General features: G+C 68.9%; 103 protein-coding genes and 1 pseudogene (2 of these 104 running past the window's edge). 68 read left to right on the top strand and 36 right to left on the bottom strand.

The genetic code is table 11. From position 1 onward, the window contains the following. The 5 genes from H074_RS26635 to H074_RS26615 all read left to right on the top strand — a co-directional run. Window positions 1-547, top strand: partial view of an LLM class flavin-dependent oxidoreductase gene (locus H074_RS26635; RefSeq protein ID WP_007033178.1) — the 3' portion only. It extends 257 nt beyond the left edge of the window; the window shows 547 of its 804 coding nt (coding positions 258-804); its start codon lies beyond the left edge, outside the window; it ends in the stop codon at window positions 545-547. Window positions 548-706: 159 nt separating this feature from the next. Continuing rightward, a complete protein-coding gene (locus H074_RS26630) occupies window positions 707-1,690 on the top strand; it encodes a TerC/Alx family metal homeostasis membrane protein (RefSeq protein WP_007033177.1) in 984 nt (327 codons plus the stop codon). 173 nt (window positions 1,691-1,863) lie between these two features. Further along, window positions 1,864-3,090, top strand: coding sequence for a PP2C family protein-serine/threonine phosphatase (locus tag H074_RS26625; protein ID WP_039923444.1), 1,227 nt, complete (start codon window positions 1,864-1,866; stop codon window positions 3,088-3,090). Then, entirely contained in the window at window positions 3,087-4,610 is a 1,524-nt protein-coding gene (locus H074_RS26620; RefSeq protein ID WP_007033175.1) for a sensor histidine kinase, read from the top strand. Before H074_RS26625 ends, H074_RS26620 begins: the two co-directional genes overlap by 4 nt. Beyond that, window positions 4,607-5,044: a response regulator gene (locus tag H074_RS26615; RefSeq protein WP_007033174.1), complete on the top strand. Its 438-nt coding sequence runs from the start codon at window positions 4,607-4,609 to the stop codon at window positions 5,042-5,044. The genes H074_RS26620 and H074_RS26615 overlap by 4 nt, the downstream gene beginning before the upstream one ends. 2 nt (window positions 5,045-5,046) lie before the next feature. On the opposite strand, the gene H074_RS26610 is transcribed toward H074_RS26615, so the two are convergent. Further along, on the bottom strand, window positions 5,047-5,349 hold the full coding sequence (locus tag H074_RS26610) for a hypothetical protein (RefSeq protein ID WP_007033173.1): 303 nt from the start codon (window positions 5,347-5,349) through the stop codon (window positions 5,047-5,049). A 40-nt stretch (window positions 5,350-5,389) separates the two neighbouring features. On the opposite strand from H074_RS26610, the gene H074_RS26605 reads away from it, so the two are divergent. The 3 genes from H074_RS26605 (at window position 5,390) to H074_RS26595 (ending at window position 8,505) form a co-directional block, all read left to right on the top strand. Continuing rightward, window positions 5,390-5,869 (top strand): hypothetical protein, encoded by a 480-nt coding sequence (locus H074_RS26605; protein ID WP_007033172.1) that lies wholly within the window; start codon window positions 5,390-5,392, stop codon window positions 5,867-5,869. Between the two features lie 171 nt (window positions 5,870-6,040). Next, a complete protein-coding gene (locus H074_RS26600; protein ID WP_007033171.1) occupies window positions 6,041-6,829 on the top strand; it encodes a hypothetical protein in 789 nt (262 codons plus the stop codon). After that, window positions 6,826-8,505: a serine/threonine-protein kinase gene (locus H074_RS26595; protein WP_007033170.1), complete on the top strand. Its 1,680-nt coding sequence runs from the start codon at window positions 6,826-6,828 to the stop codon at window positions 8,503-8,505. The genes H074_RS26600 and H074_RS26595 overlap by 4 nt, the downstream gene beginning before the upstream one ends. A gap of 40 nt (window positions 8,506-8,545) precedes the next feature. On the opposite strand, the gene H074_RS26590 is transcribed toward H074_RS26595, so the two are convergent. Beyond that, a complete protein-coding gene (locus H074_RS26590; protein ID WP_007033169.1) occupies window positions 8,546-9,349 on the bottom strand; it encodes a DUF2382 domain-containing protein in 804 nt (267 codons plus the stop codon). Window positions 9,350-9,719: 370 nt separating this feature from the next. On the opposite strand from H074_RS26590, the gene H074_RS26585 reads away from it, so the two are divergent. Continuing rightward, window positions 9,720-11,321 carry an ABC-F family ATP-binding cassette domain-containing protein gene (locus tag H074_RS26585; protein ID WP_007033168.1) on the top strand — a complete coding sequence of 534 codons (1,602 nt, stop codon included), beginning with the start codon at window positions 9,720-9,722 and terminating at the stop codon, window positions 11,319-11,321. A 4-nt stretch (window positions 11,322-11,325) separates the two neighbouring features. Here the strand turns inward: H074_RS26585 and H074_RS26580 are convergent, their stop codons facing one another. The 3 genes and pseudogenes from H074_RS26580 to H074_RS41710 form a co-directional block, all read right to left on the bottom strand. Further along, window positions 11,326-12,147: a class I SAM-dependent methyltransferase gene (locus H074_RS26580; protein WP_007033167.1), complete on the bottom strand. Its 822-nt coding sequence runs from the start codon at window positions 12,145-12,147 to the stop codon at window positions 11,326-11,328. 543 nt (window positions 12,148-12,690) lie between these two features. Then, a complete protein-coding gene (locus tag H074_RS26575) occupies window positions 12,691-13,704 on the bottom strand; it encodes a YdcF family protein (protein ID WP_007033166.1) in 1,014 nt (337 codons plus the stop codon). 150 nt (window positions 13,705-13,854) lie between these two features. Continuing rightward, window positions 13,855-14,032, bottom strand: a pseudogene (locus tag H074_RS41710) (ABC transporter ATP-binding protein); the annotation flags it as partial. Window positions 14,033-14,434: 402 nt separating this feature from the next. On the opposite strand from H074_RS41710, the gene H074_RS26570 reads away from it, so the two are divergent. Both H074_RS26570 and yidC read left to right on the top strand, forming a co-directional pair. Next, on the top strand, window positions 14,435-14,791 hold the full coding sequence (locus tag H074_RS26570) for a DUF6412 domain-containing protein (RefSeq protein ID WP_007033165.1): 357 nt from the start codon (window positions 14,435-14,437) through the stop codon (window positions 14,789-14,791). Window positions 14,792-14,860: 69 nt separating this feature from the next. Next, window positions 14,861-15,658, top strand: a complete 798-nt coding sequence (gene yidC, locus H074_RS26565) for a membrane protein insertase YidC (RefSeq protein ID WP_007033164.1) — start codon at window positions 14,861-14,863, stop codon at window positions 15,656-15,658. A 98-nt stretch (window positions 15,659-15,756) separates the two neighbouring features. On the opposite strand, the gene H074_RS26560 is transcribed toward yidC, so the two are convergent. Beyond that, window positions 15,757-18,105, bottom strand: a complete 2,349-nt coding sequence (locus tag H074_RS26560; protein WP_235096891.1) for an excinuclease ABC subunit UvrA — start codon at window positions 18,103-18,105, stop codon at window positions 15,757-15,759. 57 nt (window positions 18,106-18,162) lie between these two features. On the opposite strand from H074_RS26560, the gene H074_RS26555 reads away from it, so the two are divergent. Continuing rightward, window positions 18,163-19,140: a helix-turn-helix transcriptional regulator gene (locus tag H074_RS26555; RefSeq protein WP_235096889.1), complete on the top strand. Its 978-nt coding sequence runs from the start codon at window positions 18,163-18,165 to the stop codon at window positions 19,138-19,140. Between the two features lie 31 nt (window positions 19,141-19,171). On the opposite strand, the gene H074_RS26550 is transcribed toward H074_RS26555, so the two are convergent. After that, window positions 19,172-19,642, bottom strand: coding sequence for an Lrp/AsnC family transcriptional regulator (locus tag H074_RS26550; protein WP_007033161.1), 471 nt, complete (start codon window positions 19,640-19,642; stop codon window positions 19,172-19,174). Window positions 19,643-19,804: 162 nt separating this feature from the next. Here H074_RS26550 and H074_RS26545 point away from each other — a divergent pair, with 162 nt between their 5' ends. The 3 genes from H074_RS26545 to H074_RS26535 all read left to right on the top strand — a co-directional run bounded on the left by H074_RS26545 (window position 19,805) and on the right by H074_RS26535 (window position 26,318). Further along, the gene (locus H074_RS26545; protein WP_007033160.1) at window positions 19,805-23,254 is read left to right on the top strand and encodes an indolepyruvate ferredoxin oxidoreductase family protein; all 3,450 of its coding nucleotides are present in this window, start codon (window positions 19,805-19,807) and stop codon (window positions 23,252-23,254) included. 798 nt (window positions 23,255-24,052) lie between these two features. Beyond that, on the top strand, window positions 24,053-25,177 hold the full coding sequence (locus H074_RS26540; protein ID WP_039923441.1) for an HAF repeat-containing protein: 1,125 nt from the start codon (window positions 24,053-24,055) through the stop codon (window positions 25,175-25,177). Between the two features lie 247 nt (window positions 25,178-25,424). After that, window positions 25,425-26,318, top strand: a complete 894-nt coding sequence (locus H074_RS26535) for an aminoglycoside phosphotransferase family protein (protein ID WP_085941018.1) — start codon at window positions 25,425-25,427, stop codon at window positions 26,316-26,318. Window positions 26,319-26,495: 177 nt separating this feature from the next. Here H074_RS26535 and H074_RS41705 read toward each other — a convergent pair whose 3' ends face one another. Beyond that, window positions 26,496-26,714, bottom strand: coding sequence for a hypothetical protein (locus H074_RS41705; RefSeq protein ID WP_235096888.1), 219 nt, complete (start codon window positions 26,712-26,714; stop codon window positions 26,496-26,498). 541 nt (window positions 26,715-27,255) lie between these two features. Between H074_RS41705 and H074_RS26530 the strand changes: the two genes are divergently transcribed. Then, on the top strand, window positions 27,256-30,570 hold the full coding sequence (locus tag H074_RS26530) for a fibronectin type III domain-containing protein (RefSeq protein ID WP_235096887.1): 3,315 nt from the start codon (window positions 27,256-27,258) through the stop codon (window positions 30,568-30,570). Here H074_RS26530 and H074_RS26525 read toward each other — a convergent pair. Further along, on the bottom strand, window positions 30,548-30,988 hold the full coding sequence (locus H074_RS26525) for a DUF6463 family protein (RefSeq protein ID WP_007033156.1): 441 nt from the start codon (window positions 30,986-30,988) through the stop codon (window positions 30,548-30,550). The two genes, H074_RS26530 and H074_RS26525, sit on opposite strands and share 23 nt — an antisense overlap. 99 nt (window positions 30,989-31,087) lie before the next feature. On the opposite strand from H074_RS26525, the gene H074_RS26520 reads away from it, so the two are divergent. Continuing rightward, window positions 31,088-31,672 carry a TetR/AcrR family transcriptional regulator gene (locus tag H074_RS26520; protein ID WP_039923439.1) on the top strand — a complete coding sequence of 195 codons (585 nt, stop codon included), beginning with the start codon at window positions 31,088-31,090 and terminating at the stop codon, window positions 31,670-31,672. A 127-nt stretch (window positions 31,673-31,799) separates the two neighbouring features. Beyond that, window positions 31,800-34,223 carry a glucan 1,4-alpha-glucosidase gene (locus H074_RS26515; RefSeq protein ID WP_007033154.1) on the top strand — a complete coding sequence of 808 codons (2,424 nt, stop codon included), beginning with the start codon at window positions 31,800-31,802 and terminating at the stop codon, window positions 34,221-34,223. 387 nt (window positions 34,224-34,610) lie between these two features. Here the strand turns inward: H074_RS26515 and H074_RS26510 are convergent, their stop codons facing one another. From H074_RS26510 to H074_RS26500, 3 genes are all read right to left on the bottom strand, one after another. Further along, a complete protein-coding gene (locus H074_RS26510; RefSeq protein ID WP_007033153.1) occupies window positions 34,611-35,609 on the bottom strand; it encodes a HEAT repeat domain-containing protein in 999 nt (332 codons plus the stop codon). Next, window positions 35,603-36,286: a HEAT repeat domain-containing protein gene (locus tag H074_RS26505; protein ID WP_039923438.1), complete on the bottom strand. Its 684-nt coding sequence runs from the start codon at window positions 36,284-36,286 to the stop codon at window positions 35,603-35,605. The genes H074_RS26510 and H074_RS26505 overlap by 7 nt, the downstream gene beginning before the upstream one ends. Window positions 36,287-36,361: 75 nt before the next feature. After that, a complete protein-coding gene (locus H074_RS26500) occupies window positions 36,362-36,871 on the bottom strand; it encodes a MarR family winged helix-turn-helix transcriptional regulator (RefSeq protein WP_007033151.1) in 510 nt (169 codons plus the stop codon). A 230-nt stretch (window positions 36,872-37,101) separates the two neighbouring features. On the opposite strand from H074_RS26500, the gene H074_RS26495 reads away from it, so the two are divergent. The 9 genes from H074_RS26495 to H074_RS42185 are packed head-to-tail and all read left to right on the top strand — an operon-like array spanning window position 37,102 to window position 47,516. Further along, window positions 37,102-38,148 carry a 2,5-dihydroxypyridine 5,6-dioxygenase NicX family protein gene (locus H074_RS26495; RefSeq protein WP_007033150.1) on the top strand — a complete coding sequence of 349 codons (1,047 nt, stop codon included), beginning with the start codon at window positions 37,102-37,104 and terminating at the stop codon, window positions 38,146-38,148. Beyond that, entirely contained in the window at window positions 38,145-38,954 is an 810-nt protein-coding gene (locus tag H074_RS26490) for a maleate cis-trans isomerase family protein (RefSeq protein ID WP_007033149.1), read from the top strand. The genes H074_RS26495 and H074_RS26490 overlap by 4 nt, the downstream gene beginning before the upstream one ends. After that, window positions 38,932-40,203 carry an FAD-dependent oxidoreductase gene (locus H074_RS26485; protein WP_007033148.1) on the top strand — a complete coding sequence of 424 codons (1,272 nt, stop codon included), beginning with the start codon at window positions 38,932-38,934 and terminating at the stop codon, window positions 40,201-40,203. Before H074_RS26490 ends, H074_RS26485 begins: the two co-directional genes overlap by 23 nt. Window positions 40,204-40,238: 35 nt before the next feature. Beyond that, window positions 40,239-41,627 carry an MFS transporter gene (locus H074_RS26480; RefSeq protein ID WP_039923435.1) on the top strand — a complete coding sequence of 463 codons (1,389 nt, stop codon included), beginning with the start codon at window positions 40,239-40,241 and terminating at the stop codon, window positions 41,625-41,627. Next, window positions 41,624-42,502 carry an FAD binding domain-containing protein gene (locus tag H074_RS26475; RefSeq protein ID WP_007033146.1) on the top strand — a complete coding sequence of 293 codons (879 nt, stop codon included), beginning with the start codon at window positions 41,624-41,626 and terminating at the stop codon, window positions 42,500-42,502. Before H074_RS26480 ends, H074_RS26475 begins: the two co-directional genes overlap by 4 nt. Next, the gene (locus H074_RS26470) at window positions 42,499-44,904 is read left to right on the top strand and encodes a xanthine dehydrogenase family protein molybdopterin-binding subunit (RefSeq protein ID WP_007033145.1); all 2,406 of its coding nucleotides are present in this window, start codon (window positions 42,499-42,501) and stop codon (window positions 44,902-44,904) included. The genes H074_RS26475 and H074_RS26470 overlap by 4 nt, the downstream gene beginning before the upstream one ends. Beyond that, the gene (locus H074_RS26465; protein WP_007033144.1) at window positions 44,901-45,401 is read left to right on the top strand and encodes a (2Fe-2S)-binding protein; all 501 of its coding nucleotides are present in this window, start codon (window positions 44,901-44,903) and stop codon (window positions 45,399-45,401) included. The genes H074_RS26470 and H074_RS26465 overlap by 4 nt, the downstream gene beginning before the upstream one ends. Continuing rightward, a complete protein-coding gene (locus H074_RS26460; RefSeq protein WP_007033143.1) occupies window positions 45,398-46,045 on the top strand; it encodes an SRPBCC family protein in 648 nt (215 codons plus the stop codon). The genes H074_RS26465 and H074_RS26460 overlap by 4 nt, the downstream gene beginning before the upstream one ends. Further along, entirely contained in the window at window positions 46,032-47,516 is a 1,485-nt protein-coding gene (locus H074_RS42185) for an isochorismatase family protein (RefSeq protein ID WP_007033142.1), read from the top strand. Before H074_RS26460 ends, H074_RS42185 begins: the two co-directional genes overlap by 14 nt. Window positions 47,517-47,587: 71 nt before the next feature. On the opposite strand, the gene H074_RS26450 is transcribed toward H074_RS42185, so the two are convergent. Then, on the bottom strand, window positions 47,588-48,298 hold the full coding sequence (locus H074_RS26450; protein WP_007033141.1) for a sulfite exporter TauE/SafE family protein: 711 nt from the start codon (window positions 48,296-48,298) through the stop codon (window positions 47,588-47,590). 269 nt (window positions 48,299-48,567) lie between these two features. Between H074_RS26450 and ald the strand changes: the two genes are divergently transcribed. The 6 genes from ald to H074_RS26420 all read left to right on the top strand — a co-directional run bounded on the left by ald (window position 48,568) and on the right by H074_RS26420 (window position 55,392). Continuing rightward, window positions 48,568-49,683 carry an alanine dehydrogenase gene (gene ald, locus H074_RS26445; RefSeq protein ID WP_007033140.1) on the top strand — a complete coding sequence of 372 codons (1,116 nt, stop codon included), beginning with the start codon at window positions 48,568-48,570 and terminating at the stop codon, window positions 49,681-49,683. A 65-nt stretch (window positions 49,684-49,748) separates the two neighbouring features. After that, window positions 49,749-51,212, top strand: coding sequence for a MocR-like pyridoxine biosynthesis transcription factor PdxR (gene pdxR, locus H074_RS26440; protein WP_039923498.1), 1,464 nt, complete (start codon window positions 49,749-49,751; stop codon window positions 51,210-51,212). Window positions 51,213-51,323: 111 nt separating this feature from the next. Beyond that, complete coding sequence (locus tag H074_RS26435; protein WP_007033138.1) at window positions 51,324-52,985, top strand: amidohydrolase; 1,662 nt, start codon at window positions 51,324-51,326, stop codon at window positions 52,983-52,985. After that, a complete protein-coding gene (locus H074_RS26430; RefSeq protein ID WP_007033137.1) occupies window positions 52,982-53,194 on the top strand; it encodes a DUF3311 domain-containing protein in 213 nt (70 codons plus the stop codon). Before H074_RS26435 ends, H074_RS26430 begins: the two co-directional genes overlap by 4 nt. Beyond that, window positions 53,194-54,633, top strand: a complete 1,440-nt coding sequence (locus H074_RS26425) for a sodium:solute symporter family protein (protein WP_007033136.1) — start codon at window positions 53,194-53,196, stop codon at window positions 54,631-54,633. Before H074_RS26430 ends, H074_RS26425 begins: the two co-directional genes overlap by 1 nt. Before the next feature lie 558 nt (window positions 54,634-55,191). Continuing rightward, on the top strand, window positions 55,192-55,392 hold the full coding sequence (locus H074_RS26420) for an antitoxin (RefSeq protein WP_007033135.1): 201 nt from the start codon (window positions 55,192-55,194) through the stop codon (window positions 55,390-55,392). Here H074_RS26420 and H074_RS26415 read toward each other — a convergent pair. Genes H074_RS26415 through H074_RS26405 form a run of 3 tightly spaced genes read right to left on the bottom strand, consistent with a single transcriptional unit; the run spans window position 55,375 to window position 58,802 of the window. After that, entirely contained in the window at window positions 55,375-57,063 is a 1,689-nt protein-coding gene (locus H074_RS26415; RefSeq protein ID WP_007033134.1) for a cobaltochelatase CobT-related protein, read from the bottom strand. The genes H074_RS26420 and H074_RS26415 overlap by 18 nt on opposite strands. Further along, window positions 57,060-57,992 carry an AAA family ATPase gene (locus H074_RS26410; protein ID WP_007033133.1) on the bottom strand — a complete coding sequence of 311 codons (933 nt, stop codon included), beginning with the start codon at window positions 57,990-57,992 and terminating at the stop codon, window positions 57,060-57,062. Before H074_RS26410 ends, H074_RS26415 begins: the two co-directional genes overlap by 4 nt. A 9-nt stretch (window positions 57,993-58,001) precedes the next feature. After that, window positions 58,002-58,802, bottom strand: coding sequence for an IclR family transcriptional regulator (locus H074_RS26405; RefSeq protein WP_007033132.1), 801 nt, complete (start codon window positions 58,800-58,802; stop codon window positions 58,002-58,004). Between the two features lie 144 nt (window positions 58,803-58,946). Here H074_RS26405 and xsc point away from each other — a divergent pair, with 144 nt between their 5' ends. The 3 genes from xsc (at window position 58,947) to H074_RS26390 (ending at window position 63,485) form a co-directional block, all read left to right on the top strand. Beyond that, window positions 58,947-60,755 carry a sulfoacetaldehyde acetyltransferase gene (gene xsc / locus H074_RS26400; RefSeq protein ID WP_007033131.1) on the top strand — a complete coding sequence of 603 codons (1,809 nt, stop codon included), beginning with the start codon at window positions 58,947-58,949 and terminating at the stop codon, window positions 60,753-60,755. A gap of 308 nt (window positions 60,756-61,063) precedes the next feature. Next, window positions 61,064-62,428, top strand: coding sequence for an aspartate aminotransferase family protein (locus tag H074_RS26395; protein ID WP_007033130.1), 1,365 nt, complete (start codon window positions 61,064-61,066; stop codon window positions 62,426-62,428). A gap of 70 nt (window positions 62,429-62,498) precedes the next feature. Continuing rightward, window positions 62,499-63,485 carry a phosphotransacetylase gene (locus H074_RS26390; RefSeq protein ID WP_007033129.1) on the top strand — a complete coding sequence of 329 codons (987 nt, stop codon included), beginning with the start codon at window positions 62,499-62,501 and terminating at the stop codon, window positions 63,483-63,485. On the opposite strand, the gene H074_RS26385 is transcribed toward H074_RS26390, so the two are convergent. Beyond that, the gene (locus tag H074_RS26385; protein WP_007033128.1) at window positions 63,482-64,477 is read right to left on the bottom strand and encodes a YeiH family protein; all 996 of its coding nucleotides are present in this window, start codon (window positions 64,475-64,477) and stop codon (window positions 63,482-63,484) included. The genes H074_RS26390 and H074_RS26385 overlap by 4 nt on opposite strands. Window positions 64,478-64,549: 72 nt before the next feature. Between H074_RS26385 and H074_RS26380 the strand changes: the two genes are divergently transcribed. The 4 genes from H074_RS26380 (at window position 64,550) to H074_RS26365 (ending at window position 68,217) form a co-directional block, all read left to right on the top strand. Next, window positions 64,550-65,437: a LysR substrate-binding domain-containing protein gene (locus H074_RS26380; RefSeq protein ID WP_007033127.1), complete on the top strand. Its 888-nt coding sequence runs from the start codon at window positions 64,550-64,552 to the stop codon at window positions 65,435-65,437. Between the two features lie 194 nt (window positions 65,438-65,631). Next, window positions 65,632-67,014: an amino acid permease gene (locus tag H074_RS26375; RefSeq protein WP_007033126.1), complete on the top strand. Its 1,383-nt coding sequence runs from the start codon at window positions 65,632-65,634 to the stop codon at window positions 67,012-67,014. Window positions 67,015-67,091: 77 nt separating this feature from the next. Continuing rightward, entirely contained in the window at window positions 67,092-67,907 is an 816-nt protein-coding gene (locus H074_RS26370; protein WP_039923433.1) for an alpha/beta fold hydrolase, read from the top strand. 25 nt (window positions 67,908-67,932) lie between these two features. Continuing rightward, window positions 67,933-68,217: a hypothetical protein gene (locus tag H074_RS26365; RefSeq protein ID WP_161630699.1), complete on the top strand. Its 285-nt coding sequence runs from the start codon at window positions 67,933-67,935 to the stop codon at window positions 68,215-68,217. Between the two features lie 730 nt (window positions 68,218-68,947). Here the strand turns inward: H074_RS26365 and bluB are convergent. Next, on the bottom strand, window positions 68,948-69,601 hold the full coding sequence (gene bluB, locus H074_RS26360) for a 5,6-dimethylbenzimidazole synthase (protein ID WP_039923497.1): 654 nt from the start codon (window positions 69,599-69,601) through the stop codon (window positions 68,948-68,950). A gap of 196 nt (window positions 69,602-69,797) precedes the next feature. Here bluB and H074_RS26355 point away from each other — a divergent pair, with 196 nt between their 5' ends. Beyond that, window positions 69,798-70,601, top strand: coding sequence for a ribosome hibernation promotion factor (locus H074_RS26355; protein ID WP_007033122.1), 804 nt, complete (start codon window positions 69,798-69,800; stop codon window positions 70,599-70,601). Between the two features lie 148 nt (window positions 70,602-70,749). Here H074_RS26355 and H074_RS26350 read toward each other — a convergent pair whose 3' ends face one another. Both H074_RS26350 and H074_RS26345 read right to left on the bottom strand, forming a co-directional pair. After that, window positions 70,750-71,145, bottom strand: coding sequence for a spore germination protein GerW family protein (locus H074_RS26350; protein ID WP_007033121.1), 396 nt, complete (start codon window positions 71,143-71,145; stop codon window positions 70,750-70,752). A 51-nt stretch (window positions 71,146-71,196) separates the two neighbouring features. Continuing rightward, window positions 71,197-71,463 carry a hypothetical protein gene (locus tag H074_RS26345; RefSeq protein WP_007033120.1) on the bottom strand — a complete coding sequence of 89 codons (267 nt, stop codon included), beginning with the start codon at window positions 71,461-71,463 and terminating at the stop codon, window positions 71,197-71,199. A gap of 164 nt (window positions 71,464-71,627) precedes the next feature. Between H074_RS26345 and H074_RS26340 the strand changes: the two genes are divergently transcribed. The 3 genes from H074_RS26340 (at window position 71,628) to H074_RS38830 (ending at window position 74,156) form a co-directional block, all read left to right on the top strand. Then, a complete protein-coding gene (locus tag H074_RS26340) occupies window positions 71,628-72,065 on the top strand; it encodes a DUF2267 domain-containing protein (protein ID WP_007033119.1) in 438 nt (145 codons plus the stop codon). Window positions 72,066-72,207: 142 nt separating this feature from the next. Next, the gene (gene ppk2, locus H074_RS26335; RefSeq protein WP_039923494.1) at window positions 72,208-73,026 is read left to right on the top strand and encodes a polyphosphate kinase 2; all 819 of its coding nucleotides are present in this window, start codon (window positions 72,208-72,210) and stop codon (window positions 73,024-73,026) included. After that, window positions 73,023-74,156 carry a CHAD domain-containing protein gene (locus H074_RS38830; RefSeq protein ID WP_007033117.1) on the top strand — a complete coding sequence of 378 codons (1,134 nt, stop codon included), beginning with the start codon at window positions 73,023-73,025 and terminating at the stop codon, window positions 74,154-74,156. Before ppk2 ends, H074_RS38830 begins: the two co-directional genes overlap by 4 nt. Window positions 74,157-74,448: 292 nt before the next feature. Here the strand turns inward: H074_RS38830 and H074_RS26325 are convergent, their stop codons facing one another. Both H074_RS26325 and H074_RS26320 read right to left on the bottom strand, forming a co-directional pair. Further along, the gene (locus H074_RS26325) at window positions 74,449-75,099 is read right to left on the bottom strand and encodes a LiaF transmembrane domain-containing protein (protein WP_007033116.1); all 651 of its coding nucleotides are present in this window, start codon (window positions 75,097-75,099) and stop codon (window positions 74,449-74,451) included. Continuing rightward, the gene (locus tag H074_RS26320; RefSeq protein ID WP_039923432.1) at window positions 75,096-75,389 is read right to left on the bottom strand and encodes a DUF4342 domain-containing protein; all 294 of its coding nucleotides are present in this window, start codon (window positions 75,387-75,389) and stop codon (window positions 75,096-75,098) included. The genes H074_RS26325 and H074_RS26320 overlap by 4 nt, the downstream gene beginning before the upstream one ends. 179 nt (window positions 75,390-75,568) lie before the next feature. On the opposite strand from H074_RS26320, the gene H074_RS26315 reads away from it, so the two are divergent. After that, the gene (locus tag H074_RS26315; RefSeq protein WP_039923491.1) at window positions 75,569-76,570 is read left to right on the top strand and encodes a zinc-binding alcohol dehydrogenase family protein; all 1,002 of its coding nucleotides are present in this window, start codon (window positions 75,569-75,571) and stop codon (window positions 76,568-76,570) included. A 12-nt stretch (window positions 76,571-76,582) separates the two neighbouring features. Here the strand turns inward: H074_RS26315 and H074_RS26310 are convergent, their stop codons facing one another. The 3 genes from H074_RS26310 to gap are packed head-to-tail and all read right to left on the bottom strand — an operon-like array spanning window position 76,583 to window position 79,670. Next, on the bottom strand, window positions 76,583-77,530 hold the full coding sequence (locus tag H074_RS26310; RefSeq protein WP_152521505.1) for a DUF3048 domain-containing protein: 948 nt from the start codon (window positions 77,528-77,530) through the stop codon (window positions 76,583-76,585). Between the two features lie 14 nt (window positions 77,531-77,544). Continuing rightward, window positions 77,545-78,654 (bottom strand): N-acetylglucosamine-6-phosphate deacetylase, encoded by a 1,110-nt coding sequence (gene nagA / locus H074_RS26305; RefSeq protein WP_007033112.1) that lies wholly within the window; start codon window positions 78,652-78,654, stop codon window positions 77,545-77,547. Next, window positions 78,651-79,670: a type I glyceraldehyde-3-phosphate dehydrogenase gene (gene gap / locus H074_RS26300; protein WP_007033111.1), complete on the bottom strand. Its 1,020-nt coding sequence runs from the start codon at window positions 79,668-79,670 to the stop codon at window positions 78,651-78,653. The genes nagA and gap overlap by 4 nt, the downstream gene beginning before the upstream one ends. Window positions 79,671-80,033: 363 nt before the next feature. On the opposite strand from gap, the gene H074_RS26295 reads away from it, so the two are divergent. From H074_RS26295 to H074_RS26260, 8 genes are all read left to right on the top strand, one after another. Then, window positions 80,034-81,194 (top strand): glycosyltransferase family 87 protein, encoded by a 1,161-nt coding sequence (locus H074_RS26295; protein ID WP_161630698.1) that lies wholly within the window; start codon window positions 80,034-80,036, stop codon window positions 81,192-81,194. 263 nt (window positions 81,195-81,457) lie between these two features. Then, complete coding sequence (locus H074_RS26290; protein WP_007033109.1) at window positions 81,458-81,994, top strand: flavodoxin domain-containing protein; 537 nt, start codon at window positions 81,458-81,460, stop codon at window positions 81,992-81,994. Then, window positions 81,978-82,892 carry a universal stress protein gene (locus H074_RS26285; protein WP_039923425.1) on the top strand — a complete coding sequence of 305 codons (915 nt, stop codon included), beginning with the start codon at window positions 81,978-81,980 and terminating at the stop codon, window positions 82,890-82,892. Before H074_RS26290 ends, H074_RS26285 begins: the two co-directional genes overlap by 17 nt. A 10-nt stretch (window positions 82,893-82,902) precedes the next feature. Further along, on the top strand, window positions 82,903-83,508 hold the full coding sequence (locus H074_RS26280) for a CBS domain-containing protein (RefSeq protein WP_007033107.1): 606 nt from the start codon (window positions 82,903-82,905) through the stop codon (window positions 83,506-83,508). Then, window positions 83,505-84,404 (top strand): universal stress protein, encoded by a 900-nt coding sequence (locus H074_RS26275; RefSeq protein WP_007033106.1) that lies wholly within the window; start codon window positions 83,505-83,507, stop codon window positions 84,402-84,404. Before H074_RS26280 ends, H074_RS26275 begins: the two co-directional genes overlap by 4 nt. Next, on the top strand, window positions 84,401-86,788 hold the full coding sequence (locus H074_RS26270) for a phosphoketolase family protein (protein WP_007033105.1): 2,388 nt from the start codon (window positions 84,401-84,403) through the stop codon (window positions 86,786-86,788). Before H074_RS26275 ends, H074_RS26270 begins: the two co-directional genes overlap by 4 nt. Window positions 86,789-86,850: 62 nt before the next feature. Further along, complete coding sequence (locus H074_RS26265; protein ID WP_007033104.1) at window positions 86,851-87,258, top strand: Hsp20/alpha crystallin family protein; 408 nt, start codon at window positions 86,851-86,853, stop codon at window positions 87,256-87,258. Between the two features lie 76 nt (window positions 87,259-87,334). Next, window positions 87,335-88,417 (top strand): acetate/propionate family kinase, encoded by a 1,083-nt coding sequence (locus tag H074_RS26260; RefSeq protein WP_007033103.1) that lies wholly within the window; start codon window positions 87,335-87,337, stop codon window positions 88,415-88,417. A 78-nt stretch (window positions 88,418-88,495) separates the two neighbouring features. On the opposite strand, the gene H074_RS26255 is transcribed toward H074_RS26260, so the two are convergent. Together H074_RS26255 and H074_RS26250 are read right to left on the bottom strand one after the other, a co-directional pair. After that, window positions 88,496-88,972, bottom strand: coding sequence for a universal stress protein (locus H074_RS26255; protein ID WP_007033102.1), 477 nt, complete (start codon window positions 88,970-88,972; stop codon window positions 88,496-88,498). Next, the gene (locus H074_RS26250) at window positions 88,969-89,382 is read right to left on the bottom strand and encodes a CBS domain-containing protein (RefSeq protein WP_235096885.1); all 414 of its coding nucleotides are present in this window, start codon (window positions 89,380-89,382) and stop codon (window positions 88,969-88,971) included. Before H074_RS26250 ends, H074_RS26255 begins: the two co-directional genes overlap by 4 nt. Window positions 89,383-89,527: 145 nt before the next feature. Between H074_RS26250 and H074_RS26245 the strand changes: the two genes are divergently transcribed. The 8 genes from H074_RS26245 to H074_RS26210 all read left to right on the top strand — a co-directional run bounded on the left by H074_RS26245 (window position 89,528) and on the right by H074_RS26210 (window position 96,569). Further along, window positions 89,528-90,112 (top strand): Rv1733c family protein, encoded by a 585-nt coding sequence (locus H074_RS26245; RefSeq protein ID WP_007033100.1) that lies wholly within the window; start codon window positions 89,528-89,530, stop codon window positions 90,110-90,112. Between the two features lie 95 nt (window positions 90,113-90,207). Beyond that, complete coding sequence (locus H074_RS26240) at window positions 90,208-91,176, top strand: Acg family FMN-binding oxidoreductase (protein WP_007033099.1); 969 nt, start codon at window positions 90,208-90,210, stop codon at window positions 91,174-91,176. Further along, window positions 91,173-91,967: a hypothetical protein gene (locus tag H074_RS26235; RefSeq protein WP_007033098.1), complete on the top strand. Its 795-nt coding sequence runs from the start codon at window positions 91,173-91,175 to the stop codon at window positions 91,965-91,967. Before H074_RS26240 ends, H074_RS26235 begins: the two co-directional genes overlap by 4 nt. After that, a complete protein-coding gene (locus H074_RS26230) occupies window positions 91,964-92,470 on the top strand; it encodes a universal stress protein (protein ID WP_007033097.1) in 507 nt (168 codons plus the stop codon). The genes H074_RS26235 and H074_RS26230 overlap by 4 nt, the downstream gene beginning before the upstream one ends. A 25-nt stretch (window positions 92,471-92,495) precedes the next feature. Further along, complete coding sequence (locus tag H074_RS26225; protein ID WP_007033096.1) at window positions 92,496-93,095, top strand: Rv1733c family protein; 600 nt, start codon at window positions 92,496-92,498, stop codon at window positions 93,093-93,095. Between the two features lie 11 nt (window positions 93,096-93,106). Then, window positions 93,107-93,484, top strand: coding sequence for a hypothetical protein (locus tag H074_RS26220; protein WP_007033095.1), 378 nt, complete (start codon window positions 93,107-93,109; stop codon window positions 93,482-93,484). A gap of 26 nt (window positions 93,485-93,510) precedes the next feature. Further along, a complete protein-coding gene (locus H074_RS26215; protein WP_007033094.1) occupies window positions 93,511-94,086 on the top strand; it encodes a CBS domain-containing protein in 576 nt (191 codons plus the stop codon). After that, window positions 94,083-96,569, top strand: coding sequence for a bifunctional acetate--CoA ligase family protein/GNAT family N-acetyltransferase (locus H074_RS26210; protein WP_007033093.1), 2,487 nt, complete (start codon window positions 94,083-94,085; stop codon window positions 96,567-96,569). Before H074_RS26215 ends, H074_RS26210 begins: the two co-directional genes overlap by 4 nt. Here H074_RS26210 and H074_RS26205 read toward each other — a convergent pair. The 3 genes from H074_RS26205 to H074_RS26190 all read right to left on the bottom strand — a co-directional run bounded on the left by H074_RS26205 (window position 96,554) and on the right by H074_RS26190 (window position 98,936). Next, window positions 96,554-97,138 carry a DoxX family membrane protein gene (locus tag H074_RS26205; RefSeq protein WP_007033092.1) on the bottom strand — a complete coding sequence of 195 codons (585 nt, stop codon included), beginning with the start codon at window positions 97,136-97,138 and terminating at the stop codon, window positions 96,554-96,556. The two genes, H074_RS26210 and H074_RS26205, sit on opposite strands and share 16 nt — an antisense overlap. A 215-nt stretch (window positions 97,139-97,353) precedes the next feature. Beyond that, the gene (locus tag H074_RS26195) at window positions 97,354-98,019 is read right to left on the bottom strand and encodes a CBS domain-containing protein (RefSeq protein WP_007033091.1); all 666 of its coding nucleotides are present in this window, start codon (window positions 98,017-98,019) and stop codon (window positions 97,354-97,356) included. A 17-nt stretch (window positions 98,020-98,036) separates the two neighbouring features. After that, window positions 98,037-98,936 (bottom strand): universal stress protein, encoded by a 900-nt coding sequence (locus tag H074_RS26190; protein ID WP_235096884.1) that lies wholly within the window; start codon window positions 98,934-98,936, stop codon window positions 98,037-98,039. Between the two features lie 150 nt (window positions 98,937-99,086). On the opposite strand from H074_RS26190, the gene H074_RS26185 reads away from it, so the two are divergent. The 4 genes from H074_RS26185 to H074_RS26170 all read left to right on the top strand — a co-directional run bounded on the left by H074_RS26185 (window position 99,087) and on the right by H074_RS26170 (window position 104,616). After that, on the top strand, window positions 99,087-100,214 hold the full coding sequence (locus H074_RS26185; RefSeq protein WP_007033089.1) for a lycopene cyclase family protein: 1,128 nt from the start codon (window positions 99,087-99,089) through the stop codon (window positions 100,212-100,214). Beyond that, a complete protein-coding gene (locus H074_RS26180; protein ID WP_039923423.1) occupies window positions 100,211-101,869 on the top strand; it encodes a SulP family inorganic anion transporter in 1,659 nt (552 codons plus the stop codon). Before H074_RS26185 ends, H074_RS26180 begins: the two co-directional genes overlap by 4 nt. Next, window positions 101,862-102,794, top strand: a complete 933-nt coding sequence (locus H074_RS26175; RefSeq protein WP_007033087.1) for a nitroreductase family protein — start codon at window positions 101,862-101,864, stop codon at window positions 102,792-102,794. The genes H074_RS26180 and H074_RS26175 overlap by 8 nt, the downstream gene beginning before the upstream one ends. Before the next feature lie 97 nt (window positions 102,795-102,891). Then, entirely contained in the window at window positions 102,892-104,616 is a 1,725-nt protein-coding gene (locus H074_RS26170) for a sensor histidine kinase (RefSeq protein ID WP_007033086.1), read from the top strand. On the opposite strand, the gene H074_RS26165 is transcribed toward H074_RS26170, so the two are convergent. After that, entirely contained in the window at window positions 104,610-105,272 is a 663-nt protein-coding gene (locus tag H074_RS26165; protein ID WP_007033085.1) for a response regulator transcription factor, read from the bottom strand. The genes H074_RS26170 and H074_RS26165 overlap by 7 nt on opposite strands. Window positions 105,273-105,504: 232 nt before the next feature. Here H074_RS26165 and H074_RS26160 point away from each other — a divergent pair, with 232 nt between their 5' ends. The 3 genes from H074_RS26160 to H074_RS26150 are packed head-to-tail and all read left to right on the top strand — an operon-like array spanning window position 105,505 to window position 108,691. Continuing rightward, window positions 105,505-106,485: an Acg family FMN-binding oxidoreductase gene (locus tag H074_RS26160; protein WP_007033084.1), complete on the top strand. Its 981-nt coding sequence runs from the start codon at window positions 105,505-105,507 to the stop codon at window positions 106,483-106,485. Window positions 106,486-106,508: 23 nt separating this feature from the next. Then, window positions 106,509-107,882 (top strand): MBL fold metallo-hydrolase RNA specificity domain-containing protein, encoded by a 1,374-nt coding sequence (locus H074_RS26155; RefSeq protein WP_007033083.1) that lies wholly within the window; start codon window positions 106,509-106,511, stop codon window positions 107,880-107,882. Next, window positions 107,882-108,691: a universal stress protein gene (locus H074_RS26150; protein ID WP_007033082.1), complete on the top strand. Its 810-nt coding sequence runs from the start codon at window positions 107,882-107,884 to the stop codon at window positions 108,689-108,691. Before H074_RS26155 ends, H074_RS26150 begins: the two co-directional genes overlap by 1 nt. Window positions 108,692-108,694: 3 nt before the next feature. Here the strand turns inward: H074_RS26150 and H074_RS26145 are convergent, their stop codons facing one another. The 5 genes in view from H074_RS26145 to H074_RS26125 are tightly spaced (at most 2 nt apart) and all read right to left on the bottom strand, a layout consistent with a single transcriptional unit that may run on beyond the window. Continuing rightward, entirely contained in the window at window positions 108,695-109,627 is a 933-nt protein-coding gene (locus H074_RS26145) for a galactose-1-phosphate uridylyltransferase (RefSeq protein ID WP_007033081.1), read from the bottom strand. Beyond that, window positions 109,624-111,051 (bottom strand): glycosyltransferase, encoded by a 1,428-nt coding sequence (locus H074_RS26140; RefSeq protein ID WP_007033080.1) that lies wholly within the window; start codon window positions 111,049-111,051, stop codon window positions 109,624-109,626. Before H074_RS26140 ends, H074_RS26145 begins: the two co-directional genes overlap by 4 nt. 2 nt (window positions 111,052-111,053) lie before the next feature. Beyond that, a complete protein-coding gene (locus H074_RS26135; protein WP_007033079.1) occupies window positions 111,054-111,308 on the bottom strand; it encodes an acyl carrier protein in 255 nt (84 codons plus the stop codon). Continuing rightward, the gene (locus tag H074_RS26130; protein WP_007033078.1) at window positions 111,305-112,567 is read right to left on the bottom strand and encodes a dihydrolipoamide acetyltransferase family protein; all 1,263 of its coding nucleotides are present in this window, start codon (window positions 112,565-112,567) and stop codon (window positions 111,305-111,307) included. The genes H074_RS26135 and H074_RS26130 overlap by 4 nt, the downstream gene beginning before the upstream one ends. Window position 112,568: 1 nt before the next feature. Next, window positions 112,569-113,366 carry the 3' portion of an alpha-ketoacid dehydrogenase subunit beta gene (locus H074_RS26125; protein WP_007033077.1) on the bottom strand. 177 nt of this gene lie beyond the right edge of the window, so 798 of the gene's 975 nt are visible here — the last part of the coding sequence; its start codon lies beyond the right edge, outside the window — the gene reads right to left on this strand; the stop codon is at window positions 112,569-112,571.

Genomic DNA, 113,366 nt, shown 5'->3' with positions numbered 1-113,366 from the left:
CCGCGAGACGGCCACCTTGGACCGGTTGAGCGGCGGAAGGCTGATCCTCGGCGCGGGGCTCGGCAGTGACCGCTTCGGCGGGGAGTTCTCGAAGACCGGCGATGAAGTGGACGACCGCAAGCGCGGCGAGATGCTGGACGAGTCGCTTGAGATCCTCACGGCCGCCTGGTCCGGCGAGCCCGTGCGGCACCACGGCGTGCACTACACGGTCGACGACATCACCTTCCTGCCCCGGCCGAAGCGTCCGATCCCCGTTTGGCTGGCGGGTTTTCCGGGGAAGACGAAGCCGATGCGCAGGGCCGCACGGTACGACGGGTTCTTCCCGGTGCATCTGCCGCACGCGGACGAGTTCGCCGAGGTGGTCGAGACGATCACCGCGTTGCGTGAAGACGACAAGGCGCCGTACGACTTCGCCATCGGCGTCCCCGCGGGGACGGATCTCGCACCGTACGCACGGGCGGGGGCGACCTGGTGGATGGCCGAATTCCCGTGGGACGACCTGTCCGTCGACGCGGTGCGCGGCGTGCTGCGGGAGGGTCCGGCCTGACCCCGACTTTAATAACTCTTTACCAAGTGCGATACTGGACCGACGAGGGGAGTACTTCCCAAGGGTCTGCCCGGTCAGTACGGACACTCCGCAAGTGTCCCCGGGAGGCCGCCCCGCAGGGGTGAAGGAGACCTCGAACTTCGAGTTCGAGGAGGCTCCATGCCCGAGTCCGTGGCAACCGTGGGATCGCCGGGGTTGTGGGCGATCAGCATCGCCGTCCTGCTGGCGCTGCTCGTCGCCGATTTCGTCGTGACTCGTCGCCCTCACGAGGTGTCGATGCGGGAGGCCGCCGGCTGGTCGGTCTTCTACCTCGCCCTCCCGGCGGTGTTCGGGCTCTGGCTGTGGCTCGAGTTCGGTGGCGGCCAGGCGCTCGAGTTCATGACGGGTTTCGTCGTCGAGAAGTCCCTGTCGGTCGACAACCTGTTCGTCTTCATGCTGCTGCTGGCGGCCTTCGCGGTCCCGCCGGCCGTACAGCAACGTGTGCTGCTGTACGGCATCGTGGGCGCGCTGGTCCTTCGCGGCGTGTTCATCGCGGCCGGCGCCGCGATGCTGTCGGCGGGAACCTGGGCGTTCCTGGTGTTCGGCGTGATCCTGTTGGCCTCGGCGGTCAAGATCCTGCGTGAGGCCATGTCCGACGGTCAGAACGAGATGGACCTTTCGCGGCTGCGGTCGGTCCGGTTGCTGCGCAGGCTGATGCCGGTCACGGACGACTATCGCGGCACCCGGCTGACGGTGCGTGAACACGGGCGCCGCGCGCTCACCCCGCTGGCGGTCGTGGTCGTCGCGGTGTTCGCCACCGACGTGGTGTTCGCGGTCGATTCGGTGCCCGCCGTCTACGGAATCACCGAAGACCCGTACCTCGTGTTCGCCACCAACGCCTTCGCCCTGATGGGCTTGCGCGCCCTGTATTTCGTGCTCCATTCGGCGCTGGAGAAGCTGGTCCATCTGAACCACGGCCTCGCGATCATCCTCGCCTTCATCGGGGTGAAGCTGGTCCTGCACTGGGCACATGGGATCTGGCCGTCGGTGCCGCAGGTTCCGACCCCGATCTCGCTGGGCGTGATCGTCGCCGTCCTCGTCACGGTTTCGTTCACCAGCCTGTACGCGCGTCGCCGTGAAGCCGCCCGGACGGCACAGGAGTGAGCGATGATCACCGGACTCGCCGGCGGCCGCGCGGTCCCTGACCATGGGAAACCTGGCGTGTCGGGTGTCCGGACCGACGGCATGTCCGGTACTGCCGGTACGCTCCCGGTGGTTGAGAAGACAGCCGTCTTCTGTTCGCGCGCCGGAAATCCGGTGAGGAAAGGTGGCTGTCCGTGTCGAACGCCGTGCGTCACGGCGAGCAATCCCCACCCCGTAGGCCTTCGTCGCAGCCGGCTCGTTTGCATGTTCTGCTGATCGAGGACGACGACGGTGACGCGCTCCTGGTCGAAGAAATGCTCGCGGACGCCGCCGAGAGCCTGGAACGGGTCTTGCTCGAAAGGGCGACCACACTCGAACAGGTCCTCGCGCGGCCGATCACGGCCGACTGCGTGCTCCTGGATCTCCAGCTTCCGGACGCGACCGGGCTGACCGGCCTGACCAGGCTGCGGCAGCACGCGCCGTCGACCGCGGTGATCGTCCTGACCGGTCGCGAGGACGAGGCGCTCGGAGTGGCCGCGCTGGGTGCCGGTGCCCAGGATTACCTGGTCAAACAGCATGTCGACGGCCGGCTTCTGGCGCGGACCCTGCGTTACTCCTGGGAACGCAGCCGCGCCGAACGCGTCGAGCAGCAACTGCTGCAGCATCAGTTGCTGGCCAGGGAGAACGCGCGTCTCGAACGCGGCCTGCTGCCGACCCCGCTGGTGACCGATCCCAGGCTCGGACTCGCGGTGAGATACCGGCCCGGGCGGAACGGGGCCTTGCTGGGCGGCGACTTCTACGACGCCGTCGAACTCCCCGATGGCACCCTGCAGCTGGTCATCGGGGACGTGTGCGGGCACGGGCCGGACGAGGCGGCGCTCGGTGTCGCGCTGCGGATCGCGTGGCGTTCGGTCGTGCTCGCCGGGCTGCCGATGGCGGGAACACTGGCGATGGTGGAGAAAATGCTGCAGCACGAGGCTTTGGGCCCGCTGTTCGCCACCGTCTGCATGATCACGGTCGCCCCGGACCGCCGCTCGCTGAGGATGGCGCTGGCCGGTCATCCGCAGCCGCTTTTGGTCGACGACTCGGGCGGCAGGCTGCTGTCCAGGGAGAAACTCGGTCCGCCTCTCGGCGTCGCGCCGGGTGTGGGCTGGCAGGAGCTGACGGTGCCGATGGGGCCGCGATGGTCACTGCTGCTGTACACCGACGGCCTTTTCGAAGGACGCGTCGAGGGCAGCGGCGAACGGGTCGGGCTCGAACGGATGGCCGCCGCTGCGCTGAGCAGCCTGAACGCCGAGAACGGCTCCGCCGCGGCACTCGATCACCTGATCAGCGAGATGGACGTCCTGCACGGCGGGCCGCTGGACGACGACGTCGCGCTGGCGCTGCTCACGTTCGATTCCGGGGAGCCGTCGCGATGAAGCCCGTTTGGTCGATCAGCCGCTGGGCCGCGTTGTCCGGGGTGATCGCCGGCCTGCTGCTCGGCGGCGCGATCGTGGCCGGTGCGCTGGCCTTGACGAACCTCACCGATTCGCGCGCCAGGCTGCTGGACGTCACCGGCCCGCAGGTGCTGCAGTCCACCTCCCTCTCGACGGCGATGCTGAACCAGGAGACCGGTGTACGCGGCTACATCCTGGCCGGGCGTCCCGAGTTCCTGGAGCCGTACCGTGACGGATTGAGGGCGCAGGACGCGGCCGTCGCCGAGTTGCGGCGGCTCGGCGCCGCGCCCGGTACCGCGATCGGGGGCGATCTGGATCGGGTGCTGAGCACCGCCGCGACCTGGCGCAGGACGGTCATCGAACCCGTGCTCGCCGGCGCTTCCGCCACCGGCGCGCAGGTGGACGCGAGCAAACCGCTGTTCGACGAGGTCCGCGCGGCCCTGAGCGTGTTACACAACCGCCTGGAGGCCGAACGGCTGGACGCGCGGGAGGACCTGTCGTCCTCCGCCGACGTCCTGCGGGCGATGCTCATCGTGATCGCGGTCCTGCTCTGCGCCGCGCTGGCGCTGGTCTTCCTGGTCCTGCACCGGAAACTGATCAAACCGATCCATCAGCTCGCCGCCGAGGTCCGGGATGTCGCGCAGACCGGCATCCATCGCGAGGTCCGCGGCTCCGGTCCGAGCGAGATGCGCGAGCTCGCGTCCGATGTGGAGTCACTACGCTCGCGGATCCTCGACGAGGTCGAGCAGCTGGAGCGGGCGCAGGAACTGATCGTGACCCGGACCCGCGAGCTGGAGCGGTCGAACTCGGACCTGGAGCAGTTCGCCTACGTCGCCTCGCACGACCTGCAGGAGCCGCTGCGCAAGGTGGCCAGCTTCTGCCAGCTGCTGCAGAAGCGATACCAGGGAAAACTCGACGAACGCGGGGACCAGTACATCGGCTTCGCCGTCGACGGCGCGAAACGGATGCAGGCGCTGATCAACGATCTGCTCGCCTTCTCCCGCGTCGGTCGCCGCCCGGGGGAAAGTGTCCTGCTGGAGTCCGGTGACCTGCTGGACACCGCGCTGGGCAACCTCGAAGACACGATCGCCGAGTCCGGCGCCCGGATCACCCACGGCGAGCTTCCCGCCGTGCGGGGGGAGAAATCCCTTCTGACGGCGGTGTTCCAGAACCTCGTGGGCAACGCGATCAAGTTCCGGGGGGACGAGCCGCCGGAGATCGAGATCTCCGCGGAGCGGGACGGTGAGGACTGGCGTTTCTCCGTCACCGACAACGGGATCGGCATCAGCGAAGAGTACGCCGAGCGGATCTTCGTGATCTTCCAGCGGCTGCACGGCCGCGGTGACTATCCGGGTACGGGGATCGGCCTGGCCCTGTGCCGCAAGATCGTCGAGCACCACGGCGGGAAGGTCTGGCTGGACACCACCGTCGCGTCCGGGACCCGGTTCTGCTTCACCCTGCCCGCAGCCCAGAACTCCGACGAAGGAAACGAGCAAGCATGACCGACTCCCTGGAACCGATCCACATCCTGCTGGTCGAGGACGACCCCGGCGACGTCCTCATGACGCAGGAAGCCTTCGAGCACCACAAGATCCGCAACACCCTTTCGGTCGTCTCCGACGGCGAACAGGCCTTGCAGTTCCTGCGCCGGGAAGCGCCGTACGAGGACGCGGAACGTCCGGGGCTGATCCTGCTCGACCTGAACCTGCCCCGCAAGGACGGCCGCGAGGTGCTCAGCGAGGTCAAGGCGTCCCCGGAGCTGCGCACCATCCCGGTCGTCGTGCTCACCACGTCCGAAGCCGAAGAGGACATCCTCCGCAGCTACGACCTGCACGCCAACGCCTATGTCACGAAGCCGGTCGACTTCGACCGGTTCATCGACGTGGTGCGCCAGATCGACAACTTCTTCGTCACCGTGGTGAAGCTTCCGCGCTGACCTCAGGGGAAACGGATCACGGTGATCCCGGCCAGTACGAAGAACACCAGCACCACCAGGGTGCCGCTGTGCCCGCCGGACGAACTGGTCACGACCTGGTCGACGGCGCCGGTCAACCGCACGCCGCAGTCCGCGACGACGGTGTGCCTGCCCGCCTCGATCCGCGTGAACTCGACGGCCGCGGTGAAGGCTCCGGTGCCGTCGGCGTAGGCGCTGCCGACGCGGTCGCCGTCCGACGTCAGCGTGACGCGCTCGCCGGGCAGGCATCCCTTGCCGGTCGCGGACAGCGCGTCGCCGGGCTGCACACTCGCCCGGTCGAGGATCAGGTCGTTCGGAGCCGGCGGGGTGCTGCTCGACGTGGGGACGTCCGTCGAGGGCGGGGGAGTGTCCGTTGTGGACGGTGAGGCCGTCGTCGTGGGCGGCGTCGTCGTGGTGACCGGGGTGGTCGGAGTGCTCGTCGTTCTCGGCCTGGTCGGGGTGGTCGAGGTGGTCGAGGTGGTCACCGGGACGGACGGCTTCGTCGTCGGTGGCACCTTCGTCGTCGAGGGCGCCGTGGTCACGGTCCCGGTCACCTGGAAGTTCGCGCTCCCGGTCAGCGGTCCGCCGGTCCGCGCGTTCGTGCAGGTGCCCGCGACCGTGTGGCCACCGGGTGTCGCGTTGCCCGGCACCGTCGCCCCCACCTGCCCACTGGGCGCGCTGACCGAGGTGATGGCCGCTCCGTCCCACGTGAAAGAAATCGGTCCTTTGCAAGGGGAGAAATTCCAGGAAATGGTGAAGGAACTCCCGGCGGGCCCGCTCGAAGGTTTCAAACCAACCGTGGACTGATAGGGGGACTGCTGCGCGTTTCCCGCTCCCACCTGGGAAAGCAGGAATAACAAGCCGGTCACGGTGCCGAATATCAGGCGAACCACGATACGCATTGGGACGTGCCTTTCCGGTAAGTGCTCGCTGTAGCATTCCGGACCAGTCGGATAACGTGAACAGGGGATGCGCAAAATGGGACGTGTCATCGCGGCAGGGGTTGCGTTGGGTCTGTGCGCGGTCCTCCTGGGCTCGCCACCGGCCACCGCGGACAGCGCGGGCAGCGGCAGGCTCGACCTGGCGGTCGCACTGGACGACCGGCCGATCACCAACGCCACGGTCATGATCGACCCGGCGAAGCAGATCGAACTCACCGTCACGGCGACCAACAGCGGCGGCACCGCGGTCAAGGTCCGCAGCGTGCGGGTGTCCGGTGTGGCGCTCGCCCTGACCTTCTTCGCCTACGACACCACGGCACCGTTCGAGGTGCCCGCGCACAGCCGGGTCACCAGGACCTTCGTGCTGGACATGGCCGACCTCTCCGGCCAGGCGATCGGGTTGCTCCCGTCGACGGTCGAACTGCTGGACGCGCGGCGCGGCACGCTCGGCGAGGCGGCCACGGTCGCCGACATCCGCGGGTCCTTCTGGTCCGTCTACGGCGCGTTCGGGCTCGCGATGCTCGTGCTCACCGTGCTGGCGTGGCTGACCGCCCTGCTCGCGCTCGCCCGCCATCGTCTTCCCGTCAACCGGTGGCGCCGCGGCCTGCGTTTCCTGCCCGCCGGATTCGGCACCGGGCTCGTCGCCGTCGTCTCGCTGTCGGTGCTGCGGCTCGTCCCGCCGGAGCCGGCGATCGAGATCCCGGTGGTCCTCGGCGCCGCCGTCATCGCGTTCCTGCTCGGCTATCTGACCCCGCATCCCGCGCCGGGGCCCGGCGGTGACGAGACGGTCCGCTTTCCCGACGCCACCAAGGAATTCAACCGATGAGCGCACCCGCCGAGGTCGTCGCCGCGCTGCCGCAGTACGAGATCGGGGCCGCGATCGGCCAGGGCGGGATGGGGGTCGTCTTCGCGGGCGTCCACCGTTCGCTGCGCCGCGACGTCGCCATCAAACAGCTGCCGTGGGACGTGCTGAACCACGCGGTGAGCAGTCAGCTCTTCGACCGTGAAGCGCGGGTGCTGGCCAGCCTCGACCACCCGCACATCGTGCCCGTGTACGACTACGTGCGCACCGGCCGCGAGCACCTGATGGTGATGGAACGCCTTGACGGCGGCACGGTGCACAGCCGCTTCCACAGCGGTGAAATCGGCGGGGAGCAGGCCTGCGCGATCGGGCTGGCGATGCTCGCCGGACTCCACGCGGCGCACGAAGCGGGCGTGCTGCATCTGGACGTCAAGCCGAAGAACCTGCTGTTCACCACGCAAGGCGTGATGAAGGTGGCCGACTTCGGCATCGCGAGGGTGATCAGCGAGGGCGCCACTCTCGTCACGCACGGCGGCGAGGTCCTCGGCACGCCCGCCTACATCGCGCCCGAGCAGGCGATGGGCAACGCGCTGAGCCCGGCGGCCGACGTCTACTCGGCGGGCACGGTGCTCTACGAACTGCTGTCCGGGAAGCTGCCGTTCGACAACACCCGCGGCGCGATCAGCATGATGCGCCAGCACATGTTCACCGATCCGCGCCCGATCGACGGCGTGCCGTCGCCGATCGCCGGGGTCGTCATGCGCAGCCTCTCGCGCGAACTCGACTCCCGGTATCGCGACGCGGAGACGTTCGCGGCCGACCTCGCCTCGGCCGCCACCGCCGTCCACGGGCCGGGCTGGCTCGAACGCTCCCGGGTGCCGGTCCGGCACCTCACCCCCAGGGTGATCTCCGCGATCGGTACGCCGGTGCCTGCCGGAGACGGCCCGACACGACCGGTCCGCCGTCCCACGCCGGATCCGACGCTGTCGGCGACCCGTGCGAGTTTCGGGCCCGAGCCCCGGCCAGGGGGCCGTCCCGGCGCGGTGCTCTGGTTCCGGCTGGCCGCGGCGGTCGCCGTGATCGCGCTCGTGGTGCTCACCCTGCTCACGCCGGAACGGCTGCCGCACGAGGCCACGACGCTGAAGATCGACGGCGTCGTGGCCTCGTCGGCGCCCGTGGACCTCAGCAAGACATTCGCGGTGACGGGGGAGGGCAGCCCGAAACAGGTGACCCTCGCACTTTCGGCCGCCGGGATCCCGCTCGGTTCCGCGTCGGCGGTGCCGGAAGCCGAGGGCGACGGCTTCCGCGCCGACCTCCGGTTTCCCGGGCTCATCCGCTGGATCGCCGGCGGCGCCGTCACCGCGACCCTGACGGCCGACGGTGTCCCGCGGACCTTCACGGTCGTCACCCGGCAGCATCCGCTCGCGAGCGCGCTCGGCGCGGGCAGCCTGATTCTCGCCCTGTTCGCCTTGGCGTACCTGGAATCCGGGCTGCGGACCATCCGGAACGGCCACCGCTGGCGGGGCGCGCTCGCCGGCGGTCCGGTCCTCGGCCTGCTGTTCGGCGCGACGGTGTGGCTGTGCGTCTCGGTGCTGCGAGTGCACGAGCCCGCGGTTCTGTTCGGTGTCGGTTGCTCTGTCGCGGGTGCCGTGGCGACCGGCTTCGTGGTCGCGGCCGCCCGCGCCCGGCGCACGCGTTGAACCCCGGGGGCGGTCTTCGCGGACCGCCCCCGCTTCGGGCTCACGACTTGCGGTGCTTGCCCTCGTCGTCGGTGACCTCGAACTGTTCCTTGCGGACCTCGCCGGAAACCGTCTGGTCCTCGGTGACGGTCTCGGTCTTGAGCCTCGCCCGCTCGACCGCGACGGTTTCCTTGTTCACCACCGGCTTTTCGGCGTGCAGCACGACTTCCTGCTCGTCCTCGGCGATCTCGGCCCGCTCGCCGCCCGGCTTCGTGATCGGCTCCCGTTCGAGCCGCACTTCCTCGTGACTGACCGGGACGGTGACCTGCTGCTCCTCGGTGACGACGTACTTGCGCAACCGGACATGGCCGGTCTCGACCTGTTCGGTGCCGACGTTCAGCCGCTCCTCGGAACGCGTCATGGTGGGCTCGGCGCCCCGGTCCTTCTTGCCCGCACCCGCACCCGCGCTCGTGTCCATGCCGGCCTTGCCGCGGCCGGTGTCGCCCCGGCCCTGAGTCCGGTCGTCCATCCGGCCGTCCGGCGACGTCCTCGGCATCGGCAGCCCGTAGTGCTCGTACAGCTGCGCGCTTTCCTCCATGGACAGGTGGCCGTCGGCCTCGATGCGGGGTGCGTCGGTGACCGCGTCCTTGCCGACGCGGACGTGCACGCCGTCCTGATCCGCGTGCGCTCCCGAGAGCGGGACGAAACTCTCCTTGGTGCCGAACAGGCCCGTCTTGACCGTGATCCATTCCGGCTGGCGCGTCGCGTCGGCGAGGTAGACGTTGCCCACCTTCCCGAGCTTGTTCCCGGTCGGGTCGACCACGGCACTGTCGATGAGTTCCTGCGGCTGCATGGTCTTCGCCATCGGCCCTGCTCCTCTCGAACGATGCTGATGAGAAGCCCACCGTCGGCCGGGCCGGTGATCATGGCAACCGTCGTGGTGAACCTGTGGGTGACCCCGGAAAGTGGTGGTTTGAAGCCGCGATCGTGGGCTAGGAGCGGTGTGTCGTCGCAGGTGGAAGCGGGTGTTCGTGCGGTGACCGGCCGGTCAGGGTGATGGTGCGAAGGTGTGGATCCGTAAATCGGATGCGGAGCCCTCCGGGCGTGTCCTACTCTCGTGATCGTGATGCAGCAACTGCTGTTCCTCTGAGGAACGACGCCTCCACCGGTACCGCGAGCCGCGGTACCGGAGCTCGTTCTTCCTGCTCATCACCTTCGCTGGAGGCAGTTCCTTCATGTCATCCCCTCTTTCGCCCGCGCCTGTGCGCGCGGCGCACGTCCGCCTGTCCGGCGTCCACCTCTCCTTCGGGGGACGGCCCGTGCTCTCCGGGGTCGACCTCGCCGCCGCCGCCGGTGAGCGCGTCGCCATCGTCGGGGAGAACGGTCGCGGCAAGACCACTCTTCTCCGCGTGCTCGCCGGCGATCTGGCCGCCGACCGCGGCGAGGTGCACCGCTCGGGTTCGGTCGGTGTCGCCGACCAGCAGATCCCGCTCGGCGCGACCGACACCGTCGGCGCGTTGATCGACCTCGAACTGGCCGCCGTCCGCGCCGCGCTGGCTCACCTGGAGGCCGCGACCGAGGCGCTCAGCGACGGACGCCCCGGCGCCGACGACGTCTTCGCCGCCGCACTGGAACAGGCCGAGACCCTCGACGCCTGGGACGCCGACAGGCGTGTCGAAGTGTCACTGGCGGCCTTGAACGCCGTCGACGACCGTGAGCGTCCACTCGGGACACTGTCGGTCGGGCAGCGCCATCGGGTCCGGCTGGCCTGCCTGCTCGGCGCCGGGCACCCTGTCCTGTTACTCGACGAGCCGACCAACCATCTCGACGCGGCCGGGCTCGACCACCTCACCGAGCGGTTGCGCGCCCACCCGGGCGTGGTCGTCCTGGTCAGCCACGACCGGGCGTTGCTCGCGGACGTGGCCACCACGGTGATCGACCTCGATCCCTCGAGCGACGACCGGCCGCGCGTCTACGGCGGTGGGTACGCCGCCTATGTCGAGGCCCGTCGTGCCGAACGTGCCCGCTGGGAGTCGGCGCACGCCGAACAGGTCGCCGAGCGGCAACGGCTGGCCGACGACCTGTCCGCGGCGCGGAACCGGTTGCGTGACAACTGGCGGCCGCCCAAAGGCACCGGCAGGCATGTCCGCGCCACTCGCGCGCCGGGACTGGTCCGCGCGGTCCACCGGCGGCAGGAAGAGCTGGCAGGGCACGTGGTGGCGGTCCCGCCGCCTCCCGCCCGGTTCGCCATGCCCGACCTGCCGTCGCACGGAGGCGCGACCCTGCTCTGTGCCGCCGGGGTGACGGTGGCCGGGCGGCTCGCGCGTCCGGTCGATCTGACACTGGAAAGCGGCGACCGGCTGGTGGTCACCGGCCCCAACGGCGCGGGCAAATCGACGCTCCTGACCGTGCTGGCCGGGGAACTGGAGCCGGACACGGGCACGGTCACGCGCTCCCGGCCGGCGCGGATCGGGCGGTTGGGGCAGGAGTCCGACCTGCCGGGCAGGCGGACGGCGATGGAGCTGTACGACGAACAACTCGCCAGGGCCGGGGTTCCCGGGCCTGGGCTGGGCGAGCTGGGCCTGCTCGGCGGCTACGACCGGCACCGGCCGGTGGCCGAATTGTCGGTCGGCGCCCGGCGGCGGCTGGACCTGGCGTTGGTGCTGGCTCGTCGTCCGCACGTCGTACTGCTGGACGAGCCGACCAACCACCTGTCCGCCACGCTCGTCGACGAGCTGACCGCCGCGCTCGAGGCGACCCAGGCCGCGGTGGTGATCGCCACGCACGACCGACAGCTGTCGCGGGACACGGAGTCCTGGCCGAGGCTCGCGTTGTGAGCCGTCAACCGCGGTGGGCGACGGTGTAGCGCACGGTTTGCGCCAGCACCACGCTCCCGTCGGGCTCGCGGAGCGGTTCGAGCTCCGCGAGCACGGCCCGGCGCACGGCGTCGAGACGGTCTTCCGGGATCAGCTCCCAGAACATCCGCTGGCCGTGCGACCAGGACCAGGTGATCCAGTGCCCGGGGTCGGCGAACTTCACCGGATAGACGCGTTCCACGGACGTGACGCCGGTGAAGCCCGCCGACTCCACGGCCTGGCCGAAACCCTCGACGGTGGCGAACAGGCCCGCCCTGATGGCCAGCGTCCAGGCCAGCTCCGGCGGTACGAACGGTTTGAACACCTCACGCACGGCCGCCCAGCGGGGATCGTCGGCGCCGAACGTGGTCAAGCCCAGCCGGCCGCCGGGTGCGAGCAGGCGATGCCACGACCGCAGGCCGGCGACCGGATCCGGGAGGAAGAACACCACGAACGACGCGAGGACCACGTCGAAGGTGGCGTTGGCCAGCGTCGGTTCTTGGGCGTCCATAAGGGATACCGAGGCGTTGGCTCCGCGGTCCTCGATGTCTTTCGCGGTGCGCTCGATCATTTCCGGGGAAAGGTCGATACCCAGCACCGATCCGCCAGCACCGGCCCGCTCGGCCGCCGGGAACAGCACCGCGCCCCGTCCGCAGCCGACATCCAGGACGCGCTCACCGGCGGCGAGGCCGACCCGGTCGAGCAGTTCCACGGCGAACGCGCTGAAGAAGTCGACGCCGAGAGCGTCGTAGGTCTCCGCCGTCCGGTCGAACAACCGCGCCATCGCCTGCCGGGTGTAAGCGCTCATGCGGAGGACGATGACCTGGCGAAAACGGTGTTGTCAAACGGATGCCGGGGATTTGTCAGGTCGCTTTGAAGGATGAGGGCGCGAATACGTGCCGGGGTGTCAAAAGAGGCCGCGCCCCTGGTGGCGAGGCTCGTGAGTGGTAAGGACGGTTCTAGTGAGCCGAAAGCCAAAGGTGCCATGTCAGGCTGGCAAGCCCTTCACACCCTCGCGGTACATGATGGCCCCCTTCCTTGCGCCAGGCGCAAGGAAGGGGGCCATCATGTACCGCGAAGGCCTTCACGCGGTACCGCTGTGACTGCTGGTGTGCCTGGGGCCGCAGGTGCCTTCACGGACACCCCCCACGTTTGCCTTACCCCTCCATAACCGTCCTTACCACTCACAAGCCCCATCGCGGTCCGCCGCCCAGGTCGCCTGAAGTACGTGAAGTCCCCCTGCCTCCGCCAACGTCGCGAAAGCCACTTTCGGGACATCCAATGTCGCGAAAGTGGCTTTCGCGACACGCCCCGACACCACGCCACCTTTGCCTTATCCCGCAAGAGAACGTCACGACCAGGCGCGGGACACCTGCGAAAGCACGATGAGCCCGCAGACGACCAGGTTCTTGTACTTGTGATCCACGAGGATGGCCACGAATTCGCGAATGGTGGCGCTCGGCCAGAAGTACCAGGCCGTCGGCGATCCGATGACCTGGCCGTTCACCTTGGCGCGGCGGGTGATGAGGGCGGCGCGGAGCACGTGGAAGTTGTTCGTGACCACCGTGCACCGGTAGTCCGCCTTCCGCTGCTTCATGATTTCGGCGCTGAAGGTGAGGTTCTCGAAAGTCGTCCGCGAGCGGTCTTCCAGGAGGATCCGTTCCCTCGGCAGCCCGTTCTCGACGAGGTAGCCGGCCATGGCGTGGGACTCCGGCAGGTCCTCGTCAGGCCCTTGCCCGCCCGAGGTGACCACCATCGGCTCCCGGCCGCGACGGGCTTCGGCGTCGAGGACGCGTTTGGCGCGATTCAGGCGGCCCGCCAGCAGCGGCGGCACGCGGTGGCCGTCCAGCAGTCCCGAGCCCAGCACCACGACGAAGTCCACGCCTTTCTCGGTGCGGATGCGGCCGTAGACGATCGAGTACAGGAGGAAGCAGACGAAGAGGAACGAGAAGTAGACGACGATTCCATTGAGGACGCCCCGGACGATGTCGAGGGGTTCCCAAGCGAGTTGCGTGACCGTCGCGTTGAAGACGATCAGCGCGCAGATGCCGATCCCCGTCAGCAGCGAAAGGACGTTGGCCAGCCTGCGTCCCTCGCGGCGGAGCATCGTGATCCCGTTGCAGATCAGGAAGACCGTCAGCGCGAGGACCGTCGGGATGATCAGCAGGATCACACCGACCGCGACGAAACCCGCCGCCTCGGGCGACACCGAGGCGAGCAGCGCGATGAACGTCACGCCGAGGAACAGGAGTGCGAAGAAGAGGTAGAAGCCGTTCCGCAACCGGCGTCGGTCACGAAGGAAGCTCACGAGGAATGCCGCGCAGCACAAGGCCGCGATGGCGAAGGGAATTGCGGCGGCCTTCACGAGATCTCCAGCCTTGGGACGATGTTGGCACTCGAGTGTCGGCACGCGGTGCGGCGGCATTGAAACACACGACGGAGACGCCGGAGCCACCTGCCGTAGGTGTGTCGCGTTTCCTAGCCCGACAGGGGGACTCCGGTGCGCGTTCGCGGGTCACCGCGCGCGTCGCACCGGCCGCTCGTCCCACACCGGTTCCGCTGTTTCCCGCACGTGCCCGTCCGAGCCGAACACGAGGGGACCGATCGAAGGAGCGCGCGAACCACCGGTCGTGCGTCACCGCGACCGTGGTGCCTTCGTACGCTTCCAGCGCCTGTTGCAAAGCCTCCGCCGATCTCCAGCAGGAGGATCTGTTGAGGGGTAAGGCGAACGCAGGGGCCACTTCTTGGCGGCAAAATATCCGGTTGATGCCCATATGTACAGTTCCGCACGGGGGTCGTGAATGATAAAGAGGGTTAGAACGCTCTTTATCACTCACGACCCCCGCACGAAGCTCCGCCGCCAACCCCACCACGCCACATTTGCCTCACCCCTGAATGGAACCGGCCTGCCGGCCACCGGACAGCTTCTCGAACCGCTGGTCGCCCTGGCCGCCGAGTTTCCACAGTCCGTCGGGAAGCAGCCGCCCGTCGGGTAAGCAGTACTCGACGGGCGCGACTTCCACGTGCCCCATTTCGACAGGCCGCCCGCGCCCTCGGGAATCACGCAACGCAATATCTCCGGTAGTGTCGGTGACGTGGAGCGAACCTACTTCGGCGTGCGGCTCAAGCTGATGCTTGCGCTGTTCCTGCCCGAGTTGTTCGTCATGCTCCCGGTCGTCGGCGGGATCAACCCGTTGAGCCTGGCCACCGCGCTGACGGCGTCGGTCGCGGTCGCCAACCCGCTCGGGCTGGCCGCGGCCTTGACCGCGTCGCTCGCCGCCGTCCTGGCCGCGCTCGCGGCGCACTTCCGCCTGGAACCGGCGGCCGCCGCGATGAAGGTGCGCGCCATCAGCCTGCGCGAACGCGCGCAGCTGTTCCTGAGCCTGCGCGATCCCGACGCGCGTGGCCGTGTCCGGCCCAGGGCTCCGTCACAGGGCATCGCGACTGCCTGACCTCTCCTCGTCCGAAGGTGAGGCAGTCACTGCTGCCCGCACACCTTCGACCGACGGAGTGACCTGGTCATGTTCGATGTCTTCCTATACCCCGTTTCCGCCATTCTCTGGTTCTGGCACAAGGTTTTCGGTGCCGTGTCGAGTCCCGACTCGGGCGTCGCCTGGGTGCTGTCCATCGTGTTCCTCGTCTTCACCCTGCGCCTTCTGCTGGTCAAACCCGCGCTCAGCGCGCTGCGCGCGGGCCGCCGCATGCAGGCGCTGGCCCCGCAGATGCGGCAGATCAAGGAGAAATACGGCAAGGATCGCCAGAGGATGGCGAAGGAGATCCAAAAACTGCACGCCGAAAGCGGTTCCAGCCCGCTGGGCGGCTGTCTCCCGGCGCTGATCCAGCTTCCGGTGTTCCTGTCGCTGTACTGGGTCTTGCGCGATTTCACCCCGGGAGCCCGGTCGAACCACATTTTCGATCACGCCGGAGTGGAGTCGTTCTTGAACGCCGACCTGTTCGGCGCGAAGCTCGGCAACTGGCTTTCGCAACCGGCGTCGGAGTTGGCCGCGTTCGGCACGGACCACGTCCACATGATCGCCGTCGGGGTGCCGCTGATGCTGATCGCAAGCCTGGCCACGTTCTTCTCGATGCGTTCGGGACTCGCCCGGCAGACCGCGACCGCCCCTGAGGCGGCGGGGATCACCAAACTCATGATGTATCTGGCACCGGTCGGCATGCTGGTCTCGGGATCGTTCTTCCCGGTGCCCATCGGTGTGTTGCTGTACTTCCTGGCCACCAACGTGTGGACGTTGGGGCAGCAGCATTTCCTCACCAAGGTCGTCGACAGGGAGGAGGCCGTCCGCCGGGCCACGGTCGAGTAGCGGGGGCCGGCAAGGCGTGCGAGCTGGTCGGCCAGATCACACGAGATCAGGCGAAGAACTGTTCGGTACCGGCGTGCCGGGCGAAGCCGGATGGGGGATCATCGCGCTCGCCCGGGAACTGTTCCCGGGCGGGTGGGTGTTCCCGGCGCCGTCCGGCGCCGGGAACGCGTTCGCAGATGACGGCCGGTGAGCGACACGGAGTCCTCGGCCAGCGCCGACGGCGCACCCTCGAACACCACCGTCCCACCATCGGCACCCGCGCCCGGACCGATGTCGATGACGTGGTCGGCGTGCGCGATCACGCGTTGGTCGTGTTCGATCAGAACGAGTGTCGCGCCGCCGTCGACGAGTTCGTCGCAGAGGGCGAGCAACCGGTCGACGTCGCTGCCGTGCAGTCCGGCGGTGGGTTCGTCGAGGACCAGGCGCAGTTCGCCCGCGGGACCGGCGTCGGCGAGGTGGCGGGCGAGCAGCAGGCGTTGCCTTTCGCCGCCGGACAAGGTGTCGAGACCCTGCCCGATCGTCAGGTAGCCGAGCTCGGCCCGGTCCAGCCAGCGCAACCGCTGAGCGATGGGGGACCGGTCACCGAACAGGGCGGCGGCGTCCGCCGGGTTCATAGCCAGGACGTCGGCGATGGTCCGGCCGTTCAGGCGTGCGGCGAGCGCGGCCGGGTTGAACCGGGTGCCGCCACAGGCGTCGCAGCCGGTCTGGACGTCGTCGAGGAAGGCGAGGTCGGTGACGATGACGCCCTTTCCCTTGCAGACCGGGCATGCCCCACGGCCGTTGGCGCTGAACCACGACGGATGTTCGCCCGTGGCCTTGCCGAAGGCTTCGCGAATGGGCTCGGCGACGCCGAGCACCGTGGCGGGCGTGGACCGGATGCCACCGCGCAGCGGAGCCTGTTCGACGACCACGAAATCCGGATGCTGCCGGGGGAGTTCGCCTGTGATCAGGGTGCTCTTGCCGGAACCGGCGACACCCGAGACGACGGTCAGGACGCCGAGCGGCACGTCGACGGTGACGTCGCGCAGGTTGTGGCCGCGGGCGCCGGAGATCGTCACGGCACCTCGTATCGGACGGGTCCGCTCCCGGAAACGAAGCGGGGCACCGAGGATCCGCCCGGTCTCGGTGCCCGCCGCGATGAGTTCGCCGGGGCGGCCTTCGAACTGGACACGTCCGCCGCCGTCACCACCGGCGGGCCCGAGGTCGATGACGTGGTCGGCGGCCGCGATGACCGCGGGATGGTGTTCGACCACGAGGATCGTGTTGTGCGCGTCGCGGAGCTTGGCCAGCAGTTCGAGGAGGCGGTGCACGTCGTGCGGGTGCAGTCCGGTGCTGGGCTCGTCGAACACGTAGCAGACGTCGCTGAGCGCGCTGCCGAGATGGCGGACGATCTTGACGCGCTGGGCTTCGCCGCCGGACAGCGTCCTCGATTCCCTGGACAGGCTGAGATACCCGAGACCGACGGAGTCCAGGGCGTCGAGGCGTTCCCGGATCGCCTGCAGCAGCGGCGCCACCGACGGATCGCGCACGGCCGCGACGACGTCGCGCAACTCGCCGATCGGCAGCGCCGACCAGTCCGCGATGGACCGCCCGTCGATCAGGCTGCCGCGCGCCGCTTCGGAAAGGCGGGTTCCCGCGCACTCCGGGCAGACGCCGCGGGTGACGACTCCGGCGAGTCCTTCCTGTTCCTCGGCCGTGAGCCGCGACGGCGTCTTGCGCAGGTACGAGTCCCGTAGTCGCGGGACGACGCCGTCGAAGAGGCCGTGCTTGGGGTATTCGGAGCCGGGGTCGTCGAGGGGGAGTCCTTCGGCGTGCAGCAGGGTTTCGACCTTCTCCGACGGCAACCGTCCCAACGGGACATCGGGATCGACGAGTCCGGAGTGGACGAGCCGTTTCCAGCGGTAGGTCCCGGGGGCGAACGCCGGGAAGCGAACGGCGCCTTCGCGCAGGCTTCGCGAGTGGTCGAGCAGCCGGTCGAGATCGATTTCGTCGACCACGCCGAGCCCTTCGCAGCGCGGGCACATCCCGTCCGGATCGTTGAACGAGTAGGCGGGCGAGAACCCGGCGCCCGGCTTTCCGAGGCGGGAGAACAGCAGGCGCAGCAGCGGCGCGATGTCGCTCGCCGTGCCCACGGTGGACCGTGAGTTCCCGGTGAACCGCCGTTGATCCACGATCGTGGTGAAGACCAGCCCGTCGACCCGGTCGACGTCGGCGGGTGGATGCTGGGGGAGCCGGTTCCGGACGAAGGCGGGATAGGTCCCGTTGACCAGGCGCTCGGCTTCGGCCGCGATCGTGTCGAACGCCAGCGACGACTTCCCGGACCCCGACACGCCGGTGAACACCGTCAGCCGGTGTTTCGGCACGCGCACCGAGACCTCGCGGAGGTTGTGCGTCCGGGCTCCTTCCACCGTGATCCACCGGCCACGGTCAGCTTGAACTTTCACCATGAACCGAGGCTACGATGAGATGTGGCCGGTTCTCGGCCACAATTATCGGGAGGTGGCGTGACGGCACCACGGGAACGGATGCTGCGGCTGCTGTCGCTCCTGCAGTCGGGCAGGGCGTGGCCCGCGGCCGAACTCGCGACCGCCATGGAAGTCCCGCCCCGCACCCTCCGCCGGGACATCGACCATCTCAGAGGCCTGGGCTATCCGGTGGAGAGCAGCCGCGGCCCGGGAGGCAACTACCGGCTCGTCGCCGGCACCGCGCTGCCGCCGCTCATGCTGGAACACGACGAGGCGATCGCCACCGTGCTCGGGCTGCGTCTCGCCGCGGCGGGCGGGACCGGCGTGGACCTGACGGCCGAATCGGCCGACCGCGCCGCGGCGAAACTCCGGCGTGTCCTGCCGGCGGCACTGCGACGTCGGACCGATGAAATGCTCGCCGCGGTCGAGTTCGGGAGCGGTGATCAGCCGCGGATCACCCAGGACGTCCTGAACGTCCTCGCCGCGGCGATCGCGGCTCGCCGATGCCTCGAGTTCGCGTACACGGGGAAGGACGGCTCGTCGTCACGGACGGTCGAGCCGATGCGCCTCGTCCAGCTCGGCAGGCGGTGGTATCTCTACGCCTGGGACCTCGGCAGGCGGGATTGGCGAAGCTTCCGCCTCGACCGGATCGGCGCGCCGAAGACGACAGAGGTGGCGTTCGAGCCCCGTGCGCTCCCCGTCGACGATGTCGCGGCTCACCTCCAAGAGCGCTTCCACAGCCCGAAATCGCTCCGGATCACGCTGACCCTGGACGTCGGCGCGGATGAGGCCGCGGCCCGTCTCCACCGGATCGACGGGAGTTTCGAGCCCCTCGGTGACCACAGCTGCCGCTATGTCGCCTACGTCGATTCCTTCGAGTGGCTGGCCGTCGTCCTGACGCTCACCGACATCGGGTTCACGGTGGAGGAACCGGCGGAATTCGGCGATTACCTCACGCGGACCGGGCAGCGGCTGCTTCGGGGCGCCGCACCTCTCGTGAGTGGTAAGGACGGTTAGAACCGTCCTTACCACTCACGAGGCCGAGGGCTCAGACGTCGCCGGGATGGGGCCACTGCTGTCCCCGAGTCCAGGAGTCCAGCACCATCAGCGTCTTCGTGCCCGTCACCTGGTGATGCCGCCGGATCTCGTCGATGGTGTGCTGCAGATGGCCCATGTCCCGCACCCGGAGCCAAACGAGCGCGTCGGGGTCGCCCGCGATGGTGAACACCGCCTGCGCCTCCGGCATCCGGGTGGTGGTGCGGACGATCTCGCCGACCTTGGTGGTCCCGGTGAACCGCAGTTCGGTGAACGCCTCGATGCCCCAGCCGAGTTTGGCGTGGTCGATCTGGACGGTGTAGCCGACGATGACGCCGTTCTCCTGCATGCGGTCGATACGGCGTTTGACCGCCGCGGTGGACAGCGTGACGCGGGCACCGATGTCGCCCAGGGTGCGCCGGGCGTCCTCCCGCAGCAGTTCGAGGATCTCGCGATCGGTCTCGTCGATGAGCTGGTCCGCCATGAGTCAGGATGGTACGCAGACGCAACAGATATTGGCCATCGGTGAAGACGGGCCGGATTTTTTGCGTGCCGGGTACCAATAGACTGCTGCCTGTTGCGGCGGCCCGTGAGGTCGGGTCTTCTGTCGTGACGTCGCACGGGGGTGCCGAAGGAGGCAGGTCTGGTGGAGCAGTTCACGTTGGAGGACCGGTATCTGCGGGAGGACGGCACCGTCTACCTCAGCGGGGTCCAGGCCCTGGTCCGGATGCTGTTCGACCGGGTGCGGCACGACCGAGCCGCAGGGGCGTCGCCCGCCGTGTTCGTGTCCGGTTACGAGGGTTCCCCGCTGGCGGGGTACGACCTCGAGCTCGGACGCCGCTCGGTCCTGCTCGAGAAGCACGACGTCGTGCACCGCCCCGGCTTGAACGAGGAGCTGGCCGCGACGGCGGTCATGGGTAGTCAGCTCACCGCGTCGGTCGGTTCGTCGCGCGGTGGGGTCACCGGGTTCTGGTACGGCAAGGCACCCGGTCTGGACCGGGCGACGGACGCCCTGCGGCACGCGAACCTCGCGGGTACCGATCCGGCGGGCGGCGCGGTGGCGCTGGTCGGCGACGATCCGAACGCCAAGTCCTCTTCGGTGCCCTGCGCCTCCGAACTCGCGCTGGCCGACCTGGCGATGCCGGTGTTCTTCCCGGCCGACTCACAGGACGTGCTGGACTTCGGCCTGCACGCGGTCGAGCTGTCCAGGGCGAGTGGGCTGTGGTCGTCGATGAAACTCGTGGCGAACGTGGCCGACGCCGCGAGCACCGCCCACGTCCGGCCGCGGTGGACGGCACCGGAACTCGCCCTGCCCGCGTACCGGCACAAGCCCAGCTCCCGGCTGCTCGGCACCACGTTGATGGCGCTCGAACGCAGCCTGTACACCGAACGCCTGCCGCTGGCCGTCGAATACGTGCGTGCGAGCGGGATCAACCGGATCGTCCAGGAAGGACCCTCGGACCGCCTCGGCATCGTCACCGCCGGAAAGTCCTATTTGGACCTCATGCAGGCCCTGCGGCTGCTCGGCCTGGACGCCGACGCATTGTCACGGCACGGGATCCGAATCCTCAAACTCGGTGTCATCCACCCGCTCGAACCGTCGATCGTCCGCCGGTTCGCCGACGGCCTGACCGAGATCGTCGTGGTGGAGGAGAAGCGCTCCTTCGTCGAGTCGGCGATCAAGGAGGTGCTGTACGGCACGGCCGGCGCGCCCGCCGTGTACGGCAAGACCGGCCCGGACGGGCGCACCCTGTGCACCGAACTCGGCGAACTCGACCCGGACGCCATCGCCAGGGTGCTGGCCACCCGGCTGAGCGAGCACCACGAGATCCCGTCGGTGACCGCGTGGCGGCAGCGCCGCCGCCGTGAGCGCATCTCGGTGCCGTTGCTGACCAGGACGCCGTACTTCTGTTCCGGCTGCCCGCACAACTCGTCCACCAAGGTGCCGGAGGGCACGGTGGTGGGCGGCGGCATCGGCTGTCACGCCATGGCGCTGTTCATGGAACCGGAACAGGTCGGGGACGTGGTCGGCCTGACCCAGATGGGCGGCGAGGGCGCGCAGTGGCTCGGGATGGAGCCGTTCGTCGACGCCTCGCATTTCGTGCAGAACATCGGCGACGGCACGTTCACCCATTCCGGCAGCCTCGCGGTGCGGGCGGCAGTGGCCGCCGGGGTGAACATCACCTACAAGATCCTCTACAACGCGACCGTCGCGATGACCGGCGGACAAGACGCTGTCGGCGGGCTCCCGGTGGAACGACTGGCGTCGTTGCTCCTGGTCGAAGGCGTCGCGAGGGTGGTCATCACCAGTGATGAGCCGAAGCGGTTCCGCGGCGTCCGCCTGCCCGACGGCGTCGAGGTCCGGCACCGCGACGAACTGCTGAGCACCCAAGAGGACTTGGCCCGCGTTCCCGGGGTGACGGTGCTCATCCACGACCAGGAATGCGCCGCCGAGAAGCGCCGCAAACGCCGTCGCGGCAAACTGGCCACCCCGGCCGCCAAGGTCGTGATCAACGAGCGGGTGTGCGAGGGATGCGGCGACTGCGGGGAGAAGTCGAACTGCCTGTCCGTGCAGCCGGTCAGTACCGAGTTCGGCCGCAAGACCGCGATCCATCAGTCGTCGTGCAACGTGGACTACTCGTGCCTGGCGGGGGACTGCCCCTCGTTCATGACGGTGGTGCCCACCGGTCGCAAACACCGGCGCCAGGCCCGGGAGATCGCCGCGTCCGAGCTGCCCGAGCCCCAGACCGCGGGTACCGACTTCACCGTGCGGATCACCGGGGTCGGCGGGACCGGCGTGGTCACCGTCGCGCAGATCCTCGCCACGGCCGCCGTGATCGAAGGCAAGCAGGTCCGGACGCTGGACCAGACCGGGCTCGCGCAGAAGGGCGGTGCCGTCGTCTCGGATCTGAAGATCACCGCCGAGCCGACACCGCAGGCGCCGAAACTCGCGGCCGGGGAATGCGATCTCTACCTGGCCTGTGACGTCCTCGTCGGCGCGGACCCGGCGCATCTGACGGTGGCGGACCCCGGCAGGACCACGGCCGTGGTCTCCACGACCGAGGTGCCGACCGGCCGGATGGTCGTCGACACCACCGTGTCCTTCCCCGACGCGGCGGCCGTGCGGGGCGCGATCTCCGGCAGCACGGCTCGGACCGTGGCACTCGACGCGCGGGCGCTGGCGGAAACCCTGTTCGACGACGACCAGTTCGCCAACATCCTCCAGCTCGGCGCGGCTCACCAGACCGGCGCCATCCCGCTGGACGCGGCCAGCCTGGAACGTGCGATCGAACTCAACGGGGTCGCCGTCGAGGGCAACCTCCAGGCGTTCCGGCGCGGCAGGCAACTCGTCGCCGATCCCGGCGGACTGCACGCGGCGGTCGCCCCGCCCGCCGTCGCCGCTGCCCCCGCACCGTCGGCGGCCGCGCTGCGCGCCCGCGCGCTCGTGCACGCCGAGCCGGGTTCGGAACTCGCGCGACTGCTGGACATCCGAGTTCCTGAACTCGTCCAGTACCAAAACGTTCGCTACGCAAGGGAGTACGCCGAGTTCGTCGAGCGCGTCCGGGTCCTGGAAGGGGACTCGACCGCCGTCACCGAAGCGGTGGCGCGCAACCTGCACAAACTGATGGCCTACAAGGACGAGTACGAGGTCGCGCGGCTCTGCCTCGATCCCGCGGTGCTCGCCGGGATCGAGGCGGAGTTCGGCGTGGGCAGCCGCTACGCCTACCGTCTGCACCCGCCTGTGCTCCGCGCGCTGGGGATGAAGCGGAAGATCGCGCTGGGCCCGAAGTTCCGCCCGGTGTTCGTCGCGCTGCGCGCCGCGCGGAAACTGCGCGGCACCCGCTGGGACCCGTTCGGCAAGGCACAGGTCCGGAAGGTGGAACGGGAGCTCGTCGGGCAGTACCGGGAAACGATCCTCGCCGCTTTCGGCACCGAGGGCGCGGATCGTGGCAGGCTCCTGGCGCTGGCCGAGCTGCCCGACCTGGTCCGCGGCTACGAGGACGTCAAACTGGCGAACGTCGAGGCCTACCGCCGGGAACAGTCCGCGCTCCTCGCCGACCTCGTGCAGGCGGACCCGCTCGGCGCGAGCACCTGACGGCTTCAGGGAAGGTTCGCGTACTTCGGCAGCTGATCGAGGACCCCGGCCGGGTGTTATTGAGGGGTAAAGCAAGGGCGGCGTGTCCTGGTGGCGAGGGCTCGTGAGTGTTAAGGACGGTTGGAACGTCGCGGTATTCGGCTATTCGCTGCTGATCTGCGCGAGGGCGACGATCCCAGCGGGTATCGGGATCGTCTATGAAGGAATTAGGACACTCACCGTCCCGATTCCTTCATAGACGCGAGGTGACGTCGTCCGGGCCATGATCAACGGAAGATCCGGGACACTCAACGTCCCCGATCCTCCGTTGATCAAGCCGGTGCCACTCAAACCCGGCGGCCGACACCCGCGCCCACCCCTGCCTCCACGATGTTGCGAAAGAGGTTTCCGCAACATGAAGCGCCTGGCAGACGAAAATTTGTTTCCTCGTGGCGTGTCGCGGCGGTGCTCGATTTCCGGTACGGATTCACCGCTTCGGGAACGGGCCGCCGGCCGGAATCATGCTGTCGGCCTTTTGTATTTCCCGACGACGTTTTCCGGGTACCCCGCCCTTCTTGTGTCACGAATGTGCTGGGTTTTCGGCGAGGCGGACGCTCGATTGTCAATATTCGCGTCGGTCACGAGGAACGAACTCGAGACGGAACCAGTCGGCTGTTCGTGTGGAAAGCGATCGCCGTGGAAGCCATTCGTGAAGGGAGTGCATTACTGTCGCACCGGGGGTCCGCACATCGCACACCACTGGATCGAGATTGGGGAGTCATCGTGATGAGGAATTGTGTGCCAGTCGCGCGAAGACGGGTGTTTTCGCTGGTAGCTGCTCTTGTCGTGGTCACCGGCGCGGTGACGGGGACCGCGCAGGCCATCCCGGTGGGACCGGTGGATCTCGGTACGTTGCCGGGGGACGACGAGAGTACGGTCCTCGCGGTCAACGAGGCAGGGGAGATGGTCGGGCTGTCGTTGGTGGGCCCGACCCCGAAACGCAGCCATCCGGTCCGCTGGGACGCCGACGGCCGGATCATGGCGCTGCCCACGCCAGGCGGAACCGAGGGGCAGGTGCGCGACATCAACAGTCACGGGGTGTCCGCCGGTTACGTGTTGACCGCGACCACGGCCGTGCCGGTTCGCTGGGACGCCGCGGGCCAGGCGACCTCGCTGCAGCTTCCGCCCGGCTATCACAACGCCACCGCGTGGGCGATCAGCGACACCGGCGTCGTCATCGGGAACTGGCTGACGCCGGACAACCAGTTCCACGGGTTCCGCTGGGACCCGGATGGCGCGGCCACCGACCTGGGCACGTTGCCCGGCGAAACCTGGAGCATGACCGAGGGCATCTCCGGCGACGGCACCATCATCGCCGGGAGTGCCGTCCGCTCCGCGGCGAACCAGGCCGTGCGGTGGGTGAACGGTGGGCCGATCACCGAGCTGGCGCCGCAGGGCGTGAGCAGTGGGGCGGGCCGGATCAACAAGGACGGCGTGGCCGCCGGTGTCCTGCGTGAGACCAGCAGCGGGCCCCCTGTCCCGGCGAAGTGGGATCGGGACGGCGTGACCCATCCCATGGACTGGCCCAGCCCCCATTCGGTCTGGATCTACGGGATCGGCCCCACCGGTTACGTCGTCGGTTCCGGGTACCTCAACCCGCCTCGCCGATCGGCCCTGATCTGGGACCTCGACGGCCACGTCGCCGCCCTGCCCGACGACGGTCTCGGCGCTGACGCCGAAGCGGTCAACGCGCAGGGCACCGTGGCCGGCACTTTCCGGAGTCAGGCGACGGTCTGGTTCCGGAACGGGGAACGCAGGCAGCTCGGCACGCTGCCCGGCGGCACCCGCGGCCAGGGATACCGGATCACCGACAACGGCCGCGTCGTCGGAGTCGCCTCCAACGCCGCCGGGAAGTCCCACGCGGTGTACTGGACACTCGGCTAAGCGCTGTCCTGTAGTCCGTTCGATGAGCGTGCCGTCCGCCTGATCACGGGTGTGCACGGACGACACGCAGCCGGTCGCGCCGGCCGGGTCGCGACCCGGCCGGCGCGACCGGGCCTGCCGAGGTGGGCGACCGTGATCCGCCGGGCCCGGGAGTCCGCCGAATATCCGCTGGACGGCATGACGAGACTTGGTGGGGAGCCCATCGAGCAAGGAAGTCGTCTTGAGCAATACGCCGGATCTCGGTCCGATGCCGCGGCGGATCACCGTCGACGTGGCGCAGGTGCGCCGGTTGGTCGGCGAGCAGTTCCCGGAGTGGGCCGGTCTTCCGGTCCGGCCTGTGGCCAGGTCCGGTTGGGACAACTTCACTTTCCGTCTCGGCGACGCAATGGTGGCGCGGCTGCCGAGCGCCGCCGAGTACGCCTTGGCGGTGGACAAGGAACAGCATTGGCTTCCGGTGCTGGCTCCCAGGCTCCCGCTTCCTGTTCCTGTCCCGCTGGCGAAGGGGCGCCCCGGCGCGGGCTATCCCTTCCCGTGGTCGATCTACCGGTGGCTCGACGGCGAGCCCGCGAGCGCGGACCGTATTTCCGACCCGGTCCGGTTCGCTCTCGACCTGTCCGGTTTCCTCGCGGCGTTGCGGAACGTCGATACCGCCGACGGTCCCCAACCGGGTAAGCACAACTGGTTCCGTGGAGCCACCCTGCGCACCTACGACACACTGGCCGAGCGCGCGCTCTCGGCATTGGACGGCGAAATCGACGTCGGCTCGGCCCGCGAGAGCTGGAAGACCGCGCTGCACACCCCTTGGGACGGTGCGGACCGGTGGTTCCACGGCGACATCGCACCGGGGAATCTGCTGCTGGACGGCGGGGAACTGGCGGCCGTCATCGACTTCGGCACCTGCGGCGTCGGCGACCCGTCCTGCGACATGGCCATCGCCTGGACATTGCTGACCGCCGACGGCCGGGAGGCGTTCCGCGAGCGACTTTCGGTCGACAGCGCGACGTGGGCGCGAGGGCGCGGTTGGGCGCTGTGGAAGACGCTGGTCACCTGCGCTCGGACGAGAGGCCGCGCCGACGAGGAAGCCGTGGACGCGCGTCGCGTCCTGGGCGAGATCCTCAGTCCCCTGAACACGCGGTGGTGATGCGCGGCGACGCCTAGGCGACCGCAGCAGGCGAGAACGCATCGAGACCCTGCCCGGCTCCGCGACGTTCTATTGAGGGGTAAGGCAATCGTGGCGTGTTCTGGTGGCGGGCCTCGTGAGTGGTAAGGACGGTTCTAACCGTCCTTACCACTCACGAGGCCCGCCACGGTCTGCCCTTCAATAACCGTTCGCCTCGGCGGGTCCTGACGCGACGGCCGGTGTCCCGCCGTCGATCCATGATTGGATCGACCACATGTCCGCCATCGTCGTCGCCGTGATCTCAGCGGTCGCGGCGGTGGTCGCCGGGATGTTCGCATTGGCCGCGCTGGACCGCATGTTCACCAGCGATGACCTGCCCGCAGAAGAGGAGTCGAAGCACAAGCGCCGCTTCGACACCTGGGTGAACGTGTACGGCTTCGAGTACCGCGGTCGACAGGATGCGGATCCTCGGACCGCGGTCGGCGAACGTCTCGGACCGCCGGAGCCTGGCCGGCCCCGGTCTCGACACGGTCCGCGAACGGCTCGGCTGGGTGCCGCCCTGGCGCGCGGCCAAGTGAGCGGGCGAAGCCGGGGGAGCGGTCCCTCTCCCTTGACCTGATCGCGGCCATGTTGGCCAGTAACCACCCTCGCCGAGATGGTGGCGGACGTTTTGGGGTCGTGCCTGACAGATTCGCGAACGGTGAATCGACCGCGTATGACAAAGACGAAGAATGGTCGCACGGGCTCTGTGATTTTGCTTGCCTGGCGAGCCTCGCGGGTGTGTTAATTCCCTGTGGCATACCCGTAAATGTGCACACACTCCCGCCGAAGAGAGCCCGCGAAAGCGGGCATTAATCGTTTGTCCGATGGTTTCGGCGGGTGTGGTCTATGTGTTGGAGAGGGACCTGTGAAACACAGAAGACGTAGTCGAAGACTGGCCACTGGGGGCATCGCCGTCGTGAGTACGGCGGCCTTGGTGGCCCTGGGTCTCGCGATCGGCTCGGGCACCAGTGCCGCGGCTCCGGGTGAGCTCACGCAGAATTACTCGTGTCCATTCCCGTTGATCGGTGATCAGAACGTCTCGGTCACCATCAAGACCACTCAGCCTTCGACGATCGAGACCGGGAAACTGACTCCCGCCATCGAGATCACCGCCGTGTCCAACGCGGGCAAGACGGCGACCGAAGGCCTTCGGCTCGTCGGCGCCGAGTCCATCAAGGGCACCGCGAAGGCGACCTCGACCGTGACGATGCCCGGCAGCCAGGGCACGATGACGGTGAAGGTCGACTCCGACGTGCCGAAGCAGCCCATCCCGGCGGCGGGCAACGACCTGGTCGTGAACGCCACGGGCAGCGCGCCCGCGCTGAGGTTCGACCAGCCGGGCACCGCGACGCTCGCCGTGAACGGCCTCCAGTTGGTGATGACCCCGCTCAAGGCCGACGGCACCGAGACCGGTCTCGGCACCTTCACTTCGGACTGCACGCTGGCGGCGGGCGCCGATACCGTCCTGCAGACCTACACGGTGACCGGCTCTCCGGTCACCCCGGAAGCCGTTGTCGGCACGGGGAACCACCCGCCGCTGCGGCAGGTCTACAGCTGCCCGTTCCCGCTGATCGGCAATCAGGACGTCACGGTCGACATCAACGCCACGCTCCCCGACACGATCCCGGTGGGCCAGTTCACCCCGAAGATAGACATCACGGCCGTCTCCAACGCGGGCAAGACGGCGACCGAAGGGCTCCGGCTCGTCGGCGCCGAGAGCATCAGGGGATCGGCACTGGCTTCGTCGCTGGTGTCCAGCCCGCAGGGGCATCTCGCGGTCGGCGTGCCGACGGGCATCCCGCAGCAGCCCATCCCGCCGAAGGGCAACGACCTGATCGTCAACGCGAGCGGTGCCGCGCCGTCGTTGCGGTTCGACCAGCCGGGGACGGCGACCTTGTCGGTACACGATCTGGTGCTGACCATGACGCCGTTGACGGCTTCCGGCGCGGAGACCGGTCTCGGCACGTTCGTCGCGGACTGCACTCCCGCGAACGGCCAGGCCAACGTCCTGCACACCTTCACCGTCACACCCGCCGCGGACACGACCGCGCCTTCGGCTCCTGGTGCTGTGACGGTCGGTGAAGTCACCCAGAACAGTGTCGCGTTGTCTTGGGGCGCGGCCACCGACAACGTCGGCGTGACCGGCTACGACGTCTACGAGGGCACGAATCTCGTCAAGTCCGTGAGCGGCACGACGGCCACGGTCGACGGTCTCACCCCGGACACCGAGTACACCTTCACCGTCAAGGCGAAGGACGCGGCGGGCAACATCTCGCCCGCCACCGCGCCTGCCACCGCCCGCACCGCGAAGGCTCCGGACACGCAGGCGCCGACGACACCCGCGAACGTGCACTCGACCGGAACCACCCAAACCAGCGTGACGCTGGCCTGGGACGCTTCGAGCGACAACGTCGGTGTCACCGGCTACGACGTTCTGAAGGGCGCCGAGGTCGTCAAGTCGGTCACGGAACCCCAGGTCACGATCGACGGTCTGACGGCCGATACCGAGTACACCTTCACAGTGGTCGCGAAGGACGCCGCGGGCAACGCGTCGGCGCCCAGCACCGCGGCCACGGCACGGACCCAGGCCGCGCCCGACACGCAGGCTCCCGGTGCGCCGGGCAACCTGCACTCGACCGGTACCTCGGCCTCCAGCGTCGGTCTGGCATGGGACGCTTCGAGCGACAACGTCGGTGTCACCGGTTACGACGTCTACAACGGCGGCACCTTGGTGAAGTCGGTGACGGAGACCAATGCCACGGTCGACGGTCTCGCCGCCGACACCGAGTACAGCTTCACCGTCGTCGCCAAGGACGCGGCAGGCAACAGGTCGGAGCCCAGCGCCCCGGTGACCGCTCGGACGGCCACGGCCCCCGACACCGAAGCGCCCAGCGTTCCGGCCGGTCTCGCCACGACCGACGTGACCCAGTCCAGCGTCAAGCTGTCCTGGAACGCGTCGAGCGACAACGTCGGTGTGACCGGCTACGACGTCTACAACGGTGCCACGCTGGTGAAGACGGTGACGGGAACCTCCGCGACGGTGGACGGACTCGCGCCGGACACGGAGTACTCGTTCACCGTGGTCGCCAAGGACGCCGCGGGCAACGCGTCGGCGCCCAGCGCCGCGGCCACTGCACGGACGCAGGCCGCGCCCGACACGCAGGCTCCCGGTGCGCCGGGCAACCCGCGCTCCACCGGGGCCACGCAGACCAGCGTGAACCTCGAGTGGAACGCCGCGACGGACAATGTCGGCGTCACCGGGTACGACGTCTACAACGGCGGCACCTTGGTGAAATCCGTGACCGGGACTTCCGTGACCGTGGACGGTCTCGCGCCGGACACGGAGTATTCGTTCACCGTGGTCGCGAAGGACGCGGCGGGCAACCTCTCCACTCCCAGCGCCGCCATCACCGTCCGGACGCAGGCCGCGCCCGACACGGAGGCTCCCGGCGCGCCGGGCAACCCGCGCTCCACGGGGACCACGCAGACCAGCGTGAGCCTCGAGTGGGACGCGGCGACGGACAATGTCGGTGTCACCGGGTACGACGTCTACAACGGTGCCACGTTGGTGAAATCGGTGACCGGGACTTCGGCCACTGTGGACGGTCTCAAGGCCGACACGGAGTACACCTTCACCGTGGTCGCCAAGGACGCCGCGGGGAACAAGTCGGCCGCCGGCGCGCCGGTCACGGCGAAGACCAAGCCGAACACGTCCCCGGTCGTCAAGTACAGCTATGACCTGACCGGCAAAACGCAGCTGAAGAAGCTCTCCGGCCCGATCGACCTGCGCGGGGGCATCAACGCCGCGATCACCCTCGCGAACGGGACCTTCGACGCCGACCTGACGCTGAACCCGACGAGCGCGAACCTCACGCTCTGGGGCTTCGTCCCGGTCAACGCGAAGATCGAGTTCGTGTCGGCGGGCAAGACCACCGGCACGCTGGCAGGCGGGGTGCTCAAGTCGACCTCGGCGGTGACGGTCAAACTGCCGCGGATCAGCGTCTTCGGCTTCCCGGTTTCGGCGAGCCCGACCTGCCAGACGAAGACTCCGGCCCAGATCCCCCTCCAGTCGAAGGCCGGCTTCGACCCGCTGGCCGGTGGCAAGCTCACCGGTTCCTACACCCTGCCGCCGCTGCAGGGTTGCGGATTCCTCAACGGCATCGTCACCGGTGTCACCTCCGGTCCCGGCAACACGGTGGAGGTGAACCTCAAGCCGCGTCCGGTCGGCTGATCCCGCGGAAACCCTGATCCGGCCCCGTCGCACTTCGCGGCGGGGCCGGATCGGCGCGGCGGATTCCGGCCAGCAGCAGAACGGTCGCGACCAGGAGGATCGGCCAGGGCGTGAAAAGGAGGACCGTGGCGATCAGCAGGGTCCAGATCCCCAGCGCCCACGCGATGAACCGGGGTGGGGTGATGCCGCGCCGGTCCAGCCACAGCACGGTCAGGCCGACCAGGACGAGCGGCACGCCGAAGCTGGCCGCGCTCAGCCAGAAGGCGCTGTTCGCGGGGCTCATGGCGGAGAGGTCGTCCCTCCACAATGTCCCGCTGAACCACGTGCCGGCATGGCCGGCGGCTTTCATCACCGTGAGGGCGCCCAAGGTGTGCGCCGCGCCGAACAGCGTTATGAGCCAGCCCGCCCATTTGATCATGTCAACTCCCCAGTCCTTGTTATACGGTGGCGTATAAGTTCAGGCTAGACCGGTTATACGGTGCCGTACAACCAGTGGACAGGTGAGGTGGACCACGGCATGGGCGCATTGCGCACGCCGCGTGAGAAGTGGGTCGAAGAAGGTCTGCGGGCGCTGGCGGAGGGCGGGGTGGAGGCGGTGCGCGTCGAGGCGCTGGCCAAGGCGATCGGCGTGACCAAAGGCGGGTTCTACGGCTACTTCGCCGACCGTGCGGCTCTGCTGGAGGCGATGCTGGATGCCTGGGAGTACGAAAGCGTCGACGAGGTCCTCGCTCGCGTCGAGCAGGAGGGGTGCGACGCGCGGGACAAGGTCCGGCTGGCGGGACGGCTCACCTTCTCCGGTGGCCGGCTGCTGCCCATCGACCTGGCTGTCCGCGACTGGGCTCGACGTGACGAGGCCGTGGCCGAACGCCTGCGGCGGGTGGACAACCGGCGCATGCAGCTGGCCCGCGACGGTATCGGCACCTTCTGTGCCGACCCTGACGAGGTCGAAGCCCGCGCCCTGCTCGCCTTCTGTACGGCCATCGGCAACCACTTCCTCGCCGCGGACCACCCCGGGCGGACCCGGGAACAGGTTCTCGCCCGCGCCGCGGACCTCATTCTCGGTGGTCCGCCCGGCGATCCCAGCCGATTCGCCGCTCCTTGAGCAGACCGGACCACCGGCGTGAGTGGTCCGGGTTACTCCGATCGGCCCTGATGGTCAAGACGGCCAGGTAATAAGTTGCCGCTAACAACAAATCCTGCCGTCGATGAAGCCTGTGGGAAGGACCGTCATGAAGTCTCCGAAGCGGCGTCGCGCGACGATCGCGCTGTTGACCGCGGCAGCACTCCTGACATCCGCGCCGGTGAGCGCCGCGCCACTGGCGGACGCTCCCGGCGCGCCGGGCACCGGGGCGGCCTGGACGACCGGTGGCAAGGAAGGTTTCGGTACCGCCACCGATGCCGCGTCGAAGGTGTGGTTCACCCTCGGTCAGGGCATCAGCCACGAGATCTATTACCCGACCGTGGACGTCGCCAACGTCCAGGACCTGCAGTACGTCGTGTCCGACGGTGCCGGTTTCACGCAGTTGGAACGCGATCACACCAGCAAACAGCTTGTGCTCACCGATCCGCGTTCCCTGAGCTACCGGCAGATCAACACCGCCACCAACGGCCGGTACCGGATCACCAAGACCCACACCGCGGACCCGGCTCGGTCCACCGTGCTGATCCAGACCAGGTTCGAGGTGCTCAGCGGCGGCCCTCTGCAGTTGTACGTGTTGTACAACCCGTCTTTGAACAACAGCGGCATGGGGGACACCGGCGCCACGTTCGGCGGGCAGCTGGTCGCTTCGGACGGGCCGGTGTCCAGCGCTTTGGCCGCCTCCACCGGTTTCGTCAAGGCGACCAGTGGCTACAGCGGGACCGCGAGCGATGGTTATGTCGACCTGAGCGGCGATCACGTTCTCGGTGCGCAGTACGACTCGGCCTCGACGCCCGGGAATCTGGTGCAGCTGGGGCAGATTCCCGTGGGCACCGACACCACCTTCACGCTCGCGATCGGTTTCGGAGGCGATCGCGGCGCCGCGTCGGCGAACGCGTCGGCCTCGCTCGCGGGTGGTTTCGCGGCGGCGGACACCGCGTACCGGTCCGGCTGGAGCGGCTACCTTTCCTCACTGGCCGCGGTGCCCCGTTCGATCAGCGGTGCCGGTCTGACCACGCAGTACAACGTCGCGCTGATGACCCTCAAGGCCCACGAGGACAAGACCTATCCGGGAGCGAACGTCGCCTCGCTCACCAATCCGTGGGGTGAGGCGAAGGACGCGAACGGCACGGGGGACTGCGGATACCACGCCGTCTGGTCTCGCGACCTCTACCAGGTCTCGACCGCGCAGATCGCGGCAGGCGACTCGGCGGCGGCCAACCGGTCGGTCGATTATCTGTTCACCGTCCAGCAGCGACCGGACGGTTCTTTCCCGCAGAACACCCGGCTCGACGGCACCAACTGCTGGACCAGCCTGCAGATGGACGAGGTCGCCTTCCCGATCGTGCTCGCGTGGCAGCTGAGCCGGTTCGACGCGGGGATGTGGGCGAAGGTGAAGAAGTCCGCGGACTTCCTCGTCGCACACGGTCCGTCCACCCCGCAGGAACGCTGGGAAGAGAACGGCGGCTACTCACCCTCCACCATCGCCGCGGAGATCGCCGGGCTGATCTGCGCCGCCGACATCGCCGAACGCAACGGGGACACCGCCGGCGCCGCCCGCTACCGCGAGACCGCCGACCGGTGGCAGGCGCAGGTCAGCGCCTGGACGTTCACCACGTCCGGTCCGCTCGGCGACGGCCGGTATTTCCACCGCATCGACGGCAACGGCGATCCGAACGACGGACAGAACGTCTTCCTGCAGAACGGCGGCGGAAACCATGATGAACGCGCCATCATCGACGCCGGCTTCCTGGACCTCGTCCGCCTGGGCGTGAAACCGGCGGCCGATCCGGACGTCGCCGCCTCGGTTCCCGAAGTGGACTCGACGCTCAAGGTGGACACTCCGAACGGCCCGATGTGGTACCGGTACAACCACGACGGCTACGGCGAAACCGCTTCCGGCGGTCCTTACACCGGCGCCGGCGTCGGACGGCTATGGCCGTTGCTCACCGGTGAACGCGGCGAATACGAACTGGCCAACGGCCGCTCGGCGACGGCGCATCTGTCCGCCATGGCCGCCTCGGCGAATCCCGGCTATCTGATCCCCGAACAGGTCTGGGACCGGCAGAGCACCGGCGGCTTCACCTTCGGCGAAGGCACCGGCTCGGCGACGCCGCTCGCTTGGTCGATGGCGCAGTTCGTCCGGCTGGCACACTCGATCGACGCGGGCGCCCCGGTCGAGACACCGTCGGTGGTCAAGCAGCGGTACAGCGCGGCGTGCTCCGGTGTTGCGGCGAAGTTCACCGTGAACGCCACCACGTCCTGGGGCCAGAACATCTTCGTCGTCGGCGACCGCGCCGAACTCGGCGGGTGGAACCCGGCGAACGCGGTCCCGATGGCGTCCGCCGACTATCCCTTGTGGACGGCGAAGGTCACTTTGCCGAAGGGAGCCGCCTTCCAGTACAAGTACATCCGCAAGGAGGGCGGTAACGTCACGTGGGAATCAGGCGCCAATCGCGTCGGCACCACTTCGGACGGCTGCACACTGGCGCTGAACGACACCTGGCGGTCTTGAGCCTCGTGAGTGGCGATTCGGCTTCTAGCGGACCTGTATTCGCCTATCCACTGGAATCTGGGCTGACCTGGGTGTCCTCGGGTTGGATGATGGGTGTGCGACGGGGGAGGATTCCGGACGTTGAGCGTCCGGATTCTTCCCCGCTCGGTCGGTGGTGTGGTCTTGAGCAGCCGCGAGTCAGGAAAGTCCGTGAAGGCCTCCTTCCCTACCCTGAAAGTAGGGAAGGAGGCCTTCACGGACACACCAAGCGTCGCGAAAGCCACTTAGGCGCAAGGAAGGGCGCCGATACGCGGACGAGGTCCAGTCGGGGTAGACCTTGATCGCGCGTTCGTAATGGTCGCGAACGGTTTCCGGATCGGTGGCGGCGCGGGCGAGTCCGCGGTGGTGTCATCGACCTCGGTCGGCGAGGGCGGACGCGATCAGCGCGACAGCCGGATCGTCGTCCTCGGCGAGTTGTCGTAGCATGCCGCGCGCCAGGGGCCCCGGAATTTCCGCCAGGGCTTGGACCACGCGGATCCGGACCGCGGAATCCCCGGCGTGGGCCGCGAGTTCGTCGGCCAAGGCGGCCATGATCCGTTCCGCGGAGCCGGGAATCTCCACCAGTGCGCCCAGCACTTCCGCGGCTTCGACGTCGTTCGTGCCGTCGACCACCATGCGGACGAGGGACGGCGTGGCCGCGGTCGCCCCTCGACCGCCCAAGGCCAGTGCGGCGGGCCCGCGCACTCTCGCGTCGGAGTCCCCGAGCGCTTCCGCGAGCGCCGTCCCGGCTTCCTCGCCGGGAATCTCGGCGAGCGCCAGAACCGCGCGCTGCCGGATGCGGGCGTCCTCCGAACGCAGCCCGGCCACCACCCCGGCCACTCCGTCGCCGCCCGCCCGCGCGAGAGCCCAGCGCAGGGCTCCGGCGACATTCGGGTCGGCCTCGTTCAGGATCGCGTCGGCGAGCCGATCGGCGGGAACCGGCATGTCTTCGGCCGGGCTAAGGGCGGCCTGCTGGCGGCGCGCCGCGTGGGGTGACGTGAGACCTCGCAGGAGTTCCACGATGCGCAAGGCGTCCTGCCAGTCCGAGGGGGCCGAGGCGTCGACCGCGCGCAGCCGCTCGAGCAGCTCCTGTTCCCGGTTCACCCGGTCCTCCGCCTGGCGGATGAGGTCGCCGACCAGCGTCGACGGCGTGAAGGTCGGGTCCTCCAGCGCGCGCGAGATCTGGCGCAGGGACAGCCCCAGCGAGCGCAGGCTCTCCACATGGAAGATCCTGCGGATGTCCTCGTCCGCATATTCCCGGTAGCCGCCGACGGTGCGTCCCGTCGGCCGCACCAGCCCGAGGGAGTCGTAGTGGCGCAGCATCCGGGAGCTCACTCCCGAACGCCGCGCCACCTCACCGATCAGCATGCCGATCCCTCGGCCTGGTGCGGACCGAGTGCCATGATCCGTTTCGCTTCGTCCGTCGTCACGTCGAACCCCGCTTCCGGGTCGTGCAGGAGCCTTTCCGTGGCACGCGCGTGCGCGCGCACCGTCGGTTCATGACTCTCCAGTCCCTTACGCAGAGCCGGCTTGCAAGCGTCCCCGAGCGCGACCAGCGCCCGGCTGAGGCTCAGCCGCCTGTCCCGGTCACCACGGCCGAGTTGCGTGGCCAGTTCCGCGGCCAGTCCGGCTCGTTCCCGCTCCGGTACGAGGACGACGGCCGTGCGCCACGCGCTTCGCGCCACCTCGTCGTCGGCGTCGTGCAGCAAGGACCGTGTGATCGCGGGCCAGGCGGTGCGGTCCCCGATCTTCGACAGGGTGTGCAACGCCTGACTCCGTGCCTGCGCTCGCTCGGAGCGAAGCTCCGCCAGGAGCCTGGGCACCGTGCTCGCCGGTGGGAGCCGGGTCAGCGCCCAGGTGAGCATGTCGCGGACGAAGAAGTCGGGCTCGATCGCGCATCGCGCGACGAGCGCGTCGGTGAAGCGGGGGTCGGGCCTGCTGCCTGCCGCCATGGCGGTCTTGAGCCGCGTCGACGAGTCCTCGGCGTCGAGTGCGTCGAGTAGCGGCTTGCCCGGTGTGTCCGTGGTCGGGTTCAAGGGAACCACCTCCTGCGCTTCAGTGAAGACCTTGTCACGGTGTCAAGGTCAACCGTTGTGGCGCCGGAGCCCCGCGTGTCGGCCTCAGCGCAGCTTGTCGACCTCGGCGATCCGCTCCCAGCGGGCGCCGAGCGCGTTGAGCAGCGCCGCCATGTCGATGTCGCCGTCGATGTCGTCGCCGTCGAGGAGTGCCTTGTCCAGCCTGCGGGCGCGGCGGTTCACCTGGCTCAGGACCGACTTGCCCTCGTCGGTGAGCGAAAGCAGCTTGCGCCGCGCGTCGCGCGGGGATTCGACGCGCCGGATGAGCCCCCGTCGCTCGAGCCTGCGGCACAGATCGGCCATCGTCGAGGTGTCGAGAGCCACCGCGCCGGCCAGTGAACTCTGGTCGCTCCCGGGGTAGGCGCGGACCGCGGACAGGACCGCGAACTGCGGACCGGTCAGGACCGGATCCACATGACGGTTCCACGCGGCGAGGTAGGCCTGGTACAACCGGCGGGCGCCGTAGCCGGGGGCCGCCAGCAGGTCGGAGGGTGGCGCGGGGGTGACGGCCGGCGTGTCGTCCCCGCGCCGGCCCATACGCGCCGATTCACCCATCGCTTCTCCTCGTCGGCTCCACCCGCTGCCCGGGCGCCCGGGGTGATCCTACGTGTCCGGACGGTCGCTCACGGGCAGGCCGCCGAGATCTGTCTTCCGCGGCCTCTTGCGTATCCGGATAGTACGTGTTCGGATGAAGACCCCGGCAGGAGTGGCGAGATGGCGGATCCGGAGCCAAGTCTTGCGTACCCGGATAGTACGTGCTCGGATTAATGTGGAGGTGGTCGACGATGGACCGGAACCTGTTCAACGACATCTGCTTGCGCCAGTTGACGTTCTCGGGAGTGCACGAGGGCGAGACCGTGGTGGTGCTGACCCGCGGCGGGGAGCGGACGGAGTACGCCGACGCTTTCCTGTGGGCCGCCCAGCAGCTGGGCGCCTCGGCCTACCACATGCGGCTGCCGTCGCCGGTCAGCGCCGCGGGGGCGTGGGCGGTGGGCGATTCGGGGCTCGGGAACATCCCGTTGGCGGTCGAGGCGCTCAAGAGCGTGGACATGGTGGTCGACTGCACGTTCCTGTTGTTCAGCAAGGAACAGTTCGCCATCCAGGACGCGGGCACCCGGATCCTCACCGCCGTCGAACCGCCCGAGCTGCTGGCCCGGCTCATGCCGACGAAGGAACTGCGCGAGCGGGTGGAGATCGGCGCGGAGCTCTTGGCCAAGGCGGGCACGATGCGGATCACCAGCCCGGCGGGCACCGATGTCACCTATCAGCTCGGCGTGTACCCGACGCTGTCCGAGTACGGCTACACCGACACCCCCGGCCGTTGGGACCATTGGCCGGCGGCGTTCGTGTTCACCGGCGGTGCCGACGACGGTGTCGACGGGAAGATCGTGCTTTCGCCAGGGGACGTGCTGCTGCCGTTCAACACCTACGTGCAGACCCCGGTGGAGATCACCATCGAGCAGGGCTTCATCCGGGACATCCGCGGCGGCGCCGGGTCGTCCGGGCTGGACGCGGATCTGCTGCGCTCGTACATCGAAAGCTTCGACGATCCCCGCGGCTACGGCATGAGCCACGTGGGCTGGGGGCTCGACGAGCGCGCGCACTGGCACGGCCTGACCCAGTTCCCCGGCGGGATGGGCATGGAACTGCGGAGTTTCTACGGCAACGTCATGTTCTCCATCGGCCCCAACAACGAGCTCGGCGGCCCGAACGACACGCCTTGCCACTTCGACATCCCGATGCGCGGCAATTCCCTTTACCTGGACGACGAACTGATCGTCGACAACGGTGAGCTGACCGTGGCCGAGATGCGTCCGGCGGGCCGCCGATGAGCGCCGCCGTCCGCGACCACCACATCGGGATGATCGTCCCCAGTTCGAACCTCACCATGGAGACCGAGCTCCCGCGGATGCTGCGCGCCAGAGAGGAGGCCGAGCCGGGGGACCGGTTCGTCTTCCATTCCGCGCGGGCCCGGATGCGGCACGTCGAACCCGAACAGCTGCGGGCGATGAACGCCCAGGCCGGCCGGGCGGCGGCCGAACTCGCCGACGCAAGGCCGGACGTGGTCGCCACCGCGTGCCTGGTGGCGATCATGGCCCAGGGACCCGGTTACCACTGCACCGCCGAGGACGACATCACGCGCGTGCTGCGCGAAGAGGGTTGCGAGTCGCCGGTCGTCTCCAGTGCCGGTGCGCTGCTGTCCGGTCTTGGCGTACTCGGCGCCCGCAAGGTCGCGATCATCACGCCGTATATGAAGCCGTTGACCAAGGCGGTGGCGGACTACATCGAGGACGCCGGGTTCGAGGTCGCCGACGCGCTTTCCCTCGAAGTGCCGGACAACCTCGCCGTCGCCCGGCTGGATCCGGCCGGATTGCGGGAGCACCATCGCAGGCTCGATCTGTCCGATGTGGACGCGCTGGTGCTTTCCGCCTGTGTCCAGATGCCTTCGCTGCCCGCGATCCAGGCGGTGGAGGACGAGATCGGGATCCCGGTCCTGTCGGCGGCGACGGCCACGACGTTCCGGATCCTCTCGGAACTCGGGGTCGAGCCCCGGGTGCCCGGCGCGGGCAGCTTGCTCAGTGGCGCGAAAGCAGTGACGAAGACGGGAGGCGGGCATGGCCGCGAGTCAGTCGTTTGAGGTCGTTGTCGTCGGCGGCGGCCTTGGTGGGCTCTGCGCGGCGTTGTCCCTGCGGCAGCGGGGTTTGCGCGTCACCGTCGTCGAAGCCGCCCCGGAGCTCGGCGAGATCGGCGCGGGGATCCAGACCGCGCCGAACGCCAGCCGGATCCTCATCGGACTGGGCCTGCGCGCCCGGCTCGAGCGGGTGCGGACGGAGCCGCAGGATCAGGTACGCCGTCGCTGGGCGGACGGGAGCATCATCGCCCAGCTGGCGCTGGGCAGGCGGGTGACCGACCAGTACGGCGCGCCCTACTGGCACTACCACCGTGCCGACCTGCACGGAGTCCTGCTCGACGCCTGCCAGGATCCGGAGGGAACCGGTCCGGTGGTGCGGGTGGCGACCGGCGCGCGGGTGGTCGAACTCGACCGGACGCTGCCGGACCGGCCCGCCGTGATCACCGCCGACGGGCGCCGGTTCACCGGCGACGTCGTGATCGGAGCGGACGGCATCCGGTCGGCGGTGCGCGATCTCGCCGGATTCGACGACACCCTCGCGTTCTCCGGCGAGATGGCTTACCGGGCCCTGATCTCCGGAGACCTGATCGCGCAGGACCCCGCCACCCGCTTCCTGGCCGACCGGTACCACTCCACGATCTGGTACGGCCCCAACAAACACCTGGTGCACTACATGATCCGCGGCGGGGAGTACCTCAACGTGGTCGCGATCGTGCCGTGCACCGAAACGGTGGCCAAGGACTGGAGCGGCCCGGCCACCGCCGCCGAACTCGCCGCGGAGTACCACGACTGGGACGATCGGGTCCCGACGATGCTGGCCAAGGCGAAGGACGAGGACGTCTCGGTGTGGGCGATGTACCGCCGTCGCCGCGATCCGGTCTGGGTCGACGGCCGGGTCGCCCTGCTCGGCGACGCGTGCCACGCGATGCTGCCCTACCAGGCACAAGGCGCGTCCCAGGCGATGGAAGACGCCGCGGTGCTGGCCGAGGAATTGGGGCGCGTCACCCGCGACGGGATCGACGCCGCCCTGGTCCGCTACGTCGACCGGCGCGCCAAGCACGCGGGAATGGTCCAGGACGCCTCGCTGCAGAACATGGACTTCTACCACCTGCCCGATGGTCCCGAGCAGCGCGAGCGCGACGAGAAGCTGCGCCGGTTCGACGGCGAATCGGACGTTTCCTACGACTGGCTGTGGAACGGCAGCCCGCTCACCGACCCCGACACCGAGTCCATCCACTACCAGTTCGCCCGCTGAGGCGCGCTGGTCGGCAAATCGCAACGGAGCGGTTCATGCGTACTGGTGATCAGATCGTCCAGGATTTGCCCTGGCGTTGGAGTGTGCAGGGAAAGATCTTCCTCATCGGCGGGCTGGGCTACATGTTCGACGCCTGGGACGTCGCGTTGAACGGGTTCCTCACCCCGCTGGTCGGGGCGGAATTCGGGTTGTCGGCCGGCGCGAAAGGGCTGGTGGCGACCGCGAACCTGATCGGTATGGCGGTGGGCGCGGTCGCCTGGGGCACGGTCGCGGACCGGATCGGCCGGAAGCGGGCGTTCAGTGTCACGCTGCTGCTGTTCGCGCTGTTCTCCGTGCTGGGCGCGCTCGCGCCGAACGTGGAGACGTTCCTGGCCCTGCGGTTCCTGGCGGGTATCGGACTCGGCGGCTGCATCCCGGTCGATTACGCGATCGTCAGCGAGTTCTCCCCGCGCCGCCATCGCGGCCGGGTCCTGTCCGCGATGGACGGCTGGTGGCCGATCGGGACCACGCTGGCCGCCGTCACCGCGACGCTGCTGCTCCCGGTCCAGGGGAACTGGCGCTGGATGCTGGTCTTGATGATCCTGCCCGCGCTGTTGCTGTTCTGGGTGCGGCGTGGCGTCCCGGAATCACCGCTGTACCTGGTGCGCAAGGGCCGTGAGGCGGAGGCGCGGGCCGTGATCGACGACCTCGTGCGCCGCACGGGAGCGACACCGGAGCCGTACTCGGTCCCGCCAGCGGTGGTCGAGGACACCCGCGGCGGCGCGGTCGCGGCCGCGTTCGATCAGCTGCGCCGGGTGTGGGCGTTCAACCCGAGGATCACGGCGGTGGCGTGGTCACTGTTCATCAGCGTCATGCTGGTCTACTACGCCGCGCTCAGCTGGATGCCGTCCATCCTGCGGGCGCAGGGATTCGGCGAGATCGCCGCCTTCGCCTCGACCGCGCTCATGAACGCGACCGGCATCGTCGGTGTCGCGGTGGCCGTGCTCCTGGTCGACAAGGTCGGCCGCAAGCGGATCATCATGGTCGCCGGTCCGCTCACCGCGTTGTCGCTCGTGGTGTTCTCCCTGCTGCTCGAATCGCCTGCCGCGGCGGTCGTGGCGATCGGCGCGTTCGGCCTGTTCGCGCTGGTGGTCATCCCGGTGATGTACGCCTATGTCTCCGAGCTCTACCCGACGGAACTCCGCGCTTCGGGATTCGGCTGGGCGTCGTCGTCGAGCCGGGCGATCACCGGCTTCGCGCCGCTGCTGTTCGGAAGCGTGCTGTGGCCGGTGCTCGGGCTGCCGCTCACCTTCACCGTGCTGGGTGTGCTCGTGGTGGCCGCGGTCGTGTTCATGATGACGGGCGCGCCGGAGACCCGCGGCCGCGAACTCGACCGGATCGTCGACCCGGCCGAGGCACCCGCCGAGACCAGGACGGCTCTGTGAAGCCCGCCGCGTTCCGGTACCACCGGGCTCACGACGTCACCGACGCCGTCGGCCTGCTCGGCGACCTCACCGCGGCGGGCGAGGACCCGAAACTCATCGCCGGCGGCCAGAGCCTGATGCCGATGATGAACTTCCGGCTCGCCCGCCCGACGGCCTTGGTGGATCTGGGACCGTTGCGCCGGGACCCTGCGTTGAACTCCTTCCGGCGTAACGGTTTTAGCCTCACGATCGGCGCGATGGTCACGCATCGGACGGTGGAGGTCTCCGAGCTGGGGCCGGACTTCGACGTGCTCTCCCGCGCGATGCGGTGGGTGGGGCACCTGCCGATCCGCTCCCGCGGAACGGTGGCGGGCAGCATCGTCCACGGTGACGCGACCGCGGAATGGTGCCTGCTCGCCCTGCTGCTCGACGCGGTGATCGTCGCCGAAGGCCCGCGCGGTCCCAGGGAGATCCCGGCCGCGGAGATGTTCCGCGGCTTCTACACCACGGCCGTCGAACCGGACGAGGTCGTGACGGCGGTTCGTTTCACCAGGCCGTCGCCCCGGGCCGCGTTGACCGAGTTCGCCCGTCGCCACGGCGATTTCGCGATCGTCGACGCCGCCGTGAGCCTCGACGGCGAGCACGGCCGGCTGACCGGGGGCCGGGTCGTACTCGGCGGCGTGGCCCCGGCGCCCGTGCGGGTTCCCGAAGCCGAGGCGGTGCTCGACGGCGGTGTCCCCGGCCCGGAGCTGTTCGCCGCGTGCGGGGCAGCCGCGGCGGCGGCCATCGATCCGCCCGACGACGCGGCAGGCAGCGCGGCCTACCGCCGACGGCTGGCGCGAACGCTCGTCACCCAGGCGCTGCACGAGGCCTGGGAGAAAGGAGAAACGCGATGACCGCACGGTTCGACGGGCGCCACGGCCGCTGGGTCGGGGCGTCGGTGCCCCGGCGTGAGGATCCTCGCCTGCTCACCGGCAGGGGCCGGTTCGTCGACGATATCCAGCTGCCCGGCATGCTGCACGCGGCCTTCGTCCGCTCGACGGTCGCGCACGGCAAGCTCGCCGGGATCGACCTGTCGGCCACTCTGGCGGTCGATGGGGTCGTCGCCGCGTATACGGCGGAAGACCTGGGACTCGGGGACATCGTCGCCTTGCTCGACCGCCCGCCCGAGGAGTTCTCGCCGACCGCGATGCCGATCCTGGCCAGGGAAAAGGTGCGGTTCACCGGCGAACCGGTGGCGCTGGTCGTCGCCCGCGATCCGTACAGCGCCGAGGACGGTGTCGAGGCCGCGGTGGTGGACTACGAGCCGCTCGGGGCGGTCGTGTCGGAAGAGTCGGCGTTCGCCGAAGGCGCGCCGCTCGTGCACGACGAGGCGCCGGGCAACGTGCTGGTCGACGTGTCGATGTTCGACACACCCGGTGTCGACGCGGCGTTCGAGGCGGCCCGTGCGGGCGGCGGCCGGGTGGTCGAGGTCGTCACGAAGAGCGGACGGCAGAACGCGCTCCCGCTCGAAACGCGGGGAGTGGTCGCGTCCTGGGACGACCGCGACGACCAGTTGCTCGTGCGGATGTGCACCCAGGTGCCGCATCAGGTGCGTACCGCGATGGCCCGTTCGCTGCGGGTCCCCGAGCGCACCGTGCGGGTCACCGTCCCGGACATGGGCGGGGGTTTCGGCCAGAAGTGCGTCGTCGGCCGCGAGGAGATCGCGGTCGCGGCGGCGGCACAGCGGCTGAACCGGCCGGTGAAATGGATCGAAGACCGCCGTGAGGCGCTCACCGCGGGATTCCTTGCCAGGGAACAGCGGTATCGCACGCTGGCGGCGTTCGACGAGGACGGGCGGATCACCGCGCTGGACGTCGACGTCGTCTGCGACATGGGCGCCTACTCCTGTTACCCGTTCACGGCGGGGATCGAGCCGCTGATGGCGTCGGCCGAGATGCCGAGCGTGTACCAGGTGCCCGAGTACCGCGTCCGTGCCCGCGCCATCGCGAGCAACAAGGCTCCGACGGCGCCCTACCGCGGGGTCAGCCGTCCCCAGTACGTGATGGCGATCGAACGGGTCATGGAACGCGCCGCCCGGGAACTCGGCCTCGATCCGGTCGAGATCCGGCGGCGCAACGTGATCACGCAGTTCCCGTACACCGGCGTCAACGCCATCACCTACGACCCCGGCACCTACCGCGAATCGCTCGAACTCGCCGAGGCGACGATCCGTGACGAGGGGTGGTACGAGATCCGGGACCGTGCCACCGCCGAGGGCAGGCACATCGGCATCGGCTACTGCTGCTTCTCCGAGCGGACCGGATACGGCTCGGGAGCCTTCGCCAAACGGAAGATGGCCGTGGTCCCCGGCTTCGACATCTCCGAGATCCGGATGGACACCACCGGCTCCGTCGTGGTCACCAGCGGCACCATGAACCACGGCCAGTCCCACGAGACGACGCTGGCGCAGATCGTGGCCGACCGGCTGGGCCTGCACCTCGACCAGGTCAAGCTCCGCCAGGGCGACACCGAGCGCATCGCCTACGGATGGGGGACTTTCGCTTCCCGCTCGGTGACGATCGGTGGCTCGGCGGTGTCCCTCGCGGCCGGGAAGCTCGGCGAACTCCTGTGCACGATCGCCGCGCACCTGCTCGAAACCGGCTCCGACAACGTCCGCCTCGACGGCGAGGGCGGCGTCGTCCAGGTCGACGATCCCACCCGGCGCGCGTCGTTCGAGGAGATCGCCGATGTGGCCTACCTGCGCAGTCACCTGCTGCCCAAGGACGTCGAACCGACGCTGACGGCCACGGCGAGCTTCGACGTGCCCGGCGACGGCACCTTCTCCAACGCCACGCACGCGGTGGTCGTCGAAGCCGATCCGGGCACCGGCCAGATCAGGATCCTCCGCTACGCGTGCGTGGAGGACTGCGGGGTGGTGATCCATCCGCAGGTCGTCGACGGCCAGTGCCGCGGCGGGATCGCACAGGGCATCGCCGGCGCGTTGTTCGAGGAGGTCACCTACGCCGGCAACGGGGAACCGTCGGCCGCCAGCTTCATCGACTACCTCGTGCCGACCGCGACGGAAATCCCCGACATCACCGTCTCCCATCTCGAAACCCCTTGCGCGTTCACGGAAAACGGTGCGAAGGGCGCGGGGGAGGGCGGCACCATCGGCGCGCCCGCCGCGGTGCTGAACGCGATCAACGACGCGCTGCGCCATACGGGGGTCGAACTCGACGCGACCCCGGTCCATCCGCAGACCGTGCTCGCCGCGCTCGACGCGGGGGTCCACAAGGAAATGAGCATCCCATCATGACCGACCGGCACCTGATCGTCCTGAACGTCAACGGCGAGGCGCACGAGGCCCTCGTCGAGGCGCGCAAGACCCTGCTCGACGTCTTGCGCCACGACCTCGGGCTCACCGGCACCCACGTCGGCTGCGAGCACGGGGTGTGCGGTGCCTGCACCGTTCTCGTCGACGGCGAACCGGTGCGAGCGTGCCTGATGTTCGCCGTCCAGGCGGAGACGGCCGAGATCCGCACGGTCGAGTCGCTGGGGCGTGACGGTGAACTTTCCGACCTGCAGCGGTCTTTCAGTGAGCACCACGGCCTGCAGTGCGGTTTCTGCACCCCCGGATTCCTCATGCTGGCCGAAGGATTCCTCGCCCAGCGACCGGACGCGGGCCGTGAGGAGATCCGCGAGGCCGTCTCGGCGAACCTGTGCCGCTGCACCGGTTATCAGACGATCGTGGACGCGATCGAAGCCACCGCGACCCGCCGGTGCCACGCCGCTGAGAAGGAGGCGACAGCGTGATCCTGGAAAACCAACTGTCCGTACCGGCCGGACCCGACGCGGTCTTCGCCTTGATCAACGACGTCGAGCGGGTGGCCGGTTGCCTGCCGGGCGCGACCCTCGACGGGCGGCAGGACGACGCCTATCTCGGCCGTGTCAAGGTCAAGGTCGGCCCGATCACCGCCGCCTACTCGGGCACGGTGCGGTTCACCGACGTCACCGCCGCCGACCGCAGTCTGCGGCTGGTGGCCAGGGGAGCGGACGCCCACGGGAACGGCGACGCCGAGGCCGACGTCACCCTGACCGTGCGCGAGGCACCCGGCGGCGCCACCATCGAATTGCGTACCGACCTGTCGATCCGCGGCAAGCTCGCCCAATTCGGCAAGGGCGCGATCGGTGCCGTCTCCACCCGGCTGCTCGACCAGTTCGCCCGCAACCTCGCGGACCAGTTGCGGGCGGGGCCTGTCGCGGCTACGAGCCGGGTTCCCGCAGCGGCACCGGTTCCGGAGGCCGTCGATGGTCTCGCCATGGTGCTTCCCGAGGGCGTCAAACGCTACGGCGCGATCGCGGCCGCCGCGGCGCTCGGGCTGTTCCAGGGCTGGCTGCTGGGCCGGATCCGCACTCAGGACAAACTGATCAAGGAGTTGCAGCGTGCCCGTCGATGAACGCCGGACCGATGTCGACAGTGTGTACGAGCGAGCCGGTTTCGGTGCGAGCGTGCCCCGCGGATCGCGCCCGGCTCTTGTCGTGGTCGACCTGACCCGGGGGTTCACCGAATCCGGCTTCCCGTCCGGAGCCGATCTCACCGCCGAGGTGACCGCGGCCGCCGCACTCGTCGCCGAGGCCCGGCGGCGGGACGTGCCGGTGATCTACACCGCGATCGCTTACACACCCGCGGAAGCGGACGGTGACGCCCTTGCGTGGCTCCGGAAAGCGCCTGGGATGCGAGCCCTCCGCGAAGGAAGCGAAGCGGTCGCCCTTGACCCGCGACTCGAACAGCGGGAAGGCGACCATTTGATCCTGAAGAAGGGTGCCTCGGCGTTTCACGGGACCTCGCTGGCCGCGCTCCTCACGAGTCTGGGCACGGATACCGTTGTCGTCTGCGGCGCCACCACTTCGGGATGCGTCCGCGCCACCGCCGTCGACGCCGTCCAGTCCGGCTTCGACACCCTCGTCGTCCGGGAAGCCTGCGGTGACCGCGCGCAGGGACCGCACGATGCCGCTTTGTTCGACCTGCAAGCGAAATACGCGGACGTCGTCGCCCTCGACGAGGCCTTGGCGTACCTCTCGGAAACCTCGGATCGCCGCACGCTCACCCAGCCCGCCTCGGCCGACCTCGGTGAACTGCCCGCGACCAGCCGCTGGGTGACGTCGGGTTCGGTCCGGCTGCACGTGCTCGACTACGGTCCCGGCGACGGTGTCCCCGTGATCGTGCTACCGGGGATCACCAGCCCGGCGGTCACGATGGACTTCGTCGCACGGGAGCTCACCGATCTGGTGCGCCCGCTCGTGCTCGACGTCCGCGGCCGTGGGCTGTCCGATGACGCCGCGGATTACGACCTGGCGAGCTATGCCGCCGACGTCGAGGCGGTCGTGGACGGACTCGGGCTGCGCGAGCCGATCCTGTTCGGACACTCCATGGGCGCGCGGATCGCCGCACGGGCCGCGGCCACCGGCCGACGGCTTCGCGGCACGGTTCTGGCCGACCCTCCGCTGAGCGGCCCCGGACGAGGGCCGTATCCCACCACCCTCGACGCCTTCCTCGGGCAACTCGATCAAGCCCGCCGGGGAACGGACGCCGACGAGGTGGCCCGGTCGTGGCCGCGATGGCCGCGCCGGGAACAGGAATTGCGTGCCCGCTGGCTGTCGTCGTGCTCTCGCGACGCGATCGTCGCCACCCACGCAGGGTTCGAATCCGAGGACTTCTTCGACGACTGGCCGCGGGTGCCCGCTCCGACATTCTTCCTGTACGGCGGCGCGAGTCCGGTCGTCACCGCCGACGGCGCGGCCGAAGCGGCCGAGCGCAATCCGTCGGCCGAGTTCGTCGAGATCCCGAAGGCCGGGCACATGATCTTCTGGGACGAGCCCGAGGCCGCCCTCGCCGCTCTGCGGGAAGCTCTGCGAAAGCTGCTCTGAGTGCTCGTGGGTCTCGTGAGTGGTAAGGACGGTTCTAACCGTCCTTACCACTCACGAGACCAGGCACTTCCTCACGCGGCATGCGCCAGCGTCAGCGCGCCACCCGCAGCCGAAAGGAGAAGGACGGACCAGCGGACGGAGCGTGCGCCGACCCGGCGGCTCAGCGCTCGTCCCAGCAGATCACCGGCGAGGGCGGCGCCCGCGACCGGCAGGAGCACGCTCAGGGGCAGCTCCACCCAGCCGAGACTGGGCAGGGCGACCAGGCCGAGCAGGAAGAAATAGATCGACAGCGTCCCGCGCGTCTCGTCCGCGCCCCAACCCGCGCTCGCCCCGTACACCGCCACCGCGGGACCGGAGAGCCCGGCGACGGAGTTCATCGCCGCGCTCAGCACGCCCGCGCCGACGGCACCCGTCCTCCCCGCCAGCCGTCTGCTGGTGATGCCGCTCGCCAGCACGCCGACGGCGAGGACACAGCAGCCACCCGCGGCGAGCAGCAGGGGACGTGCGGGAACGCCGCGCACCACGAGCGCGACGACGGGAGTGAACACCACCGCGGGCACCGTCAGCCAGGCGACCTGCGCCCACCTGATCGCCCGCCAATGGGTGATCGCGACCGCGAGGTAGACCGGGAAGCCGAGCAGCAGGGTGAGCCGGACGGCGTCGAGCGGGCCCAAAGCCAGCGCCAGGAACGGTACGCACAGCAGGGAAAGCCCCATGCCGGAAAGGCGCTGGGCGACGACCCCGGCCGCCGCCGCCAGCGAGATGATGGCCAGGGTTCCCACGAGTCCATTGTGGACCGGACGCGGCCGGGGCGGTAGGCGTCGTCTGACGACGACGTCATAGCCCACCGCTATGGCCAGGCAGCCGTACCTGGCGGGTGCCCGGTCCGTGAAGGCCTCCTTGAGGGACCCAGAGTCCCTCAAGGAGGCCTTCACGGACCGGTGCCTCTCGCGAACTGGACCCGTCGATCGCGCGGGTTCTGGCACTTCTGGCCGTTCCAGTCGTGCCGCACGCTCAGCGTCACTGCCTTTGGAACAGACGGGAGCGTGAGATGAGGATCGGTGTCCCTCGTGAAGTCAAGAACCACGAGTACCGGGTCGCGGTGACGCCTGCGGGCGTGCACGAGTTCACTTCGGCCGGGCACGAGGTGTTCGTCGAACGCGGAGCGGGGGAAGGGTCTTCCCTGCGCGACGAGGACTACGCCGCGGCCGGGGCGAAGGTGCTCGACAGCGCCGACGACGTCTGGGCGACCGGTGAGCTCGTGCTCAAGGTCAAGGAGCCGATCGCCGAGGAGTACCACCGGCTGCGGCGCGATCAGCTGCTGTTCACCTACCTCCACCTCGCCGCGAGTGAGCCGTGCACGCGGGCATTGCTGGACGCGGGCACGACGTCGGTGGCGTATGAGACGGTGCAGCTGCCGAACGGTTCGCTGCCGCTGCTGTTCCCGATGAGCGAGGTCGCCGGACGGCTGGCCCCGCAGGTCGGCGCACAGACGCTGATGCGCGCCAACGGCGGACGGGGTGTGCTCATCGGCGGTGTCTCCGGGGTGGCCCCGGCACGGGTGGTCGTACTCGGCGCCGGTGTCGCGGGAATGAACGCGGTCGCCGGCGCGGCCGGGACCTGGGCCGACGTCGTCTTGTTCGACAAGAACGTCGACAAGCTCCGTGCCGCCGACCGGATGTACCAGGGCCGCATCCGCACCGCCGCGGCCAACGCCTACTCGATCGAAGAGGCCGTGCTCGAAGCCGACCTGGTGATCGGCGCGGTGCTCGTGCCCGGTGCCAAGGCGCCGAGCCTGGTGTCGAACGAGCTCGTGTCCCGCATGAAGCCGGGCAGCGTGCTCGTCGACATCTCCGTCGACCAAGGCGGCTGCTTCGAGGACACGCGGCCGACGACGCACGCGGAACCGACGTTCGCCGTGCACGGCTCGGTGTTCTACTGCGTCGCCAACATGCCCGGCGCGGTTCCGCACACCTCGACGTACGCGCTGACGAACGTCACACTGCCGTACGCGCTCGAGCTGGCGAACAACGGCCTGTCCGGGGCCGTCGCGCGGTGCCCGGAGCTGCGCGGCGGGGTCAGCACGGTGGACGGGCGGCTGACGTCCGCGCCGGTCGGTGAGGCGCTCGGAATCGGCTCGGTCGCTCTCGACGAGGTTCTCGGCTAGGTGGTGCGGGCCGGGATCTGGGTTTAGGTTCAGATCCCGGCCCCGTCGCCGAGAGGGAGGTGCCGTTGCCGCGAACGTTGATCGAAATCGACCGGGCGTCCGCCGAGCCGCTCTACCGGCAGGTGCGGCGCGCCATCGAGCACGGCATCGCGATCGGCACGTTCGACCCGGCGCACCGGCTGCCGAGCTCGCGCGAACTGGCCGCCGAACTGAGCGTTTCCCGCAACACCATCAACCTGGCGTACCAGGAGCTGGTCGCCGAAGGATTCGTGGAGAGCCGGGAGCGCAGCGGGCTGTTCATCAACGCGGAGATGCGACCGCATTGCGCGGTGCAGGAGCGCGGCACCAGCCCGGCCATCGACTGGAGCGCGCGGGTGCGCCGGTATCCCGACGCCGGGGTGCCGCATATCGAGAAACGCGTGGACTGGCACACCTATCCGTACCCGTTCCTCGCCGGTCAGGTGGACGTCACCGCCTTCCCCGCGCGCTCGTGGACCCGCTGCCTGCGCGACGCGCTGTACCGGCCGCACGTGTTCCCGAGCCTGCAGGACAGCGTCGGCTCCGACGACCCGATGCTGGTCGACCTGATCTGCCGTCAGCTGCTCACCGCGAGGGGGATCGAGGCCGACCCGTCAGAAGTACTGATCACCGTCGGCTCGCAGCAGGGACTCGACCTGCTCGGCCGCGCGCTGCTCGGGCCGGACAGCGTCGTGGCGATGGAGAACCCGGGGTACCTCGACGCCCGGCACATCTTCCTGCGCACCGGCGCCGGACTGCGTGGCGTCGACGTCGACCAGAGCGGCTTGCGCCCGCCGGAGACACTCGACGGCGTCGACCTGCTCTACCTCACCCCGAGTCACCACCACCCGACGAACGCGACGTTGAGCATCGGCCGCCGCCGTCGGCTGCTCAGCCTCGCCGCGAGTGCGGGCACGGTGCTCGTCGAGGACGACTACGACAGCGAATTCCGGTACCACGGCAGCCCCACACCCGCGCTCAAGGCGCTCGACGGCACCGGCGACGCGATCTACCTCGGCACCTTCTCCAAATTCCTCTCACCCGGCCTGCGGCTGGGATACCTGGTCGGGCCACGCGAACTGGTGAAGGAGCTGCGGGAGATCCGGCGGTACGTGCTTCGGCATCCGCCCGGTCACCTCCAGCGGGCGCTGGCGTTGCTCATCGACAGCGGCGAGTACCACCGTTCCCTGCGGCGGTACCGCACGAAACTGATGCGGAAATGGGAGGCGACCTGCGCCGCGGTCGCCGAACACCTGCCGTGGGCGCAGACGGTTTACCCGCCGGGTGGGGTCAGTCTCTGGATGACCGGGCCGTCCGGACTGGACTGCCGGGCGCTGATGGAACGCGCCGAGCGCGACGGCGTCCTGATCGAGCCCGGGGACATCTTCTTCGTCGGGGACGACCCGCCGCGGAACCACTTCCGGATCGGCTTCGCGGCGGTGCCGTTGCGCGACATCGACCCCGGTATCCGGTTGCTCGGCGAGGCCTGCCGCGATCTGCTCGGCGGCTGAACGAGAACTGGTACCACCGTGCCGGAGCGTTCTGGACCTGTTCACATGGCCAGACGTGCCGCACTGTCTGGGGATCCTTCGTGAGCCAGGACACGTCACCAGGAGGTCCGTGTGGTGGAGTTCGTTCGAGAAGATCCCCGGTGTGCCGCCGACTTCGTCGCGCTCGGGGGCACCGTGCTCACCCTGGACCCGGCGGGGAGACGGGTCCGCGCGCTGGCCGCGAGCGGCGGACGTGTCACCGCGCTGGGTTCCGAACGTGAGATCTCCCGGTTGATCGGCCCGGAGACCACCGTGCTCGACCTGGCCGAGCGCACGGTGATCCCCGGTTTCGTCGAATCCCACAACCATCCGGCGTTCTTCGGGATGACGCTGGCCGCGCCGGTCGACGCCGGCAGCCCGCCCAACGACACCATCGCCGACATCACCGGACGGGTCGCCCAGGCGGCCAAGGATCTCGGACCGGGGGAGTGGGTCCGGGGTTTCCGGTACGACGACACGCTGCTCGCGGACGGCCGTCACCCGACGCGCGCGGACCTCGACCCCGTCTCCGGGGGCAATCCCGTGGTACTGACCCATGTTTCCGGCCACTTCTGCACCGCGAACTCGCTCGCCTTGCGCGAAGTCGGGATCACCGCCGAAACCCCCGACCCACCCGGTGGGCTCATCGTGCGCGACGCCCGTGGCGAGCCGACCGGGGTGCTCGTCGAGACGGCGGCCTTCCTCGTCACGTCCCGGCTGCCCGGCCAGAGCGCCGGTGAACTGGCCGAAGCGCTGCTCCTGGCGGACGAGGAGTACCTCGCCAACGGCGTGACCTCCGTGCACGACACCGGTATCGGGCTCATCGGCGGTGCGGCGGAACTGGAGGCGTACGCGCTGCTGAGGCGCGCAGGGAAACTGCGCGTCCGGGTTCGCGGCTACCTGTTCGACGGTCTCCTGCCCGGCCTCGACGAAGGCGACCCGGAACCGCCGGAAGGCCGCGTGGACGACAAGTTCGCGATGACGGGGGTGAAGATCGTCGCGGACGGCTCGATCCAGGGCAAAACCGGATGCCTCGCGGAGGGCTACACCTGCGATCCGGACGAGCACGGCATGATGCTGCTCGAACCCGCCGACCTCGGCCGCCGGATCGCCGCGCTCGACGCGGCGGGCTGGCAGGTCGCCGTGCACGGCAACGGGGACGCGGCGATCGATGCGATCATCGACGGCTACTCGCGGCTGGGCTCGCCGCGGGGGACCGGCAGGCGGCATCGGATCGAGCATTGCCAGACGGTGCGCGAAGACCAGCTGGACCGGATGGCCGCCCACGACGTCCTCGCGTCGTTCTTCGTCAAGCACGTCTACTACTGGGGAGACCGGCATCGCGATGTCTTCCTCGGCCCGGAGCGGGCGCGCCGGATCAGCCCACTGGTCTCGGCCCGCTCGCGCGGAATCCACTTCGGACTGCATTCGGACACCCCGGTGACCCCGGTGCCGCCGCTTGAAGGGATCTGGTGCGCGGTGCGCCGGATCACCAGGCAGGGCAAGGTACTCGGCCCCGAACAGGCCGTGGACGTCGACGCCGCGTTGCGCGGCTACACGATCGACGCCGCCTACCTGGCGGGCGAGGAGGAGATCAAGGGCAGTCTGGAGATCGGGAAGCTCGCCGATCTCGCGGTGCTGTCCGGCGACCCCACCACGGTCGACCCCGACCAGATCCGTGAGCTGACCGTGGACGCCACCGTCAGCGGCGGCGAGGTCGTCTGGCAGCGTGAGACGACGGGAGCACGACGATGATCCGCAGCTGGCCGAGTGTCCTCATAGGACTCGTCGTCCCCGCGTTCGCCCTGCTGGCGGGAATTCTGGTGCTTTCCGGATCGACGGCCTCGGTGCTGGGCATCCCGGTGCTGTTCTTCTGGGTGTTCTGCTGCTGCCCGCTGACCAGCCTGTGCCTGTGGATCAGCTGGCGTTTCTTCGATCGCGCCCACTACCCGGAGGACGACTGATGCTGATCGCGATCGTGGCGGTGGTGATGGCGGGTTCGATCGGACTCGCGGTGTGGGCCGGACGGTCCACGCGCGGAGGCGGGATCTCCGAGTTCCTCGTCGGCGGCCGGTCGTTCCCGGCTTGGCTGGTGTACTTCCTCGCGGTCGGTGAGGTGTACAGCATCGGGACGATGATCGGGTTCCCGAGCGGGATCTACGCGCACGGCGCGAGCTACGGGATCTGGTTCCTCGGATACATCCTGCTCGCGTACTCGCTGGGCTATTTCCTGGCCCCGCTGGTGTGGCGGGCGGCGAAACGGTATGACGCGATGACCGTGCCCGACGTGTTCGGACGGCATTTCGGCAGCAGGCGGCTCGAGCTGATCACCTGCGTCACGATGCTGATCGCGCTGGTCCCGTGGGGGCAGTACCAGTTCATCGGGCTCCAGGTGGTGCTGAGCAATCTGGGGCTGCGGCTGGATCCGGTGCAGTGTGTGGTGCTGGCGGGCATCGTGGCGTTCGTCTACATCGCCGTTTCCGGCGTGCGGTCGCCCGCGTTCGTTTCGATCCTCAAGGATCTGTTCATGCTGCTCGGCGTCGTGCTCGTCGGGGTGGCCGTCGTGATCGCCGCCGGCGGCACCGCGAAGGTCAGCGGACCCGAGGTGCTCAGCGCGGCGCAGACCACCATGGGCGGCTCGGAACTGACCTTCGCGATGACGACGATCCTCTTCCAGAGCATCGTGTTCTACCTCGGTTTCGGTGGCGCCTATGTGTTCCCGGCCCGTTCCGAACGCGCGGTGAAGAGCTCGACCGTGTGGATGCCGATATACATGCTGATCTACCCGTTCCTGGTGCTGGCGGCCTATTACGGCGTGCGCGCGCATCCGGATCTGGAGAACCCGAACACGGTGTTCATGGTGACCGCCAAGGGTTTGCTGCCCGACTGGCTGCTGGGCCTCGTCGCCGCCGGCGCCGCCCTCTCCGGCGTGCTGGTGCTCGCCGCGACCGCGCTCACCATCGGCGGCATGGTCTGCCGCAACCTCGCGCCGAACGTCCCGGCCGCGGCGCAACGACGATGGACGGTCGTCGCGGTGGCGAGCTTCCTGGTGCTGGCGGCGGTACTGACCCTCGTCGCGTCGACGTTGATGCTCACGATCCTGAACCTGACCTACAACCTGCTGGCCCAGGTCGTCCCCGGCTGGCTCGCGATCCTGTTCGTGCGCCGGGTGCGGACGGCCGCGGTGGCCGCAGGGATGATCACCGGGGTGCTCGCCGCGATCGTCCTGTACGTCACCGGTGCGACGTTCGGCGGTTTCAACGCGGGTCTGGTGTCGCTCGGGGCGAATTTGGCCGTCGTGGCGGTCTGGAGCCTGGCGGCGCCGGACAAAGCGCGGACACCGGTGGCGCGGTCGGCCGACAACGCACCGGACGCGGCGGCGGTGCCCTCACTCAGCGCGTGATTGGAGACCGATCATGCGTGCTTGGAGACCGAACTCGCGTGCTTGGAGGCGGAACTCTCGCACCGCGTGTCATCCGCCCGCAAGCACGCGAGATCCGGCTCCACGCACGCATGATCCGGCTAGCAGCACTTGAAGCGGTTCCATTCGTGCCAGAAGACCCAGCCGCACCGGTTTCGCCTTCGGAGCCGCACGCGGCCACGAGGCCGGCCACGATCGCCACGCCCACAGGGATACGAACACGAAAAGACTAAAAACGCCAACCGTGATCGCGAGCGGCCGTCGCCTGCCGTCCGTGGCCGAAGTGCGGTGAAATCGCTTCGACCAGGAAACTCGTTACAGTCACGGGCTTCCTTACGCCGGCGAAAGATCGGCAAGTCCACCCGAGTGAGCGACCGCAGGTCTCGTCTCCTCGTGGTCGAAGCACTTTTTCTTACCTGGTCGAAGGAAATCGTGCCGGAGCCTCACCCACCCGTCGCCCCCGAGTTGCCCCGCAACGCGAATGCACTTTGATGGAGGTATGCGCCGGATCGACGGCGTACCGAGAAGTGAGGAGTTCTCATGGGTATCGACTTCGAAGGTATGAAGGACAAGGTGAGCGGCGAACACGTCGACAAGGCCGCCGATTTCGCGAAGTCCCGCTTCGGTGAACACTCCGACAAGATCGACTCGGCCGCCGACAAGGCGAAGGACTACCTCGGTGAGTCCGGCGGCGAGCAGCAAAGCGAAGAGCCGCAGCAGGGTTCACCCGAGGGCGAGTAATTCGAGGACGTCCCGGAACGGCGCGTACCCGGACGTGACCGAAGTGTCGAGCACTCGCGAGCGGCGGTAGAAGGGGCTGAGGTCGAGGCCGACCCCGACCCCGCGGATCTCGACGGTGCCTTCCTCCCGCAGCACCGTTTCCCGCAGATGTTCGTCCAGGTAATGCGGATCGTTCGCCAAGCTCGTCGCGCTGTCCATGGGGCTGCCGTCGGAGAGGACGAGCAGGATCCGGCGCGCCTCGGTTCGCGCGCGCATCCGGGCGCAGGCCCAGGCCACCGCCTCACCGTCGATCCCTTCCCGGAACAGATCGGCTTTCAGCAGTGCCGCGAGATCGGGTCGCGCTCGGCGCCACGGGGTTTCGGCATCCTTGAACACGAGGTGGAGTCGTTCGTTGAGCCTGCCGGGATGCCGTGGCCGTCCCGCCCGGATCCAGTCCCGCCTGGGCCTGCCCCCGTTCCAGCCGCCCGTGGTGAACCCGAGCACCTCGCAGGTCGCCCCGGCGAGTTCGATCGAGCGCGCGAAGAAGTCGACCAGCGCGGCGACGGGTTCCGCGTGCGCCGTCATCGAACCCGAGCAGTCGATCAGGAACGTCACGAGTGTGTCCGCCACCGGTTCGATCCGCTCGGTGCGGAAGATCCGTCGTTCGGTGGGTGAACTGATCAGCTGCGCCAGGGTCCGGCCGTCGAGCAGGCCTGCCTCCTGGGCGCCGTCCCAGCCGTCGCGCGCCGGTTCGGCGAGCACCGCCTTGAGGTCGCGTGCCAGCCGTCCCGGCCCGACGCCCTGCCTGCCGACACGCCGGTCGAGCCGCTCGCGGAGTTCGGCCAGGAGCACCGGGCGCACCAGGTCCGACGCATGCCGTTCACGGTCGTACGCGGTGGTGTGAATCCGGTACGCCGCACCGGATTCGCCCAAGGTCCGGCTGGTCCCGGCGGTCGCCGAGGGGATCTGCTCGCCGAGGCTCGCGTCGAAGTCGATCACGAGACTGAAGCGGGGGTCGGTGGGATCGCCGTCGTCTTCGGCGTCCTGCGCGGTCCCGGCGAGCAGCCCGCCGGTCGTCCGGGCGATCGCCAGCGCGTGTTCGGCGAACGCCTTCTGGTCCGTCCGGTGCCGCCGCAACCCGGCGAGGTCGTGGCCGAGCGACGGCGCCAACGCGAACCGGGTCGCCTCGATCAGGTCCTCGGTCTCCTCGACCACGGGTTCGCCGGTGATCCGCGAACGGCAGATCTGGGCGACCGTGTACAGCAGCAGCCCGCGTGCGGTCTCGGTCAGACCGGACCGGTGGAACTCCAGCGACCAGCGGAGGTGGCGGAGGCGCAGGTTCCGCCGCATCCCCGGCAGTTCCGGGGGCGGGAGCGATTCGACGCGGAACTGTTCCAGCAGATCGAAAATCCCGCGCTCGGCCGGATCACGCGGGCTCAGACCGCGGTGCAGGGCGGCGTCCGAGACGGTCAGGCGCAACGCCATCCCGTCCGCGATCCCGCGTGAGGACAACAGATCGTCGTCGGGGGAGTGACGCAGATGCGGCGCGTGCAGGGGCAGTGGTTCGCGTCCCCGATGCAGCCGCCGCGCCCGGAAGTGCAGCGCCGGATCGCCGCTGAGCGCCCGGACGGCGGCCGCGCACAGCTCCTCGACCTGGTTGCGGCGCCGGGTTTCCGCCTGCCCGGCGGTCATGCCGAGAGCAGGTGGAGCTCGTCGTCGAAGCAGCGCTGGAAGTATTCCGCCACCAGGTCCCGCTCGGCTTCGTCGCATTTGTTCACAAAGGACAGCCGGAACGCCGTCGCCGGATCTCCGAAGATCTCGATGTTCTCCGCCCAGGTGATCACCGTGCGCGGAGACATCAAAGTGGACAGATCGCCGGTCTGGAAACCTTTGCGGGTCAAGGCGGCCACCGCGACGAGGGACGCCGCCAGCGTTTCGGGAACGCTGGGCACCCTGGCCCGCACGATCGCGATCTCCTCGGCGGCGGGCAGGTAGCTCAGCGACGCCACGATGTTCCAGCGGTCGATCTGCGCGTGGTTCAGCCGCTGCGCGCCGTGGTAGAGCCCGTTGAGGTTGCCGAGCCCGACCGTGTTGGCGGTGGCGAACAGCCGGAAGGACGGATGCGGCCGCAGGACCCGGTTCTGATCGGTGAGGGTGAACTTGCCGTCGCGTTCGAGGACCCGCTGGAGCACGAACATGACGTCCGGACGCCCCGCGTCGTACTCATCGAGCACCAGCGCGACCGGCCGCTGCAGTGCCCACGGGAGGATACCCTCCTGGAACTCGGTGACCTGCTTGCCCTCGCGCAGCACGACGGCGTCGCGGCCGACGAGGTCGAGCCGGTTGAGGTGGCCGTCCAGGTTGACGCGCACACACGGCCAGTTGAGCCGCGCGGCGACCTGCTCGATGTGGGTCGACTTCCCGGTGCCGTGCAGCCCCTGCACCAGCACTCGGCGGTCGCGGGTGAACCCGGCGAGCAGGGCCAATGTCACGTCCGGGTTGAAGCGGTACGCCTCGTCGATCTCGGGTACGTGCTCGGCGCGTTCGCGGAACGCGCCGACGACGAGATCCGAATCGATGCCGAAGACGTCGCGCACCGGGAGCTGTAGCTCGGGGACCATGAGAACTCCTTACGAAGGAACACTTTCCGGTTCGGACGCGCCCTCGGCGTCGACGCGGCTGATCGCCTCGGCCGCGCGCTGCAGCGCCGGGAGCGTCTGCAGGGCCTTGTCCGGTGTCAGCCGCATGACCGGCGCCTGCACGGCGACGCAGAGGTTGGCGCGCCCCGGTACGAGTACCGCGACGCATACCAAGCCGGGCAGGAACTCCTCGTCGTCGAGCGCGAACCCGTCGCGTCGGATGCGGGTGAACTCGGCTTCGAGTGCGTCGAGGTCGGTGAGGGTCTTGGTCGTGTACTGCTTGAGTGGCGCGTGCGCGAGCAGTTTCCGCCGCTGTGAGGGGCTCATCTGCGCGAGGATCATCTTGCCGCTGGCCGAACAGTGGATCGGCACACGTGAGCCGGGCCGGAGGTAGAACCGCAGCGGTTCCGGGGTCTCCACCCGGTCGAGGTACACGATTTCGTTGCCCGACAAAGTGGTCACGTTGCAGCTCTCGCCGAGTTCGTCGACGAGGTGGCGCAGAACGGCGTGCCGGGCGCCGTGGTGGGTCGCGTTGAGGAGCAGGTTCTCCGCGAGCCGTCGCAGCCGATGACCGGTGCCGTAGTGGCGGCCGTCGGCCTGGCGGACCAGCAGACCCGCTCCTTCGAGTTGCTGCAGCATGCGGTGCAGGGTCGGTTTCGGCAGGCCGGTCTCCTCGACGAGCCCCTGCAGGGAGACCAGCTGGTCCTTGGCTGCGATCAGCTCGAGCAGGGAGAACAGCCGCATGGTCGGCGTGTCCCCGTTGATCGGATCGGGTTCGCGAAGCAGCTCCATGTTCCGAAAAGTAGCACACCGCGTCTCGGTTTCCAGAATCTGACGTTGACGGTGGGCGATCGTCGTCCTATCGTCGATCGCATCCTGATTTCAGGAACGCCACGTATCGTTTTTTGTGAATCTCACCTGTCGAAGGAGCGGAACATGACGGAACGGAAGACGGGTGACGGCCGCGCGGTCGTCAGCGGCCGGAAGAAGATGACCCCGTCCGAGGCCTTCGTCGAGACGCTCGTGGCGAACGGCGTCACCGACATCTTCGGCATCATGGGGTCGGCGTTCATGGACGCGATGGACATCTTCGCGCCGGCGGGCATCCGGCTGGTACCGGTCGTGCACGAACAGGGCGCCGGGCACATGGCCGACGGCTACGCCAGGGTGAGCGGCAGGCACGGCGTCGTCATCGGGCAGAACGGGCCCGGCATCAGCAACTGCGTGACCGCGATCGCGGCCGCCTACTGGGCGCACAGCCCGGTCGTCATCGTGACGCCGGAGGCGGGCACGATGGGCACCGGCCTCGGCGGCTTCCAGGAGGCCAACCAGCTGCCCATGTTCCAGGAGTTCACCAAGTACCAGGGGCACGTCAACAACCCGAAGCGGATGGCGGAGTACACCGGCCGCTGCTTCGACCGGGCCCACTCGGAACTCGGCCCGACGCAGCTCAACATCCCGCGCGACTTCTTCTACGGCGAGATCGAGGCCGAGATCCCGGAGCCCGCCCGGCTCGACCGCGGTCCCGGCGGTGAGCGGAGCCTCGACGAGGCCGCCGCGCTGCTGGCCACGGCGGAGTTCCCGGTCATCATCTCCGGTGGCGGCGTCGTGATGGCCGACGGGGTCGAGGAGTGCAAGGCGCTCGCCGAACGCCTCGGCGCGCCGGTGGTGAACAGCTACCTGCACAACGACTCGTTCCCGGCGAGCCACCCGCAGTGGTGCGGACCGCTGGGCTACCAGGGGTCCAAGGCCGCGATGAAACTGATCTCGCAGGCGGACGTCGTGATCGCGCTCGGCTCGCGCCTCGGCCCGTTCGGCACCCTGCCGCAGCACGGCATGGACTACTGGCCCAAGGACGCGAAGATCATCCAGATCGACGCGGACCACAAGATGCTCGGCCTGGTCAAGAAGATCACCGTCGGCATCTGCGGTGACGCCAAGGACGCGGCGGTCGCGCTGACCAAGCGGCTGGCGGACCGGACGCTGGCCTGTGACTCCACAAAGGACGTTCGCGCGGCGAAGGTCAAGGCGGAGAAGGACGCGTGGGAGGCCGAACTGGACGCCTGGACCCACGAGACCGACCCGTTCAGCCTCGACATGATCGCGGAACAGGAGAGCGAGGAGGGCAATTGGCTGCACCCGCGGGAAGTGCTGCGGGAGCTGGAGAAGGCCATGCCGCCGCGAGTGATGGTGTCCACCGACATCGGCAACATCAACTCGGTCGCGAACAGTTATCTGCGCTTCGAGGAGCCGCGCAGCTTCTTCGCCCCGATGAGCTTCGGCAACTGCGGGTACGCGCTGCCGACCATCATCGGCGCCAAGGCCGCGGCGCCCGACCGGCCCGCGATCTCCTACGCCGGCGACGGCGCGTGGGGGATGAGCATGGGTGAGATCATGACCGCGGTCCGCCACGACATCCCGGTCACCGCGGTGGTGTTCCACAACCGGCAGTGGGGCGCGGAGAAGAAGAACCAGGTCGACTTCTACAACCGGCGGTTCGTCGCGGGCGAACTGGAGAGCGAGAGCTTCGCGGGGATCGCCAAGGCGATGGGCGCGGAAGGCATCGTCGTGGAGAAGCTCGACGAGGTCGGCCCCGCGTTGCAACGCGCCGTCGAGGCACAGATGAACGAGGGCAAGACCACCGTCATCGAGATCATGTGCACCCGTGAGCTGGGCGACCCGTTCCGCCGTGACGCGCTGTCCAAGCCGGTGCGCTTCCTGGAGAAGTACAAGGACTACGTGTAGGTCCTGCCGCCTCAGTACGTGAAGGCCCCCTTCCCTCTGCTCAGCCGAGAGAAGGGGGCCTTCACGCGTGATCAGACGCCGAACTCACGTGATTGAAGGCGGAACTCGCGTGACTGAAGGGCGATCTCGGTGTGCGGCGTCCGATCACGCGAGTTCCGTCTCTGATCACGTGAGTTCGCCGTCTGATCACGCGAGATCGCCACTCACCACCAACTGGACCCATCGAACGCCTCCGCTCTGGTGCTGGGCCGGTGCCGGCAAGGTTGCGAAAGTCAAGGCACAGACTCGTGTCTCGAAGGAGGTCTCCGGTGGACGTCACCCAGCTGCGAGCGCAGGCTCGACGGCATCTCGGCCCGCACTTCACCCGCAAGGACACCTGGGCCTCGGATTTCCCGGTGTTCGTACGCGGCGAGGGAAGCTACCTGATCGACACCGAAGGACGCCGCCATCTCGACGGTCTCGCCGGGCTCTTCTGCGTCAACATGGGCCACGGGCGGGCCGACATCGCCAAGGCCGCCGCCGACCAGGTCGGCACCCTGGCCTACGCGAGCAACTGGGGCTCGGCGCACACCCCGGCGATCGAAGCGGCCACCCTGCTGGCCGGACTCGCGCCGGGCGACCTCGGGACGACGTTCTTCGTCAACTCCGGCTCGGAGGCGGTCGAAACCGCCCTGAAGTTCGCCCGTCAGTATCACCGCAGCCAGGGGCAGCCCGAGCGGACGAAGATCATCAGCCGCGACATGGCCTACCACGGCACGACCATCGGTGCCCTCTCGGTGACCGGGCTGTCGAAGATCAAGGAGCCCTTCGGTCCGCTCATGCCCGGCGTCCGGCACGTGCCGAACACGTTGGGACTGCTGGGAGACTGCGGTCCGGCGTCCGACCTGGACTGCGTCCGGGCGATCGAGCAGGTCATTCTGGAGGAAGGGCCGGAGACGATCGCGGCGCTGTTCGCCGAGCCGGTGCAGAACGGCCGCGGCGCGCTGGTGCCGCCGACGGGATACTGGCCCGCTTTGCGCGCACTGTGCGACAAGTACGGCATCCTGCTCGTGTCGGACGAGGTCATCTGCTCGTTCGGCAGGCTGGGGCACTGGTTCGGACACGGAGTCACCGGGGTCGTGCCGGACCTGATCACCTTCGCCAAGGGATCGACGTCGGGGTACGCGCCGCTCGGCGGGGTGATCGTGCGCGAGAAGCTGGTCACCGAGCTGTACGACTCCCCGAAAGGCGGCGTCTTCACCCACGGCGCCACCTGGGGCGGGCATCCGGTCGCCACCGCCGTCGCCGTCGCGAACCTCACCGCGATGCGGGACGAGAAGGTGCTCGACAACGTGCTCATCGAGGGCCCGGAACTGTTCGCCGCGCTGAACTCGCTCAAGTCCGCGCACCGTTGCGTCAAGGACGTCCGCGGGACCGGATTCTTCTACGCCATCGAGTTGATGGCCGACCGCGACAGCGGCCGGGACCTGACCGAGGCCGAATCGCTGAAGGTGCTTCGCGAGGTCCTCCCGGAGGCGTTCCGCCGCACGGGCGTCATCCTCCGCGGCGACGACCGCGGCGCGACGATGCTGATGATCTCGCCGCCGCTGGTCGCCGATCGTGAGGTGCTCACCGAGCTGCTCCACGGCGTCGACGCGATGCTCAACGACGTCGAGAAGGCCGTCCAACCCTGAACCAGCCCTTTTCACCCGGTGGGGGTCGCCGTCTTCCGGCGGCCCCCGCTTCGCATGTGGAGGTACTTCGATGAGCCTGACCACCGAGGCCACACCGGACGCCACGCTCGACAGATGGCGGGAGGCCTTGCGCGGCCGAAATCTCCGCGTCGCCTTGCCGGACGGCGACGACGATCGCGCCGTCCGCGCCGCACTGGCGCTCCGGGACGAGGGGGTCGTGCGGCCGTTGCTGTTCGGCGACGGAAAGCGTCTTCGTGCGGCAGGGGCCACGGAAGACTTGATCGTGGACGTCGCGGACGCTCTTGCCGATGACCGGACCGAGGCGGCCCTGACCGCGGGATTCGCGCGTCGTCCGGAGAAGCTCGCCGCCGCCCGGCGCGATCCGGTCGTCGTGGCGGCCGCCGCCTTGCGGGCGGGCACTGTGGACGCCTGTGTCGCCGGGGCGACCCGGCCGACCGCCGACGTCCTGCGCGCGGGGTTGCGGGTCGTGGGCCTTGCGCCGGGAGTGTCCACTTTGAGCAGTTGCTTCCTGTTGCTGCTCCCGGACGGGCGGCGGCTGACCTTCTCGGACTGTGCGGTGGTGCCCGAGCCGGGGGCGGCGCAGCTGGCGGACATCGCCCTCGCCGCCGCGGCGACCCATCGCGGCCTGACGGGGGAGGACCCGGTCGTCGCGATGCTGTCGTTCAGTACGCAGGGGAGTGCCGACCATCAGCGCGTCGAGGTCGTCCGTGAGGCGACTTCGCTGGTGCGTCAACGGGAACCCGGCCTGCCGGTGGACGGCGAACTGCAGTTCGACGCCGCGCTGGTGGCGTCGATCGCGGCGGCGAAGGCTCCCGGATCCGCTGTCGCCGGCCGCGCGAACGTCCTCGTGTTCCCGAATCTGGACGCGGGCAACATCGGCTACAAGATCGCCGAACGACTCGGGGGCGCCGTCGCGCTCGGTCCGATCCTCCAGGGCCTCGCCGCACCGCTCAACGACCTCTCGCGCGGCTGCTCGGCCTCCGACATCGAGACACTCGCCCTCTTGACCGCCGTTCAAGCCCTGGACGCGGACTAGCCGAGCAGGGCAAGGGTGACGTAGGCGGTGGTGCCGACGAGCAGGGTGGAGAGCAGGCCGAGCAGCAGCGCCCGGCCACCGGTGCGGACCAGGGTGCCGATCCGGACCGCGCAGCCCAGCCCGAAGAGCGCTCCCGCCAGCAGCAGCGTGCAGACCACCTTGGCGACGTCGAGCGCCACGCCCGGCAGGATCCCGGTGCTCCGCACCACCACCATCGCCAGGAAACCGAGGACGAACAGCGGGACCAGCGGGGCGCGTTTCCCGCCGGCGGACGGGCGGCGACGGCGTTCGCGCACGCTGACCGCGGCGACCATCGGCGCCAGCAGGACGACACGGCTCAGCTTCACCACCACGGCGACCGCGACGGCGGCGGTCCCGGCAGGGGTGGCGGCCGCGACGACCTGGGCGACCTCGTGCACGCTCAATCCGGCCCAGCCGCCGATCCGCAACGCGTCCATCCCCAGCCAGCCGCCGAGGAGCGGGACCGCCGCGATCGCCAGGCCGCCGTAGAAGGTGACCAGGGCGACGGCGGTCGCGACGTCCGAGTCCTCACGCTCGACGACTCCTTCCATCGCCGCGATCGCCGACGCGCCACAGATGGAGAACCCGGTCGCGACCAGCAGCGCGAGCCCACGCGGAACGCCGATCAGCCTGCCGAGCCCGATCGTGCCGAGGAACGTGAGGCCGACCGTCAGCACGACCGCGAGCAGCGTGCCGGGACCGAGGGAGAGCACCGAAGGGAGCGCGAGTTGCAAGCCGAGAAGGACGACGCCGGCGCGCAGGAGTTTCTTCGTCACCTTCGCGATCGCTTGCCGGGTGCCGTCCGAGAGCACCGGCAGCGACCCGGCGAATACCCCGAGCACGACCGCGAGCGTGAGCGCGCTGAGTACGGGAACGGCGGTGCTCAGCAGGTACGCGACGGCCACACCGAGGGCGGTGACGGCAAGACCGGTCAGGTGCGGCTTCGTTCGCCGCGCATACGTGGTGCTCATGCTGATGAGCGTCGTACGGAGAGGACAGTGGCGGTAGCCGGGAGAACGACGGGTAGGTCATGCACTTTGGCTATGACCGCGCCGGAGCTTGACTCCTTGCGCCTGCTCGTCCTCGTCGAGGAACTGGGCAGTATCGGGCAGGCCGCAGCCGCACTCGGGATCACGCCGTCGTCGGCGAGCAAACGGCTGTCCACTGTGGAACGGAGGCTCGGCCTGGTGCTGATGGACCGGACCCGCCGCGGTTCCGCGCTCACCCCGGACGGCCGCGTCATCGCCGGCTGGGCGCACCGCGTGCTCGCGGAACTCGACGGACTGCTCGACGGCGCCGAGGCCCTGCGGACCCGGCGCGAAGCCGAACTCCGGGTCGCGGCGAGCATGACACTGGCCGAGCATCTCGTCCCGGGCTGGATCGGCGAGCTCAAACGCGCGAACTCCGGCCTCCACCTCGGTCTCGAGGTCACGAATTCGGATCAGGTCGCAGAACTGGCCCGCGAAGGCGAGGTCGACATCGGTTTCGTCGAATCGCCCGGCGCGACGGCCGGTCTCATGTCACGGAAGGTCGCCGTGGACCATCTCGTGGTGGTCGTCTCCGACGCCCATCCGTGGGCGCGCGTAAGTCGTCCACTGACCCCGGCTGAGCTCGCGATCACGCCACTCGTGACGCGGGAACAGGGCTCCGGAACCAGGAGAACGGTCGACGCCGCCCTGCGCAAGGCCGGGGTGAGGGCGGTGAAACCCTTGCTGGTACTGGGTTCCGCGTCCGCAGTACGCAACGCCGTGATCGCGGGCGCGGGCCCCGCGGTGATCAGCGCATGGGATGTCGCGGACCACGCGCTCGTGCCTGTCGCGGTGGAAGGGGTCGACTTCGTCCGGGTGCTGCGCGCGGTGTGGCCCGCCGGGCGGCGCCTCGGCGGCCCGGCGGCGGAACTGCTGGCCTTGGCGGTGCGCCGGTCGTCCTGAGGGGTATCTGGACCCCTTTCCCGCATCGTAACTGGCTCTCGTCCAGCGCCCGACTTGTTCCTACGGTGACCGGAACCACAATGGAGCTCCCAGCGCCACCGCCCCGGCGGTGCGTGCGAGAAGGAGGAGACGTGACTTCAGCGTCCGACCCGGCACAGAGCAGCGGCCTGAAACCAGGGCTCAAGCAGCGACATATGAACTTGATCGCCCTCGGCGGCGTCATCGGAGCCGGACTGTTCGTCGGCAGCGGCGTGGTCATCCAGTCGGCGGGCCCGGCCGCGGTGGTCTCGTTCCTCATCGCGGGCCTGATCACCGTGCTCATCATGCGCATGCTCGCGGAGATGACGATCGCCAAACCCGCCCTCGGGTCGTTCTACGTCTACGCGAGGGAAGCGCTCGGCAACCGCGCGGGCTTCGCCGTCGGGTGGATGTACTGGTACTTCTTCGTCATCGTTGTGGCGGTCGAAGCCGTCGCGGGCGGCCGGATCCTGCAGCTGTGGGTACCGGACGTGCCACTGTGGGTGCTCAGTCTCGGCCTGCTCCTGATCCTCACCGGCACCAACATGGTCTCGGCGCGGTCCTACGGCGAGTTCGAATACTGGTTCTCCTCGATCAAGGTGGTCGCGATCGTCGTCTTCCTGGTCGTCGGTGCCTTGTACCTGTTCGGTTTCTGGCCGGGTGCCCGAGGCGGCGTGACGAATCTGGTGTCCCATGGTGGATTCGCACCACTGGGCATCGGCGCCGTGCTCGCGGCGGTGGTCCCGTGCATCGGTTTCTACACTGGAGCGGAGATCGTCACCATCGCCGCCGCCGAGTCCGCGGAGCCGAAGAAGGCGGTCGCGAAGGCCATGCGGTCGATCATTTTCCGGGTAGTGCTGTTCTACGTCGGTTCGGTGTTCCTCGTCGTCGCGATCAAGTCCTGGGACGATCCGGCGACCGCGGTCAGCCCGTACGCGGCCGTGCTGGAGGTGCTCGGCATCCCGGCCGTGGCGACGATCATGAACGCGATCGTCCTGACCGCGGTGCTCTCGTGCCTGAACTCGGCCCTCTACACTTCGTCGCGGATGCTGTTCGCGCTCACCGGCAACGGCGACGCGCCGAAGACGTTCACCCGGCTTTCCCGCAGCGGTGTGCCGAGGCGCGCGATCCTGGCCGGGACGGTCATCGGGTACGTGTCCGTCATCGCCGCCTACACCTCGCCGGACCTGATCTTCCAGTTCCTGGTCAACTCCTACGGCGCCGTCGCGCTTTTCGTGTACCTCTCGATCGCGCTCGCGCAGGTGCGGCTCCGGCGCAGGCTGGAACGAGAGGATCCGGACAAGCTCACGCTCAAGATGTGGCTGTTCCCGTGGTTGAGCTACGCGACCATCGCCCTGATGGCCGGGGTGATCCTGGCGATGGCGCTGCTGCCGTCGACGCGCTCGCAGTTCTGGCTCAGCGCGGTGACGCTCGCGCTGATCCTCGTCGGGTTCGAGATCCGCAGGCGGCGCGGCAGGCCGGTGGCCGAGGTTCCCGCCGTGCCCGTCGATCCCGTTCCGGGTGAACCCAAGCGGGCCCCGGCCGCCGTCCGGGAATGACCCGGTCCATCCGGTGAAGGTGGTCCCGCCCGTAGGTTCGCCTGCGGGCGGTTCACTACCTACAGTATGTTCAGAATATGGTGAAACTTAGCGAGGTGCTCCGAAAGGACGGCTACGAGCTGCGGTACGGCGATCTCGCGGGGGAGCGGCGGCCTGTCGTCTTCACTCACGGCGCCGGGATGGATCACCGGATGTTCGACGCGCAGGCGCGCGCCCTGCACGACGCCGGCCATCGGGTGATCAGCTGGGACCAGCCGGGACACGGGGAATCGAGCCTCCCGCCGGGTACGCGGTTCAGCGCGGCCCTCGCCCTCGACGCTCTGGTCTCGCTCCTCGATCACCTCGGGCTCGACCGTCCGATCCTGATCGGGCACTCTCTCGGCGGGAACCTCTCCCAGGCGCTCGTCCGCCGTTTCCCCGAACGCGCGTCCGGCCTCATCGTCGTGGACTCCACCTGGAACGAAGGGCCACTGACCGCCACCGAACGGCTTCTGCTGAAACTCGCGGCGCCGTCACTGGCGCTCATCCCCGCCGCGCGGCTCCCCGGCCTCATGGCCCGTGCCTCGGCCGTGACACCGGAGGGGATCGCCGAGTGCGAGGAGACGTTCGCGCGGATGCCCAAACGCGTCTTCCTCGACGTCTGGCGGGCCACCGTGTCGCTCGTCGACCCGGATCCGGGATATCGCGCGGCCGTCCCGCTCGCCCTCATCCGCGGTGAAGACGACCGCACCGGCAACATCACGACCGCGATGCCCCGCTGGGCGAGGGCCGAAGGTGTGCCCGAACACGTCATCCCCGGTGCCGGACACGTGGTCAGCGTGGACGCCGGGGAGGCGACCACCAAGGCCATCGAGACCATCATCGAGGGCTGGAGCGCGCCCGGTTCCGTGTGACCGGAAGGCGAAGGTGTCCGGATCGTTGCCGGGCTTCATCCTGCTGGACGTGTCCGGGTGCGCCATTCTGCGGAATCGTGGACGGGCTCGAAGGGGATGGGCGTCGAACGCGTGGTGGGCGCTGTACGCGCCCGCGGACTTCTACGTCCACGTGGTGCTCAAGAGTGTGCATCCCGCCGTCGACGACGACCCCTCCGCCGAGAGGGTCTTCGTGGCGTCGTGCCTGTTCGTTCTGGCGAGTTTGGCGGCCGGACGGCCTGACCGGCGGTACCGGTGCGTTCATGGGGTCGTGCCGGTCGTGTCCACGTGATCCTCGTGGACGGTTATGCGGTGCCGTTGACCTGCGTGAACCGGATGAGGCTGGGGCTGATGTCCACGAGTGGACGGTGGACACCGGTTTTCGCCGGATTCTGGTTCTCGCCGGTACGGGGGGGGACCAAGGGTCCAGCTCGTGCCAGTGCCTTGATCCCGATCCAGGGGGTCGAGTCCTGAGTCTCTTCTGCGTGGTTGCGGCGGAGTGCGGGAACTGTGGTCTCAGCTGGAACTGGGATCGCGCCCTTTGTGACGGGGCCTCGAGCGTAAGACGCGCTCGGGGCCTTCGTCGTGTCTACGGAGACTCGGCCGCCGCGCGGTAGACACCGGTTCGGTCGACGGCACTTCTCATGTGCGTGCCCGTGCCGGACGATTTTCGCGTTCCGGTCCCACCCCCGGGATGTCACCGACCGGGCCTGGTGGTTCCAGCCGCCGAGGCCCGACTGGTGAGGCAGTGCTCGTACATCTGCAACCACGATGCGCGGCACCCTCGCCCGCCTTTGTCGCCCTGGGGCGGCACCGTGCAGACAACGGTCAGACCGACCTGGCCGGAGGCCTTCGTCATCACGTTGGCCGTCGGCCTGACGATCTTCCTGAACGTGCGCCGTCCGGCAGGCGTGGCGGTGCGACTCGGCCGTCGTCGACGTGGTTTGAGAAAGCACCCGTTGTCGGGCGGGGGCGAATCCGGTGCATCGCTCACGGACGTCCGTCCCCGCCGGGAACCGAGATCATGCGGGATCGACGTTCGCGTACTGTTCGTGGTGAAGAACGGCGCTGAGCGGGAGGCGATCCCGCCAGCCGTGGCGTTCCAGATCGGGCACTGTCGGAAGGTCGCGCACCGGCCCCACGCACAGCCACGCCACGGGGCGGACTCTTTCCGGCAGGCCGACCAGTTCGCGAAGGAACTCTTCACGGTAGAAGCTGACCCAGCCGACTCCGAGTCCTTCGGCGGTCGCGGCCAGCCACAGGTTTTGGATGGCCAGGCACACCGAGTACAAGCCGGCGTCGGCGATGGCATGCCGGCCCAGCACCGCGGGGGCGCCGCGTGCCGGGTCATAGCCGACCACGATACCTAGGGACGACTCCATGATGCCCTCGATCTTGACCCGGGCGAAGACGCGTTCCCGCTCAGCGTCCAACTGGCTCGCGAACACCCGCCGTTCGGTTCGCACGTGCTCCCGGAACGTCTTGCGAACGTCCATATCGGACACGACGACGAAGTCCCACGGCTGGGAGAGGCCGACGCTCGGTGCAGCGTGCGCCGCGCTCAACACGCGATGCAGCACCTCCCTCGGAATCGGCTCCCCGGTGAACTCACCCCTGGTGTCCCGCCGCCGATGGATCGTCTCGTACAGCAAGCTATCGACCGTCTCACGTGTCATGAGCCAGATCGTGCCTGCCCCGGTGACGACCTCGTCGGCCAGGTCATGACCTGCCACCTCCAGGTGCGGAGAAGACCCGGTACGTGGGGAGTTCCGCCAGACCCCAAGGTCTCTCGTGCCGACGGCCTTGGTCCCTAGGGAGGAACCGGTCGCCGGTGTCCGATGGAGGAGAACCCCTTCGGAAAGGACGAACGAAATGCGGACGAACGGGACCACGACGACACCGGACGTGCGGGTGACGGTACGCGGAGACCTCCCGCCCGCACTGGCCGAACGTGCCGGGAGGAAAGTGTCGCGCCTGTTCGGTCTCGCCCATCGCCCTGTGCTCGCTGCCTCGGTACGACTCAGCAGGTACGGAAACCCCGCCGTGGAACGACCGGTGATCGCCCAGGCGAACCTCGACGTCGGCGGAAGGCTGCTCCGCGCGCAGGCGGCCGCGCCGACCGCCGAGGAGGCGATCGACCGCTTGGACGCGAAGCTCCGTCGTCAATTGGAGCGGAGCGCACTTCACTGGGAGGCCAAGCGCGGGCGGCGCCCGGGGTCCGAACCCGGCGAATGGCGGCACGAATCCGTACCGGCAGCGCCGACGCCGTGGTTTCCCCGGCCGGAAGGTGAGCGGGAGATCATCCGGCACAAGTCCTACTCGCTCCATCAGGCCACTGTGGACGAAGCGTTCTTCGATATGCATCTTCTCGATTACGACTTCCACCTGTTCATCGAGACGGGGACAGGGCAGGACAGCGTGCTCTACCACGCCGGTCCCACCGGACACAGACTGGCGCAGCCGATCCCGCCTGGGCCGCACCGGCTCAGTCCGTTCAAGCTCGCGGTGACCGTCAGCGGGCACCCGGCTCCGTTGCTGGACACGACCGAAGCGGTGGATCGGCTGGATCTGCTCGGACAGCCTTTCCTGTTCTTCGTCGACGGGGAACGCGGCCGGGGGAGCGTGCTCTATCACCGGTACGACGGCCACTACGGCCTGATCACCCCGGCGGACTGATCGAATGGCGTCGGAGCTGCCGAGGCGCCAGTGGATCGGACGGGAAAGCGGCCATGAAGCCGGCTTGGACATCGGTGGTGGGTCTCGTGAGTGGTAAGGACGGTTAGAACCGTCCTTACCACTCACGAGACCCACCACGATCCGCCGCTCAGGTCACCTTCGCGCGCCGACCCCCTGCCTCCGCCACCGTCGCGAAAGTCTCCGGCTCGGTGTGCTGCTTGAGCCTCGCGAGGCGTGTGGCCGCGAACAGCGCCGCCACCGCGATCATGCCGAGCGTGGCCAAGAGGCGGTTCACGTCGACGGCGGGTTCCCAGCGCAGTTCGCCGTCCTTGATGACGTACGCTCCCACCGGCTTGGCCGACAGACCGAACCCGCCTCCTTCGCCTGACCGGCCCTTCGCGTCACGACTGTCACCACCCCCGCCGCCGGTGCCGACCGTGGCCGCCACGATCACCGTGACCCCATCGACCTGGTACGGCTCGCCGTAGACCATCTTGGTTTCGAGACCGTCCTTGGCCTTCTTCAGCAGTTCGTCGACGTTCATGTCGTGCTCCCAGGGTTGGTGGTGCGGATGTGGCAGGTGTCGCGCCGGGTGTCATCTCCCACGCGGCGGTACCGGTACCGGCAGGCCGATCCCGTAGTGGCCCAGTGGTCGCAGGATCTCCTCCAGCGGTTCTGTGACCAGGCAGGACGCGAGGTTCAGCCGGGTCGCCGTCACCAACACGGCGCTGGCGGCTTCGCCCGCTTGTAGCCTGCTGAGCGGAGTGTCGTCCGCGGTCGACAGTACGGTCAGTGCGGCGCCATCCTGGGCATCGGTGTCGGCGAGCGGCCGCTGAACCGCCTGGCCCAGGTTCCGGCCCATCGCTTCCTCCTCGGATCGGGCTGACTTCATGCTCGCTGTCTCCGGATCGCGATCACAGGGGCGAACGGCCCCGGCGGGCGTGACGGAGCCGAGGGCCCTTCGACCCTTCCGCCGCCGGTGGCCGTGGGTGAACCTGGACAGCGCGACGGACGCGGGAGGAAGCCATGACGGATCCCTTCACCCATGCGGAGGACGCCGCGAAGAAGTGGCTCGCCATCGTGGGCGAACACCTTGGCACCGAAGACCGGTACACGGCATACAGAATGCTCAGGGCTTGGCTGCACGTGGTCAGGGACAGGCTGACGGTCGTGGCCGCGTCCCGCTTCGGGGCGCAGCTGCCTGGCCCCCTCAGGGGCGTGTATTACGAAGGCTGGACACCGGGCCACGTCCCCACGCGCTACGACGTACCGGGGTTCATCGCGAGATTCGCCGGTTCCGCCGGCATCACCCGCGCCGAAGTACCGCCTCACGCCGCGGCCGTCACCACGGCGCTTGCGCTGCTCTGTTCGCCCGGAGAACTCGAACGCGTTGCCGGGCAGCTGCCCGCGGGCGTGCGGGCGCTGCTCGCCGGTACCGGCGAGCAGCGGCGCGAGGACGGATGATCGGCGGCTACAACCGTCCAGAGTGGAGTGTGGAGACGCCCGGACGAGAGCCGGATGTCTCTCGCCGCTCATGACCAAAGACCTCTCCGCCGTCGACGTACGGCCGAATCCCGATGCCGCCTGGATTCGTACCGTCGAGGTCATGGCGGGCAAGGACAAGGCGCGGATCCCGCGCGTGGCGTACGAACGGGAACTGCTGCGGCTGCAGGCCGAGCTGGTCAAACTCCAGGAGTGGGTGCGGTACGAGGGGGCCCGTCTCGTCGTGGTGTTCGAGGGTCGCGACGCGGCCGGGAAGGGCAGCACGATCAAACGGGTCATCGAGCATCTGAACCCGCGCGTCGTGCGGATCGCGGCCCTGCCGAGGCCCACTGGACGTGAACGGACGCAATGGTACTTCCAGCGCTACGTCGAGTACCTGCCCGCGGCGGGGGAGATCGTGCTGTTCGACCGCAGCTGGTACAACCGCGCCGGGGTCGAACGGGTGATGGGTTTTTGCACTCCCGAAGAGCACAGGCGGTTCCTGCAGCAGTGCCCGATCTTCGAGCGGCTGCTGGTCGACGACGGCATCCTCCTGCGCAAGTATTGGTTCTCGGTCAGCCGGGACGAGCAGGAACGGCGGTTCCGGAGCCGGATCGACGATCCGATGCGCCGCTGGAAACTCTCCGCGATGGACCTGCGGTCCGTGACGCAATGGGAGGACTACTCGCGGGCGAAGGACGACATGTTCGTGCATACCGACACCGCCGAATCTCCTTGGTACGTGGTCGAAAGCGAGGAAAAGCGGCGTGGGCGGCTCAACATGATCGCGCACCTCCTTTCGAGTGTGCCCTATCACGAAGTCGCCCAAGAGGCGGTTTCACTCCCTTCCCGGCCGGAATCGAGCGGCTACTGCCGTCCTGACCGGGTGCTGCAGACCTACGTCCCGGACTACGCGGCGACCTTGAAGGAGGCAAGTCCATGAGCGCGATCGCCGGTACCGCACGCGATACCGTGTATTTCGACACGGTTTCCCTGCGCCTGCTCCGAAACGGCATGACGTTGGGTGTCGACAACGGACGGTGGTGCCTCGAAACACCCGACGGGCCGATCCGCTTCGCCGGTCCGGGTCTGGCCGTCCCGCCGACTCTTTCCCGGTTGGTGCGGGCGTATACCCGTGACGACGACCTGGTGGCCGTCGCACGGGTCGGCGACGGCGGGATGGCGGAACTTCACGCGGTGCTCGACCACCGGATCGCGCGATCGCTTCGACCTCCCGACGATTCCGCACGGGGAGTGGTCCTCCGCTATGTGCGTGCGCAGATCGCGGCGCTCGCCGCCGCGGATCTGGCCGTCCGGCGGGACAAGCCGGACGCGGTGCATCGGATGCGGGTGGCCACCCGGCGGCTGCGAGGCGTCTTCTCCGCCTATGCCAGGGTGCTGGGCGGACGGAGACTGCTCAAGACGCTGAGTGGCGAATTGCGCTGGCTCGGCGGGGAACTCGGCCCGGCGCGTGACATCGAGGTGCAGTGGGCTCGCTCACGGCCTTGGGCCGGCGATCGGACGAATGCGTGCTTCGCCGTCCTTTCAAATGAGGCGCGCGATCGGGTGCGGTGCGCGCTCGACGGCCGCCGGTATCTGCAGTTGCTCACCGCGCTGGACGTTCTCGAGGTGGTGCTGAGCGAGAAGCCCCGGCACCAGTGGCCCAAAGCGGCCCGGCGGCCCGCCGCGCGAGTGCTTCCCGGCTTGGCTCGAGCAGTGGCCGAGAACGTCGGCGACCGTGTATCCGGAGTCGCCGCGCAACCCGCCGGTCCTGAGCGTGACCGTGCTGTCCACAGTGTGCGGAAAGCCGCGAAGCGGTTGCGGTACGCGCTGGAGGCCGGCGCCGAAACGCTACCGGTCGACGCCAAGCACGCACTGCGTGCCTTCCAGGGCATTCTCGGGGAATTCCAAGACGCCGTCGTCGCACGCGAGCTCTTGAGTGCCTTGGAGGTCACGGTCGGTACCCTGACGGCGGTGCGGGCCCAAGAGACGGCCAACGCCGATCGATGCGTGACCGCGCTGCCGGGCACCTGGCGTGATCTCCGCCGTGCTCTTCAGCCTTTGTGGACCTAGTGGCTGCTGCGGTACCGCCGCTACACCTGGGCCGCCGGGGTGCCTCTTCTGGGTGTTCCCAGCGTGGCGTGTCGTGGTGGTGGGCCTCGTGAGTGGTAAGGACGGTTCTAACCGTCCTTACCACTCACGAGGCCCACCACCTGGGCCGACCATGCGCCCCGCCTCCGCCACGTCGCGAAAGCCACTTTCGGGACATCCAACGTCGCGAAAGTGGCTTTCGCGACACGCCCCGACATCACGACACGTTTGCCTTACCCCTCGATAAACCCGAATCGCCACTCACGACAGTGCGTCATTTCTCCGGTGTGTTCGTGACCTCGACGCCCCCGAAGATCGCGGTCGCGTTCACGGTGAGCACGGGAGCGTCCGCCGGGAGGTCAGCGGTACCGTTGGTCTTGTCGTCGAGGCCGCCCATGAACGGCAGACCGCCGAGTGAGATCCGCCAGCCCCGCGGTACCAGTACTTTGACACCGCCGAACAAGGCGAAAGCGTCGACCGTCGCGCCTTCGTCGATCCGCGCTTGACGGAGATCGAGCGTCGAACCGCCGAAGATCGCCGAGACGTCGGTATGCCGCAGGTGACGCGACTGCTCCCTGGTGCTCGCCCCGCCGAACATCACGAGCGGTGTCCTGGTGCCGTGTTCCCGGCGCAGCCCGGCGAGCACGGCGAATCCCGCCACCGCCAGCAGAGTCGGCCACCACAGGCCGCCTTCCGCCAGGTCCAGTGTGCCCGCGAGCAGGATGAGCCCGATCACCGTCACCGCGGCGGGACCGATCGACACCCGTCGCTGGGAAAGCATCGCGACGATGCCGAGGCCGACCAAGGAGACCGGCCACCACGCGCTCAGGAAGCCACCGGATTCCAGGACGCCGGTCGCGTCGAGAACGCCGAGCACGCCCAGCGCGACCAGGACGAGCCCGACCCAGAACCGCACGGCTTTCACGACGGTCCCTCTTCCGCCGTGGGGCCGCCGCGGCGTTCGATCGCGATGGACCACGGTCCCGCGAGCGCGGCGATCGCGCCGGCCGCGGTCACGACCGGTGCGAGAACGGCGGCGACGAGGCCGGCGTTCACGGGGACGTCGAGGACTACGCGGTCTTCGGTGTCCTTGACGACGATGCGCCGGACGTTGCCCTCGCGGGCGAGCCGTCGCACCTTTTCGGTGAAGACTTCGCGCCCCGCCCGTCGCGTCGCGGATTCGGTCACCTGGTGCTCTTCATTTTGCCCAGCCATGGTTTCCCTCTCCCTTCCGCTTCCACGGTGAGGCTTCGGCTCGCCGGGCGGCAGTGACCTTCGGTCCTTCCCCGCGGCCGAAAGGTCGTCGGTCCCGAGGACGACCGGATGTCGCGGCGCGCGCCCGGGTGCACGATCCTGGCCGGAGGACTGTCTGACGGAGGAGGCCGATCGTGAAGATGCGTGCCTGGAGGGTCACTCGGCCTGGGCCGATGGCCTCGAACCCTCTCGACTGGGCGGAGGTGCCGGTCCCGCGACCGGCCCCCGGTGAGGTGCTGGTCAGAGTGCTGGTGTGCGGGGTCTGCCGCACCGATCTGCATGTCACCGAGGGGGACCTGCCGGTGCATCGGGCCGGGGTGACGCCGGGCCACGAGGTCGTCGGCGAGGTGGTCGCCGCAGGGGACGACGTCTCGGGCTTCGCCGCGGGCGACCGGGTGGGAATAGCCTGGCTACGCGAAACCTGTGGCCGGTGCCGGTACTGCCGTCGCGGCCGGGAGAATCTGTGTCCGGAGTCGCGATACACCGGCTGGGACGAAGACGGGGGATACGCCGAGTTCGCCGTCGTACCGGCCGCTTACGCCCTTTCGCTGCCCGATGGGTACACCGACGACGAGCTCGCGCCGTTGCTGTGCGCCGGGCTGATCGGGTACCACGCGCTGGAGCGGGCGCAGGTACCCGAAGGCGGCCGTCTGGGGATCTACGGATTCGGCGGAAGTGCCCACCTGACCGCCCAGGTGGCGATCGCCCGTGGCGCCACCGTGCACGTGATGACCCGCAGTGAGGAAGCCAGGAGTCTGGCGCTGGCTCTCGGAGCGGCATCGGCTGTGGCGGCGGCCGAGCCGCCGCCGGAGCCCCTGGACTCGGCGATCCTGTTCGCGCCTGCCGGGGAATTGGTCCCACCCGCCCTCGAGGCCCTCGATCGGGGCGGGACGTTGGCGCTGGCAGGGATCCATCTCTCCGACATCCCGTCCCTGAACTATCAGCGGCATCTCTTCCAGGAACGCCAGGTGCGCAGCGTCACGGCGAACACACGTGCCGAGGCACGGGAGTTCCTGGCGTTCGCGGGTACCCGCCACCTCGAGGTGAGCACGGTGCCGTACCCGCTGGCCGGCGCGGACCGGGCGCTCACGGATCTGGCGGCGGACCGGGTCAATGGCGCGGCCGTGCTGCGGACGAGCTGACCGTCGCGTCGTTCAGGCGGGGACGAGCAGGATCCACAAAGGTCCGTCGGAGACCGGAAGCGGCTGCCCGGACGCGGTTTTGAACCGGGTCGGCGCCTGTACCGTCGCGCGGTCCCAGGTAGCCGCGAATCGCTGCCCGTTCCGCCACACCGTCGCCTGCCCGGTGCCGACCGTCTGAGCGACGGGGGAGTCGGGGACCGTGCCGGTCTCCCCGCGTTCGCCGAGCCGGACGGCGACCCGCTGTTCGACGACCGTCGCCGCGACGGCCTGACCGTCCTCCACCGAGGTCAGTGGCGAGCCGTCCAGACCGATCAGGTACCTGCCGACGTTCGGGGACCAGGTGAAAGTGAAGGCGGCCGCCGGATAGCGGATCACCGCGGTGGCGGCCGGTACGCCGGATTCCGGTGCGGCGCCCGACGACGGGAACGCGCCCTCCGGCGCGACCTCACCGTCGGGGACCTGGTGCGGGCGCAGATAGAGATTGTGCGGTGACGGCCGGGTCTCGTCGCGGAAGTACGCGTTCGGCAGCTCCGACGGTGAGGCATTCGTCAGTGACGCCGAGTGCAAGGTAGACAGCAGTTCCGGCGCGGCGCCCGAATAGGCGAGAGCCGGTCTTCCGTATTGCGCCAGCAGCCCGAGGTCGGTGGCTCGCGCGCTGCGCACCGGGCCGATCACCGACGGCGGGCGGCTCCGGTAGAGCGCGAGCAGCCGGGTCAGTCCGCCCTCGACGGGTTCCACGTACACGATGTCCGCGGCGCCCAGACCGGTCTGCGGGCGGGCGGCCGCCACGTTGTCGATCTTGACGGCCAGTACCGCGCGGCGATCCGGGGCGAGCGCTTCGCCGGACGAGGGGGACGGATTCGCGCCGGTTCCGCCGGACAGCTCTCGCACGATCAGGACCACCACGGCGGCGACCACCAATGCCCCCGCGGTCGATGCGATCCACCAGGACTTCTTCACGAGGACGGTACCTTTCATTCGCCCGGTTCGACGGGGATGCCGCGGTGGAAGACGTACCGGAGCCGCATGGCGTCGTCGAGAACCAGCACATCGGCGCGGTCGCCGGGCCGCGACAGGCCGATGTCGGCTCCTGGAAACAGCCTCGCCGGGGTGCCGGTCGCCGCGTTGACGGCCGCCTCGCTCGTGATGCCGATGTCGCAGGCGTGGCGGACGGCTCCGAGCAAAGTGATGGTCGTACCCACCAGAGTGCCGTCGGCGCGTCGGGCGACGCCGCCGGAGACTTCGAAGCCGACACTTCCCAGCCGGTAGTGCCCGTCCGGACAACCACCGGCGGCGAGAGCGTCGGTGACCAGGACGATCCGGTCCGCCGCCGCCCGGAACGCCAGCTGAATCGCCTCGGGAGCCAGGTGGCTGGGGTCGGCGATCAGGCCGACGGCCACCTCACGGCGGGTGAGGGCGGCACCGACGATGCCGGGGTCGCGATGGGTGAACGGACGCATCGCGTCGAAAAGATGCGTGATCAGCCGGGCGCCGTGATCGATCGCGGCGTGTGTGGCCGCGGCGGTGGCGTCGCTGTGTCCACAGGAGACGAGGACCCCGGACCGCACACACAGGTCGACCAGTTCCAGGGCACCCGGAAGTTCGGGAGCGAGGGTCAGTTGCGTGACGGGCCCGGCGGCCAGCAGCCGCCGCGCGAGCGTGAGGTCCGGTGCGCGCAAATACTCGATGGGATGGGTGCCGGGCCGGTCCGAGGACAAGAAGGGGCCTTCCAGATGGACACCGAGGACGCGGGCCCCGCCGGGTGTGGAGTGAGCCTTGCCCGCCGCGATGATCGCACCGATCGTCCGGTCGGGCCGGTCGGTGATCAGCGTCGGCTGATAAGCCACGACGCCGGTCCGCGCCAGTGCGGTGGCGGCGCGCTGATGGTCGCCGGCGCCCGCCGTCAGAAAATCCACTCCGGCGAAGCCGTTGACCTGGAGATCGATCAAACCGGGAATGGCAAGGCCACGACCGGGACGGCAGAGCCCCACGGCGGCGATCCGGCCGGAGTCCTCGTCGATCCCGACATCCCCCGCGCGATAGCTCCCGTCCACCAAGGCACCGGAGACACCCAGCCGCTTCATCGCGACGGCAGCGTGCGAGCGATCAGCTCCACCAGTTCCACCGTGCGGGTCGCGTAGCCCCATTCGTTGTCATACCAGCCGAAGACCTTCGCCAGATGCGAGTCGGCCTTGGTCAGTGGGGCGTCGAACACGCACGACGCGGGATCGCCGATGATGTCGCGCGACACCACGGGCGCTTCCGTGTAGCGCAGAATCCCTTTGAGGGCACCGTCCGCGGCCTCGGCGAACACGTGGTTGACCTGCTCGGCGGTCACCGGGTGCTCGAGTTCGACGGTGAGGTCGGTCAGCGAGCCGTCCTCGACCGGCACGCGCACCGCGACCCCGTCGAGTCTGCCCGCCAGTTCCGGGATCACCAGTCCGATCGCTTTGGCGGCGCCGGTGCTGGTGGGCACCACGTTGACCGCCGCCGACCGGGCACGGCGCGGATCCTTGTGCGGACGGTCCAGCAGGGCCTGGTCTCCGGTGTAGCTGTGGATGGTGGTGAGCAGGCCGCGCCGGATACCGAAAGCCGAGTGCAGAACCTTCACCATCGGCGCGACGCAATTGGTCGTGCACGACGCGTTGGAGATGATGTGATGGTTCGCGGCGTCGTAGCCGCCTTCGTTGACGCCCAGCACGATCGTCGCGTCGACATCCTTGCCCGGCGCGGAGATCACGACCTTCTTGGCCCCGGCGGCCAGGTGCGCGCCCGCGGCTTCACGAGTCCTGAATCTGCCGGTCGACTCGACGACGACGTCGACGCCGTACTCCTCCCACCGCAGCCGAGCCGGATCGGCCTCCGCTGTGACCTGGACGAGGTGATCCCCGACGCGGAGAGCCTCGTCGTCGACGATCTCGACCGGTGTCCGGAGCCTGCCGTACGTGGAATCGTGGACCAGCAGGTGGGCCAGCATCTCGGGCGAGGTGATGTCGTTGACCGCCACCACTTCGATCGGGCTTTCCGGTGACTCCAGTACACAGCGGAGAATATCCCGGCCGATCCTGCCGAAACCGTTGATCCCGAGCCGTACCGTCATGATCGTCTCCCTTGTCGTCCTGCGGTCCACCGATGATCTGCCCGGCATCGAGGGGCGTCGTAGAGACGAAGGTCCTTTGCCGGCCGGGTCGTGAGTGATAAGGGTCGTCAGAACGACCCAAATCACTCACGACCCGATTTTTCAGTGCGATGGAAAAGTGCCTGCCTTCGGCGTAGTCGAATTCGTCTTTCCGGTGGCCGGGCCGTGGCCGGATCCGCCGATAGGCTCGACGCCTGCCGAGGCGCCGCGGGGAGCATAGAGGTTCTGGAGTGGTTCGCTGGGAGTCTTCCTGTGTCTGTGACGCAGCACCGTTTTGTTCGATTCGCGCCCTGGCTCCTGCTTGCGCTCGCCGCGGGCGTGGCCGTGCGAATCGGCCTGTCGACCGACAGCGGTCTCGCCGCGATGTCCGACGCCCGAATCTATCGGGCGGGAGCGGTCGCCTGGTGGAATGGGGAAGATCTGTACAACAGTTACTTCCACGGCGGCGGAAATCCCGCGCTATATACCTACCCGCCGTTCTCGGTGCTGCCGCTGGGCGCGATTCTCGCCGTCTACCCGCTCGGATTCCTGCTGCTGACCGCCGGCAGCGTCGGTCTGTTGTTCCACATCATGTTGCTGGTACTCGACCGGCTGAGGCAGGGCCTGCCCTACCGGTATCTGATCGCCGCCATCGCCACTTTGTGCGCCGTTCAGCTCGAACCGGTCACTCAAACGTTGTTCTGGGGTCAGATCAACATCCTTCTGTTGTGGCTGGTCGCCTTCGACTGCCTGCACCGCCATCCCGGACTGCCTCGAGGTGTCCTGGTCGGCGTCGCCGCCGCGCTCAAACTGACCCCGCTGGTGTTCGTATTGTTCTTCCTTTTGGGCAAGGAGTTCAAGCCGGTGCTCTACGCGGCGTTGTCCTTCGTCGTCTGCACCGGGCTCGGTTGGCTGATCGCGCCGCGCGATTCCCTCACGTTCTGGACTTCGTCGGTTTGGGCGCCGGGCAGAGTCGGGAACGGCTCGCTGGCCGGTAACCAGTCACTTCGCGGGATGCTGTCCCGGCTCGGCCTTTCCGGTGAGGCCGTGGCGCTCTGGTGGCTCGCCCTGGGCGCGGTGGTCGTGGCAGTTTCCGCCGTGATCGTCTTCCGGTACCGGCGCGCCGGACGTGACGTCCCGGCGTTCCTGAGCACGGCCGCGGTCGGGACGCTGTCGTCCCCGATGTCGTGGTCCCATCATTGGGTGTGGTTGTGCCCGCTGTTGTTCGCCCTGGTCTTGAAACTGGATCGCAGACCTTCGATGATCATGGTCGCCCTCACGGCGGCGGGCGGATCGGCGGTTCTTGCCTTGCACTGGCGCTACTCGCCGAGCCCTGACGCACCGTGGTGGACCCATGTCGTGGGTGAAAGTTACACCTGGGTCGCGCTGGGAATGCTGGCGTGCCTCACCGTGCTCTCGCCGGACCGTAATCCGCCGACCGCGCGATCCGCCACCGCCCCGGTTTCCACGACAGGGCGTGGCTCGCCCCGCCCTCCGGGGAAATGACGAAGGCGTGCCCGACCGCGATGGGGGCTCGTGAGTGGTAAGGACGGTTCTAACCGTCCTTACCACTCACGAGTCCCGCCATCAGGACGGTGAGTCCTGCCGTGTTCACGGCGTGAGGTAGAGACCAAGGTCCTCCTCCCGGAAGGAGCTGTGCCGCCGAGGTGATCGAGCCGGGACCGTGGGCCCGGCCCGCCGGGACTTCGGTCTCTCCTCCCGGGCCCCGTACTGGTCGAAGCTGGGAAGCGACCAGACAGGAGAGCGAAATGAAGATCCTCGTAGCGGCGGCCAGCCGCCACGGCGGGACCTGGGAGATCGCGGAGGAGATCGGGCGCGCCCTCACTTCGGAGCTGCGCGGGCACGCGGTCGTGCGGGTGTCGCGGGCCGAGGACGTCACGACGGTCGAGGAATTCGACGTCGTTCTGGTGGGCAGTGGTGTCTATCTGGGGCAATGGCTCGAGCAGGCGAGAGACGTCGTCGGCGAGCACGCCGAGGTCCTCAGGACCAAGAACGTTTGGCTCTTCTCCAGCGGCCCGGTGGGGACGCCGCCCAAGCCCGCGGAGGATCCCGTGGACGTCGCCAGGCTGATGGTGTCGTCCGGGGCGCGCGGGCACGTGGTGTTCCCGGGCCGGATCGACCGGAGTCTGCTGCGGTTCGCCGAACGAGCGGTCGTGACGGCCCTCCGGGTCAAGGACGGTGACTACCGGGATTGGCCGGCGGTGCGGGCTTGGGCGGGAGAAATCGCGGCCGCCTTGAAGCCTGCTCGGACGAGAGAGGTGAGTGATCATGCCGAGCGCGGCTGAAGGCGCGGTCGTCGTGGGGATCGACGGTTCGGGGTCCGCCCGGCGGGCCGCGGTGTGGGCGGCAGGCGAAGCCGCCAAGAGGGGTGAGCGGCTTCGGCTGGTCCACGTGTACACGATCCCCCAGGTGAGGATGCCCGCGGTGGTGCCGTCCGCCGAGGGGATCCGGTCGGCCTTCGAGGCGCGAGGAGCACGATGGCTCGCCGAAGCCTGTGACGCGGTGGCCGAGCGCTACCCGGACCTGGTCGTCGAGACCGCGGCGCGTGAATGGGTCCCGGTGGCCGCGCTGATCCAGGAATCGCAGGCGGCGACCATGATCGTGCTGGGTTCCCGCGGCCTCGGCGGTTTCACCGGTCTGCTGGTCGGATCGACGGCGGTGGCCTTGGCGCAGCACGGTCATTGCCCGATCGTCGTCGCGAGGGGGAGACGCCTCGAAGACGTTCCACCGGAGACCGGCCCCGTCGTCGCGGGCACGGACGGCTCCGAATCGAGCGACGCGGCCTTGGCCTTCGCCTTCGACGAAGCGTCGCTCCGGGGCACGGACCTGATCGTGGTCAGGGTGTGGAACGAGGTCACCGACCACGAATCGGCCAGGGCGCACGCCTTGACGGTGGATCCGGACGCGATCGAGTCGGCGGAGCGCCGAGCGACCGACGAACAACTCGCGCCTTGGCGGGCCAAGTTCCCGGATCTGCGCGTCGAGACGGTGATCGCCCGCGGCCGTCCGGTCCGCGCGCTGCTCGGTTTCGGCGAACATGCCCAGCTGCTCGTCGTCGGTTCGCGAGGCCGCGGCGGGTTCCAGGGGATGTTGCTCGGCTCCACGAGCCAGGCACTCGTCGTGCACTCGGAATGCCCTGTGGCGGTCATTCGTCCGGCTTTGACCGGACGGGAAAGCGAGTGAGGAGCTCACCATGCGAGCACGGGACCTGATGTCCGCGCCGGTCGTCACGGTGACGCCGGGGAGCACCGCCAAACACGCCGCCGAACTGCTGGCGGAAAAGGGATTCACCGCGTTGCCGGTGGTCGACGAGGACGACCGCCTGATCGGCATCGTGACCGAAGCCGACCTCATCAGGAACCGCTTCCCGGACGACGTCCGCTCGGGCCGGGATCCGGAGGCACGGCCGAGGCCGGGGCTGACCGTCGGTCAGGTGATGACGATGCCGGCCACGGGGATGAGCACCGGCGCGAACGCCGCCGACGTCGGCAGGGCCCTGCTCGACGGACACATCCGCGCGATGCCCATCGTGGACGGTTCCAAGGTGGTCGGAATCGTGACGCGGGGCGACTTCGTGCGTGCCTTCGCCCGCTCCGACGAGGCGATCATCGCGGACGTCCGCCATCGCTTGACGATCTACGGCGGACCGGACCGGTGGACGGTCGAAGCCCGCGACGGGGTCGTCCGGGTGGACGACGCGTACGACAGCTACACCGATCGTCATGTGGCCAAGCTGCTGGCCGAGGCGGTTCCCGGTGTCGTGGAAGCGAAAGTGACCTATCAGGAGGACGAGCAATGAACGCGGCGGACCGGAAGATCGTCGTCGGAGTGGACGGGACCGAGCCGGGAAGGGCGGCCGTACGGTGGGCCGCCGCCGTCGCCGAGGAACGACTGCTGAAGATGCTCATCGTACACGCTCTGCGCGTCGACAAGCTGGCTTACGGAGCCGGATTGGCGGGCCCCACGCCGTGGTACGACGTCCTCGCCGAGGAAGGCCAGCGAGTTCTGGAGGAGGCCGTCGGACAAGCGCATTCGGTGGCACCCGGAGTGGACGTGGACACACGAATGCCGGCGGACTCCCCGGTGCCCACCTTGATCGACGCCTCGAAGGCGGCGGCGATGGTGGTCGTCGGCGGCACCGGTAAGGGCTTCTTCGGCGAGATGACGATCGGTTCGACGGCGTCGGCGGTCGTCGCCCACGCCCATTGCCCCGTGGTGGTGATGCGGGGCCGCAAGAACACCACCGCGTATCCGACCGAGGGGCCGATCGTGGTCGGGATCGACGGCAGCCCGCTGAGCGAGCGCGCACTGGAGATCGCCTTCGAAGAGGCCGCGTGGCGGAAGGCCCGCCTGGTCGCGGTCCACGCGTGGCGCGATGTCACCTATGACGACGCCTACGGCATGGCGCGCCTCGTCGTGCAGTGGGAGTCGATCGAGGACGAAGAGCGCCGTCTGCTCGCGCAGCGGCTCGCCGGCTGGCAGGAGAAGTATCCGGACGTCGAGGTCGAGCGGGTTCTGGTCCGGGACAAGCCGCGGCACATCCTGCTGGAATGGAGTGCCAAGGCCCAGCTGATGGTCGTGGGAAGCCGGGGCCGGGGCGGATTCACCGGTCAGTTGCTCGGCTCGACCAGTCAGGCGCTCGCGCACCACGCGGAGTGCCCGGTGATGGTGGTCCGGCCGGAGAAGTCGCGGTGACCGTTCTCGGTGCTCCCGCCGCGACCGCGGTGCTGTCTCCCGCCGAGCTGTCCCAAGTGGACGCTCAGTGGCGGGCGGCGAACTACCTCGCCGCCTGCCAGATCTACCTGATGGACAATCCGCTGCTGGAATCGCCGCTGAAGCCCGAGCACGTGAAACCGCGGCTGCTCGGTCACTGGGGTACCTCCCCGGGGCTGAATTTCGTCTACGCCCATCTCAACCGGGCCATCGTGCGGCGGAACCTGAACGCCATGTTCGTGACCGGACCCGGTCACGGTGGTCCCGCCCTTTACGCGAACACCTGGCTCGAAGGCAGCTACTCCGAGGCGTGGCCAGAGGTCCCGTACGACAAGACCGGCCTGCGTACACTGTTCCGGCAGTTCTCCTTTCCCGGTGGGGTGCCCAGCCATGTCGCGCCGCAGGTCCCGGGATCGATCCATGAAGGCGGCGAGCTCGGCTACTCCCTCGCGCACGCCTACGGCGCCGCGTTCGACAACCCGCATCTCGTCGTCGGCTGCGTCGTCGGCGACGGTGAGGCGGAAACCGGGCCGCTGGCCACCAGCTGGCATTCGGGCAGATTCCTCAACCCCGCCCGCGACGGCGCGGTGCTGCCGATCCTGCACCTGAACGGGTACAAGATCGCCAACCCCACCGTGCTTTCGCGGATCAGCGGCACCGAACTCGACGAACTGCTGCGCGGGTACGGATACGCCCCGCGTTACGTCGAGGGCGACGATCCGGCGGTCATGCACCAGGCCATGGCCGCGGCTCTGGACGGCGCGCTGGACGAGATCGACGGCATCCAGGTGCGGGCCCGCGCCGCGGGCGGGCCGACGGGCCCGGTGAGCCGGCCGATGATCGTGCTGCGCAGCCCCAAGGGCTGGACCGGACCATCCGTTGTGGACGGAAAGCAGGTCGAAGGGACCTGGCGTGCGCACCAGGTCCCGGTCCCGGACGCGCGAGGAAACCCGGAGCACCTGCGGCAGCTGGAGGAATGGCTGCGTTCCTACCGCCCGGAACTGCTTTTCGACGAGGAAGGCAGGCCGACGTCCGAGGTCACCGCGCTGATCCCGCACGGCGAGCTCCGGATGGGGTCGTCACCGCACGCCAACGGCGGTCTCCTACTACGGCCCCTGGAGTTGCCGGAGGTGCCGGCGCACGCGATCCCGCTCGTCCGGCCGGGCGGCGCGGTCGCGGAACCGACGCGGGTGCTCGGACGCTGGCTGAGGGAAGTGTTCGCGTTGAACCGCCAGGCCGCGAACTTCCGCTTGTTCGGTCCGGACGAGACCGCCTCCAACCGGCTCGACGCGGTGTTCGACGTGACGGCCAAGACCTGGCTGTGCGAGATCGAACCCGTCGACGAGCACCTCGCCGCCGACGGCCGGGTCATGGAGGTGCTCTCGGAACACCTCTGCCAGGGCTGGCTCGAAGGCTATCTGCTGTCCGGCAGGCACGGGCTTTTCTCTTGTTACGAAGCGTTCGTGCACATCGTCGACTCGATGCTCAACCAGCACGTCAAGTGGCTCAAGGTGCATCGGGGGATCCCGTGGCGGCGGCCGGTCGCCTCACTGACGTATCTGCTGACCTCGCATGTCTGGCGGCAGGATCACAACGGCTTCTCCCATCAGGACCCGGGATTCGTCGACCATGTCGCCAACAAGAGCCCGGAAGTCGTCCGGGTCTACCTGCCGCCGGACGCGAACACCCTGCTGTGGGTCGCGGAGCACTGCCTGCGCGGCCGGGACTACGTCAACGTGATCGTGGCGGGGAAGAACGACAGCCCCGTCTGGCTCGACGGCGAAGAGGCGGCGGTGCACTGTGCACGTGGCGCCGGGATCTGGGAGTGGGCGGGCACTCATCCGGATCGGGAACCCGACGTGGTCCTCGCCTGTGCCGGCGACGCGCCGACGGTCGAGGTGCTCGCTGCGGCCAAGCTCCTGCGGGAGTACCTGCCCGAACTCGCGGTCCGGGTCGTGAACGTGGTCGACCTCATGCGCCTGCAACCCGCCGCGGAGCACCCGCACGGCATGACCGATCGCGCGTTCGACGCCCTGTTCACCACCGACCGTCCGGTGATCTTCGCCTATCACGGTTATCCCTGGCTGATCCACCGGCTGGCCTACCGCCGCACGAACCACGGCGACCTGCACGTGCGCGGCTATATCGAGCACGGCACCACGACGACACCGTTCGACATGCTGGTGCGTAACAACATGGACCGCTTCCAGCTCGTGACCGACGTGATCGACCGGGTGCCAGGACTGCTCGCCCGTGCCGGTGCCGTCCGTCAGCGGATGACCGACGCGCGCGAGCGGCATCGCAGATGGATCGTCGAGCACGGTGAGGATCTCCCCGAAGTCCGCGACTGGGCTTGGGAAGCATGACGGGCCTCGCGCGTTTCCACACAGACGTGGCGGATACCCGACAAAAGAAAGGAAGTACGGAAATGACAACTCTCGTACCCGGTTCCCGGATGACCTTGCCCCGTATCGCGGCTTGGCTGGACAACCCGTGGCCGTTCGCCGAACACAACCCGGTGCGTATCGAAGAGTCCGTCGAGGACGGCAAGTACCTCGTCCGGGCCGAGCTTCCCGGTTTCGACCCGGAGGAGAACATCTCGGTCACCGCGCATGAAGGGCTGCTGACGATCACCGCCGAGCGCGAGGCGAGGACCGCGGAGCACGGTCGCAGTGAGTTCTACTACGGCAAGTTCAGCCGGACCGTCTCCCTGCCGTCCGGTGCGGATACGACGAAGGTCACCGCGGTCTACAAGGACGGCATCCTCGAAATCTCCATGCCGGTCGAGGACAAGCCGCAGGAGAAGCAGGTCAAGATCGAGGTCGGCAAGGGCTGACCATTCCGGGCCGGGCGGGCGAGCCGAACCCCCAGGGCACGCCCGCCCGGTGATCCTTGTGCTCGAAGGAGTCTTCATGCGTGTCCTGACGTTGAATCCCGGCTCTTCGAGCCTGAAATCGTCCCTGGTCGTCGACGGCTCGCCGGTCGGGTGGGCCGCGATGAGCCTGGACGACGTGCGCGACGCCGCGGAACAGGCTCTCGGCCGGTGGTCCACGGTGGACGTCGTGGCCATCAGGTTCGTGCACGGGGGTTCCCGGACCGGTCCGGTCCGGCTCACACCGGGCGTCGTGGACGCGCTCGAAAGGCTCAACCCGTTCGCCCCGCTTCACCAGCCGCAGTCGGTGTGCCTCGCGCGAGAGGTGTTCCGGCTGCGTCCTGGCCTGCCGGTGCTCGCGTCCTTCGACACGGCCTTCCACTCCCACCTTCCCGAGGAGGCGTCGAGGTACGCGTTACCACGGGAATGGACAAGCCAGGGACGCTTGCGCCGCTACGGTTTCCATGGTCTTTCGTGCCGTCACGCCGCGCGCCGTGTGACGGAACTGCTCGACGCCGGGAACCCGGAGTTCCTGTGCTGTCACCTCGGTGCCGGTGTCTCGGTGACCGCGGTCCGGGCCGGCCGGAGCGTGGACACGAGTATGGGCTTCACCCCGCTGGAGGGGCCGGCGATGGCGACGAGGTCCGGTTCGGTGGATCCGGGGCTGGTGCTGCACGTCATGCGAACGGCGCCGATGTCGGTCGAAGAGATGGAAGACACGCTGTACCACCGTTCCGGTCTCGCCGGGATGAGCGGGACGAACGGCGACCTTCGTGCCGTGCTGGCCCGGGAAGCGACCGGGAATCCCGACGCGGCGTCGGCTGTCGCCGTCTACCTGCACCGGATCCGCCGTGAGATCGGCGCGATGGCGGTGAGTCTCGACCGGATCGACGCCGTCGTGTTCACCGGCGGGGTCACCGAACATCAACCGGAGCTGATCGCGCGACTGGCCGGTGGACTGGGCGTTCTCGGGATCTCCGTCGATCCGGCTCGTTGTCTCGGTGACGGCGACCGCTTGATCAGCCCGGACGACGCGCCGGTGGCCGTCTTCGCCATGGAGACGGGTGAGGACGTCGAACTGGCGCGGGACGCCGAATCGGTTCTCTCGGTGGAACACGTATAGGCGAGCGCTTCAGTCCGTGAAGGCCTCCTTGAGGGACCTAGGGTCCCTCAAGGAGGCCTTCACGGACCGCACAACGGATCAGGAGGCCGTCGGGCTGAAGCGATGAACCGCCTGTGCCGACACCAGCACCACAGGACACGTCGCGTGCCGGACGCAGGCCGTGGAAACACTGCCGAAGACGAGTCTCCCGACCGCGCTCTTCGTGCCCGTGCCCAGTACGAGCAGGTCTGCCTCGCGCGCCGCCGCCAGCAGTTCCGACGTCGGATTCCCCTGCCGCAGCGAGGTCTTCACCTCGACGTCCGCGTGAAGCTCGTCCCGGATCCGTGCGACGGTGTCGTCGAGCGAATAGTTCTTCCGTACCGGGACCCTGCCGTGCGGCTGGAGGGCGAACGACGTGCCGGGAAGGAGTTCTTCCCGAGGCAGGACCAGAAGGACCTCCACCTCGTCACCGACGGCGGCGGCTTCGGTGATGGCCCATCGGATCGCTTCCTCGCTCTCGGCCGAGCCGTCGGCTCCCACGAGAAGGCGGCGGGTGTTGTCCGGATTCGTGTTCATGGTCGATTCCTTTGCGCGGATGGCCCGGCACGGAGAAGGTCCTGCCAGGTGATGACACCGACCACACGGCCGTGTTCGAGGACCGGGACGGATCGGAGCCGGCGCTCCAGCATCTTCGCCGTCAGTTCGGTCAGGTCGGCGTCGGGATGGGCACCGGCGGCCGGCCGTCGCATCAGCGCGCTCACCTTGGTGTGCCCGCTCAGCATGACCCCGCTGTCCGGTTCGCCGCCGGGGAGGTAACGCGCCCGGAGCAGATCCTCTTCGACCAGCAGGCCGAGCAGTTCGCCGGTGTCGCTGACGACCGGCAGCGAGGTTATTCCCTTGCCGGTCAGCACGGCGATCGCCTCGCCGATCGTGGCCGAGGGCGTCACCGCGATGACCGGGGTGGTCATGACATCACGTACTCGCATGAAAGCCAGTGTCGATCCGGTGGGCGGGCCGGGAATACGGCTGGAGGTCCTGCCCGGGCGGGACCGTCGCCTCTCCTGCCGGGCGGCTCGCCGAACGATGCTGGCGACGACACGTTCACGGCGAGCCACAGCGGAGGTCCAGGTCATGAACACGTCGTCTCGCTGGTCGCGAGCCTGGCACACGGTCCATCCCGGGCGGAACCCGCTCGCTCGCCGCGAAGATCGCATCGAGGCGTTCACGGTGCTTCTCGCGATCGCCATGGTGGTCCTTGCCCTGCCGGTCGCCGCGGCGGTGGCTTCCGGTGTCTTCGCGGCCCGCGCCGAACAAGCCGCGGCGGAACAGGCCACCAGATATCGCGCGGAAGCGACCCTGCTCGAAGACGGCGCGCCCATCGCCATCGCGGGCCGGTCGGGGGTCGTCCACGACACCTCGCCCGCCGAGGCCACGTGGGTCACGCGTGAAGGGGACAGCCGGGTCGGCGAGGTCCAAGCGACGCGGGGGAGCCGGGCCGGCGCGAAGGTCCCGGTCTGGCTCGACGGGGCCGGGAACCCTGTCGCGGTGCCGTTCACCGTTTCCGACGCACGCCTCCTTGGTGTCGGGACGGGAGTGGGTCTTTGGCTCGCCTTCATCGTGATCGTGCTGGCCGGGTACGGGTGCGTACGGGTCCTGCTCGACAGGGCCCGATCGGCGCGGTGGCAAGAGGAATGGCGCGAGTTCGCGTCCCACTAGCGGTGCCGAAGGTCCCTGTGCGCCGGGCCCACGGCCACTGCCACGTCCCTTCTCCACGCGAGACGCTGAGATCGTCGAAAGGCAGGTGCAGCACGATGGTCCTCACTCGTTCACAGGTTGTCGTGGACGCGCTGCGCGCCGCTGTGCGCGCGCCGTCACCGCACAACACCCAGCCGTGGATCTTCGAGCTGACACCGGACACGATCGACGTCGTGCTCGACGAAAGCCGGGTACTCGGCGCGTGCGATCCGGAAGCGCGTGAGGCGCGGCTCGCCTGTGGTGCGGCGTTGCTGAACCTGCGGCTCGCCATCGCCGCGGCCGGCCGGGGCAGCGAAGTCGAGCTCGCGCCCGAACGGGGAAGGGTCTCCTTGCTGGCACGGGTGACACTCGGCCCTCGTCACCGTCCCACCGTGACCGAACGACGTCTCGCCGCCGCGATTCCCCGGCGTTACAGCAACCGCCGCCCCTTCACGGACGAGCCGGTGCCACTCCGCGTGCGAACGGCCGTGCGCGAGGCGGCCCGTGACGAGGGGGCACGTCTGGTCCTGCTGGACGAAGCCGGTCTGCTGGAGGCGACCGCGGGGCTCATCCGCCGCGCCGACCACCTCCAAGGCCTGGACGCCGCCTTCCGGCGAGAAATCCGGGCATGGACCCGGCAAACCGCCGAGGACGACGGCGTTCCCGCCTACGCCGGCGGGCCTCGTTCGGCGGGCGGGTTGCTCCCGGGGCGGTACGTCAACGAGGACGGCGCTCCCCGGGTCTTCGAGCAGGACCCGTTGGTCGCGGTGCTGACCATGCCGAACGACGCGCCGGTCTCCCAGGTCCGCGCCGGATGCGCGATGCAGCGGGTCCTGCTCACCGCGACGGACGCCGGGCTGAGCGCTTCCTTCTACTCCCAGCCGATCGAGATCACCGCGGTGCGCGCCGAACTGCATGACCTGCTCGGCGGCGCCGGTCATCCCCAGACCATCTTCAGGCTCGGTTACGGCTATCCGGGTGTGAAGACGCCACGCCGCCCGATCGAAGCGGTCGCTCGCGACAGGCGGGAGGCGGAGCGGCCATGACGACTTCCCTCACCGGAATCCCCGCGCACGTCTGGTCGACGGAGGAGAAGCGGATCCTCGTGGCCGCCGCGCGCCAAGCGCCGAAGCGATGGATCGACGACCCCTGGACGCTGTCGGTCCACGAGGACTCGCTCGACCTGTACGAACGCCTCGCGAACAAGCATTGGCTGCGGGACCGGGGTGGCCGTGCGCGGCTGATCCTCTGCGGGGCCGTGCTGGCGAATCTCGAATGCGCGATCCGGGTGCTGGGCTGGGCGCCGCTTACGGATCTGACCTCCGACGTCTTCGCCCTGGACCGGGTCGCCAGGCTCAAATCGCGGTGCCGGGTCCGGCCCGTGGCGGCCGATTTCGCCCGTTTCGCCGCCCTGTCCGGGCGAGAGACCAGGACGGCTCCGTCTTCACCGGCGTCGTGGGGGCGCGAGGTCGCCGAGGCGAATGAGGGCGAGGGCATCCGGGTCCGGGTGCTCATGCCGCCTCACGTCCGTGACCTGCCCAAGGTGGGCGGGAAGATCGCCAGGAAAGCGGCCCCGGACGACTCGTGGGTCGCGTTCCTCGTCGTCACCGCGACGGAAACACGAAGACAGCTTGTCCGCGCCGGCGTGGTCGCACAGCGGTTGTTGCTCGCGTCCACCGAACACGGCTTGGTTGGCACCGCGTTCACCGAGCCTTTCGACGCTCCCGCGGTCCGCGGGACGCTCGCCGGCATCGACGGCGTGCCCGGATTCCCCCAAGCGGTGGTCGTGGTCGAAGAACCTCGGAAAACACCGGCACAGAAGGGAAGAACGTCATGACGGACAGTGCGACGGAGAACCGGATCGTCGTCGGCATGGACGGTTCGGCTGGTTCCGCCGCGGCGGTGCGCTGGGCAGCCGACCAAGCGGTCAGGCAGGGTGCCGCCTTGCAGGTGGTCAACGTGTGGATCCACGATTCGATGCTGGACGACGCGTCGGCCGGCCGGACCGTGGCGGAGGCGAGAGACGTCCATTCGAAGGCGCTGGAAGCCGCGACCTCCAAAGTCCTCGATACCCACGAAGGGCTCGATATCACCTATGACGTCCCCCAGGGCGATCCCGGTGAAACGCTGGTCGAGCGTTCGAAGGGCGCCGCGATGCTCGTGCTGGGCAGCCACGGCACGGGCAAACTCCGTGAATTGCTGGTCGGCTCGGTGTGCAAGACGGCACTGCGGCACGCGACCTGCCCGGTCGTGGTGATCCCGCCGCCCGCTTCGGCGCCGGAAGGCAGGCTCGGCCGGTTGCTGAACTCCGTTGCCTACGAGCCCGGCCCGATCCTCTGAGCGAAGCCGGACACAGGAGAAAGTCATGAAAGCGCGGCCTGAGATCGTCACCGTGATCAAGCGGCTCCTCTGCTTCACGCGAAATCCGCTCATCCGGTGGTCGGACCGGCTCGAAGCCGCGCTGATGATCGGCGCCGTCCTGCTGGCACTGCTGGCGATCCCGTTCGCCGCGGCGGTGGGATCCGGGGCTTACGCCGAAGGAAAGGGGCGTGCGGCGGAGCAGGCGGCGAACCGTCAGGAGACGACCGCCGTGCTGCTCGCCGACGCCCCGCCCGTACACGTGCGCCTCGACGGTGTGCCGCTGGACGAGAAGGCCGAGGCCGTCGCCCGCTGGACCGTACCCGGCGGACTGATCCGTGAAGGCGTGGTGACCGTCGATGCCGGGACGGCGACCGGAAACGAGGTGCGGATCTGGCTCGACGCGAGCGGGCGTCCCGTCGAGGCACCCGTCACCGACGACGACGCCCTGAGTCAGGGCATCGGTGTCGGCACGGGGCTGTGGCTGGGATGGGTAACCCTGGTCGCGACGGTTTTCCTGGCCTGCCGGGCGGCGCTCGGCCGCAGCCGTGCCGCCGAGTGGGCGCGGGAATGGCGGCGGGTGGCCCAGGACCGGCCGGCTGCCTGAGAGGGGCGACGATGAGAATCCTGCTGACAGAGGCCGAGTTCGACGGGGCCCGTGAGGTCGCGGCGGCGTTGCGGGACCTGGGTTGCCGGGTCAGCCCGTGCCATGTCCGGTCGGGAGTGTGCCGAGCTCTCGCACCCGGCGGTACCTGCCTGCTGGACGAGGACGACCGGCCGGATCTCACCGTCGACGTCCGCGGCACCGAGCCCGGCCTGACCCCACGCGAATTCGGTGTGGTGTGCGCGCTCCGGGCGAGGGTCCCGATCGTGATGACCACGGCGGGGGACGCGGGTGGCCCCGTCGTTCCACCGGGTTTCGAACACCGTGTCACGGCTTGCCCGCCGGACGATCTCTTCGACGCGTGCAGGGGCTTCCTGCGCACACGAGCTTGACCGAGAACGATCACAAGGAGGCTCCGATGCGTGCTTCGGAGATCATGACCAGCCCGGCGGTTGCGACCACACCCTCGACACCTCTTCGCGAGGCGGTGGCCGTGCTGGCCGAGAAGGGATTCGCCGGCCTTCCGGTCGTCGACCACGAAGGCAGGGTGCTGGGGACATTCACCGAATTCGACGCCTTGCGGGGAATCCGGGCAGGCGGTGACGGGATGACGGTCGGCGCGTTGATGTCCACGCCGGTGGAGGTGATTTCGCCGTCCACCGCGGTCGCGGAGATCGGCAGGCGGATGCTGGCCGACCGGCTGCGCTGCCTGCCGGTCGTCGAGGAGGGGGTCCTGGTCGGTGTGGTCAGCAGGCGTGACCTGCTCCGCCCGCTCGTCCGGCCCGACGACGCGATCGCCGCGCAGGTGCACAGCCTGATCAGTGACTACGCCGGACATCGTCCGAAGTGGACTGTCGAGGTCGACGGCGGTTACGTGAACATCGCCGGTGAGTTCCGGGACGAAGCCGAACGGCGGGTGCTCGACGCCCTCGCCCGGACGGTGCCCGGCGTGGTCGCGGTCGTACTGGCCACCCGGAATCCGGCGGCGACATGACGACCGGGACGAGTGCCCTGCTGGCGGACGGCGACATGGTCACCGTCCGCCGCTTGCGTGCGGAGGATTACGAAGCGGTCCTGGACCTGCATCGGCGGCTGGGCGAGCGTGACCGCTACCTGCGCTTCTTCACCGCCCATCCGGGGAAACTGGACGTGCTGAGCCGGTCGGCCATCGACGGCCCGTGTATCGGAGCCTTCCGCGGAGAGGACCTCATCGGGATCGCGCACTATCGCCGGCGGTCGACGGGCGAGACGGCCGAGGTGGCCCTGGTCGTCGACCGCGTGGTCCAGGCGCACGGGGTCGGCACCCTGCTGCTCGAACACCTCGTGTCCTTGGCTTTCGCGCAGGGGATCCGCCGGTTCGTCGCGCTCGTGCTCGCGGAGAACACCCGGATGATCCAGGTTTTCTCCGATCTCGGGCTGCCATGCGTCATCGGCAGGGGAGGGCCGGAGCTCGATGTCGAGATCGAACTCGGCGAGCCTCACCGGTACCTCGAGCGGCTCGAGGAGCGGGAACGGCTCGCCGACGTGGCGAGTCTTCGCACGGTGCTCACCCCGGCCTCGGTGGCCGTCGTGGGGGCGGGCAGACGTGACGACTCGGTGGGCAGGGCGATTCTGCGTAACCTCCTCGCCGCCGGCTACACCGGTGTCGCGCACGCGGTGAACCCGAACGCCACGGAGATACTCGGCGTTCCTTGCGTACCCTCGGTGTCTTCTTTGGATGACGCGGTCGAACTGGCGGTGATCTGTGTACCCGCGGAGTCGGTTCCCGACGTGGTCGAAGACTGCGGGCGGGCCGGTGTGCGGTCGATAGTGCTCGTAACCGCGGGGCTGACCGCGACACCGATGGAAGATCGTGTCCGCGAAGTCGTCGCCGGATACGGGATCCGGCTGGTCGGTCCCAACTGCTTCGGCGTGGTCAACACGGCCCCGGCGACCCGCCTCGACACGACTTTCGCTCGCCGTGTCGCCCGCAGAGGGCGGATCGGGGTCGTGACGCAGTCCGGCGGTTTCGGGATCGCGCTGATGGACGCCCTCTCCGAGCTGGGCCTCGGTCTGTCCACTTTGGTCTCCACCGGCGACAAATACGACGTGAGCGGCAACGATCTCCTGCGTTGGTGGCGCGGCGACGCGGAAACCGACATCGCCGTGCTGTACCTGGAATCCTTCGGCAACCCGAGAAAGTTCAGCAGGCTCGCACGCGCTCTCGCCAGGGAGAAGCCGGTCGTGGCCATCCGCGGGGCCGCCGTCGCGGCGGCACAGCGCGCCGCGGCCGCGCACACGGCCGCACGAGCGGTCCCGGCCGCCACCAAGCTCGCGTTGTTCGGGCAGGCGGGTGTGATCGTCGTCGACACGGTGACCGAAGTCCTCGGATTGCTCGCCGCGCTGTCCTGGCAGCCGCTGCCGTCGGGGGCACGGGTGGCCGTCGTGAGCAACGCCGGCGGCGCCGCCGTCCTGGGCGCGGAGGCCTGTGTTCGCAACGGCCTGCTCCTGCCCGAGCTGGGCCGGAAGACTCAGGAAGCGCTCCGGCTGCTCTTGCCCGGGCACGCGAGCGTGGGCAACCCGCTCGACACGAGCGCCGCGGTCACGGCCGAGACCTTCGCTTCGTGTGTGACCGAGGTACTGGCGGACGAAGGGGTGGACGCGGTGATCGCCGCCGGCGTGCCCACCGGTGTCGGCGATCCGCTGGCCCGTCTGGGCGCGCGATCGGAGAGCAAGACCGTGCTCGCCGTACGACTGGGGCAGGTGGAGTCGGTCGCCGCGGCCGGCGGAATTCCGTGCTACGGCGATGTCGAGGAGGCCGCGGCCGTCATGGCGAAGCTGGCCGAACGAGCCAAGTGGCTCCAGACCGGGGAAGGAGTGACACCCGATCTCACCGGTATCGATCTCGCGACGGCGACCCGCCTGGTGGGCGAGTATCTCTCCGCGCATCCGGGCGGTGGGTGGATGCCTCGGAAGGACAGTGAGGACCTGCTCGCTTGTTTCGGGATCCGGGTGACCCGGCGCCGATTCGGTGATCGCGAGCTGTTGGTGCGTGGCCAGGCCGACGACGTGTTCGGTCCGGTGGTGGTGCTGGGACTCGGTGGTATCGACGGAGCCCTGCTCGACGACAGGTCCACCGGCCTGGGACCGCTCGGCACCGACGGCGCCGAGGCGCTCATCGACGGTCTGCGCGCGAGCAAGGCGTTGTTCGGCGGGAACAGTGCTCTCGATCGATCCGCGCTCTCGGATCTGCTCCTGCGGACGGACCGGATCATGGAACTGGTGCCGGAGGTCGTCGACGTCGACCTCGACCCGGTCCTCGTGTCGGCCGAAGGAGCCAACGCGGGCGCCGTCAGGGTCCTTGTCCGGCGACGGCCATGGACGGATNACCGTCCTTACCACTCACGAGCCCCACCACGGTCCGCCGCTGGACACAGCCCTCCCCGCGATCACATCGGCGGGCCGGACGTGCGTGCGGACGCTCACCGGAGCCAGTGATTGCTGTCCACAAAGGACAGGCGTGCCCAGCGCTCTCCCAGGCCCCAGGTGTGCCCGGCGGCCGTCGCGGCGAGCGCGATGAGCACGAGGGCGTAGATCAGGTGGTAGTCGATGATCGGGTTCGTCGACATGGTCGGCTTTCCGGCGCCGTTCGTCCGGGCGGGCGGCCATTCCGCGACCCACATCAGCAGCATCATCACGGTGCCGGTGATGGCGGAGATCCGCATCCCCACTCCCAAAGTGACGGCGAGGCCGATGCCGAGCAGGCCCACCATGAACAACCAGTCCGCCCACCAGGTGCCACCCCAGGAGCGCAGCGTCTCGGCGAACGGGCCGACATCGACCCGGCTCAAGAAGCCTTTCGTCGGCGAGCCGCCGTTGACCCAGGCGTTGCCGGACGTGGTGGCGTAACCGAGACCGAAGGTCTTGTCGACGAACGCCCACAGGAACAGCAGGCCGGTGGCGATGCGGAGCACGGCCAGGCTCTTGGCGCCTGCCGGCCATCCATCATGGACTTCCGGGTGCTGAACGGGGACGTTCCGCCGGTGCCCGCTTTCGGTGGTGGCCATGGAATCCTCCTCTGTTCGGCTCTTCGTGGTCGATTCGAGTCTGTTACGAGATCGCGCGCGCCTCTGGGGTCGAAAGGCCCGGGTACGCGAGGCCATCGTCATGGGCGGCGGCGAGACTCGCGCGGCAGGCGCGAATCGGCTGCCGGGTCGACCGCGACGGAGAGCGCGATGGGTCCGGCAGGTGGATCCCGAGCACAGGGCGAAGGTTCCGCCGCTCAGATGCCGAGGGAAGCGGGACGGATGACGTCGTCGTCCCAGACGAAGTCCAGCCGGTTCCGGACCTCGACCACACCGGGGACCTCTTTCGCGAGCGAGCCCGCGCGTTCGACGGCGCCGCGGTTGTCGAGCCTGCCGAGAAGCGTCACCACACCGTCGGTGACCGTGACGGACGCCTGTCCCGGCGTCACCCGAAGAGCGCCGGTGAGTACGTCGCGTTCGATCTCGCCACGGATCTCCTGATCGGCGCGCCGGAACGAGGACAGCAGGTCTCGGCGCGACACGACACCGACGAGTTTCGCGTCCTCGACGACGAACAGCCGCCGGACGTCCTTCTTGGCCAGCCGGACGGCCGCGGCGGCGAGGGAGGCGCCCGCGTCGACCGTCACGACGGGTGCGGTCATCAGATCCTTGGCGAGCAAGGCCTTCGCTTTGCGCGACTCGTCCCTGGCGTGGTGACCGGCGAGCAAGGCAGGCCGGGGACTGCGGAACCGGGCAAGGAGATCCGCCTCGGAGACCACACCGACCGGCGCTCCGGAGTCGTCGACGACGGGCACCGCGCTGATCCGCTGCCTCGCCATCAGTGCGGCGATCCGCTTGTAGCCGGTGTCCGGCGCCACCGCGATCGGATCGGTGGTCATGACCTCGGAAACAGTGGTGCACATGGGGCGCTCCTTCGGTTTCAGGATTTCGCGGTGCGGGCGATCAGCACCGGGCAGGCGGCGTGATGGATCAGGCTTTGCCCGGTCGAGCCGAGCAAGAGGCCACGGAACCCGCCACGGCCCCGGCTGCCGACGACCACCAGCTGGGCCTTGACGCTCCAGCGCAGCAGTTCCTGGCGGGGTTCGTCGTGCACGACGACCTGGTGCACTTCGACGTCGGGACAGCCCTCGCGGTACTTCGACACCTGCTGGGTGAGCATCCGTTGAGCGGACTCCGTGAAGGCACCCCAGCCGTAGTTGCCCTCGGGAGCGCCGAAGGAGCGGAAAGCCGAGACGTCCTCCCAGGCGTGCACCGCGACCAGATCCGCTCGCCGGACGCATGCCTCGTCGAAGGCGGCGGCGATCGCGACCTCGGCGCCGGGGCTTCCGTCGACGCCGACCACGACGGGTCGTTTCCACGAATCGGGCAGGTCCCAGGTGTGGCCCCGTACCGACACCACGGGACAGCGCGCGTGCCCGGCGAGGGCGGTCGTCACCGATCCTCCGAACAGCGCGGTGAAGCGGCTGTGCTCGGTCGAACCCAGGACGATCAGCCGGGCGGTGTCGGAAGCCTTGATCAGCGCGGGTGCCGCGGAATCATCGGACAGGTGGGTCCTGACAGCAGGGCCGTGGGCGTGTCCGACCGTCTCCGCCGCTTCGCGGAGAATCGTCTCCCCATGGTTCTTGATCTTGCGCAGGAATTCCTCGGTCGGCGGCACGCTGCCCAGGTAGTAGTCGGGGATCCCCAGCGCGTGCCACAGTTCTAGGGAGGTCTCGTGCCGGTCGGCGGCCTGCATACCCCAGGTGGCGGCGGCACGTGCGCCGGTGGATCCGTCGGCGCCGACCACGATCGGCCCGGTCGGCCGGAGAGTTCGGTTCATCATCGGCTCTTTCCGCTCGCTACCGCCCTACGCGGCCAAAGCTAAGCGGGTGGACGCGCGTGGTCCGGTGCCGTTGGTCCCGGATTCGCGGGACCTCGGGTGCGCCTCTGGTCACTGGTGCGCGGACGCGCGGAGCTGTGCACTCGATCGATGACGATCCTCATCGCAGGCGGAGGACTCAGTGGTCTCAGCCTCGTGGCACATCTGGTGGCACGACCGGAACCACTGGGGCCGATCGTCGTCGTGGACGACGGCCGCCGGCCACTCGCGACCGTCGGCTGGGCGTCGTGGTCCGCCGAGCCGGGACTTCTCGACGAGGCGGTGTCGCGCACCTTCGACCGGTTACGCGTGCACGCGGCAGGCCGTAGCCGGATCGTCGGCCTCGGCCGATACAAGTACCGCTTCGTCCGTGGCGATGATCTGGCGGCGGCGGTCACCAAGTCGGCCGAGAGACACGGTGATGTCGTCTTCCGTCCCGGGCGGATCACCGAGATCCGTCAGGCTGGCGAGGGCGCGGAAGCCGTCGTGGACGGTGAATCCCTGCGTGCCGACTGGGTGTTCGACAGTGTTCTCCGGCCCGGTCCGGCCCAGGTGGACGGCTGGCTGATCTTCCGCGGCTGGCACGTGTGTACGGCCGGCCCGGCGTTCGACTCGGCCGTGCCCACCTTCTTCGACTTCCGCACCTCCCAGGGCCGCGCCGCGAGCTTCGTCTACGTGTTGCCGAGGGGACCTCAAGAAGCGCTGGTCGAGCACACCTCCTTCGCGCCGCCACATTCACAGGGCGTGCCGCGTCCGAAGGAGCAGCGGAGTGCTTTGCGCGAGTACCTCTCCACGGTTCTCGGCTTACGGGATTACACGGTCACCCGTGAGGAGTCCGCTTCCCTGCCGCTCTTCGCTTCGGCCGTCGACCGCAGATGCGGCTCGATCCTCGCCATCGGGACCAAAGCCGGCCTGGTGAAGGCGTCGACCGGATACGCGTTCCACCGCATCCAAGCCGACAGTGCCGCGATCGCGAGATCCTTGGCGGTTCGCGGTCATCCTTTCGACCTGCCGAGACCCAAACCGCGGCATCTGTTGTTCGACGCCACGCTCCTCGATGTCGTGGCCCGGGAACCGGCTCAGCTCGAACGGGTCTTCGCGGCGTTGTTCGACAGGTCCTCGGCCGAGCCGGTACTGCGCTTCCTCGACGAGGAAAGCTCCCTCGCGCAGGAGGCGAAGCTGTTCGTGCGCTTGCCGCCGTCGTTGTACTCCGTGGTGGGCCGGAGGCATCATCGATGAAGTTCCCCTTCGCAGGCTATCGGCGTTCTTGGCTACGAGGTGACTTGCTGGCCGGAGTGACGGTCGCGGCATATCTGGTGCCGCAGGTGATGGCGTACGCGGAGGTCGCGGGGCTGCCCCCGGAGGCCGGCCTGTGGGCGGTGATCGGGCCCTTGGCGGTCTATGCGCTGCTGGGTTCGTCGAAGCTGCTTTCGGTGGGCCCGGAGTCGACGACCGCCTTGATGACGGCCGTCGCGCTCGGTCCGCTCGCCGCAGGAGATCCCGGCCGCTACGGAGCGCTCGCGGCCGTGCTCGCGCTCTTGGTCGGGGGCCTGTGCCTGCTGGCGGGCTCGGCCAGGCTCGGTGTGCTGGCGGATCTGCTGTCGAAACCGGTACTGACCGGCTACCTGGCCGGGATCGCGGTGCTGATGATCGTGAGCCAGCTGGGCAAGCTGACCGGTGTCCCGGTCACGGGCGACGGAATGGTCGCGGAGTTCCGCTCGTTCTTCTCGGAAATCGGGCACCTGCACTGGCCGACCTTGCTTCTCGGTGGCTTCGTGCTGGCCTGCCTGCTTGCGTTTCAGCGGTGGCTTCCACGATTTCCCGGACCGTTGGCCGCCATGCTGGTGGCTGCGGCCGTCGTCACCGGTTTTTCCCTGACGGAGAAGGGAATCCGAGTGATCGGGCCGGTCCCGGATTCGCCGCCGGTGCCCGGCGTCCCGGCGTTGAACGGCGCCGATCTCGCCACCCTGCTGCTGCCCGCGGTGGGGATCGCGCTGGTCGGTTTCTCCGACAACGTCCTGACCGCCCGCGCCTTCGCGGGCAGGTACGGAGAGCAGGTCGATTCCAACCGCGAGCTGCGTGCGCTGGCCGCGTCGAATCTTTCTTCGGGACTTCTCCACGGGTTCCCTGTCAGCTCGAGTGCCAGCCGGACCGCCCTGGCTTCCGCGATGGGTGCCCGGACCCAGCTGTACTCCCTCACCGCGCTCGTGACGGTCGTGCTGACCGTTCTCTTCGCGGGACCGTTGCTGGCCGGCTTCCCCAAGGCGGCGCTGGCGGCGATAGTCGTCTACGCGGCGTTGAAGCTGATCGATCCCCGGGAATTCCGGCGGATCGCGCGGTTCCGCCGCAGCGAGCTCGTCCTGGCGATCTCGACCTTGCTCGCCGTCGTCGGACTGGGCGTACTGTACGGCGTGCTGGCCGCCGTCGGCTTGTCCGTTTTGGACCTCCTGCGCAGGCTGGCGCGGCCGCACGGCGCGGTGCTCGGCTTCGTTCCGGGCGTGCCCGGGATGCACGACGTCGGTGACTATCCCGACGCGACGACCGAACCGGGCCTCGTGATCTATCGGTACGACGCGCCTTTGTGCTTCGCCAACGCCGACGACTTCCGGCGGCGAGCCCTCGCCGCCCTTGACGGTGAGAAGCAGGTCGAGTGGTTCGTCCTCAACGCCGAAGCCAATGTCGAACTCGACATCACGGCGGCCGACGCCTTGCGCGGGATCTGCGAGGAGCTGCGACGACGCGGGATCACGTTCGCGCTCGCCAGAGTGAAACAGGAGCTACGCGAAGACCTCGAGGCCGCCGGCCTTCTCCGGCTCATCGGTTCCCGCTCGCTGTACCCGACGCTGCCCAGCGTGGTCGACGCGTTCCGTCAGAGGAGGAAGGCACATGCCTGACCCGGATGAGGGGATGTGGTCCGACGGCGAGGTCGAGGTCCTGGCACGGGCCGTCATCCGCGCGCCGTCGATGCACCACATCCAGCCGTGGTCGCTGGCACTGCCCGGCCAGCGCGCGGAACTGAGTGAACGGACCGACCTCTCCCCGTCCCGGCATGACCCCACCGGTCGCGACCGGCTCATCTCCTGCGGAGCGGCGCTGGAGAACCTCGTGCTGGCCGTCCGGGCGCTGGGGTGGGCCGCCGAGGTGGAGATGCCCTGGGAGCGGGGCCCACTGGTCGCCGTGGTGACCGCCTCCGGCCGCGAACCGCCGTCCGATCGTGAGTTGCACGCGTACGCCGCTATTTCCCGCAGGCGGAGTCACCGCCGTCCTTTCGCCGCGATTCCGGTCGCCTCGTCGATGCTCTCGCCGGTCATCGGACGGTTGCCTCACGGAGTCCGTTGCCGGGTCCTGCGGCCCGGGGAGAAGGGCATCCTCGCGACATTGCTGGGACAGGGTTCTGGAACGATTCAGGACGATGATGGCTCACAGTGGGAGCCTGAGGACTGTGCAGGCGATCAGCGCTCCGGACCGGTCTGGCATACCGGCCGGATCCCGGACGTCAGGACCCTCGCGCGCAGGCTGGAGGCGGAGACGATCGTCATCTTCTGCACGAAGGACGACGATCGTGCCCGCCATGTCCAGGCCGGTGTGGCGATGCAGCGGTCGTGGCTCGCCGCCGTCGACGGAGGGCTGGTGGCGTCGGTGCTGACCCGGCTGCTGCACGAGGAAGCGGTCCGCGAGCGGATGACCGCGGACTTGACCTTGCCGGGACGCCCGCTGTTCATCATGCGGTTCGGGTACCCGGACGGACCAGTTCGGTGCGCCGCGTACCGCCGACCCGGTGAGATGGTGCGCCATACGGAAGATGATCACCGCTTCTGAGTGCCTGGCGCCTTGGCAGGAACGGCCGGTGGTGAAACGCTGGAGTGGTCAGGGCGACCGCGGTTCGCCACCTTGCCGATCCGGGAGGAACAGCCGAATGCCATCGGAGCCGGACAAGGCCGACGAAGTGCCTCCGAGTGCGGCGGTCCTGACCGGATTGCGTCTCGACGAGCTGCTGCACGAGGTCCAAGAGCGGCTGTCGGAGATCGTCAAGACACGGGACCGGCTCCAGGGCCTGCTCGACGCGGTGCTGGCCGTGGCCACCGGCCTGGAGCTCGATTCGACCCTGCAGAGGATCGTGCAGGCGGCGGTCGAACTGGTCGATGCCCGGTACGGCGCACTCGGCGTGCTCGGCGACGAAGACGGGCTCTCGGAGTTCGTCTACGAGGGCATCGATGCGGAAACCCGGTCTCATATGGGCCATTTGCCCGAAGGCCGGGGTCTGCTCGGCCTGCTCATCGCGGAACCTCAGCCCGTCCGGGTACCGGATCTGACCCTGCACCCGGCCTCGGTCGGGTTTCCGGCGAACCATCCGCCCATGCACAGCTTCCTTGGCGTCCCGGTCCGCGTCCGGGACGAGGTTTTCGGCAACCTGTACATGACGGAGAAACGGAGTGCCGCCGAATTCACCGCCGACGACGAGGTCGTTCTGCAGGCACTCGCCGCGGCCGCCGGCGTCGCCATCGACAACGCCCGGTTGTTCGAACGGTCACGGACACGGGAACGGTGGCTCGAAGCGGTCGCGGAGGTCAACGGTGAACTCCTCGGAGGCGCGTCGGTCGCCGACACGCTGAACCTGATCGCGGCCAGGGTCCGTGAGCTCTCCGCGGCCGACCAGGTGTTGATCCTGCTCGCCGGGGACACCGGACAACCGATGACCGTGAGCGTTGTCGCGGGGGAGCGGATGACCGCCGTCGCGGGTGCGTCGATGGCGGGCGGGCATCCGGTCATCGACGAGGTGCTCGATTCCGGCCAGCCCAGTCTCGTCCCGGACTTGGGCGCGCTTTCCCAAGGGCAGGCCGAGCCGGCTTTCGACGGCCTCGGCCCGGCCGCCGTGATCCCGTTGAACAGCGCTTCCGGTGTCGGCGGGGTTCTCGTCGCGGGGAGGGACAAAGGTTCCCCGCAGTACAAGGCCGATCAGGTCCCCATGCTTTCGTCGTTCGCAGACCAGGCTGCGGTCGCGCTCGAATTCGGCGAGAAGCAGCGCAACCAGCGGCTTCTGGACGTGCTCGCCGATCGGGACAGGATCGCCCAGGACCTGCACGACCACGTCATCCAGCGGATGTTCGCCACCGGCATGAGCCTGCAGAGCATCGTGCCCCGGGTACCCGACACCTTCGCCCGTGACAGGGTGGCGCAGGCGGTGGAACAACTGGATCGCACGGTCCGCGAGATCAGGACCTCCATCTTCGATCTGCACACGTCGGGTTCGGACGCCTCGACGAGCCTGCGCCGCCGTCTCCTGGACGCGATCACGGAGCTGACGACCGAGAGCACGGTCACCCCCTCGGTCCGGATCGCCGGCGCCGTCGACACGCTCGTGCCGCAGACCTTGCACGAACACGCCGAAGCGGTGATCCGTGAGACGCTGAGCAACGCCGTCCGTCATTCCGGGGCTGACGAGATCACCATCAGTGTCGAGGCGGATCGTGAGCTGGTCATCGAGGTCTGCGACGACGGCATCGGTATCCCGCGAACGGGCAGGCGCAGCGGACTGGCGAATCTCACCGAGCGGGCCGAGCGCTGTGGCGGGGAAACGGAGTTCGGGGACCGTGAGGGCGGTGGCGCACGAGTGCTCTGGCGGGTCCCGCTGAATCACTGATCGCCGAACAGCGGAGGTACCGCGGCGCGTTTGAGCTCGGTCGCGAGTACCGCGGCCTGGGTCCGGCGCTGGATACCCAGCTTCGCCAGGATCCGGGAGACGTAGTTCTTCACGGTCTTTTCGGCGAGGAACATCCGCTCGCCGATCTCGCGGTTGGTCAGGCCCTCGCCGATCAGGTCGAAAACGGTGCGTTCCTGCTCGGACAGGGCGGCGGTCGGATCATTCTGGTCGCGTTCGCGCCGGATGCGGTTCATCAGCGCGGCGGTGGTCCGGCTGTCGAGCAGCGAGCCGCCACCCGCGATGGTGCGGATCGCCGACACCAGGTCGTTGCCGAGTACCTGCTTGAGGACGAACCCCGACGCCCCGGCCATGATGGCGGTGAAGAGCGCCTCGTCGTCGGCGTACGAGGTGAGCATCAGACACCGTAGATCCGGCTGGGTGGAGAGCAGATCCCGGCAGAGTTCGATACCGGTCCCGTCGGGGAGGCGCACGTCGAGCACGGCGATGTCAGCTTCGCTTTTCGGGATGCGGGCGAGAGCTTCGGAGACGGACGCGGCTTCGCCGGCGATCTCGATGTCGGATTCGTTCCCGAGCAGATCCGCCAGCCCTCGCCGAACGATCTCGTGGTCGTCCACGAGGAACACCTTGGTCGCCATCTCTTCCCTCCTGCTGCCGGGGTCCCGGCTGCTTCATCGACGGTACCCGCGTACTTCGGTGGATACAGCCACCTAGACGTCCCAACGGCAGGGGACCTTGGGCCCTGGTGTCGCGGCCGTGTGTTCCTGCCGGGTATTTGGTCCCGGCGATCGGAGCCGTCGGTACCTGCTTCCTCCGCGCGAGGCCGGTGCACTGTGGAACTCGATCGAGTGACGACTGAGGATGGGGACCATGGCGAACGGGTGGACGAGGGCGGAGACCGAGGTATTGGCGAGGACGTTGCTGCGGGCGCCCTCCGTGCACAACATCCAGCCGTGGCGGCTCGAGTTCGACGGCGACCGCCTTCTCCTGCGTGAGCGTCGTGAACTGGAACTGCGCGAGCACGACGCTCAAGGCCGTGACCGGCTCATCTCGTGCGGTGCCGCCCTCGCCAATGTGGAGCTGGCGGTCCGGGTTCTCGGCTATGACCTGACCACGCGCGTGTTCCCTGAGCCCGGTGCGCCGGACATCGTCGCCGCGATCGAAACCACGGGGCGCTCGTCACCGTCCGACGTCGACCTGCACCGGTACTCGGCGATCGCCCGGCGAGGCAGCTACCGCCATCCCTTCTCCGCCCGGCGAATCTCCCGGGAGAAGATCGGGGACCTGATCGCCGCCTCGGCCGGAAGCGGGGTCGAGGCCAGGCTGATCCACGACGAGCTGGAACTCTCCCGGATCGCGGATCTGCTCGAATTCGCCGCCGAGGCGTATCAGCACGATCTGGCATACCAGCGTGAGCTGGCGCTGTGGACGATCCGCGACGAGCGCTACCACCGTCACGGTGTCGGCTTGGCCGCGAGCGCGCTTCCCGCCGGATCGCTTCCGTGGGCCGGGCTGGTCCGCACGGCCACGGCCGTTCCCGACCACCGGGTCCTCCAGCGGCGGCTCGCGGGGGAGACCTTGCTCGTGTTCCTCACCCTCGACGACGGCAAGCACGACCATCTGCGCGCGGGACACGCGCTGCAGGACACGTGGCTCGACGCGGTCGACGACGGCCTGGCCGGTTCGGTGCTGACTCAGCCGTTGCATCTGCCCGAAGTCCGCTCCGGGCTGATCGAAGACCTGGAACTCCCCGGGTTTCCGCAGGCCATCATGCGGTTCGGATACCCCACCGGGCTGGTGCCCCCGAGCCCCCGTCGTGCCGTCGACGAAGTCCTGGGCAACGGCTTCTGAGCCTTCACGAGAAAGGCGTCATCGTGACCGTCGCGCTGACCTTCCATGGCGGAGCCGGTACCGTGACCGGCAGCAAATACCTGGTGGAAAGCCCCGGGTCCCGTGTGCTGGTCGACTGCGGGCTCTTCCAGGGGCTCGCCGATCTGCGCCGCCGCAACTGGGTGCCTCTGCCGCGCGCGCTGACCGAAGTCGACGCAGTGGTGATCACCCACGCCCACCTGGACCACTGCGGGTACCTGCCCGTTTTGGTGCGGTCCGGCTGGCGCGGACCCGTTTACGCCACACCGGGCACCGCTGCCCTGGTCCCCATCGTGCTCGAGGACAGTGCGCACCTCATGACCGAGGAGGCCGCCCACGCCAACAAGTACGGCTGGTCGAAACACCGTCCCGCCTTGCCCCTCTATGACGCGAAGGACGCGCGAAAAGCCATCGGCCTTCTCGAGGAACTCGAATACGGCGCCGAGACGGCGGTGGGCAAAGACGTGACACTGCGCTTCGGCCAGGCCGGTCACATCCTCGGATCCGCGTGGGCGCACCTGCGCACCGACGGCCGTGATGTCGTGTTCAGCGGCGACCTCGGCCGTCCGGTCCACAGTCTCCTGCGTCCACCGTCACCGAGACCTCCGTGCGACGCACTGGTGCTCGAATCGACCTACGGTTCCCGTGCCCACCATGACACCGGCGCCATGGACCGGCTCGGTGAAGTCATCAGGCGAACGTCCGGACGCGGCGGCAGTGTCCTCATTCCGGCGTTCGCCGTCGACCGGACCGAAGTGGTCCTGGCCGCACTCGCGAAACTGATGCGGTCAGACACCATCCCCGACCTGCCGGTGTACGTCGACAGCCCGATGGCCTTGGCGGCGCTGCGGGTGTACCGCGCGGCGTTCCGTGACCACTGGCCGGAAATCCGGCCTGAACTCGCCGGTCACGATCCGCTGACGCCGCGCTCCCTGACCGAACTGCGGACCGTGGAGGAATCAATGCGCCTCAACACGCCGAGGATGCCCTCGATCATCATCTCCGCGTCGGGGATGGCGAGCGGTGGCCGCGTTCTGCACCACCTGGAACACCTGCTGCCCGACCACCGGCACACCGTGCTCATCGTCGGCTACGCCGCCGCCGGTACCCGCGCCCGCGCTCTCGCCGACGGAGCCAGGCAGATCAAGATCCACGGCCGGTACACGACCGTTCGCGCCGAGGTCGTCCAGCTCGACGCCTTCAGCGCGCACGCCGACGCGGACGAGCTGCTGCGGTGGGCCACCGCGGGATCCCCGCCGAAGACCACCTATTTCGTGCACGGCGAGCCCGAGGGTTCGGAGGCGGCCGCCGAACGGCTCCGTGCCGAACACGACTGGCAAGCCGTCGTTCCCCGCGATCGGGAACGAGTGCTGATCTGATGACCGGGACAGACATCGACCCCGCGAACGCGAAGCCGGTGCTCGTCGGTGTGGACGGCTCCCGGGCGGCGCTCGCGGCGGTGGAGTGGGCGGCCGAGGAGGCGGTACGGCGTCAGGTCGGCCTGGATGTTCTCTGGGTGTCCGGACCGGGCTTGGAGCGTGTCATCCCGTTCGGGAAGCGTTGCCTCCACGAGGCGTCGATGGCCGCTTCGCGGGTGGCATCCGGATTGCCCCGGCGCTGTGTCGCCGAACCCGGCGACGCGGCCGAGACACTGATCCAGCGCTCGGCGGCCAGCGCGCTGGTCACGGTGGGTGCCAGCGGCCATGGCCAGGCCTTCCTCGGCGGTGTCGTCAGAGCCGTCGCCGCTCGTGCGGCCGCACCGGTGGTCATCGTCCACGCGGGAGCCCCGGCGTCGGGCAAGATCGTGGCCGGGGTCGACGATTCCCCCTCGGGTGACGCGGCGTTGGCGTTCGCCGCGGAGTGCGCCGACCTGCGCGACCGTCCGCTGATGCCGGTCCGGGTCTGGTACGACCATGAGGCCGAAGCCGGTGCGGCGAGGTTGCTCGACGCTCGTGTGCGGGCCACCGCGGACGCCTGGCCGAAGATCGAAATCCGGCCCCGGCTGGTCCGGAACCGTGACCGGGCCGCCGGACTGCTCGGAGAGGGGGACGACGCCGGGCTCATCGTGATCGGTTCTCACGGACGGCGTCTCCGCAGCCGTCCGATCCTGGGAATCACGAGTCACGAAGTACTGGAGCGCGCGCGATGCCCGGTCGCGGTCATCCCCGCGACGTACCCGTCACCGTGATGATCACGCTCGGTGCCGGACGCTGATCCTGTCCCGCAAAACCGACGCCACGTGTTCGGGTGTCGTGGTGACCACCGGGATTCCGGTGGCCAGTTCCAGACCGGCGGCGATCTCGAGCCGGGGCAGGATCCGTATCGACCAGGAAAGGAACGCCGCCTGCTCCCACCCGGTCGGCGCGGTCTCCACGACGAGGTTGTACGCCGGATCGCCGAGCTCCTCGTCGAGGGCGTGAAGCACCCGCCGCAACGCCCGCGCCACGTCGGCGAGCTCCGTGCCCGGCACCACGGCGAAGTCGGCGCGGGCAATGCGAGGGACGATGTGTGTTTCGAAGGCCGTGACGGGAGCGAAGGGGGCCAGAGCGACGCAGTGCGGGCTGACGAGCACGACGCGGGTCCCCATCTCCAAGGCGATGTCGAGCTGGTCGTCCGAGTACCGGCGCTCACCGCCGCGGTGGTAGTCACGCGACAGTTCGAGCCCCCGCCGTGCCGACGTCGACAGCACCGGCAGACCCACGAGCTGAGAATGCGGGTGCGGACGGGAGCAACCGGCCTGAGCACCGTGGTTGCGGAAGATGACCACCTGCGCGGAGTTCTTGCGCAGCGCGAGGTGCCGCCATTGCCATGCCCGCAGCACGGCCTCGGCCTCCGTGTCGGTCGCGGTACGGAAATCCCAGTCATGGCGGGGTGACTCGATGATCACCTCGTGCCGGTCGGACAGCGGATGGCGATTGGGAACCGACCGCACTCGCCACCCGTCCCGATCCGGATCGTGCAGCCGCCAGGTCTCCGGCGGTGTGTCTTCACCCGGGCCCGGGCAGAAAGGACAGAGCCCTTCCGTGCCGTGCGGCCGGCCGGCGCGTCCGGGTGCGAGCACCGTCCAGTCGCCACTGAGCGGATCCTGTCGCAGTTCCCCGCCGTGCCACCGTTGTTTCGTCATCGGTTCGCCTCCCTTCTGGACCGGGCGAAGATCTCCCGGCACCGCCGCGAACAGAACCGGAACGTCTGCCCGTCGAGTTCGGTGGTCTGCGCACGGTCGGCGGTGTAGGTGGCCATTCCGCACACCGGGTCACGATGGTCGCCGGCGGTGGTGAGATCGGCCGGGGCGATACCGCGGCCGATGCCTTTGACAAGGGTCAGTTCGTCCAGGAGCAACCGGGGAAGGAGGAAATGTCTTCGAACGCGTTCCTTGCCGGACATCCCCAGCGCCGCCGCACCCGCGGGATCGGTGAGCAGGGTGCCGATCGCGTCGGCGCACCCCGCGATCGAATCGACGAGCAGGCCGCCCGCGTCGTCCGCCATCTGGAGTGGGATTCCGCCGGTCGCTCCCGCCACGACCGGAGTGCCCTTCCAAAGCGCTTCGGAGACCACGAGGCCGAAGCCTTCGCGAATCGACTTCTGCACCATCACGGTCGAAACCCGCTGGAAGGCGTTCACTTCGACGTTGCCGACCCCGGTGAGATTGGTGAAGACATGAATGGCCGGATCGTGCTCGCTTTCCGCGCTGATGGCGCGGTACACCTCCCACGCCTCGGGATCGTCCAAGGCCATCGAACCGACGAGTGCCAGCTGCAGGCCCGGTACCCGCCGCCGCGCGATCCGGAACGCCTCGATGACGCCGAGCGGGTCCTTCCACGGGTCGAATCTGGAGACCTGGGTGATGAGCGGGCGACCGGGTTCGATACCGATCCAGTTGAGTACCGCGTATGCCGTGCGATCATCGAGTGACATGTTCTTGGGGCTCAAGGGGTCGATCGCCGGCGGGATGATGTCGACTCGTTCGGGAGCGAGATCCGGCGGGACGAACTGGGACATGGTGAAAACGGTCGCGTCGTAGCCGGAGATGAAGGTCTTGAGGTAATCCCACGCGTCGGCGGAAGGAGCCGAAGTGTCGATATGGCAGCGCCAGATCCACGACGCGCCGCCTTTGCCCGTGAAGGACAGGACGGCGGACGGCTGGGGATCGTGCACGAAGACGAAGTCGTACCCGCCGAATCGGGGATCAGAGCGCAGCTCACCGGCGTTCATCTCGGCGGTACGCTCGTAGACGTCCTGATCTTCTCGGGTGATCGGCTTCCTGGACTCGCCCTGGAGCGCGTTGTGCAGCTTCTTGGTGACCGTGAAGAACGGCGGATTCCCGCCGATGATCTTCCACGTGGTCGTGATGCCGAGATCGTTGTACAGCGGCACGGCGGAACGCAGGAGTTCGGAAACCCCGCCGCCATAAGGTGTGGCGCTCAGATGCAGGACCCGTGCGCCCCGCAGCTCACGCGCGGTATCCAGCAGGGGGTCCATGATCTGGTCCGGCACGACGGACCGGTACGACTCGATCGACAGTTCGCCGACATCCACCGTCTGGAGCATGGCTAGCCCCGTGACAGCAGGAAGCCGGTCGCCGAGTCCATTGTGGTCAATGCGCCGTAGTCGCTTTCCTCGATCCTCGTCCCGAGGTCGAGGGAAAGCCGCTCCACGAAGGTCAAGAAGTCCAAGGAGTCGAGCTCGAGCGCCGTTCGAAGGTTCTCCCCGGGATCGAGGGACGCCAATTCGGGTTCGGTGGCGAACCCCCTCAAGGCCGAGCGGATCGCCGCGTGCACCCGTTCTTCGGTGAGTGGCCTGGTCATAGTTCCTCCGGTTTCCGCAACAACGTGGTGATCGCTTTGAGGAACCTGGCACCGGTCGCGCCGTCGGTCGCTCGATGGTCGGCGGAGAGCGTCGCGGTGACGAGGGTGCGTGCGGCGACCTGATCGTCGACCACCCACGGCCGCCGTCCGATCGCACCGAAACCGGCGAGCGCCACCTGTGGAGGGTGGATGACACCGTGCACCGATTCCACGCCGTTGTCCCCGAGATCGGTGACCGTGAGGGTCGCGGTCGTCAATTCCGCCGCACGCAGCGAACCGGACCGCGCCCTGGCCACCAGGTCGCGCAGTCGCCGCATCAGCTCCGGCAGGGCGAGCCGGTCGGCTCCGGCGATCGCGGGTGCGACGAGACCGCCTCCGCGCAATGCGACGGCGACACCGAGATGAACTTCGCCGGAGGGCCGGAACGCTTCGTCGACCCAGTGGCCGTTGAGCTCGGGCACCCGGGCGGCGGCGACGGCGGTGGCCTTGAGCAGCAAGGCGGCCGGGACGATCCGCTCGGGCACGGGGACCCTGAGATTGTGCTCACGCAGCCAGCCGACGGCCGGTTCCAGATCGATCGTCGTCGAGAGGTAGTAATGCGGGATCTCCCGTTTGGAGCGGGCCATGAGGCCGGCGATCGCCTGACGCAGTGCCGCCGGGTCGGCCGTGTGCCCGAGCTCGCCGGCCGCGGGGATGTCACGAGCGTGAAGGACGCCGTCGTGCGTGCTGGGCACCAGGGATTCCAGGGCGACACCGCGGTCTCCGGCGAGCCGCCGGGCGTAGGGCGAGACCGCGATCCGCCGGGCACCGGCCACCGTCCGGCGACGGGCCGGCCGGGCGCGTTCGACATCGGCCCTGGTCACCCGGCCGCCGCGACCGGTGCCGTGGACCACGCTCAGGTCGACACCGACCTGTGACGCGAAGGCGCGGGCGGGAGGACTCGCGAGCTCGGTCGGGGCTTTCTCCCGCGGTCCGGTCCGCCGCGCGGGTGGCCGCGGTGTGACGGGCGGTCCGGGCGCCGGTCCGGCGGAGGAAAGGCGTGCCAGCGGAGTCCCGACCGGGACCGTCGTCCCCGGTGGTACGAGGATCTCTTCGACGGTCCCTGACGAGAAGCACTCCACCTCGATCGCCGCCTTGGCGGTGTCGACGACGGCGACGATGTCACCGCGGTGCACCGTGTCTCCTGGCGCCACCAGCCATTCGATGACCGTGCCGGAGTCCATGTCCGCGCCCAGCGAAGGCATCAGGAAGTCCGTCATGTCAGCACATCGCCCGTTTCGCCGCCGCGACGACGCCGGCGGTCTGGGGAAGTGCTGCCTCTTCGAGTTGCTTCGCGTAGGGAATCGGCACCTCGGCGGTGCACACTCGCTCGATCGGTGCGTCCAACTCGTAGAGCGCCTTCTCCGCGACCCGGGCCGCGATCTCCGCGGACAGGCTTCCGCTGCGCCAGCCTTCGTCGACGATGACCAGCCGGTGGGTCCGGGCGAGGGAGGAAAGGATGGCGGATTCGTCGAGCGGCCGGAGAACCCGCAGATCGATCACTTCGGCGTCGACGCCCTGGGTCGCGAGCTCGTCCGCCGCGGCCAGCGCGGTGCGCAGGGTGCCGCCGTAAGCGGTGATCGTGAGGTCCTTGCCGCTTCGCCGGAGGGCCGCGTGGTCGATGTCGACCGCTCCCGCGTCTTCGGCGAGGTCGTCCGGCACGTTGTACAGCGAGCCGTGCTCGAACAGCAGCACGGGGTCCGGGTCGCGTAGTGCGGTCAGCAGCATTCCCCTCGCGTCTTCCACCGTCGCCGGGGTGATCACCTTGAGGCCGGGTATGTGCGCGTACCACCCTTCGAGACTGTGCGAATGCTGGGCGGCGAGCTGACGGCCGGCGCCGGTGGTCATCCGGATCACGAGCGGGACGTTGAGCGCCCCGCCGGACATGTGCAGGAGGGTGGCCGCGTTGTTCATGATCTGATCGAGGGCGAGCAGGCTGAAATTGACGGTCATGATCTCGACGATCGGACGCATTCCACCGAGTGCGGCACCGATACCCGCCCCGACGAACGCCGACTC

The organism is Amycolatopsis decaplanina DSM 44594, from assembly GCF_000342005.1.
Lineage (GTDB): Bacteria > Actinomycetota > Actinomycetes > Mycobacteriales > Pseudonocardiaceae > Amycolatopsis > Amycolatopsis decaplanina.
Note: the sequence above shows the minus strand (reverse complement) of the source record. Positions and strands in the feature narration are given on the sequence as shown.

What these genes read in the sequence shown, in the direction of transcription:
- H074_RS26220 (WP_007033095.1), top strand. Translation starts at nt 93,107, where the DNA reads ATGAGAATCCTGCTGACAGAGGCCGAGTTCGACGGGGCCCGTGAGGTC.
- ald (WP_007033140.1), top strand. Translation starts at nt 48,568, where the DNA reads ATGAGGATCGGTGTCCCTCGTGAAGTCAAGAACCACGAGTACCGGGTC.
- H074_RS26620 (WP_007033175.1), top strand. Translation starts at nt 3,087, where the DNA reads ATGAAGCCCGTTTGGTCGATCAGCCGCTGGGCCGCGTTGTCCGGGGTG.
- H074_RS26615 (WP_007033174.1), top strand. Translation starts at nt 4,607, where the DNA reads ATGACCGACTCCCTGGAACCGATCCACATCCTGCTGGTCGAGGACGAC.
- H074_RS26495 (WP_007033150.1), top strand. Translation starts at nt 37,102, where the DNA reads ATGGACCGGAACCTGTTCAACGACATCTGCTTGCGCCAGTTGACGTTC.
- H074_RS26255 (WP_007033102.1), bottom strand. Translation starts at nt 88,972, where the DNA reads ATGAACACGAATCCGGACAACACCCGCCGCCTTCTCGTGGGAGCCGAC.
- H074_RS26595 (WP_007033170.1), top strand. Translation starts at nt 6,826, where the DNA reads ATGAGCGCACCCGCCGAGGTCGTCGCCGCGCTGCCGCAGTACGAGATC.
- H074_RS26470 (WP_007033145.1), top strand. Translation starts at nt 42,499, where the DNA reads ATGACCGCACGGTTCGACGGGCGCCACGGCCGCTGGGTCGGGGCGTCG.
- H074_RS26515 (WP_007033154.1), top strand. Translation starts at nt 31,800, where the DNA reads ATGAAGTCTCCGAAGCGGCGTCGCGCGACGATCGCGCTGTTGACCGCG.
- H074_RS26480 (WP_039923435.1), top strand. Translation starts at nt 40,239, where the DNA reads ATGCGTACTGGTGATCAGATCGTCCAGGATTTGCCCTGGCGTTGGAGT.
- H074_RS26205 (WP_007033092.1), bottom strand. Translation starts at nt 97,138, where the DNA reads ATGGCCACCACCGAAAGCGGGCACCGGCGGAACGTCCCCGTTCAGCAC.
- H074_RS26340 (WP_007033119.1), top strand. Translation starts at nt 71,628, where the DNA reads ATGACGGATCCCTTCACCCATGCGGAGGACGCCGCGAAGAAGTGGCTC.
- H074_RS26130 (WP_007033078.1), bottom strand. Translation starts at nt 112,567, where the DNA reads ATGACGGACTTCCTGATGCCTTCGCTGGGCGCGGACATGGACTCCGGC.
- H074_RS26275 (WP_007033106.1), top strand. Translation starts at nt 83,505, where the DNA reads ATGAACGCGGCGGACCGGAAGATCGTCGTCGGAGTGGACGGGACCGAG.
- H074_RS26235 (WP_007033098.1), top strand. Translation starts at nt 91,173, where the DNA reads ATGACGACTTCCCTCACCGGAATCCCCGCGCACGTCTGGTCGACGGAG.
- H074_RS26225 (WP_007033096.1), top strand. Translation starts at nt 92,496, where the DNA reads ATGAAAGCGCGGCCTGAGATCGTCACCGTGATCAAGCGGCTCCTCTGC.
- H074_RS26260 (WP_007033103.1), top strand. Translation starts at nt 87,335, where the DNA reads ATGCGTGTCCTGACGTTGAATCCCGGCTCTTCGAGCCTGAAATCGTCC.
- H074_RS26150 (WP_007033082.1), top strand. Translation starts at nt 107,882, where the DNA reads ATGACCGGGACAGACATCGACCCCGCGAACGCGAAGCCGGTGCTCGTC.
- H074_RS26430 (WP_007033137.1), top strand. Translation starts at nt 52,982, where the DNA reads ATGATCCGCAGCTGGCCGAGTGTCCTCATAGGACTCGTCGTCCCCGCG.
- H074_RS26350 (WP_007033121.1), bottom strand. Translation starts at nt 71,145, where the DNA reads ATGAACGTCGACGAACTGCTGAAGAAGGCCAAGGACGGTCTCGAAACC.
- H074_RS38830 (WP_007033117.1), top strand. Translation starts at nt 73,023, where the DNA reads ATGAGCGCGATCGCCGGTACCGCACGCGATACCGTGTATTTCGACACG.
- H074_RS26510 (WP_007033153.1), bottom strand. Translation starts at nt 35,609, where the DNA reads ATGCTGATCGGTGAGGTGGCGCGGCGTTCGGGAGTGAGCTCCCGGATG.
- H074_RS26425 (WP_007033136.1), top strand. Translation starts at nt 53,194, where the DNA reads ATGCTGATCGCGATCGTGGCGGTGGTGATGGCGGGTTCGATCGGACTC.
- H074_RS26280 (WP_007033107.1), top strand. Translation starts at nt 82,903, where the DNA reads ATGCGAGCACGGGACCTGATGTCCGCGCCGGTCGTCACGGTGACGCCG.
- H074_RS26600 (WP_007033171.1), top strand. Translation starts at nt 6,041, where the DNA reads ATGGGACGTGTCATCGCGGCAGGGGTTGCGTTGGGTCTGTGCGCGGTC.
- H074_RS26585 (WP_007033168.1), top strand. Translation starts at nt 9,720, where the DNA reads ATGTCATCCCCTCTTTCGCCCGCGCCTGTGCGCGCGGCGCACGTCCGC.
- H074_RS26630 (WP_007033177.1), top strand. Translation starts at nt 707, where the DNA reads ATGCCCGAGTCCGTGGCAACCGTGGGATCGCCGGGGTTGTGGGCGATC.
- H074_RS26520 (WP_039923439.1), top strand. Translation starts at nt 31,088, where the DNA reads ATGGGCGCATTGCGCACGCCGCGTGAGAAGTGGGTCGAAGAAGGTCTG.
- H074_RS26175 (WP_007033087.1), top strand. Translation starts at nt 101,862, where the DNA reads ATGCCTGACCCGGATGAGGGGATGTGGTCCGACGGCGAGGTCGAGGTC.
- nagA (WP_007033112.1), bottom strand. Translation starts at nt 78,654, where the DNA reads ATGAAGCGGCTGGGTGTCTCCGGTGCCTTGGTGGACGGGAGCTATCGC.
- H074_RS26385 (WP_007033128.1), bottom strand. Translation starts at nt 64,477, where the DNA reads ATGAGCACCACGTATGCGCGGCGAACGAAGCCGCACCTGACCGGTCTT.
- H074_RS26145 (WP_007033081.1), bottom strand. Translation starts at nt 109,627, where the DNA reads ATGACGAAACAACGGTGGCACGGCGGGGAACTGCGACAGGATCCGCTC.
- H074_RS26245 (WP_007033100.1), top strand. Translation starts at nt 89,528, where the DNA reads ATGAACACGTCGTCTCGCTGGTCGCGAGCCTGGCACACGGTCCATCCC.
- H074_RS26500 (WP_007033151.1), bottom strand. Translation starts at nt 36,871, where the DNA reads ATGGGTGAATCGGCGCGTATGGGCCGGCGCGGGGACGACACGCCGGCC.
- H074_RS26410 (WP_007033133.1), bottom strand. Translation starts at nt 57,992, where the DNA reads ATGGTCCCCGAGCTACAGCTCCCGGTGCGCGACGTCTTCGGCATCGAT.
- H074_RS26315 (WP_039923491.1), top strand. Translation starts at nt 75,569, where the DNA reads ATGCGTGCCTGGAGGGTCACTCGGCCTGGGCCGATGGCCTCGAACCCT.
- H074_RS26525 (WP_007033156.1), bottom strand. Translation starts at nt 30,988, where the DNA reads ATGATCAAATGGGCGGGCTGGCTCATAACGCTGTTCGGCGCGGCGCAC.
- H074_RS26370 (WP_039923433.1), top strand. Translation starts at nt 67,092, where the DNA reads ATGGTGAAACTTAGCGAGGTGCTCCGAAAGGACGGCTACGAGCTGCGG.
- ppk2 (WP_039923494.1), top strand. Translation starts at nt 72,208, where the DNA reads ATGGCGGGCAAGGACAAGGCGCGGATCCCGCGCGTGGCGTACGAACGG.
- H074_RS26485 (WP_007033148.1), top strand. Translation starts at nt 38,932, where the DNA reads ATGGCCGCGAGTCAGTCGTTTGAGGTCGTTGTCGTCGGCGGCGGCCTT.
- H074_RS26590 (WP_007033169.1), bottom strand. Translation starts at nt 9,349, where the DNA reads ATGGCGAAGACCATGCAGCCGCAGGAACTCATCGACAGTGCCGTGGTC.
- H074_RS26345 (WP_007033120.1), bottom strand. Translation starts at nt 71,463, where the DNA reads ATGGGCCGGAACCTGGGCCAGGCGGTTCAGCGGCCGCTCGCCGACACC.
- H074_RS26420 (WP_007033135.1), top strand. Translation starts at nt 55,192, where the DNA reads ATGGGTATCGACTTCGAAGGTATGAAGGACAAGGTGAGCGGCGAACAC.
- H074_RS26290 (WP_007033109.1), top strand. Translation starts at nt 81,458, where the DNA reads ATGAAGATCCTCGTAGCGGCGGCCAGCCGCCACGGCGGGACCTGGGAG.
- H074_RS26415 (WP_007033134.1), bottom strand. Translation starts at nt 57,063, where the DNA reads ATGACCGCCGGGCAGGCGGAAACCCGGCGCCGCAACCAGGTCGAGGAG.
- gap (WP_007033111.1), bottom strand. Translation starts at nt 79,670, where the DNA reads ATGACGGTACGGCTCGGGATCAACGGTTTCGGCAGGATCGGCCGGGAT.
- bluB (WP_039923497.1), bottom strand. Translation starts at nt 69,601, where the DNA reads ATGACACGTGAGACGGTCGATAGCTTGCTGTACGAGACGATCCATCGG.
- H074_RS26215 (WP_007033094.1), top strand. Translation starts at nt 93,511, where the DNA reads ATGCGTGCTTCGGAGATCATGACCAGCCCGGCGGTTGCGACCACACCC.
- H074_RS26380 (WP_007033127.1), top strand. Translation starts at nt 64,550, where the DNA reads ATGACCGCGCCGGAGCTTGACTCCTTGCGCCTGCTCGTCCTCGTCGAG.
- H074_RS26465 (WP_007033144.1), top strand. Translation starts at nt 44,901, where the DNA reads ATGACCGACCGGCACCTGATCGTCCTGAACGTCAACGGCGAGGCGCAC.
- H074_RS26550 (WP_007033161.1), bottom strand. Translation starts at nt 19,642, where the DNA reads ATGGCGGACCAGCTCATCGACGAGACCGATCGCGAGATCCTCGAACTG.
- H074_RS26355 (WP_007033122.1), top strand. Translation starts at nt 69,798, where the DNA reads ATGCGGACGAACGGGACCACGACGACACCGGACGTGCGGGTGACGGTA.
- H074_RS26240 (WP_007033099.1), top strand. Translation starts at nt 90,208, where the DNA reads ATGGTCCTCACTCGTTCACAGGTTGTCGTGGACGCGCTGCGCGCCGCT.
- H074_RS26170 (WP_007033086.1), top strand. Translation starts at nt 102,892, where the DNA reads ATGCCATCGGAGCCGGACAAGGCCGACGAAGTGCCTCCGAGTGCGGCG.
- H074_RS26165 (WP_007033085.1), bottom strand. Translation starts at nt 105,272, where the DNA reads ATGGCGACCAAGGTGTTCCTCGTGGACGACCACGAGATCGTTCGGCGA.
- H074_RS26185 (WP_007033089.1), top strand. Translation starts at nt 99,087, where the DNA reads ATGACGATCCTCATCGCAGGCGGAGGACTCAGTGGTCTCAGCCTCGTG.
- H074_RS26140 (WP_007033080.1), bottom strand. Translation starts at nt 111,051, where the DNA reads ATGCTCCAGACGGTGGATGTCGGCGAACTGTCGATCGAGTCGTACCGG.
- H074_RS26320 (WP_039923432.1), bottom strand. Translation starts at nt 75,389, where the DNA reads ATGGCTGGGCAAAATGAAGAGCACCAGGTGACCGAATCCGCGACGCGA.
- H074_RS26135 (WP_007033079.1), bottom strand. Translation starts at nt 111,308, where the DNA reads ATGACCAGGCCACTCACCGAAGAACGGGTGCACGCGGCGATCCGCTCG.
- H074_RS26285 (WP_039923425.1), top strand. Translation starts at nt 81,978, where the DNA reads ATGCCGAGCGCGGCTGAAGGCGCGGTCGTCGTGGGGATCGACGGTTCG.
- yidC (WP_007033164.1), top strand. Translation starts at nt 14,861, where the DNA reads ATGTTCGATGTCTTCCTATACCCCGTTTCCGCCATTCTCTGGTTCTGG.
- H074_RS26375 (WP_007033126.1), top strand. Translation starts at nt 65,632, where the DNA reads ATGAACTTGATCGCCCTCGGCGGCGTCATCGGAGCCGGACTGTTCGTC.
- H074_RS26390 (WP_007033129.1), top strand. Translation starts at nt 62,499, where the DNA reads ATGAGCCTGACCACCGAGGCCACACCGGACGCCACGCTCGACAGATGG.
- H074_RS26180 (WP_039923423.1), top strand. Translation starts at nt 100,211, where the DNA reads ATGAAGTTCCCCTTCGCAGGCTATCGGCGTTCTTGGCTACGAGGTGAC.
- H074_RS26560 (WP_235096891.1), bottom strand. Translation starts at nt 18,105, where the DNA reads ATGGTGAAAGTTCAAGCTGACCGTGGCCGGTGGATCACGGTGGAAGGA.
- H074_RS26190 (WP_235096884.1), bottom strand. Translation starts at nt 98,936, where the DNA reads ATGAACCGAACTCTCCGGCCGACCGGGCCGATCGTGGTCGGCGCCGAC.
- H074_RS26230 (WP_007033097.1), top strand. Translation starts at nt 91,964, where the DNA reads ATGACGGACAGTGCGACGGAGAACCGGATCGTCGTCGGCATGGACGGT.
- H074_RS26535 (WP_085941018.1), top strand. Translation starts at nt 25,425, where the DNA reads ATGCCGCGGCGGATCACCGTCGACGTGGCGCAGGTGCGCCGGTTGGTC.
- H074_RS26160 (WP_007033084.1), top strand. Translation starts at nt 105,505, where the DNA reads ATGGCGAACGGGTGGACGAGGGCGGAGACCGAGGTATTGGCGAGGACG.
- xsc (WP_007033131.1), top strand. Translation starts at nt 58,947, where the DNA reads ATGACGGAACGGAAGACGGGTGACGGCCGCGCGGTCGTCAGCGGCCGG.
- H074_RS26580 (WP_007033167.1), bottom strand. Translation starts at nt 12,147, where the DNA reads ATGAGCGCTTACACCCGGCAGGCGATGGCGCGGTTGTTCGACCGGACG.
- H074_RS26250 (WP_235096885.1), bottom strand. Translation starts at nt 89,382, where the DNA reads ATGCGAGTACGTGATGTCATGACCACCCCGGTCATCGCGGTGACGCCC.
- H074_RS26405 (WP_007033132.1), bottom strand. Translation starts at nt 58,802, where the DNA reads ATGGAGCTGCTTCGCGAACCCGATCCGATCAACGGGGACACGCCGACC.
- H074_RS26265 (WP_007033104.1), top strand. Translation starts at nt 86,851, where the DNA reads ATGACAACTCTCGTACCCGGTTCCCGGATGACCTTGCCCCGTATCGCG.
- H074_RS26195 (WP_007033091.1), bottom strand. Translation starts at nt 98,019, where the DNA reads ATGTGCACCACTGTTTCCGAGGTCATGACCACCGATCCGATCGCGGTG.
- H074_RS26490 (WP_007033149.1), top strand. Translation starts at nt 38,145, where the DNA reads ATGAGCGCCGCCGTCCGCGACCACCACATCGGGATGATCGTCCCCAGT.